Below are 115,343 nucleotides of genomic sequence, written 5' to 3' on the forward strand. Positions count from 1 at the left end.
TTGTAAAAAACAAAAAAAGTTGTGTTGTACACCGTAATTCCGGTATACAGCACAACTTTTTTATTATGTTTTTGCAACGAAGGACGAAGTCAGATCAAGTGATGTAACGGTTTTATTTTTACCTGTTCGTTTGGCGGCATACAGACAGGCATCGACTTCCTCGAACAATTTGTCTTTGCTCAGATTGGGACTGTAGCTTTTGAGGCCGATACTCACCGTAATGGAAGCTCCTTCAAGTTCCAGATGGCCCATCAGGGCAATCTTCTGACGAATCTGTTCCACCAGGGCGTAGGCTTGCTCGAAAGACTGCTCAAACATCAATAAGGCGAACTCTTCGCCACCGTAGCGTGCTGCAATATCACTTGAGGTAATCGTCTCCTGAATGATCAGTGACACTTTCTCCAGAATGATGTCTCCAACCCGATGACCATATGTGTCATTAATGGATTTGAAATCATCAATATCGATCAGAGCCAGATGCAGACTCATGCCACTGTTGGCGTACTCGAATGCTTTTTCATAATAATCCTTGAATGAGCTTTGGTTGTAGAGGTTGGTTAAACCGTCTGTTTTGGACTGTTTGGTCATAATGGCGTTTCGCACAATAAGGTCCTGCTTGGCAAGCATGCTTGCCTGAAGATCGTCCAGCACTTCGACTCCGCTGGTTACGATAACCTGTGCTACATATGTACCAAGAATTAGAAAAGCCGGAATGGATACCATGTCAAATGAAGAGAGGTAGGATCGGTAGGCTGAGTCGAACAGAACCAAAAGATAACCCATCATCTGCATCAGGAAGACAATCCAGACTCTCTTTTTGCTGAAGAACAGAACCGAAGCGAAGATGGGTAACAGACAGATCGCTAATATAATCCGAATGTCATAATTGACATGAATAATCGTCCAGGCGATAACCGTGCTGGCTACAGACATGGCGTAGAAGGAATATGAACTGAAGCGTCGATCAACCCAACTCGCGATCAAAATGCAAGAACTGCTGATGGCCGTAGGCCAGAACAGGACATTCATCAAGAAATCTATAGGTGTGCGATCATACTCCAGAAACAGGAAACAGCCAATCTGAATGGCGAGATGTGCCATAATGACAATCCAGTAGGCATGGAGCATTTTTTTGATCCATTTGGAATGCTTGAACTCGTATTCTGTTGGAATGTGGCTATTGTGCGTATGGAAACTCTTCATATATCACCGCTGACTGCATCATAATGGTACGACAGAATTACTCTCGTATATGATGATTATAAATCACAATGAACAAAACGCAAATCATTAAATTCAAAGCATGAGAAGTAAGCTTACATTATATTACAGAGAGAACAGAAACTTTCCGAAAAGGGACATACAAATTTCGGAGGGAGCGTCATAGACTAATAATAGGCTCCGTTTCATAGGATTATAATTCTTGCTGAAGGGGAGGTGACTTCCATTCCTCTTGTCGTTCGTTCAACCGTCAACGCTACGGGGGCAATTACGTTTACGGGCAATACGCTGGGCCTGAGCCGTTCCGAAACGGTAGGGGTGCCTGGTACACAGGACAGCATCGGGGCGTTCACGACGACTAACGCAGACGTGCGTTTCGGAACGTATCCGCTGGGAACAACAAGTCTGTATCAGAGCAACAGTTCAGCAGCCATTCTTATACTGCCTGCTGGAAGTACCGTTCTGTATGCAGAATTGATCTGGGGCGGCAGTTACATCAATGGTACAGTCAACCTGAGTGCTGCCATCAACAATCCGGTTACGTTTATTACACCCGCAGGGACTTCCAGTGTGACTCCTGATCCACTTACCTACAATCAATTCGATCTGGGGGGCGGTGCTGCTGGCTATGTACGTTCCGCCAATGTGACTACACTTGTTCAAAGCGGGGGAGCCGGTACATATATCACTGGATCAGTGGTAGGGACTATTGTTATTCCAAGTGATTCCACGGCCAATCATGCGGGATGGACACTTGGGGTTATCTATCAGAATCCCAATCTCCCTTTTCGCAACATGTCTTTGCGTGCAGGCGGCGTACTGGTGCAATCTACTTCACCACCAGTAGTAACAACATTGACAGGATTCGCAACCCCCCTCTCCGGTGCACTTGGAGGAAGAACGCTGTTCAGTGCCCAGGAGGGTGACGCGAATCGGACAGGAGATCAGGCGTTATTTGGACCCACCTCAGCGACATCAGTGGCCTTATCGGGACCGAACAATCTGGCAGCGAACTTTTTTGCCTCCCAAATCAATGGAGATACGGGAGCACTTAACACAACAGGCACCTTTGGCACACGAAATCAGACCAATGGAGCTCCAGGCTCGAACATTGTTGGCGGTCGTCAAGGTTGGGATATTACCAATGTGGATGTGTCTGCAAGACTGATTAACAATCAATCCTCGGCAGTACTGACGCTAACCACTTCAGGTGACGCGTACATTGTGAACGCGAATGCGATACAAGTTGATATCAACGCACCCAGGATTACAGTGGCCAAGGCTTCTGTGGCGACTGGAGCGGTCGCGGGAGACAGCGTCCTGTACACGGCAACGATTAGTAATGGAGGTACAGCCAGTGCTGCCAGTGTGGTATTGTCCGATACTTTGCCACCGGGTCTGACTTTCATTCCAGGCAGTGTCACGGTGGGCGGGGTGTCCCGTCCAACACTGGATGTGACCGCAGGCATACCACTGGGTTCATTAAATTTAAGTACTAGTATTGTCGTGACCTATCGGGCCCTGATCGTGAATGATACCAGCATCCTTCAACTCGTCAATTCGGCAAATGCAGCATTTACCTTTCAAAGCGTTGCAGGTGGTGCAGTCATTACAGGAGTCATTCCGTCGAATAGTTCTACACTTCCTGTGTATTCACCTAACCTGTCCATTGTGAAATCGGCAAATACAACAAACGCTACGGTTGGAGATCAGGTAACGTATACACTTCAAGTCGTTAATGGAGGAAACGTCGCAGCCAACGTTACGATATCCGATAATATTCCAAGTGGAAGCACCTATGTTGCCGGAAGTTTTCGCGTGAACGGAACGGTTATTGCAGGAGCCAATCCGGTTACAGGGGTTAATTTGGGCAGTCTTGCAGCAGGAAGCACAACGACCATAACCTTTCAAGTCCTGGTCACGAACCTGCCTACACCGCCTACGTTGGTGGATCAGGCTACAGCTCCGTATTCATTCATTTCCGCTGACGGACGGACCATAACGGGTACGGTGGTGTCCAACACACTGACGATTCCGGTAACCTTGCCGAATGTAACTGTTGTCAAAAATGCAACGGTAACAGACGTTGCAGTTGGAGAAACCTTTACCTATTCGGTGGTCACGACGAATGGTGGCATACAAACCATTAGTAATGTCGTCCTAACGGATAGTCTTCCGGCGGGTCTTAATTTTGTGCCCGGAAGTGTGGTTGTCAGGGGTGCCAGTGTACCAGCAGCTAATCCAGCCAGTGGTATAGCCCTAGGTACATTGACGGCAGGAAGCTCCGCAACCGTGACATTTCAGGTTAATGCGCAGTCCTTGCCTAGTACCGGTTCGTTCGTCAATCGGGCGGTCGTATCTTATAGTTCAGGCACGTTTACAGGGATCTCCAACTCAAACTCCATCACAACGCCTGTATACCAGCCTGTGATTACAATTAATAAGTCGGCGAATCAGACCAATGCCACATTGGGAGATCAGCTTGCGTATACACTGCTCGTGACGAATAGCGGGAATATTGCAGCACAGGTGAACGTGACCGATACGATCCCGGCAGGTCTCACGTTTATTCCCGATTCGGTAACGGTGAATGGTACAGCACGTCCAGGTGTCAGTCCTTTAACCGGGATCACGCTGGGGAGTCTCCTGCCTGGTGGGAGTGCCACGGTGGTATTTCGCACGTCACTGACGACGCTGCCATCCCCGCCAACTTTGGAGAATCAGGGAACTGGAAATTACACGTACCAGCTTCCGAGTGGACGTAATCTGTCAGGAAGTAGCCTGTCCAATATCGTTCGCATACCCGCTTCAGCTCCCAACATATCCATTGCCAAAACAGTCAATACAGCAGACGCCACTGTAGGGGATGTGCTTACCTATACGGTTGTAACCACCAATTCTGGCAGTGGGGCAGTTCAGAACCTGGTTCTCTCAGATACGCCTTCTGCTGGTTCAGAGTTTGTATCCGGGAGTGTCACCATTAATGGTGCCGCGGCAAGAAATGCAAGCCCGGTTTCGGGTATTGCTCTGGGGACGTTGAACAGCTCCAGCAGTGTAACCGTGACCTACCAGACAAGAGTGACCTCCATTCCTGCTACAGGTTCGGTCAGCAACCGGGCAAGTACAGCTTTTACGTCAGGCAGTTTTAATGGCGTTTCCTCATCGGTGACAGTGAATACGCCGATTTTTCAACCTGTCATTCAAGTGGTGAAATCGGCCAGTACAACGAGTCTGACCGTGGGAGATACCTTTAATTACGCCATCCAGATTACGAATACGGGCAATATTGCAGCGACGGTTACGTTAACAGATCCGGTTCCTGCCGGAGCCATATTCAATACCAACAGTGTCATCATTAATGGCTCGCCTGTACCTGGTGTCAGCCCAAACTCTGGAATCAGTCTGGGAGCACTCGCCGCGGGCGCAACCGCGACAGTCACTTTCCTTGCAACGGTCAACAGCCTGCCAGATGCAAGACAGCTGATTAATCAGGCTATTGCATCCTATAGCTACGCTCTTCCGAGTGGAAGGAATATTTCAGCTTTTGTTTCATCAAATACAATCACCATTCCCGTATCCCTGCCGAATGTAAGCATTGTAAACAGTGATAACCTAGATTACGCCGTATCTGGAGATATCGTTCGATATACTTCAGTCATTCGTAACAACGGAACAGTAGCAGTGAACAACGTGGTATACGCGAACCCGCTTCCTTCGAACACCCCATTTATACCCGGAAGTGTCATTGTGAACGGGACGTCATTCCCGCTCTCCAATCCGACCGCCGGCATTCCAATCGGTACATTGGCCCCAGGGGCTGAGGTAACCGTAACTTTTGAGGTGAGGATAACTATGCCGATCCCTTCGCAGATTAACAATCAGTCGACGGTCAGCTTCACATCCGGTTCATTTTCGGGGTCATCATCGTCCAATACCACACAGACTCCGGTCATACAGCCACAGATTTCACTTGTCAAAACGGCGAATACAGCTAATGCAACCGTAGGTGATACGGTGGTATATACCGTGACAGTGAGTAATGCCGGTAACCTGGAGGCCAATGTAACGGTGACCGACACCATTCCGGCTGCAACGACTATTGTGCCGAACAGCGTGGTGGTATCCGGTGTGCCACAGCCGGGAGCAACACCAGCAGCAGGTATTCCGGTCGGTATTGTAGCAGCGGGAGCGACAGCTGTCGTCACGTTTGCGGTGGTTGTGAACTCACTTCCATCGCCGCAGCAGCTCAGCAATTTTGCAACATCATCCTTTACATTTACACCTCCTGATGGAAGGACGTTAACAGGAACAGCCACTTCAAATACACTGACATTTCCCGTCTCTTCACCCAACGTTGCTGTTGTCAAAAGCACTTCATCAACTGCTGCTGCCGTGGGCGATACAGTCAGTTATTCCATTCTGATTACGAACAGCGGTATTGCGCCGGTAAGCAATATTCAATTTTCAGATCCGATTCCTGCCGGAGCCACTTTCAACACAGGCAGTGTTACCGTGAATGGGGTGGCCCAACCCGGTTCCAATCCGGCAGGGGGGATATCACTTGCTACACTGGGACCTGGAGCCTCCGCGACCGTGACATTCAGTGTCAGGGTCAATGAGATTCCACCAGGGGGGCAGTTGAGCAATCGCTCCACAGTCAGTTTTACCTCTGGAGCGTTCTCAAGCACGACGTTTTCCAATACAGTGGTCACTCCGGTGTACCAACCAATTCTTACGGCTCAAAAGATAGCAAGCACACAAAATGCCACCGTCGGGGACACCGTTAGCTATACGATAAACGTGAGTAATCAGGGGAACTACGGAGCCCAAATCAATCTGACGGATAACCTGCCAGCGGGTACCATTCTTGTTCCGAACAGTGTCATTGTGAACGGTCAACCGTTACCAGCTGCAAGTCCGGCAACGGGCATTCCCGCAGGCAATGTGGCTGCCGGGGCTACAACCACGATTACGTTTTCCGTAGTTATTGATACGTTACCAACCCCGCAGCAGCTCGTGAATCAGGCTTCCGTTGCGTTATCCTTTACATTGCCAGACGGGCGGAATATTACAGGCACAGTGTTATCCAATGTGCTTACCATTTCGGTTTCGGCACCCGATGTGGATGTGGTCAAATCCACGACATCCACTGCTGTTTCCGTCGGGGACATCGTAACCTACAGCATCGCCGTAACCAATAACGGAATTGCGAGTGTTAGCAATGTGATTTTCACAGATGCGGTGCCGGCAAGTACAATTCTTACCGCAGGCAGTGTGTATGTTGATGGTGTTCTTCGCCCAGGTGCGAACCCTTCAACAGGAATAACGCTTGGTTCCATTGCACCGGGCGTGACCGTCACGGTTGTGTTTAGTGTTCAGATCACATCTCTTCCGGCAAGTGCAGTATTGAACAACCAGTCAACCGTGAGTTTCACATCCGGTGCATTTTCTGCTACCACATTTTCCAACACCATTACAACACCGGTATACCAACCCATTCTGGCAGCAGTCAAAACAGGAGATCAGGCCATTGCAACTGTGGGGGATACGGTGGTATACAGTATTGCCATTACCAATACCGGGAACTATGGAGCATCTGTCACGTTAACGGATACCATCCCGGCTGGAACGGAGCTTGTACCGAATAGTGTTATTATTAATGGCGCTTCAGCACCTGGTGCTGATCCGGCTTCGGGTATCCCATTGGGTGTTGTATCCACAACAACTACGGTTCTGTTCTCCGTTGTGATCGTGACGCTGCCTCTGAGCCAGTCCATAACCAATCAGGCTTCAGCCACCTTTTCCTACACATTACCTGATGGAAGAACACTGGGAGGCAACATTACGTCGAACGCACTCAACATTCAGGTATCTGCTCCAAATGTCAGCGTAGTGAAGACCACTCCTGTCATTGATGCTGTGGTTGGCGATACGATCGTATATGAGATGGTTGTGAGCAATAACGGAATTGACCCTGTCAACAACATTGTGATCACCGATCCGATTAGCCCAGCCACTACATTTGTTACAGGCAGTGTTCTGGTGGACGGCGTCCCGCGTGCCTTAGCTAATCCGGCGCTCGGTATTGCTCTTGGTACGCTGGCACCGGGAGCATCTGTAGCTGTATCGTATGTGGTTCGGGTCAATTCACTTCCAACGCCACCTCAAGTGAGCAGTCAGTCTTCCGTAAGCTTCACGTCTGGCGTTTTCTCTGGAGCGGCCTATTCCAATACAGTTATCACACCGATCTATCAGCCGATACTGGCATTAACGAAAACAGCCAGTACCTCCAATGCAACGATCGGTGATACCATCATTTATTCCTTTACCATTAACAACAGTGGAAATCTCGGAGTCAACTTGACCTTAACGGACAATATACCGGATGGCGCCGTACTGCTTCCCAACAGTGTTCTGATCGATGGTGTTCCACAACCCGGAGCCAACCCGGAATCAGGGATTGTGGTTGGTACGATACCGCCTGGAGGATCGGTGAACGTAACGGTTACGCTTGAAGTTACGGTGGATTCGTTGCCACAGAACCAGCAGCTGATCAATCAGGCCACTGCCAACTATACCTATAGTCCGCCAGATGGCCGTCTGTTGACTGGGATCGTATCTTCCAACGTGCTGGTGATCCCTGTATCTGCACCTAATGTTGTTGTTGTCAAAAGCACAAGTGCCATTGATGCTGTGGTTGGCGATGTAATCACCTATACGGTTGTCGTAACCAATAGTGGTATTGAAGTGGTGAATAATGTTGTCATGGTTGACCCTGTGCCAGCAGGCACGGTATTTGTAACCGGAAGTGTAACCGTGGATGGCGTGGCAAGACCTACCGGTAATCCGAATACAGGAATAACGCTCGGTTCCATTGCTGCTGGTGCTTCGGTGACCGTTACATTCCGAGTAGAGGTCGTTGTGTTATGAGTCCCAATTCCGGTCCGTTGTCCCACTGGCTTCAGAATCAGTCGTTGGTTCGATTCAGCTCGGGTACGACTGAACTGGAACAGGTGGCGTATTCCAATACAGTCATTACTCCATGGGTCGGGCCCAGGCTGGAAGTGAAAAAGCAATGCAATGTAGCTGTGGCTACATTGGGGCAGTCCCTGACCTACCTGATCGAGATTGTGAACACAGGCAATTGTACAGCTATCGTTCATGTAGTGGACTCTCTATCCCCAGAAACATCACTTCTTCCAAATAGTGTACTGCGTGACGGGATTCCCCTACCGGGGGCATCACCGGAGCGTGGGTTGCCTCCTGCAGAGATCGTTCCTGGGGCAACTCTGAGATATCACTTTCAGGTCGTAGTCATGCGGATACCCGCAGGCTTCAAGCTGCTCAATCAAGCTCAGGTTAACTATGAGTTTGGGACATCTGAGGGCAGGACCGTCAGAGGTGTGGAGAAATCCAACACGGTGGAGGTGAGTATGGTTTCGTCCCGGCTTGAGGTCAGCCTTCAAGCCGAGCGGGGCCAGACTTTCTCAGGAGACATTGTTATGTACACCGTCATCGTGAGCAATCCGGGTTTTATTATAGCTACGAGTGCTCAGGTAACGATTGCATTGCCTCAAGGTGTTGTTTTTATTCCTGCCAGTGTGATTGTGAATGAAATGTTCGCGCCTCAAGTCACGCCCGATACCGGAATAGAGCTTGGGGAGATTGAGCCTGGAAGTTCCGTTCGGATACAATACCGTGTTCAGGTCGTGGGGAGAAGCGATACGAACGGAATATCAAGCGTAGCTGTACTAACGTATATCTCGGCAGGTCAGCAGGAAACGGTCTACTCCAATGAAGTTACCTTGGAAGTGATACAGCCCCAGATCTCTGTGGTCAAAAGTGTACTCCCGGTAACGGCCACATGGGGGGATGCCGTCCGATATAATATTACCGTCTCCAATGCAAGCAGCTATGCGGTGGATGGCACCCTGATGGATGTATTGCCATCAGGTATGACATTTGTCGAAGGCAGTCTGGGCTGGAATGGGGTTAAACGTCCCGGAACCAATCTGGCCAAAGGGCTTAATCTGGGGACGTTGACTGCCAGATCTGTTCTGAATATTCAGTTCGAGGGCAAACTTGCAGAACGTGGTGAACTGATCCCTGATCAATACAGATATGTGAATCATGCCAGCCTGATGTATACATTTCGCTTGCCGGATTCACGGTCAGTGCAGCGGATGATTACATCCAATGAAGCTGTCGTCGAGTTGAAAACGCCGATAATCCAGGCCTATGTTCAAGTGGAACCGACATTGGTTGAGCAGGGAGGCACGGTCACGTTTCAGGTACGGGTGGTGAATACGGGCAATCTGCCGGCACGCGTACAATTGGGGGGCATTTTACCTGAGGGTGCCAAATGGCTTGGGCAAGCTGCGGGCCAGATCCAATGGAGCATTCCGGAATATTCCACGCCAAGAGTTCTGCATGTGGGGGAAATTGAGCCGGGAACGGAAAGGAACATCTCTTATGTAGCGCAGTTATCTTCAGAACAGACAGGAACGCTGCAAGGGGCCCTGACCGTCATGTACACGTATGAATGGAATGGACAAAAACGTGCAGGAGAATCCCGATCGAATGAGTACAGCATCATTGTGGAGTATGGTGAAGAATAGGGGGGAACACGGTTAACGGTAACTTGCCTGAGGAATTTGCTCAATCTTGGGTGCCATGACATTACACAGACGTAAATGAATGGTATACTAATTGAATATGAACTCGGCAATCAACCCGTGGAATCGGGACGTCGGAGTAGAGGAGGCAGCCACATTGGCAAAAGCAAAAGTAGCAAAAAGACCTACACGGGATGAGTTTGAACTTGAAGAGTTGGGAAATCAGCTGGTTGAAGCCTTTCGTGAACGTTCGGAAGTACTGTTGACGGTATGGGGCAAGGAAGATCAGGTGCAAGGAGTCATTGTCAAAATGGACTCCCGTACACGACTCGTGCATGTAGAGTATACAGAGGAAGAGTTCACGGCGAAGGTACCTTTTCTGGATATCATGCGAGTGCAATCTCCACGGTACTGAACGAAAAAAACAGCTTTTGAATAATTAGGGCATCCGCCCTGTCAAAGTCGTTCTTCCTGCATAAGATAACCCATACCTGTTGCAGAGGAGGTACGGTCAATGAGCGAAGTATTAGGTGGAGAAGCAAGAGGCTACGGATACGGAGGTTTCACTTCTGTAGGTGCCATTCTGGTTCTGTTCATCCTGTTGGTTATCATCTCCAAAGCGTTCTTGGTATAATTGCATATCTCTAAAGAATGAAAGGAGCTCTGCCATCGCGGCAGAGCTTTTTTTGTACGTTCAGTCATTGGCGAAATTTGTAGAAAATCGGTGTAAGTCCTGTAGTCGTTATGTTAGAATATAACCATCCCTAGAGAAAGAAAGAGGTGTTTTGATAATGAGCAAAGAGTTAACAGAATCTTTAAATGAACAGATGAACTTTGAGTTTTATTCCGCTCATGTATATCTGGCTATGGCAGCCTATTGTTCCAGCAAAAGTCTGGATGGATTTGCGAACTTCTTCATCGTGCAAGCGGAGGAAGAGCGATTCCATGGCATGAAAATATACAAATTCCTGAATGATCGTGGACAACGTGCCACACTGGCGGCTTTGCCAGAACCGAAGAATGAATATGCTTCGATGCTGGATGTATTTGAGCATGGTTATGCTCATGAGCAGCAAAACACGAAAAAATTCTACAATCTGGCTGACATCGCCCTGAATGAACGTGAACATGCAACGATGTATTTCCTGAAATGGTTCATTGATGAGCAGGTTGAAGAGGAAGCATTGTTTGACAACATTATTCAGAAGCTGCGCCGCATCGAAAAAGACAGCAATGCCTTCTACATGCTGGATGCAGAGTTTGGCAAACGTTCGTTCACTGCCCCAGCTGAATAACTGTACGTTGGGAGTCGAGAAGATTCCAGCGACAAAAAATCATCTACATACAGCATGAGGTAATGATCCTGAAGCAATGGGGGCAATCCCCCTGCAAGGGATGATGGTTTGATGCCATATGCTGATTCAAGACGAAGAAGGCCTGCACTTGTGCAGGCTTTTTTTGCATGCAAAGACATTTCGTTATTTTATTGATATGCTTGAATCGTAGCAAAAGTCTATCAAAATCCTGAATATGGGTAATAGAGGATATGTCACAATTGAGCTATCCTGGCGGGATCTTTTTTTGCGCAAATCTATCAAATTCGTTTTAAATTTTAGGTTTATCTGACAAAAGTGTAACTCTACCGTAGCCTTTGAAGCGAGAACAAGAGCTGCTATCTTTGATAGTATTAGGATTAATCGCCAAGGGATGAAGGTAGAACAACATGGACACCCGGGGAAATATAACACATAAGGGAGACTTTTAATTATGCTACATATTCGCAAATCTATCATGGTCACACTTGCAATTCTATTAATCATTCCACTATTATTGCCGCAGTCGGTATCTGCCAAATCAACTACATCGAAGGATAGCGCAAACAAAGCGAGTTCCAAAATCATATACCTGACTTTTGACGATGGGCCAACGGCTCACACAGGTCAGTTACTCGATATTCTCGATCAATATAATGCGAAGGCAACGTTCTTCATGTTGGGTCCTCAGATGGAGCAATTTCAGAAGGCTACCAAACGCATCGTAGCTGACGGGCATGGATTGGGTCTGCATGGTGTGACTCACGTTCCAAGCAAATTCTATAAATCTGCCTATAGCGGATTGAAAGAGATGCAACAGGCCAATGTAAGTCTGAACAAGGTTGCCGGAGTTAAAACAAGTCTCGTTCGGACGCCATATGGTAGTAAACCATATCTCAAGCCGGCATTTCGTAATGTGCTGCTGGGTCAGGGTGGGTTCCATTTATGGGATTGGAATGTGGATTCGGAAGACTGGAAATACAAGAAGGATCACCAGAAAGTCTATAACAGTGTAATGAAGCAGATCCACAATGTGCAAAAGAGCGGAACAACGCCTGTTGTGCTTATGCACGACCAGGAAGCGACGTTGAAGGTCCTGCCACAAGTGTTGAAAACATTGAAGGCAGAAGGGTATCGTTTTGAAGTATTAAGCAAGAAAGTACAGCCGGTTAACTTCTGGAATGACAAGCGTTAATCTTTTGAACTACGAATCAGACATTAGATCGATCCTGACTACACGTTGGACACAACTCACAACGAAGGAGGTACACATCATGAAGAAACAACCATTGTGGATCACCATTCCGGTAACGACAGCCGTTTTACTTGCGCTGGCAGGGTGTGGCGGACCGGATTCGAATGCTGCATCATCAGAGAATAGTTCTTCACCAACGACAACAGTGGGTGAACAGACCCAGAGCGGAAGCGGTGGTGCTGATTTCTCTAATGAAAATGAAGCGGGAACCCAAGAAAACACGAATACAACAGATAGTGAAGAAACATCCGGATCGAAGGCGAATGACAACCAAGCTGCCGCTGGTCAGGTGGGTGTGAATGAGGTAATCCAGCAAGTTCGTAACCAGTTGACGATGAAGGATGCATCTTTACCCACATCTTTTACGTTAGAGAAGGGCGAACATTTGGGTGCGGCAATACCATCCAACACTGCTGATGCGTTTAAAGTAAACTTCTACGCTACGACTCAGTCTGTTGCTATCAATGATGCTTCGTTAACTGCATCTGGCAGCAAGGTACCTGTACTGGCTTCTTATGAAATGAAGACCTATAAGGACCCGAATCAGTCAGAAATTTTCCCTGAGACGGACCTGAAAGACATTCCAACAGACATGGCTGTGGATCTGGGACATGGCATCCAAGGCTTGAGTGAAGGTGCGGCAGGCAGTCAATATCTGACATGGCAAGAAGGAAGATGGACGCTGCAAATTCGCTCGGTTTCCGAAGATAAGATGAATAATCCGGGTATTGCAAAGAAAATGGTGGAGTATCTGGAGTCACATACATTGCCTGTACCGAAAGATAAAGGGTATATCAACGTGGAATATCCAAGTGGAGGAAAGTCTGTTCATGTAACGATCTCATGGCAGGACGGTCATAAAATTTATCAGCTCAAGACCAATCAAGTGCCACTGGAAGCTCTTGGCATGGCTGTATCTGTAAAATCATAAGCAATTCACAGATATTCTGCAATGTACAAGAAGTGAATGTCAGATTGTTATAATAAACATAAAAAAAGCTTGGCCAAGGAAGTGTTTTCCTGGACCAAGCTTTTATTACGAGCATGTTACTACGACTGACTTGTGCAGCCGGGTACATGCCTATTTATGTTTTAATGGGTTAAAGCGGTACTTTCATTTGAACCACCCTTTTTCCTTGGAACGAGTAATAGCCTCAATGCGGTTACTGGCATTTAACTTGTTGAGAATGATGGAGATGTAGTTACGTACCGTGCCCGTTGTAATAAACAGATGTCCGGCAATCTCCTTTGTGTTCTTCCCGTCTGCCATGAGGCCGAGTACGGCGTTCTCGCGTTCAGTCAGAGGATTCTCTTCTACATAAGCCTCATCGACCAGGTCGGGAGCGAAGATACGTCTGCCATTCATGACTTGGCGGATCGCCTCGGCAAGTTCTTCAATTGGACTGTCTTTGAGCAGATAACCACGGACACCACCCTTAAGGGCACGTTCGAAATATCCGGTCCGGGCAAAAGTGGTCAGGATAATGACCTTGCAGCTCAATCCTTTAAGTTCTTCTGCGGCTTCGAGGCCGCTTTTCACGGGCATTTCTATATCCATCAGACAGATGTCGGGTGCAAGCTCTTGCACCAGAGCAAGGGCTTCCTGGCCGTTGCTGGCACGTCCGACGACTTCCATATCTTCCTCCAGATTAAGCAGGGAAGACAAGGCACCGAGCATCATGCGCTGATCTTCTGCGATTACAATCCTGATCATGATTCTGCCTCCTTTATCGGTTTGCGGACGAGTTTGGGCACATGAATAATGATTGCTGTACCCTGGGTGTCTGTACCAGAGCGAATATCCAGACAACCATTCACGAATTCAAGTCGTTCCTTCATGCCCAAAATTCCTGTTCCGCGCCGATCCGTTTTGCGAGTTCGTTCTATTCCGACACCGTTATCCTGCACGGTTAGTACATTATTGGCGGGTGTTTCCTCAATGACGACGGTACAAGTTGTTGCCTGACTGTGTTTGACCACATTGGTGACAGCTTCTTTCAAGCACATGCCAAGCACATTTTCATTCAATTGCGACGTGTCTTGCAGCTTCGGGTTACCTTCGAGTACAAATTCAATCGATGCGGCCTTCAGAATCTGCTCTGCCCGGAACAGTTCATCGACCAATTGCGTACCACGCATGGTTGTTACCATTTCGCGGACTTCCTTCAGAGCTGTACTTGCCGTTTGTCTGAGGTCGTTCAATTCAATCTCGGCCTGATCGGGATTATTGCGGAGCAGCCGCTTCGCCAGATCGGTTTTCAGACCGATCAGAGAGAGCTTCTGTCCAAGGGTATCGTGCAGGTCACGAGCGATACGTTGACGTTCTTCCATTTTCACGAGATCATCCAGTCGTTTGTTGGCATTCTCCAATTGGCCTTCCAATTGTTCAGTCTTATTTTTGTTATACGTACTGATTGGAAGCAGGATGGAGGCCATTAAGCTGATAAATACAAACGGGAACTGACTCACGAGCAATGAACTCTGATTGATAAAACCATAATTAATGGTTAGAAAGCTGGCTCCTAAATTCACCGAGTAGAGGGTGAAAAAACCGGCTTTATTTTTAATATTCCCAATAAAAAAAGCAAGAAACAATGAGAAATAGGCATAATCATAGGCGATGGTCATCGTAATGGATATGGCAATGAGCAATCCAATCCACATGTACACCTGCCAGCCCTTGGTAATGAAGGCGAGCAGATAACAGACGAAGAAGACGAGGATGATAATAATGCCGGTCACCATCGTCCATAATTTGGAATATTGTGAAATGTAATAGAAGGGCAGGATGAAAAAGACCAGCCATACATAAGGATTTAACCCTGTATTTTTATAAAAAATCTGCATCCACTTTTGAATGTAATTCTCCTCCTTGCACTTGTACTCAACTTTAGCATGACTGTAGCATGACTATGGCTTGAATACAAGAAAACGAATCCGACAGAGTTAAGGCTTCTCTGTCAGACCCGCTGGATTGGTTACTCGGATAGGCGGTTGAACATACGGCTTGCGGGATAAGCTTTTGAGCTGTTTGAAACTAATAAATTGTTTGGAATCTTCATCCCATAAGCGGAAGCGCAGGGCAACCAGACTGGAACGTAGTGTAATGGTCGTTGCTTTTTGCAAAGGCGGTGTTGCATTATGTGCCTCTTCCAGGAAATAGTTCGGTACACGCGGGCTCAAGTGATGCACATGGTGGAACCCGATGTTACCACTGATCCATTGCAATAATTTTGGCAATTTGTAATAAGAACTGCCTTCAACCGCTGCTTTTACATAACTCCATTCATCTTCATGTTCAAAGTACGTTTCTTCGAACTGATGCTGAACGTAGAACAACCAAATGCCGAAGAAACCGGAGAAGAAGAATACAGGTGCTTGCACCATAACAAAAGCCTGCCAGCCAATTAACCAGCACATGAATGCATAGAGTCCAACAATCAAGGCTGTAGTCAAGTGAGTATTAATACGCTCTTTACGTCTTGCGCCTTTGCGGTTAAAGCGATAAGCAAGAATGAACACATAGATTGGTCCGATGCAGAACAATACAAATGGATTACGATAAATCCGGTAGAAAAGACGACCCCAAGGGGAAGCTTCTTTGTATTCGTCAACCGTCATGACCCAGATATCGCCTACACCACGTTTGTCGAGATTACTGCTGGTTGCGTGATGGATGGAATGCTCGGCTTTCCATTGTTGATAGGGTGTCAGTGTTAATACGCCTGTAATGGTACCGAGAATATCATTGGCACGTTTGCTTTTAAAGAATGAACCGTGACAGCAGTCATGGAAGATAATGAATGTCCGTAGTACAAATCCGGATGCCACCAGGGCAATTGGGAAGGTTAGCCAGTAGGAAACTGATAAGCTAAAGTAAGCTGCAGCCCATAGCAAGAAGAGTGGGAGCAATGTATTGATTAACTGACGGATACTTAATCTGAGATCATTTTTTTCGTAAGGGGTGACTTCTTTTTTTAGCGCCATTTCTTTGGTTCTACTCATTGACGTATGTCCTCCTTCAATCGTTATAACTGTAGTCAGCTACAACTTCACGTTTCCCGGTAAGACTTTCCTCTAGGAAGCGTTTTTATCATTGTAAAACAAACCGACCATGACAGTAAGTCATAAACGTCAGCCCTTTATAATGATGAACATCAATGATGGACCATGACATTTGTCATGGGTGTATGGTGATGAATGGCTTTGCAGAAGAGAAAAGAGAAGGGTTTTGTAAATTCCTTTGCACAAATTACGTAACAATTTGTATTATGTATACAAATTTTGTTGTGGGCATGGTAAAATCTATCTTTGAGTGATTATGACAACTTATGAGACGGGTCGATTAGGTTGATTTCTGATGGATTGGATGGAATGCATAATGAAGAAACGAATTACGGATATTCTATTTATTATGGCAGGTGCATTTCTGTTTGCACTGGCGGTGAACCTGTTCGTCATCCCGAACGATTTGGCTGAAGGCGGCGTCACGGGTATCACGATTATTTTGTATTACCTGTTTGAATGGTCCCCTGGACTGATGAACTTGATCCTGAACGGTATTCTGTTAATTGTGGGATATCGATTTCTTGATAAAACGACTACGGTGTATACGATTATTGCGGTCGTATTCAACTCGTTGTTCCTGCATCTGACGGAGAGCTGGACGATTGCATCGGATGAACTCTGGATCAATACCATCTTTGCTGGAGTATTTGCCGGTCTTGGTATTGGCTTGATTGTTAGAGTGGGAGGCACAACGGCGGGTACCGTGATCTTGGCCCGACTTGCCAACAAATATCTGGATTGGAATATCAGTTACGGACTTCTGTTTTTCGATCTGATTGTGGCCTTTTCCTCATACTTCATCATTGGCCCACAAGGATTAATGTGTACGATTGTCTTGCTGTTTGTCGGAACCAAAACGATGGAGTTCATTATTGAAGGACTCAATCCGAAAAAAGCAGTTATGATTATTTCTTCCAAACAGGATGAAATTGCGAAGCAAGTCATTGAGAAGATGGATCGCGGAGTAACCGTCCTGTCCGGTCATGGCTATTACACGAAAAATAAGAAAGAAATTCTATACATTGTGATTAGCAAACAGGAAGTTTCCATGCTGAAGAAAATTGTACGAGCAGAAGACGAGATTGCTTTTATCACCATTCATGATGTGCGTGATGTCTTCGGTGAGGGATTCATTGAACTCTCCAAAACTTGATGAAATGAATATGTATATATGGAAGAAAAAAGTTGCGGTGGAATATGACCGCAACTTTTTTGGTAGGTTAATATTATCCGGTATTAATCTAGTTCAAACAGAATATTAATAGTGTTTTCTTCTCTTTATTCCACAATATTCAACCGTTACATGACAGTGTTTTTTACACTTTGTAGGGACATATTTCGATTCCGTCCTAGCAAAAGAGTGCAAAGATAAACACTATACAGATACCAGGAGCGATGATATATTGAATTTAATTAATTTGTTAATAAACTTAACTAACTAAGCGTTTAGCATAATTTCCAAAAGCGTTTTACAATCAGCAAGGTATATATCGAAACGGTTTTATTCGTCTATATTTTGTACCGGAGAGCGCCTTTAATCGAATTATGAAAAATGCTAACTATAAAAGGAGGGGATAAGATGGCTGGCACACCGCAATATATCCGCAATCTGAATGAAAATCTGATTATGGATGCTCTGATAACTCAGGGAACCATGTCGAGAGCGGATATCAGCCGTCAGACCGGACTGAGTAAACCCACGGTGTCGTCGGCGGTCGAACATCTGATTGATCGTAATCTGGTGAGGGAAACAGGGAGAGCTGACAACGCTCAGGGTCGCAAAGCAACGCTCATCCGTTTCAATGAAACGGCTTATTATGTCTGTGGCATAGATCTCGGAGCAACACGTATTCGGATCGCATTATCCGATCTGAATGGAGAGATCATCGCCTATCAAACGTATCCCATGGTAGTTCAAGCAGCCAATGACCAAGCACAAGCGACGATACTGGAGCTTCTTCGAAGTCATATGAACGCATTGCTTGAGGAAAATCATCTGAACTGGAATCAGATTCAGTGCATCGGGTTTGGCATACCGGGTGTAGTACTGCCCGAAACGGGGCGTATCAGTCGTATTGTGGACCCGTTAGTGGGTCTGGAACAAGCCTTCTCGCTGGAGTCGTTGTCTGGAGCATTCCCCTGTGAAGTAATCTTGGAGAATGATGTGAATCTTGCGGCGCTAGGGGAGTACAGGAGCGGTGCAGCAGCAGGTTATCCTTTGTTTGTTTTTTTCTCCATCGGGACAGGTACGGGCGCTGGCATCATGGTGCATGGTCAACTGCTTCGAGGTCTTGGTGGGTTAACCGGAGAGATTGCCGAGATGCTGATGGAGGATGGCCGTCGTCTGGAGGAAGTGCTATCAGCCGATGGTCTGATGCAGTTGGCGAAACGTCATCTTTATCTGCATGATGAACTATTGGTGGCTGCTGATTCGGGAGCGGATGTAAATGTAGATGCAGATGCTCTTCGCAGACATTTGACTCCCGAGAAGTTATTTGAAGCTGCACGCAGTGGAGAAGTAGAAGCGTTAGAGATTCTTAAGCAGTATAGCCAGATGATTGCTTCAGCTCTGCGTCAGATTAGCGTGGTGCTTGCTCCTGATCTGATTGTGCTTGGCGGAGGCGTAGGGGGGAACGGTGATGTGTTGTTACCGTTATTGAGACAGATCATATCTGAGCATTTCCCGGTGCAGCCACAGCTAATCTGCTCCAAGCTTGGTGAGCAGGCTGTTGTTACGGGTGCGGTACAGGTGGCTCTACAACAAACGATGCTGAATCTTCAACAGGAAGCCATGGAATAGATATTAGATTTACACATGTGAGGAGGGAAACGGGATGACAGAATCCGTGAAAAACGTAAGTTATGACCGCCAGTCCAATCAGGATGGTACGGTTGGAGGGGAGCGATCCGGCTGGATTGCAGGTATTGACATTGGAGGCACCAAAACATTAATCCTCTTGTCATCACAACAGGCTGGAAGTGAAGTTCATGAACGTCGCTTGCCTACTCTTGCCAGTGATCAGCCGGATGAGTTCTTCCGTTGGTTATTCGCTGAATTGGAAACGTTCTGCCGTGAAGTTGGTTGCAGCTTGGGTCAACTTTCGGGTGCAGGCTTGGGATTCCCTGGTGTGATTCTGCAGGAGGAGGGAATACTGCGAAGTGCTCCGGCTTTTCAGTGGCCTGAGGAAGATATTCGCCCTGTTATTGCGAAGTATTACAGCGGCAATATCATGCTGGATAATGATGTGAACATGGCTGCGATGGGAGAATATGATCAAGGGGCAGCACAGGGACATCAACACTGTGTAATGGTCACGGTTGGAACAGGCATTGGATCTGCTCTTATCCTGAATGGACAGCTGTATAGCGGTCAGAATGGAGCAGCAGGCGAGATTGGGCATTTCATTGCAGGAGACGAAGGGCTCTATACCGGTTACGTTGCGGATGCGGATTCCTTTGGCGTATTCGAGCAAGCGACTTCAGGTACGGGAATTACCGAACAGGCGAGGCGTTATTTTGCAGATGGAAAAGGAAGTGCCGGTTCCCTGATCATGAGTCTGGCAGGGGAGAAAGTGGAACAGATCGAAGCCAGACATGTATTCAAAGCAGCCGAATCCGGTGATGTTGCTGCACTGGAGATCCTGGAGCTGCCCATGCGTTATATGGCAAGAGGTCTGGCGAATATTATAGCTTTACTTAATCCTTCCATTATTGTGATCGGCGGTGGCGTGGCAGCATCCAACCCATCCTATTATCTAAATGAAGTACGTACACGTCTTGAGCGTTACATTGTTCTGCCTGCACGTTTAGCTGTAGCTGAACTTGGGAACAAAGCAGGCGCGATCGGGGCATTGGCTGCAATCAGGTCGAGTCTAACACGGACATATCAATAGAGAATAGGCGAAGCGACTAAAGAATTAAAGGATGGAGATCCGGATGAGAAGCAGACATATGAAGGCTTACACAGAGAAAACAAAAGCCGATTCCAATGATGCAAGACGTGTTTTACTCAAATTGCAGGGCCTGTACCTGTTTATGGGACTTGCGGGAGGAATGTTTAACCCGTACATTAATCCCATTTTGGTTGCACAAGGTTTTTCCAGTAAAGAAACCGGATTTATCATGGCATTTGGAACACTCGTATCTATTATTCTTCAACCTATATGGGGAATTTTGGTAGATAAGTTTAAAAAGACACGGTTCGTACTGGTGATAAGCCTGCTTGTTCCTGCATCGTTAGCGTACTTCTACAATATTCAAGTGTACATTATATTAATATTGATTTATACTTTATGCACTATATTCCAAGTGACTCAAATACCTGTGGCTGACTCCTATGCGGTTACCGCGGCGAGGGCAGCCAATACCTCATATGGCATGATCCGACTCTTCGGCAGCATAGGAACGGGAGTTGGTGGATTCGCAGCAGGGATGTATCTCTCCCAGTTTTCCATTCACATGTTATGGCTGCCATTTCTGATGTTTAACGTTCTGAGCGCCATACTGGCAAGTACACTTCCCCGGCAGACGAGCATCTCCTCGTCCTCGGTAACCTTCTCCGTAGGTTTGGCAAGATTGCTCCGAAACCGGACATTCCTTCTATTTCTAACAGGTTGTTTCCTGGTTAACCAAACGCTTACTGCATTTAACTCCTTTTTCGTTATTTCATTTCAGATGGCTGGCGGTTCTGTGACCATGACAGGTACGGCGCTGTTGCTCGCGTCGATTACCAATGTTCCATCCATGTTGGCGGCGGCATTTATCCTCCGAAAATGGGGATATGAACGGACGATGCTGCTTGCAGCCGGGGCGTATATGTTACGTTGGGGAATCCAATGGCTATGGCCGACACCTGAGGTGATGATTGGCGTTCAGGTGCTGCATGGATTATCCTTCGGATTCTTTTATATCGCAGCAGTGGAATATGTGGCTTCTGTTACGGGACGGGAGATGCAGGCCACAGGACAAAGTTTATTTAACATGGTATTTGCCGGCCTGGGCGGAATTGTTGGTAATATGCTTAACGGATATTTACTCGATTCGGGCGGTCCATCATTGATGTATCTGTCTTGCACGATCAGTGCGGCACTAGGATCAGTGATTCTGTATATTGTTAGCAGGCAGGCCAAAGAACAGAGAAGATCATACTCATTAGAATAGAGATGGAAGGAGTTGGAGCCTATGAAAGTAAATCTAAAGCGGAATTGGCACACCAAGTTGTTGTATTCCTATTTTCCTATTTTTCTGCTTACGATTTCCATTCTGATCTTTCTCTCCTTCCTGATTGTCAACGAACTCTCGCGTAATGAAACGCAAAAGGCCGACATGATCTCCACCCGCTATATCGTAGATACACTCGAGCGCTCACTAGGCGACATTGAACTTCGGTTGCTAGAAGACATTGGTGCGAACAAAACATACAGTCGCTTCCTGGAGGCTGGACAGGGACAATTATCGAGTCAGTTCATCTATGATGCGGCAAGCGGGCTGGGACGGATGCTGGATCAGCAGGATATGATTCAATCCATTTATCTCTATCGCATATCGGATTCTCAGATCCTGACGCCCAGAGGCATGATGCGCTTGGAAGATTTCCAAGATCGTGCCTATATTGAGCAAGCCTTGAAAGATCGGGAGAACCTCGGTTGGAACCTGCCGCGTGAATACAAGGAACGTTCCTTTGACGTACCTTCACAGGTGATTAGCATGAATAAGTGGCTTCCGCTACCTTGGGGCGGGGAAGGGTTGCTCGTCATTACGATCCGCATGTATGCAGTAGAACGGCAGATTGATAACATGACGAATGAAAAGTTGTCTGTTCTTCAGGTTCGGGACAAGAGTGACAATCTGATCTATACCGCGCATCAAATGGACCCTTCAGCCGGCGAAATCCTTAATCGTGTGTCTGCGGACAAGCTTGGTCTGGTCTTCGAGAGTGGCATTCAATCCGGACAGCTGTATTCATGGGTATCGCTTGTCTCCTATGTGTGGATCGGCATTGGTTTATTAACGATAGTTGCTGCAGTGGCGGGCCTGATCTACATTACTCGCAGAAATACTCGACCCATCCAGCTCATCATGAATCGAATTCAGGCGCTACAGCCACGTGCCGAGGAAGATGAAGCAGCTCCGTCCGTCAAGGATGAACTGGCTCTCATCGACCGTGCGCTGGAACATCTGATTGCTCAAACGGTTGACTATGAGAAACAGCATCATGAAAACCTGCTGATTCATCGCAGACAGTTGCTTGTTGATCTGATGGAAGGAGAGCGAATGGATTCGTTCCGTCAGCGACTTCGCCATCTGCAGCCACTAGAGGAACGATTCATGGAACCAAAGAGTGTTGCTGTCCTCATTGCGGAGATGAATGGTGATGATCTCTCAACAAATCAGAATATTTTGAAGATTGCGCTCATGAATGTGGTGGAAGAACTTGTGCAGAACGAGACCCAATTTGGTGGCTGGGCTGAATGGTTTGGGAACCGCAGGCTTATTGTGGTGATCGCATCGGATGAGAAGGAAGGACTGGATCGTGAATTGCTCATGGATCTGGCTAAACAGATGCATATGTGGATTGCGGAACACTTCCGACTCCGGTTTACCTTTGGCATTGGACGAACCGTATCGGGCTGGGAGGAGATCACGAGATCCTATGCGAGTGCAGATGCGGGTTTACAGCATAGGCTTACCCTTGGTAAAGATGCGATTGTTCTCAGTGAACAGCTGCCGGATCGTATTGAGCTACAATCGTACAAATACTTGCAGATGCTCGCTGACTTTGTCCGTGAATTCAGGCTTACGGGTGATGGCTGGCGGATACAGCTGGATCAGATGTTTGTTGCGTTCAGCGAAGATCAGATTACAGATAATGATATTCGTATGTTGCTGCAGGCATTAATCCAGATGTTGTCCCGTGAATTCGGGGAGCTGTCTGAGCGGTTGCAAAGCCAATTTGACGAGGAAATCCTGACTCGCCTTCGCAGTGATATTCAGCAGGTGGAGACACTAGAGGGAATTCAAGAGATTTTGCAGGAATGGCTTAAAGAGGTCTATCGCAATTATGTGTCTGTGAATGAAACGAAAAGTCATCGAGCGATGATCAACGAGCTACGGATCTATATTGAAGAGCATTTTGATGATCCGGATCTGTCGCTGAAACATCTGAGTGATCGGTTCCAAATCTCGGGTAAATATGCGAGTTATTTGTTCAAGGAAGAGTTTGAGATGAAGTTTGTTGATTTTCTGGTGAAACTGAGGGTCGAAAAGGCCTGCCGTCTGTTGTCTGCATCCGATATGGCTGTTCAGGATATTGCTCTTCAAGTGGGATACGCCAATGCGATCTCCTTCGGAAGAGTGTTCAAAAGGATTATGGGCGTGACACCAGGGGACTACCGCAAGCAGAGTGGAAAACAAGGGGAACAATAACGATTGATATTGGACGTGTCAGAACATGCAAGCATCGCATGAAAAGCAATATCCTTAGAGATATTTCATGAAATCTCTTGTATGAGGGGATAAGGTTCGTGCCTTATCGTCCTTTTACAGGAGATTTTTTCATGTTTAATACAACATGTTAGGCCCATTAAGCTGGTGCGTTAAGGAATTTTACGAATGACCTATACTAGTATTATGACAATCCATTAATTCATAGGGAAGGAGTTGAAGATGATGTATACATATGGACAGCAAGTGTGGGGATCGGTAGATATCAATAGGCGGGTTACCATCACAGCAAGCAACAACACATTCACATTTAATGTAGATGACTCGTCATATACGATAACTATACCTGATGGTACCTACATGACCACTCGCCAAAGGCATGAATCGGAACTTGTGCAGGCCATTTCGAAGGCGGGGGCAGCCCAGAACATTCCTGTGAAGTTTATTTTGGGCGGAATGCATTATGATGAGAAGTATAATGTGTTGATTTTGGAACATACGGACACGAGCAACGAACATGTCATCGATCAATTTGCGGGAAATGCCCTCGATACATTGTTTGGTCAAGTGAAGTTTAATCTTCCGCCGAGGGATTAGTGCATGAAATGCTTTTAAATCTGCTACACATGGAGATCACTACAGATGTGGTCTCTTTTTGTTATGGTTTGATGGGATACCCAGCGGAAAAAGGATTATTGCGAATTCGGTTATGCAAGACTGTACACAAGAAATCAAGGCGAACTGAACACTATGTGTTATTATAGTTAACATATAAAGTGTGAAAATTGTATATTGTCAGGAAATATGTTTATATATCGCGGTATTTAACTTAAAAAACGTGAATTTTACATTTTGAAAATAGTTTATTGTCTAAATATCAGATCGTATGTAATGATTAGTGACATTCACAGGTGCAACAAAATGGAATGAACAAAGTGGAGTGGCAATCATGTGAATTCATTCAGAGCATGTGCGAAAGGGGAAAGGTCAAATGAGATTATTTCAAAGACGTAAGGCAGGCAAGGCAAGTTCAATCCTCGCAGTGGTAACAGCATTCACTCTATTATTATCTGCATGTTCGTCAGGAAGCGAATCAACATCTTCATCAGGAGAGTCGGGTTCGGGGGAAAAAACGACTTTGAAAGTGGAAATCTTCGACCGGGGAAACACACCGGCGGGCTACACCATTTCGGACAGTTATCTGACTCGCTTCATTCAAGAGAAGTTTGGTGATCCAAACAACATTGATGTTCAGTTTGTTCCGGTACCACGCTCGGAGGAAGTACAGAAGCTTAACGTTCTGATGGCGAGTGGCTCTGAAGTACCTGATATCGTCTTTACCTACGATTCGGGAACATTCAACCGTTATGCACAACAAGGTGGTTTGACGGAACTTACGGATCTGATCAATCAAACGGGTCCTAACCTGAAAAAGTTGCTGGGAGATGAAACGCTGGCCTACGGTCAATACGATGGACAACAGTTTGCGGTTCCAGGTAAACGTCTTGTACTTGGCAAGTATGCATCCTATGTTCGTCAGGACTGGCTGGATGCACTCGGTTTGCCTTCACCTGAAACAGCTGAGGAGCTGCATACAACACTGAAGGCCTTTAAGGAAAAAGATCCGGGTAAGGTCGGCACAGGACTTATCCCGATGGGGATGTCCATTGCCTCGGCTCAATATGAACCCCTGATCTGGTCATTCATTGAACCACTGACGGAAGAACAAAAATATACGTTAACACAACAACTGGGTTCCAATGACTATCCAACATTATTGCCTGGTTTCAAGGACGCTCTGAAGTATATGAACACACTTTATAATGAAGGCTTAATGAGCAAGGACTTTGGACTCGATAAAGACAAGAAAAAGCTGTGGGAAGATGTATCTAACGGCAAAGTTGGATTCTACACCGAGGATGCAGGGGAGATTTACATCTCTGGTACGTACAAAAACCTACAAACCAATCAACCTGGTGCAGTGATGACACCGATTGATGCATTCAAAAACTCCGAAGGCAAATTCGCCAAACCGGCATATGCACCCAATGCGATGTATGTCATGATTCCGAAATCGAGTAAAAATGCGGAAGCAGCGATGAAGTATCTGGATTGGATGGCTTCGGGCAACAACCTGTTCGACCTGCAATTCGGCGTTGAAAACGAGAACTATGAGCTTGTGGATGGAGTTCCATTGATCAAAGATGATGCTTCTCCTGAAATCGCAGGTCGTATCTATAATTCCGGTGACATTGCCATTATCGTCAATGGTAAATACGTTGGAGATGACAAGAAAAATGAAGAGGCTTATGTCGTACAGGTAGAGTCGAAGTATCGGGATGATATGCGCAAGTCGGTAGCGATTTCCAACACAGACACCATTCAGCCGGTACGTTTCTCCAAACCTATTGATGCAGAAGCGCGCTACGGTAACGGCCTGAAAGACAAATTCATGGAGTTCTTCGTGAAAACAACCATTTCCAAACCCGCTGATTTTGAAGCCACATATGACAGCATGATGAAGGATTACATGGCGAGCGGTGGTCAAGCGATCCTGGATGAGCGTACAGAAGCTTACAATGCAATGAAATAAGTAGAGTAGAGATCACATCGAATGCGTATGGCAACAACGAACAGGGATTTCATCAAGGCGATGACAATATCGTCTTGATGAACAAATCCTGCATGACATGGGGGGAAGGTTTATGAAAACAAGCATCTATTTCCGCAGAAACTGGCAACTATATGCGTTGCTCCTACTGCCCATGATCTACTTCATTATTTTCAAGTATGGGCCAATGTATGGCGTGCAGATTGCGTTTAAGGATTTTAACTTCTTTCAAGGTATCTCCGGTAGTGAGTGGATTGGCTTGGATGCATTCAGAGAAGTGTTTCAAAATCAGGGATTCTACACTGCATTACGTAACACGTTAGTGCTTAATATGCTGGATTTGCTGGTTTCCTTCCCGGCACCACTGATATTGGCCATCTTATTGTTCGAGCTGAAGAAGGCTTGGTTCAAAAAGTTGGCACAGACCTTACTGTACATTCCTCACTTTATTTCGTGGGTTATTATTGGAGGGATCGTGCTTCAGGTATTCGGTACACAATCCGGTTTCATTAACAATATCTTAATGAGCATGGGATTTGATCCATTGCCTTTCCTTTCAGACAAAAACTATTGGCTCTTCACGTATCTTGCGGTAGGCGTGTGGCAGAGTGCAGGCTGGGGAACGATTCTGTATCTGGCATCCCTGACAGGGATTAACCGGGAACTGTATGAAGCGGCAGAAGTGGATGGAGCAAGTCGGCTACGCAGAATCTGGCACATCTCCTTGCCCGGCATCAAAACGACGATTGTTACCTTATTGATCATCAATGTCGGCAACATGATCTCTATCGGCTTCGACCGACCATTTATTATCGGAAACGTGGCTGTACGTGAATACTCGGATGTGCTTAGCACATTTGTCTATCGTGTCGGTTTACAATCTGGTCAGGTTACGCTCGCAACAGCTGTAGGTTTGTTCCAGGCATTAGTTGGACTTGTCTTCATACTCGGAGCGAACTATACGTCCAAGAAATTAACCGATGAGAGCATTATGTAGTGGATTGATTCACATATGATCTGTAAGGAGTGAGTGAGATGTCTGAAAACACGGCGAATCGAATATTCAACACGGTAAACGTCATTCTTATTATCATTACGATGGTGCTGTGTCTTGCACCATTCATTCATATTATTGCCATCTCGCTCAGTTCGAACCGGGCGATCGGTTCAGGAGAAGTTTCCTTTTTCCCCAAAGAGTTGTCCTTTGAGGCGTATACCAAAGTATTCGCAGATGGATCGATGATTCGTTCCCTCATCTATACGATTTGGCTTACCGTCCTGAGTACGGTACTAAGCATGGCGATGACCATTGCAGCGGCATACCCACTGGCGAAGAGTAATCTGAAAGGGCGCAAGTGGTTCATGCTTGTCATTGTGGTGACGATGTTCTTCAGTGGCGGCATTATTCCCGAATATATTCTGATCAAAAATCTGCATCTACTCGACAGCACATGGGGACTTATTCTGCCTGGATTGATTAGTCCGTTCTATATGATCATTCTCATTACCTTCTTCCGAGGTATTCCCGAAAGTCTCGAAGAAGCGGCGGGCATTGATGGAAGCAGCCACTTCGGAACACTTATGCGTATTATCTTGCCGCTATCCCTTCCGGTTATGGCGACACTGAGTTTGTTCTACGCGGTAGGACGGTGGAATGGTTTCCAGGATGCACTGATGTATATTACCAAGCCTGAGCTATACCCTTTGCAATTGAAATTGTATCAGATGATTCAGCAAAACCAGATTACAGAACTGATGCAGAACGAAGGCATTGGTGCCGTTCAAGTCCTGCCTGAGAGTCTGAAAGCAGCCAGCGTTATTTTCTCAACGTTACCGATCCTGCTTGTGTATCCGTGGTTGCAGCGATACTTTATCAGTGGCGTAATGGTAGGTGCTGTAAAAGGTTAACAGTCTCGGGAGGTCCATGACATGACACAACGAATGGTAGAGAAGATGTCGACAGAGCAGCAGTATCTTGTAAATCAGTCCATGACGATGATGGATAGCTTCTATGATAAGGAACTGGATCTGCTTCGGAGTTTCGAAGAAGAGGATTCATCGCAGCACAGCACACGAGCCAGTGCGCATTATGCGCTCGGGTTGTTGATTCGAAATGAGCCTGGTGATGTGGAACGCGCGATACGGGTGTTCCACAAGGTGCTCGATTTTCAATATGACGCTCCAGATGAGATCTATCACGGAACCTTCGCGACCCGACCCAATGATGTGCATCCACCAGCGGGTCACTATGCTTGGAAATCTTTTGCGCCAGGCACGGCCTATTTCCTGGAACGCACCTTTGAGAAGGTGTCTGCGCAGTTTATCCATAAACTACAGGAAGATGGATCTCTGCTCACAGAGGCCGCAGATCCCAAACAACTGAAGCAATTGTTTCATTCGGCAGTGAATCAAGTTCTGCCACCGGTCTGGATCAGTTATGATCCTAACTGGCGCGAGTTTATCGCTTGTGTCTGTGTGGTCGTAACTGCCGAATTCGCCGAACTTATGCCGGAGACCCTCATGAAACGGATGGACCATGCGATGGAATTGGCTGTCCAAGGGTCAATTGAACGCAGGTTATCCGATGTAATCCCCATGAATACGAATATTGAGTTGATGCACATTTTCATCACCCACTACTATGGTCACCGCTTGAACCGGACAGAATGGATTCAGCATTCGGATGAACAGGCAGAAGGGTTGATGAAGGAGTTTGAACAATACGACGGTACATTCGCCGAGTTTAATACGACAACCTATTATGGAGTGGATCTGTCCGTGCTTGGCATGTATCGAAAGTATGGACTCACCGAACGTTTGGTTGATATTGGACACCGGATCGAACACGGGCTGTGGAATAACATTGCGCTATACTACAATGCCAATCTGGAGAATCTCTCCGGCCCGTTCTCTCGGGCGTACGACATGGAGATGCGAGAGCATAGTTCAATCGGTGTATTTATCTATCTTTTGCTTGGTGAAGGGTATGAGTATCTAACAGGAATCAACTGTGAGTCAGGCCATGATCCACTGATTGCGCTCCTTGGGGTGGATGTGCCTGCGAAGGCTGTGCCGTATTTCAAGGCTCATCAAGAAGATCGTCTTGTAAAGAAACAGTTCATGGAACTTTGTGAGCGCAATGATCCAACGTCGAATCGGAATCTGTGTACAGCCAAAGCCTGGATTGGTGAGGATCGGATGATTGGGGCCATGTCCGGAAGTGTGAATACCAACGGCCAGATGCATCCCGCCACGATCCACTGGCAGACAGAGACGGGGGAGCGTTATTATCTTCGCTTGATCCGCCGTGAGGTAGGCGAGGGGTGGAACAGTCATCTGCGCGGAGTAACGTTCGATGCAGATCTCACGCCAGATTCATTAACCATTAATGTGGAGCTGGATACGGCGGAAGAGATCGACGTTTATTTTGAAATCAGAGGGCCAGCCCTTCGGCAACAGGACATTACACCAGCGTTATGGCAGTTCCCAGGACTTACGTGTACCGTGAAGGCTGAGGCGCCTGAACCATCCGTGTTAATGTACGTGAATCATGCGGAGATCATCTATCGTTATGTGCCTGGAAAGACGGCAAACAAGATGAGATTTGAATTGACTCTCCGTGAAGACAACGGTATGAGGAATAAATAGGTATATAAGATGAACTGAACATTTACACGAGAACGAAGAGTGCAGAACGGATCTGAAGAAGCGGAGCGTTCGCCTGAAAGCTTTCTGCAAGAAAGTTGCATCGGAAACATAAGCTATCACCGGATTTTTCCCTTTGGAGAAGGAGATCAAAAAAATCTGGGGATAACAGCGATCGGAAGATGGTACTGCAATTGGAGTGATCTAGTGTAAAGTTTATTGGTTCAACTTATATAGATAGAGATAAATGGAATATGAATGGGAGATAGAATGAGAGACAGGAGGACCAATCATGTATACAGACAAACAGGAATATTCGTTCTCAACATGTTGGAACATCAAACGTCATACGACCGGACAAGGCATGATTGAAGAGATCAAGTCTCTTGGATTCAGACAGGTGGAGCTGAACTATAACGTTACGGAAGAGTTGCTGAAGACGATAGAACCGATGATTGAACGGGGAGAGATCGGTGTATCCAGTGTGCATAATACATTTCCGCATGTGCCTGATCCGGATTACGGGACGGATTCCGTCCTGCTCGGGTTCGATGATGAACCGCGCCGCAAACGGGCGATTGAACTGCTACTTCGCTCAGCAGAGTACGCACATCGTTATGGGGCCAAGGCTGTTGTTGTACATCCCGGTGAGGTCCCGTTCGAATACAATATAGATGAAGCGTTGAAAAAGATATACCACGATCAAGGACCGGATTCAACGGCATATCAATCTTTATGGCAAGAGATGCTGGAGAAGCGGAAAGATGGCAGCGCACATTACCTGAACCGGATTCAGGAGAGTCTGGAAGAGGTATGTGACTTGTCGGAGCAGCGAGGATACGGCGTGAATTTCGGTATTGAGACCCGTTCACGCTGTTATCAGATGCCGACTTTGCACGAAGCGGGAACCATCATTGGACAGATGAAGGGCGCGCCGCTTGGTCTTTGGTACGATATTGGTCACGGCATGATGATGGATCGAATGGGCCTATATGATAATGTACGTGAGGCTAACGCGTTGATTGATCACGTGGTTGGTGTGCATATTCATGAAACCGTAGGGCTGGCAGATCATTGGTGTCCATACATCCATAGTAAAGACATGACCTTCTTTGACTCCTTTTTGGATATCATTGATCGTTCGCCGGTGAAAGTATATGAGTTAAAAGCCGCGTGTACACCGGAAGAGATTGATGAAAGTCACGGATTGATTACGTCCCGCATTGCTGAACGTCATGCGGCGCGTCAGCGCGGATAGGGAGCATATGCATCAAGCATGAATGCACCTTATAGGAAAACCTCATAGGAAAGTAAACCAACAAATAGAGCGGTTCAGAACAAATCTCAGGTTGCATTCGAGGGTGTTCTGCCGCTCTTTTGTTGTTCTTTTAAACGGGTACATGTTTTTACCGTTTCTCAGGGAGTGTTACGTCACCGAGAATCCCTGCCTGATAGCCTTTGACTACAGCACCGATTCGGGATTTCACACCAAATTTCTGTGTAATAGAGGTGATATGATACTCCACTGTACGTTGACTGATCGCCAGATCCTGTGCAATCTCCTTATTAGTCATCTCCAGTGCAATACGGTTAAGCACTTCGCGTTCAGTTGTAGTGAGTGATTCCTCCAGATTAGGGGATAACATGGTCTCTGGAATAAGAACATGACCCAACATACTTTGGTGAATGGCGTTGATAATCTGTCCATACGTTGCTTGTTTCGACAAGTAGGCATGGACGCCTAGATCATAAGCTTTTAACTGGAATTCGTGATAGTTGTATCCGGATAGCAGTATTATTTTGACGGATAACCCGTACTGTTCTTTCAATTTTCTCACAACCTCAAAACCATCAAGCTGGGGCATACGGATATCCATCACGACAACATCTGGCCGCAGCGCCTCTACTTCGGATAAGAACAGCAACGGATCGCTGAATGTCTTCAGTACTTGTATGCCCGGTTCGCGGGTTAAGCGGTTATTGAGACCTTCCATGACCAAGGGGTGATCATCAAGCAGTAAAACTGTAATGGGTTCGCTCATTGTTCAGTAGCTCCTTTGGTTAAAGGCAAACGAATGTTGATTGAGGTTCCTTTGCCAAGGCTGGAATGTATGGTGAATTCTCCACCGAGATGCTGAATATTGCTTTGTATGGATATCAAACCGAAGTGCCCTGTTGCAGTGTCAAATGTGGTGTGAACATTGAAACCTAAGCCGTCATCCTTGACTTGAATAATGAGATTGTTATCCTGTGTATGTACCTGAATGGAGCAAAACGACGCCTGTGCGTGCTTCATCACATTCATGATGAGTTCACGGATCGTCCGAAAGACGGTGGACTTCAGAGGTTCTTGCTTCAACTCTTCAGAGAGGGCGTTGTAGCTCAGTTCCAAGATGATGCCACTTTGCATTTGAAGTGTACGGATGAGCCATTGCAACGCTTCCTCCAGATCGCTTCGATCCATAATATGAGGGTAGAGATCATCACACAATTGGCGTATATCTCTCTGGGAAGCATAGAGGCACTCCAGCCAAACAGCCGTTTGATCCTTATGCGTCTCTCCGGTATCATGCAATTCCTCCAGATCACGAGACAGGAAAATCAGGTTTTGAAGCAGTTGGTCATGCAGGAAATAAGAGGTTTTCATACGCTCTGCCTGTTGGGCTTCCATCATAATATCATTGAACTGCCGATGACGGCGTATCTGGTGCTCATGAAGAGCTGTCTGCTCTACACGGTATTCATATCGCTTCTGCAGATCAGATAAGAGTTTGCCATTGACGAGCATTCGAATCGCTTCAAGCCTGCCTTTATCAATGATATCCTGTTCTTCTGCTGAAAAAAGGGTGCGATTTTCTTTGTGACCAATGCCTAGAAATCCGATCATCTCCGTCGTTGGTTCACCTGAAAGCTCCAAAACCTGTGCCAAATCATATTTCTGTTGTAAAACTTCAATATCCAACGCCTCGTTATCGATATTCTGAATGGAAGCAAAAACCCCTGTGCCTTCCTGAGAATATCTGTGCTTATCATCAATCCATATGACAATTACGCCTTCAATATCTAGCATCTTGTGGAACATCTCGGCAAACACCTGAATCATGTCCCGCATGTTTTGCTGCTCAGCCATTCGCACAGTCAACCGCAGTTGCTGGTGTTCCAACCAGTCTTTGTTAAGTTTGTTTTTCTTACGTGAGCAGGTGAGCATGTACTGATACACCCAAGTGATCAGCAAAAACGAGACAAACAATAAGCTGATATGAATTAATGAATGCAGGTGAGAAACAGCCAGAAACAGTAAAAATACGGTTGAAACATATAGTCCATGAATCATCAATCTTGGCATAACCAGTTTGAGGTCAAGCATACTCCGTTGTACAAGTACATAAGTGAACATCCATGATAAAGGCAGAAATCCAATTAATGTGTACTCTACAGGCAATAATGGTTCACCTTGAAGCAGGGTTGGAATAGCAAAACAGATGATGAAGGGAATCAGGCTGACAATAATTCCTGTTAACATGAGCAATAGCTGGTTCTGCTCCTTGCGATTGTAGCTTTTACGATTAACCCATGTCATCCAGATTAAGATCAGAAGGGTTGCACAAAGAATAAAGTTAAGCAGATTGGTTGGACCGGACGGTGCAACAGGAGTACTGACGGTAGTAATGCCTTGATTGAACTGAACATCGGTCATCATCCACTGCTTGATGTACAGAAAGGCAAGGCCAGTAGAGTAGGCAACCGCAATACATCTGCTGATGATTAATAACCATCGGAAACGATGCAGACGGGTACGGAATACAAAAGACACATAAAAAGCAGTTAGACAGTAAGGTAACCATGCCGCACAAAAGGCCAAAATATAATTGGATAAAGGCAACTGGGATGTGTATATCGTCAGTATACATATGGCCATGGACAGGTTAAGGAGGTAGAACAGACGCATCACTCGTGAACCGGGTTGGCTAAACAAGGCATAGGTTCCGGTCAACAATAGCAATAATTCTACTATGGATGAGAAGCCGATGTTGAACCATTCACGTGGTCCAGGCTTCATTGTATGTTGGGATGCCTGACCATGAGAATTCTCAACGCCGATGGTGTAGGCTTCAGTCACTAAGAATACACCTTTTTGATTGAGTAACTGGACTACTCCTTTGGGTTCCAGCGAGATAACGGTGTCACCTGATCTAATCCCGGATGTATATCCTAAACCTTGTGGATCTACATCATGTACTGCCCAAGAAATGGAGGCATTTGGTGTCAACGAAAGTCCGATATAAGGATTCATAAATGAAGAGATATGGATATACGTGGCTGTCAGTATAAAGCACAACATCGTTACAAACCACATGAAACTAAATTTATATGTAATGAACCTATCTAATGAAATGTTTAATCCCATGGAAAAAATCATCCGTTCTTATAGAATGCATCATTGGTAAAAAGAAGTGGAAAAACAAGCCATGCAATCAGTGGCATGGCTTGCCGTACATCACTATATGTTAATGTAGCAGAGTACCTAACATTTTGTACATCAAAACTGATGATTCCTGCCTGAGCATAGGTTGCTTCGATCTATAATCCACAGCACCGCTGCTGGATACAGATACTTCTGGACCGTAGAGACCTAGAGCAACCACAAACTGTACACCTTCTTCAGCCCAACGATCCTGTGAACCGGCAAGATTAGCAGTTAGAGCAGATGCACCAAGTAGTTGTTGTGCCGTTCTCGAAATAATCACCGCGGCCTCTTGCCTTGTTATGGCTTGGTCAGGATGGAACAATCCACGGGTATTACCTTTCACAATACCCAGCTCAAGGGCGGTTTGAATGTATGTGGCATAGGGACTTGATTGGGTATCTTTAAATTTTGGTGATTGAGTCGAAATGGACATTCCGCTTACGCCCACGACCTGTGCTACAAACTCCCCGCGACTTACAGGCTTCTCTGGTTCAAAAAGGGATTGATCTTGTGGATACAGGCCAATCTGTGTTAAGCGATAGATGTACGGAGCGTAGGGATGGTCTTCTGGTACATCCTCATAAAGCCTCGCTTCAGGCAATTTTTCGGACCAGCTATCTGACTTATTGTAATAGAAGTACGTGATTTCCCCTGACTGATTTTTTTTGAAACCAGCAAGCTTGCCATCCTCATCCATGAACAGCATATCCTTAACGGGTGTTAAAGTGTGAGTGCCATAAGCATCTATAACCTGAAGACCTGTCTCTGTTGCTGAAATATCATACAACCATGCGGGTAAGCGGATATCCCGATATAGTCCCTCGTAGGTGCGGAGTGAAGACTTGGGTACGCTATAATCACTATAATGCGTCTCGTTGTTTGGATAAAAATGATCCATAAATGCTTGAAAAAGCGCTTCTCGCACATCTGGTCCATCACTGTTGGAGACGATAAATAGTCCAGTCTTCTCGTTGGGCAACAGCCACAGATTGGAGTGGAATCCGTCCAGATCGCCTGCTTTACTCACGACTTTCCGTCCATGATTATACTGCGAATAGGTGGATTCGAATCCGTAACCTGTGCCAGGTATATCCGGGTGTATGGAGACATCCAACGTTTGCATCGCTTGGACGGATGACGGTTCTAGTATACGTGCACCCTGGTACGAACCTTGATTGAGCTGCGCAAGCATAAAGTGAGCCATGTCCCGTCCAGTCGTAATTAATCCGCCCTCAGGAGAGCTGTCCGGTACATTGGGATATTGCGTAAGTTCCTGTCCTTCAGCGCCATAAGGAGTTGCGAGTTTACTCAGCGTGTCTTTGCTTAGTGTAAAATGGCTATCCGACATATCAAGAGGGTTGAATATATGCTGCTGTACATGAGTCTCAAAAGGAAGTTTGGACTGTTTCTGAACAATGTAGCCCTGGAGTGCGTAGCCATAGTTGTCGTAACGGAAAACTTCTCCTGGCGTGCGGACAATGGACGGTTTGTGGTCTTGGATGAATTGCTCAAGCGGATAAGAACTATTCAGATCCCTGGGTATAGCTGCTACATCCGTAAAATCAAACCCGCTGGTGTGGGTCATCAGATGTTCCAATGTTAACGCTGTTCCGGTATGGTTGATCAGATCCAAACCATCTGTGTATGTGCTGACATCGTCATTAAGCTTTAATTTTCCTTGCTCTACTAATTGCATAATGGCAGTTGCTGTCAGCGTTTTGGAGATCGAAGCTACACGGAACAGGGTGGAGTCGGCATCGACGGGGATTTGTTTTGCCACATTGGCATAACCATATCCTTTATTCAACACAATCTGTTGGTCTTGAACAACCGTGACAACGGCACCTTTCAGAGCAGACTTCACTTCAGGTTGTGCGAAGAACTGATTCATGAATGATTCAGCTTCCTTCGGGTTTACTTGGGCAATGGCTAGGCTACTTTCTGCCGATACACTGGTCATTGTGGTAAAGCTCAGGGATGCAATGAGCATGATGTTGGCTACGGTACGTTTCCACTTGTAATTCGATTTGTAGCTCTGTTGTTGATATTGTTGTTGAGTTGGAGATGTTGCTACGTGAGATTTCATGAAATTCTCCTTTGAGTTGAGATATGTTGGCTCTCTTACATTTAAGTACATCTATAATCTATCAGTTCGACTACATTGGCGATTCCGTAGTACGCACTTATTACGGCAGGACTTCCGCAAACCTTTTTGCGTGATCCCGCAATCGTAGAGGGTGAAGAGTGAGTTTCGAAGGATCTTGAATATATGAAAAGAGGTATTTGTCATGATGGACCCAACGGGGGTCTCGACAAATACCTCTTTTTGTTTCGTCTTTTATTATCCATGCGAAGCAACATAGTACTAAGGAATTGGGAAGAAATTTTTTGAAGCTACTGGTACATCCGTCGTTCAAGTTCGGCATAGGCAATCGCAGGATTATCACTGGAGTTGTCAATATAAGCGACGGATGAAGCAGGGAGCGGCCAAGCTACTTCTTTACGGACGAGAGAAGCTGTGAAGGCATCCCAGTTTGCAAGTTTCCATTCATCCAGTGGAGATTGTCTCGCTGTAATCCGCTTGTGATACAACGCTTCATTCTCCAAATAAATATAGGCGACCCGCACATCCGTATCATCGAGAGAACGTCCAATTCGTGCAAGTTCCTGAGCAATCCAATCCGGGGTACCTATTTCTTTGGTAAATGGGCCCACAACGATTGTATCGATACCCAACTTAACGTTATCGAGAGCTGCGTCCATTGTAATGCGATATCCGAGATCACGGCACAACTTCTTGTATTCAGGTGAATCCCGATCAGATGGATCAAGTCCCTGAAGGGTCATAATTGCCTCAGCTGCTGGACGAAGCAGGATATCCATATCAAAGAAAGCAGCTTTATGTTTACGGGAAAGGGCTTTGGCAAGGGTGGTCTTGCCACTCCCGGCCCCGCCGAGAAAGAAAATTAGTTTGCTCATGAATGTAATGCCTCCTTTAACTAGATTCAAAAAACAGGATATGTAAATGAAAAATACACGAATATATAGATTCATCATTAGAGTTCGTGAATGAAAGGACTTGTTTATTTTAACATAAATAAAGAAGCTTGTTGGCTAGACAGAAAAGGAAGGATAAGGTAATATCATACCTAGTTGTTCTATGCATAGGTTTCCGATGTATATGAAAAGAAGAGATTTGAAAGTGTTATTTTTCAAAATCTAAAAATTCTTGCTAAATGAATTGAAAAGGAAGGAGTGAGTGCGTTGCAGGTTAACAAACAAATGATTAAAGGCAGTACCGAAACATTGATTCTGACCCTGCTTCAGGAACGACCGTTGTACGGATATGAATTAATCAAGGAACTACATCGTCAATCCGAGGGTGTGTTTAATCTGAAAGAGGGCACGTTATATCCTATTTTGCATGCTATGGAGATTGAAGGATGGGTAGAGTCGTACTGGATGGAGGTTGAAGGCCGTAAACGTAAATATTATTCGATTCGTGACAAGGGCATGGAGGCTTTACAAAGTAAAAGAGCAGAGTGGAATATGTTCCGTCGAGCTGTGGATCGGGTGCTTGGGGAAGGAGGCCTGACATGACGAATCGACATGAACGAATTCAGCATTATCTTGATCACATGTGTGTTCAGGTTAAAGCTCGCGAAGTACATAACGACCTGCGTGATGAGTTGGGAAACCACATGGAAGAAATGATGTTGGACAAAGAACAAGAAGGTTATACAGAGGAAGAAGCAATTGCATATGCCATTGAACAGATGGGTGATCCTTCAGTAGTGGGCAAAAGCATGCACCGCTTGCATCGTCATCGAATGCATTGGGGGCTGCTAGTTGGAATTGCCAGTTTGCTAATCATTAGCCTGCTGCTGACATGGATTTATACGACAAATATCTCAGTTGAAGGGCTGCAGTTTTTGTATAAAAGTCATCTGCTCTACACTATTTTTGGTTTAATACTGATGGTGTTTTTGATGTATTTTGATTATCAAAAATGGAAAAAATCTGCCTGGTGGATCTATATTTTGTTAAGTGGTATGTTATGGATTAATCCGCTGGTATCACCGATTAATTATGGTGTACAACGGTTCTGGAGCATATTTGGGTTAACAATTGATCTTACGACGATATCCATGTGGGTATTGCCCCTTGCCATAGGTGCGATTATGATGGATAAGCTGCGTACTAAGTGCGATGTACAATCTGTCTTAACTTATATTCTTCTTGTGGCTTTGCCGTCTTTTAGCCTGTTACAAGCTTCAGATTGGGTACGATTGCTTCCATTCGGAACGGCAACTATTATCTTGTTTGCCTGGATTACACGAAAATGGCTTTATACGTTTGTAGGGGCTGCAATTGTGGGACTTGTCACTATGATGCAATTGTTTTTGAGTGGTGAGTACAGGCGGTTTGAGAGACTCACTGCCGTGTTTAATCTCCAAAATGACCCGCTAGGGCATGGTAGCTATAACCAATCAATTATGAGCATTCTTAATTCCGCCGGATGGTGGGGAAACGGTTCTAAGACGTCTTTTGACTACTTTAAAGGATTTTATATGGACTATCCCGGTGTAATGCTTATTGATGTATTTGGTTGGCTAGCAGGTATAGTGCTGTTGCTTGGAATCGTATGGTTTCTTACTAGTATGCTGAAAATGCTACCTCGTGTACTCGATGAATTTGGTCGCATGATCGTGTTCAGTATTACAATGATGTTCGCATTGCAAATGCTTTACTCGCTGGCGATGACTACCGGAAAGGTTCCAATTGTTAGCGTTACTTTCCCTTTTATTGGATTTGGCTCGCACCTGATCTTAGAATACGCCATGATGGGTTTACTGCTTGGAGTATATCGACGTAAAGACACCATTTCATTAAGAAGCAAACCTAGAGAGCCGATCACGACAATGTCAAAATAAAAAAGATACGTGATCGGATGATATAAGTCATATAATACGATGTTTAATCAGACTGATGTGCTCTTGCGTCAGAAGGAAACCAGATATGACGCAGGTTTACCCAGCCCTGGCTGTTGAAAGATAGACCACGTACTGAAGGCAGATAAGCGGTTTCTACCGGTTTTTTGGATAAATGGAACAGTAAATTCTTGTCAACCAAAAATTGCTCAATTCGATCTAATTCACAAGTTCGATCCGCAGCGATGGGAGAGGCGACGATGGTTTGCAAAATCTTATGAATCGTTATACAAGCAGAATCTTCCAAATGCTCAGACAACGTGGAGTAAAGATCGTATCTGCGCAGTTCTTCATCCCTGTCCCGAATCAGCGAGAAGAGAATCAGATCGGACTCCAGCCGCAGATTTCCTTTGAACTGCTCCATCGTAGCAGTACGGACGGTACAAGAGAAACCGCACTGCTCCAGTATGGACGCCAGATGTTGAGCATCCCTGCGATATTGTGGAATGGTTGCTATGTGTAAGGAGATGGGACTAGCCGAAGTGAGTCGTTTAGTAATATCTCTAAATCCCTCTGGGTCAACCATCTTGGTACTCACCACACTAAAATCAGGCACAACGACCTCAGAGTCATCTGCATGTCGTTCATCTCTATACATTCCAGCAAGGCATGACTGAAGGTGTGCTCTTACTTCCGGATCGTTTAACGGTCCGGCTTTTTGCGTATTACATGTGAGTAATTTATGAACCATCACACCTGCACTAATCTGAGTCCAGTCTGCACCCGCAGACGAAGACGGATTATGAACAAGATGGAAAAACGGAGTTTCGATATCTTGGCTATCATCCATTTTGGCCGAAGCACTCCACGGAATTTGCAGGATATCTACCCGGTCCATATGAGCTCTACCCTGAAAATAAGATGAAAAGGCTTCGAGTCTGCACACGTGATCATCCCAGGCAGTGACCTTGAAGGGCCCTGTCCCAACAGGTTTTTGCATCCCGTGCACATCACCCGAGAGCTTCATCTTCTGTTCGTTTTTTCCTGGTAAGGGTACAATCGCCGCACGACTTGTTGTCAGAAAGGACAAAAACAATTCGTGAGGGTCTTTCAACTGGAAACATACGGTTAAGGGATCGACCGCTTCAATAGATAGAATTTGTTTACTTACATCACGGTACAGTGTCCGGCGATCTGTAGATTGCAGCCGTTCAAACGTATGCACAATATCATGGGCCGTCAACAACTGACCATCGTGAAATGTAATCCCTTTTCGCAAATAAAAGATCCAGGTCTTTCGGTCTGCACTGACATCCCAGGTATGAGCGAGACATGGGAGAATCTCTCCCTGTTCACCCCGCTGAACTAACCCGTCAAAGACATGGCTGGTCACAAAGGATTCAGCCAACAGATTAATGTACAGCGGATCAAGCGCATGAAGCTGTTGGCGCAAGGGCAACCGAAGTGTATCAATCTGCTCATTATTGGTGCCGGCTTCTGTATGATGTCCCGAATATCCAAGCAACCACTGGTTTAGATGATCCTGCATGATTGTTGAACTGGAGAATGCACTCACCTGCTCGGCAGCCTCCTGCAACTCCCGGCGATTCATGGCCTGCATCATATATTCTGCGGCGATTTGATCAGCCGGAACAAGCAAGGTCAGTGAAGAACGCCGACCCCGACCACGCTGGGAAACCCAACGAATCCAATCATGGGCAACCATCTTTTTGACAATCGTTAACGTATTGCGGTGCGTACAATTCAGCAACTCAGCGAGATTGGCGAGTGTAAGTTCATGTTCTGTATGGTGACCGTAATGACGATGCAACAGCAGGTATTGCTGATGTAATTTCAAAGTGTTGATTCCCTCCTGGAGGTGAACTCTGACGTACTCCTCTAAAATAAGAAGTTTTATCGATTATAATTTCTATTTATATTCCTATTTTATCATCTAGAATATAGCATAGAAAGGTTAATGGAGGTTTTTCCCATGATTGATAAAATAATGGCTTCACCGCACCGCGCTCTAATCACGCTACTATCTGCATGGATGCTGGCAATCATTCACCAGTATTTATTCTATGGTAATGAGATTGGCGTATCGTATCCTATCTTTGTAATTCTCTTTTATGTGTTCGTGTATCTGTTTGCGCAGGACCGCATGAGATCTTTCAAGTTCATTGATGCTTTTGTGGCGGCTGTAGTGCTGTTGTTGTCGCTAACGTTCCTGTTATACGACAATGAACTGTTGCGTGTTCTTAATTTCCTGGTTGTACCTGGCGTAATTATCTTACATATGACGTATCTGATGGGCAGAAAACAGAAGCAGTGGTGGGAGATCGGTTTGATTGGTACAGCTATTGACCATTTGCTGCCGCAAGCCATACGGCATTGGGGGACCGTTGCGGCCATTGCCGTGAGAGCAGGCGGGCGTGGTATGGGCAAATCACAGAAAACCGTTGTTTTCAAAGTGCTCATTGGTCTTGTGGCGTCCTTGCCTATCCTCATTGTAGTCGTTGCATTACTGTCCTCGGCTGACGGGGTCTTCGATCAATATTTAGCCGGTTTTCCAGAGTGGTTGAATCAGCTGGCTTTTACTCCAGGGATACCGAGAATCATCTGGATTGTCATCGCAGGTGTATTGCTGTTCGGTTATGTATGGGGATTTGTACAGCCGATGCAGTATGAGGCAGAGAAGAGAGCGAACGCACATTGGAAAAATGGAGCAGCACCCACGGTTGATAAGCGTGATCACACCTATGTATTCTCTCCTGTGGGCCCGGCCACTGAGCCCGAACGCACTCCGGTTCATCGGGAACCATTCAGATTGGACCCCATCATTGTGGGTACGATGCTGATTGTCATCAACGTTGTGTACGTTTTGTTCGTACTTGTACAGTTTTCGTATCTGTTTGGTGCGGGAGAGGGGCAACTTCCGGTAGATCTGTCTTATGCAGAGTATGCAAGAAGTGGATTCGCGGAGTTGATTCTCGTCACAGGTATTAACTTCTGTATTCTTATTGTTGCGTTGCAGTATACCCGTCCGAGTGGCAGAGCGGGTTCCATCGTGCATCAGGTGCTGCTTCTGATTCTGGTCAGTTGTTCGGCAATCATGCTGTATTCCGCGTTTATGCGCCTTAATCTCTATGAGCAGGCTTATGGATATACGTACATTCGCTTCCTGGTGCACGCATTCATGATCTTCTTGGCACTTCTGTTGCTGATTGCCGGCCTTCGTATACGCTACACATCCATACCGCTGATCCGCTGGTATATTGTGCTGGCGCTCACAGCTTATGTTGCAGTCAATTATGTGGGCATGGATAATCGGATTGCCGAGCTGAATATTGAACGTTATCATCAGACTGGCAATATTGATGCAACCTACCTGGCAAGTCTGTCGGCAGATGCGGTTCCGTTACTTCGAGCGTTTGCTCTGGAAGAGTATCCGGATCTCAAGAGGGAAATGCTGGAACGTCAAGCCTACTTGGAGATGGATACATCAGATCGTTCCTGGCCCTCTTATAACGTTGCAAGACACAGAGCTGAGCTAGAAATGTCCAAATTGAGAACGGAATAGTTGAATAATAGCTGTTTTCATGGACGGATTTATGCAAAAACAATATGTAAGTGTTATAATATAAAAACTAACCTATAAAGGGGGTGAATCCCTTGTTTGAACTGCAGGAGTTATTACCATATTTATTCTCGATTGGACTCATCTTCACCGTCAGTTATGCCTATATTGCCCATCTTCACTGTGGCATGACAGAGTACTGGATGGAAGGTGGCGTCGGTGGTGGACTTGAACCTGTACTTCCCGCCTTGTGTTTGGACAGACAACACAGACAGGAAGACTGGAGCCGCATGATTAGACGAAGAGAAGCGCCCGATGAAGATGAACCAGATTGTCATTCCTCGTTGAAAGATTGGTCAACAAATCAACGAGGAGGATATATATGGAACATAAGACCAACAAGGGATTCACTTTTACATCGGGCAAGGGACGGATCTATGGCCTGATTGCCATTTTGTTTGCAGTCATGCTGCTTGCCGGATGCAGCAACAACGTGTCGGAGATTACTTCATCGACACCGGGATTTTTTAACCACTATATTGTATTTCCGCTGTCGTATCTGATTCAACACATTGCTACTATATTTAACGGAAGCTACGGGGTCGCAATTATCGTGATCACGCTGGTCATCCGTTTAGCACTGCTGCCGTTGATGATGCGTCAAGCCAAGTCCCAGCAGGGAACACGAGTCATCATGAACGCCATGAAACCCGAGATGGATGCGCTCAAGAAAAAATATGAAGGCAAAAATGATCCTGCTGATCGGCAAAAGCTGTCTCAGGAAACGATGGAGCTATACAAGAAGCATAAGTTCAATCCGCTGAATATTGGTTGCTTGCCAATGCTCATTCAGTTGCCTATCCTGTCAGGAATTTACACAGCCATCCGACTTACACCGGAGTTGTCCTCCCATTCGTTCCTTTGGTTCAAACTGGGAGCGCCGGACTACGTGCTCGCTGTGGTGGTTGCGGTCATTTATCTGATTCAAGCGAAGGTATCACAAGCCAATATGGCGCCTGAGCAGCGAAAACAGTTCGCCATTATGGGATATCTCTCCCCATTGATGATGGCATTCTTTTCTCTAACAGCCCCGGCAGCCATGCCGCTTTACTGGACAGTTGGGGGTTCATTCCTGGTACTACAGACATTATTGTTCCGCAAAATGTACCCGGTGGAACACCCACAGGAGCCTGTGGTTGTGGAAGTTAGTCAGAAAAAGAATAAAAAATCTAGTTCATCCAAATCTTCTCGGAAACCTGCAAAGTCTTAATCAAGTCGGTCGCAGGAGACTACTGAAACATGGGGACTACTGGAACTTGTTGAACACTAAAAAAACATAATGAAGAAGCCAGATCCATATGGATCTGGCTTCTTTTTGTGCTATCAGGTGTTCCTTTTTTTCAGTCTTTTACGAAAGCTGATGAGCAGTATAACGTCCGCTGCCTGTTCCCCAATATCACTTAATGATGATATACTTACCTGATAAAATATGATATTGATTATCAATATCAATTAATGAGTGATGTATACATTGGAAAAAGCGAAATGAGGAGTGCGGATAGATGCAAGAGGAAGAAGCAAGACAGGGATTTGCACCGGAGATGATTGAGATGATGGCGAGCATTTGGACACGTTCGATCATTACATTAATAGATGTGCGCTTTCAGAATATAGCGTCACAATACCCGTTGGAGCAATATAAAATGCCTAGTAGCATGTTTATATATACATATGGGGGAGAAGCGCAAATCCAACTGAATGAAACCACATTTGGGATAGAACGCTTCGCTTTAGTTCACGGCGGGAAGGGGAGCCTGCTCAGTATTACGCCTAAAGAGGAGATGGTAAAGACCTTTATGGTGTTTTATAGAGCAGAATCACCTCTCTTTTTCAAGAAACATCTGCAGCAATTACTGGAGCAAGTAAATCCATTTGTTCAACAGTTTGGTTATACACCAAGTAATCCCATCTTGGTACGCGATTGGTTCCAACGGATGATGAATGGCTGGAAAAATGGCAAGGCGATGGACCAGCTACAGGCGAAAAGTCTTCTATACCAATTGATTCATGAGGTGTACAGGGATTTTGAAGGTGGTGAGATTCGGTATCTCCAGCCAGATCCAGCCGGTTCTGCCAAGATATATCTCGATAAACATTACAGGGAGCCGATTATGTTTCAGCAAATTGCCGATATGTTTGGGATCAGTGGTGGACAATTAACGCGGTTGTTCAAAAAAAGGGAAGGGATGAACTTACAGGAGTATCTCATTCAGAGAAGGATTGAAGCTGCCTGTCATGACTTAAAACATACAGAAGCGACGGTTAAAGAAATCGCAACTGGAGCTGGTTTTGCAGATGAGAAAAACCTGTTCCGAATGTTTAAGAAGCATTATAAGATGACACCAAGTGATTATCGGAAAATAAACGCACTATCCATGCAGGTTGATGGTATTGATAATGATTCTCATCTCCCTTACGATGAGAGGGAACTAGCGAGTCTAGTCAAGTCTTATAGAGATGGGGAATCAACGATGTTTGGAACATTAAGAAGTAAAGAAATGATTTTGGCGGCGGCGATAAGCATGATGCTCTTATTGACAGCGTGTACGTCAGGGACGCCAGCGAATAATGGGGGAACGGCGAATACAACACCTGCTCAGACACAGCAGACGGCACAACAGGAGGGGACAGAGACAAAAGCTACAGAAGCAGTTTCGCAGACCAGAACGATATCCACAGTTAAGGGTGATGTTGAGGTACCTAACAACCCTCAGCGAGTTGTAGTCGATTATTTGGTTGGTGATGTGGTAGCCCTAGGTGTAACTCCACTAGGTGTGGCTAGAGCTGCACGGGGAGAGACAGAGCCTGTATATGCTAACCAGATTACAGACTCCGTAAAAGTAGCTATGGAGCCGGAAGATATCATGACGCTTGAGCCTGATCTGATCATTTTGGCATGGAGCGATGAGTCGTATGATGATTTATCCAAAATTGCCCCGACCATTTATGTTCCCTATGGTGATATGACTACAGAAGAGCGGATACAATTTATTAGCGATGTTTTGAACAAACAGGAAGAGGCTAAGGATGTTTTGAATGCTTATACCGGAAAAATTGAAGAAGCAAAGCTAGCTTTTCAGAATGCGGGCCTATCCGATGTAACGATTACAGTTGGAGAATTCAGTGATAAAAGTAACTACATAGCTGGAGCCAAGCATGCGGTTGGCGAGCTTGTTTACAATGAATTTCAATTGAAGGCACCTTTAAAAGTCCAAACGGATATTATCGATGCAGATAAATATTGGGGCGATGTCTCCATGGAAGTATTACCCGCTTACTCTGGGGATTATATGATCTTCTTAGGAGATGGAACCGTTGCTTCTGATAATGCAGTGTGGAATGCCATACCTGCTGTGCAACATAATCGGATCGTAAAGGTGGATTCTTCGCTATCTTGGTCTACGGACGTAATGACTTCCAGTGCATTGATTGATTATATTGTTAGTCAATTGCTGGCATTAGCTAAATAAGAGTTAGAACGAAATTTTAATTGAACACTCCAAATTTTCAAACATGACCAGTCGAATTTATGGACGTTAATATCCATATTCGTTTGGATTGTCAATAGGTGATGAAAGGGAAACGAGATGAAAAGCAAGCCTGAACAAAAACGCCGTGGGGCGATGAACTTCACCATGTACATGGTAGTAGGGCTTGGATTAACGGTTCTCATGTCGGCGGCATCAATCATGTTTGGTGCTGCTGATATGAGGTTAGCAACGGTATGGGAGGCTATTTTCCGATTTGATCCAATGCTCACTGAACATCAAATTATTCAAACCATGCGTCTTCCGCGTACCGTAGCTGATCTGATCGTTGGGTGCAGCCTTGCGGTATGTGGCGCTATCATGCAGGGGACAACGCGCAACCCGTTGGCCGACTCCGGGCTCATGGGGATTAGCTCTGGCGCAGCATTTGCAATTGCACTATGCCTGGCCTTTCTGCCGGGTTATTCGTATTGGCAGATGATGTTGTTCGCTTGTCTGGGAGCAGCGATCGCCACCGGTATGACTTACTTTACCGCGTCACTGGGCAATCGCGGAATGACGCCTCAGCGGCTTGTGCTGGCAGGTCTGTCCATTTCAATGTTGTTTGGCGCACTCAGTCAGTATTTGGCGATCAATTATAACCTGGGCCGAGCATTGACATTCTGGACAGCGGGTAGTACAGCGGGGGTTAAATGGGGGGAATTGCTGATTATCTCACCGCTCTTTGTTGGTGGTATACTGCTGGCGCTGGCGCTATCCCCTTCCATCACACTGCTCAGTTTGGGAGATGATGTGGCAAGTGGACTCGGTATTCGCAGCGGACTGGTCAAGATTTTATCGACAATTATTGTACTTGTGCTGACTGGATTGGCTGTTGTTGTGGTTGGCCCGGTTGGTTTTGTGGGTCTGATTACCCCGCATATTGTGCGATATATGGTAGGTGTCGACTATCGATACATTATTCCGGCAGCTGCGTTATATGGTGCGTTGCTGACCGTATCGGCCGATTTGGCTGGACGTTTGATCAATAAACCGTTCGAAACGCCGATTGCCATTATATTTTCTATCATTGGTGTGCCGTATTTTCTCTTCTTGGCTCGAAGACAAAGGAGGGAATACGAATGATCAAGCGGCGTTATACGGTGAAACGAGGTATTGTCATCAATGTAATGCTTATGGTGCTCATTCTTGTGTTTGCTGTTATTAGCATGAATTCGGGCAAGATGAATCTTTCACCGCTAGAAGTGCTGAACGTTCTCGTGGGAAACGGTACCGATAAGCAAAATCTGATTGTGTTTGATTTTCGTTTGCCACGAATTGTACTTTCGATCTTGGTAGGGCTGGGAATGGGAGCGGCGGGGGTCGTGATGCAGAGTTTGCTGCGCAATGACATGGCTAGTCCGGGAACACTGGGAATTAGTTCGGGATCGGGTTTGTTCGTCCTGTTCTTCGTTGTATTCATTGCATCCACAGGAAAGAGTTCCTTCATTGCCCTGCCTCTATTGGCTTTTGTTGGCGGACTATTGGCGGCTGGGTTGATCTTCTTATTATCGTATCGCCGCGGACGAGACATCTCGCCAATCGGTTTGATCTTGACGGGGGTTGCGCTAGGAAGCGGGTATGGGGCTCTGACGACTTTCTTGACACTCAAGCTGGATGATTCGCAGATGAACTTCATGCTGTATTGGCTGGCAGGGAGTTTATGGGGCGATGATTGGGGCTATATTTCCATACTGACACCATGGGTCTTGATCTTACTCGGCTATATTTTTTACAAGGCTCGCATACTGAATGCCCTCCATCTGGGCAATCAGACAGCACAGGGGCTTGGTGTTTCCGTGAAACGACAGTTTTTGGGGTTGTCAATCGCTGCTGTTGCTTTATCCTCTGGCAGTGTAGCCGTGGGGGGAAGCTTCTTTTTTGTTGGCTTGATCGCTCCGCATATGGCCAGAAAACTGGTCGGTCCCGATCACAAATTGCTCATTCCGGCTGCCAGCTTGGCCGGGGGACTAGTCGTGGTGTTGGCTGATACGATCACGCGCACGGTTAGCCTGGTAGGAGATGTGCCGACAGGAATCGTCATTACAGTCATTAGTGTTCCTTACTTTCTTTATTTACTAGCGAAAGCCAAATAGGAGGAAGATGACTGAATGATATGGTATGAATATTTTGTGGAAAACGGCTCGGTAGGACTGTGTGTTGCGTTTTAAAGCAGAATGCACGATATGAAGTTTAAAGATCGAAACTACACTGTATTACCGCTATGCTTATCAATAAATAACATATAAAAAAGGATGGGGGTGTCTTAAAAGCCCTTAATAAGCGTATCGGCAAAAAGAAATAACACTCATACGTTCAAAAAAAGATCAAGCAGAGGTTTATTCTGCTTGGTCCTTTTTGCATTTTTCCGTCTTGCGCCGAACGGAAAGGGTGTACCTTCCTCTCTGCGCAATCGTTCCCGCATCTCGTTTTTTGTCTCATATAGGTTAGACTGATCGCGATCTCCCGATTGCCTTTGGCTTTGGTGCTTGATGCTTTCAGATTGCTCAGCTTGGCCTGGTACTTGACGACAGCCTTTTCCAGACGAAGGTGTACTGATTCGCATTCGCTTCAAGCTTGGTTCCGTCTAGAAAGTAGTGTTCCAAGAATACGTGTTGCTCCTGAACAAGCAACCTCAGCACGTGGGTAAACACGGTTTCCAGCACTTCGTCGTTGAGGGCAGATATTCCTGTGCCGAAAGAGGGCACAAACATCTATGATAGCGAAGTCATGCATTTAAATAAGCATGCCATCTGGATCATTTGAAAGATATCTTAACAAATTGAATGATTTTGCAATGGACGAAGTTTGTGAAATCCTGCAATGATATAGAAAATAACGACACATCAATCAAACGAAGTGAATGTCACACAAGTCTACGACATGAAGGAGGAGTGTACATGGCATCTCGGCAAAAGCGCGGTTTGAAAAACCAGGCCAAGTGTGTTGTAATGTTGGTTTTAATTATTAGTTTGGTTGCAATGGCTTATCCTTATCCGGTATCAGGTGAGGCGTCTGTAAATGAGAATACGGCAGCAGAAAATCTGCCAACGATTTATGAGGAAATTGATGCAAACGGTTTCAAACATCCCGGAATCGGACTCACGAAGGACATTCTTGAGAATATGCGCACACAGGTGCTGGCAAAGCAAGAGCCTTGGTACAGTTATTTTAATCGAATGACAGAATCTCCAACCGCATCCAGAAACGTTACGTCCAGCAATCAGAGCAGTGCGGATCCGACAAAGCCTGGCAGCTTAGATTTTAACAGTCAATCCTTCAACTCCAAATTTATTGCGGATAGCTTAAAGGCCTACACACAAGCCATCATGTATTATGTAACCGGGGAGGAGGTGTACAGGGCTAACGCGATGGGCATCATTCGAATCTGGTCCCAGATGGACCCTGCCAAATACACCTATTTCATTGATTCGCACATTCACACTGGAATTCCATTGAATCGCATGGTGACAGCAGCAGAGATTCTAAGATATACGAGCAGCACAGCGCAAGACCTGGAGTGGACAGACCAGGACACAACCGATTTTAGCAGTAATCTCATTTATCCGGTCATTGATACTTTCCAGCATAATAACGGGTATTTTATGAACCAACATCTGTATCCGCTCCTTGGAGCGATGTCAGGATATATATTTACAGGAGACCGTGATCGTTACAATGAGGGTGTAGAGTGGTTTACCGTGAATGAAACCGCTGTGGATCAAGGGCAAAATGGTTCGATCAAGCAGTTGTTTCGATGGGTGGACACTAATATTGTGACAGGCGAAGCCGTGGTTCCACCAAGAGTGCAGCATGTAGAGATGGGCAGGGATCAGGCCCATGGCGCTGGGGATCTCACCAATGTGGAGATCTTGGCCCGCCTGTTGGAAGCACAGGAAACCAAAGTAGATCCAGTGGCAGGAACGGTGTCCACTGCGGACAATGCAGTTAATGCCTACGAATATCTGGATCAAAGGATATTGAAAGCGGCCGATTATTTTGCACAGTTCATGCTGGGCCATGATACGCCATGGACACCGGTGGCGGCTCATACGGATGCCGATGGCAATCCAACCATTATCTATAAAGAGCTGGCTGAAGGATACAGAGGACGTATTGGCGGCAACGTATATGGTCTCTACTATTATTACAAATATGCGGCAGGTCTAAATATGGAAGAGGAAGCTCCATACTATGCCGATATGTTTAAGAAGCGACTGCCTTTCTATTGGGAATCTCCGGATGGCGGCGCCGATTATTGGATGTTTATCCCTGAAGAAGCAGCAACTGAGGGAGCAACAACACTTCCAAAAGTATCGACGAATGCGGATTGGAATGAAATCGAACACCGAGCTACAAGTCTGGATTCACATTCCGAGATAAAACAAGAGGGTGAAACATCCTTTGTAGAGATTACAGCCACGGAAGAGGGGAGTCGAATCTCCATCGTCAGCACCAGCACTCCCGTCAAAATCATAGGGCTACGAATACGGACGAAAGGTACAGCCAAGCTTGTAATCAATGGGTGGGAGGATGCTCCTTTAATTTTGCCAGATACCCAGGGGCAGTGGAAATATGTATCCTATACCATGCACAACCTGCGAGGTCTAAGTGATTTGACGTATTTCAAAATTCAGGGAGCGGACACTGTGGTGGATATGGATCACATCCATCTAAAAGCTAGTGAACAGCTGACGCCACCTGTCTTTAACGAGAGCGGAAACTCTCTTGATTTGTATACGTATGTTGGGTCAAATGCAGCATTGCAGTACGATTTTACTGCCACGGATGCAGGCGCAGGCGCCAACGTTACCTACCAGATCGATCATAAGCCTGAGGGGGCTGTGTTTGACGAAAGTACGGGTGCTTTTTTGTGGAAGCCGGAGCAGGTCGGCACCTATTCCATAGTGGTAGGAGCGACGGATGGGACCACCATCACAGCCAAACAAGTCAAGATAATCGTGAGCGCTGACCGGTTGTCTGCCGTTGCCGCAGTGATTGCTGCCTATAACCCGGAAACCCGCTATGTATCGGGGAGTTTAACACACTACAACAGCATTTATGCTGATCTCATGGACGTAATAGCAACGGTTTCAGATGACGAGTTTTTGCAAAAGCTGGTGGAGTTGAGGAGTGCGGTAGTAGGTCTACAAGAATTAACACCGCAGCTTCAGGATGGAAGTATGGACTATTCCCATATGCTGACTGGAGCAACCTTCTTCAATGAAACGCTGAATTTATTGGATAATTACGCCGGAAGTTTTGCATTTTACGGTAACGCCGTCAATTTGACACACACCATGGATTTTGGACCGGATTATCAAGTCACTGCGGATGCTTTCTCCCTCCAGGTAAGGGCAAGCTTCCCCGAGCGGATCGGCGGTACTGCGATTTTTGGTTCTAATGATAATGAAACATGGACACGGCTAACGCCAGGGTTGACCGTCGTATCTGAAGATATGCAGACACTTGAAGTCAGCGAAGGTCACAGGAATACTGCCTTCCGGTTCTTCAAGATTCAGATGATTGAGCCATCCAGTACGATGCTGGAGTTGTCCGAATTCAGAATATTTGGAGAACGCCATGAAACGAATAACAAGATTCAATCGCTCACAATAAGCTCCCCCCAGAATGTACAGAACCGCGTTGATGCAGGCAATACGGTTGTGTTGACCTTTGAATCCAGTGAGCCGATTCATGATGTGCAGGCAGTGATTCAAGGTCAGGAGGCAACGGTGCATTCCACAGATCAGCTGAACTGGACGGCATCTGCGGTCATCGACAATCTTGCGCCTACAGGTCCTATTCGGTTTGCCATCGATTATAAGACGGCTAATGGACTGTCCGCAGGTCCTGCCATCTTCACGACGGATCGATCTTCGCTGTATTTGGTGAACCAATCCAAGCTCCTCGATGTATCCAGGCTGGCCACCGTAACTGCCTCAGATAAGCAATATGGTACAGGCGGACTCAGTAAGGAGCAGGTAGGTTATCTATTGTTCGATGGAAATACGGGGACTTTCGGAGATCTGGCAACTGGTGCCGGAGCCTACTATACGTTGGACTTTGGACCAGATGTATCCGTAACGCTGAGCGATATCATGCTAATGCCCAGAGCCTCCTATCCCGCAAGAATGAACGGAGTGGTCCTGCAAGGATCGAATGACAATAACAGCTGGACGAACTTGATTGCAGCCGTCACAGGAACAGCAGAAGGCAAGTGGACTTACATTGGCGGGGACAAAATAATCGATCATGATGCTTACCGATACCTGAGAATTTACAACAGCGCTGCATGGAACGGGAATGTGGCAGAAGTGGAATTGTACGGACAATATGATATTCGGAGCATCGATTCCAAGGTAGTCAGCCCCGATGGATATACGAAAGGAAGCTATTACCAATACATGCAAGAGGTTGAGCGGATTCGAGCACTCTTCAACAATCCTGTATCTGATCGGCCTGCTTTGCTGGAGGAGTTCTACCAGGCTCAAGAGCAGCTGGTTTCTCTTGCTTCCCTGCCTGCACAGAAGATTGCCGTGACGCCTTCCATGGTGGCGGCCTCCACGCCAGTCTATCAGAACAAGGGGACCAAAGAGCAGAATGGTTGGCGTGCCGTGGACAGTAATGTGCACACGTTTACGGATACGATGGAAGCTGTAGCATGGATTGATATTGATTTGGGAGAAAATCAGGCGGAGTCATTGTCAAGCTTCAAGTTTTATCCGAGAAATGGTAAGGCTTCAGAAATTACGCGTGTTAACGGAGCTATTCTACAGGGATCTAACGATGGCACGCATTACACCGATTTGTATACCATCAGCGGGATCAGCAGCGTCCAATGGCATACGGTTTCGATAACCAACGATACAGCTTTCCGTTATCTGAGGTACTATTCACCAGGCGGTTATGCCAACGTGGCGGAACTGGAATTGTACAGCAAGCCCACGGACCCGACGCTGCTAGTCATGTTGCTGGAACAAGCGGACACCTTACAGGAAGAAATCTATGATGAGGCTGGTTTTACCGCCATGTTGGCGGCCAAATCACTGGCCACGGAAATAGCGGAAGATCCTGACAGCACCCAAACACAGATTGATTCCGCAGCCAACGGGCTGCTTCAGGCCATACAGGCACTGGTTATCCAGACGGAAACGAACGAAGAAGGATGAAAGGAGGTGTTGTAGCAGGATGAAAAAAACGTTGATTGTTACCATGTTGTTCAGTCTGTGTATAGGGATGTTCGGGTTTGGTTTTGCCGCAAAAGCAGAAGCAGCAGCTGAATTCACGCACCCTGGTCTGCTGCATACACAAGCTGATTTTAACCGCATGCAACAGATGGTAAGCGCAGGTGCACAGCCTTATCTGGATGGATGGAATCAGTTGCTGAACAGCTCGCTTTCACAGTCTGGTTGGACTCCGCGTGCGACTGCTACGATTGTCCGAGGGGGGACAGGCGACAATGTTGCCTTGTTGTATAACGATATTGCCCGTGCATATCAGAATGCTTTACGATGGAAAATCAGTGGTAATACGGCTAACGGTGATACCGCCCGTGACATTCTGAATGCATGGTCATCGACGCTAACCACACTCACCGGTAATGCTGACCGTTATTTGGCTTCCGGGTTGTCCGGATACGAGATGGCTAACGCAGCCGAGATCATGCGGGATTATCCTGGATTCAATGTGACACAGATGCAAAATATGCTGTTGAATGTATTTTATAAGCCGCTTAATGAACGCTTTCTTATTGGCAATGAATTCGGCGGAGACCACAACGACGCCTATATCCAGAATTACTGGGCGAACTGGGATCTGAGCAACATGGCGGCTACGGTTGCGATTGGTATTTTCTGTGACCGCCGTGACATTTATGAGGTAGGAATTGAATATTTGAAGCACGGTAGCGGAAACGGCTCCATCTATAACGCAATTCCTTTCCTGCATCCGAACGGGCTTGCACAGTGGCAGGAATCCGGACGTGACCAGGCACACACGATATTAGGGATTGGATTGATGGCTGCGATCAATGAAATGGCATGGAATCAAGGGGATGATCTGTATGGATGGGCGAACAATCGCTTCCTGCGCGCTGCCGAATACGTTGCGAAGTATAACAATGGAGATGACAATGTCCCTTTTGCGACCTATGAATGGGGCTCTGGAACGAACGGCGCTGTTCAGACCCAGACAGTGATTTCGAGTGCGAGCCGTAATGAGTACCGTCCGGTTTGGGAGATGATCTATAACCACTATGCACAACGCAAGGGTCTATCCGTACCCAACATTGCTGCTCGTGCCAATCTGATGAGACCTGAGGCAGGCCCGAACACCGCATATGCTTCAACGTTTGACCAGCTTGGTTTTGGAACACTTCTATATACCCGTCCGGCAGGGACCGGTGGTTCAGCCACACTTCCCAATGGGAATATAGCTAATGGTACGTACCGATTCGTTGTGCGTCTGGATGGCAAAGCGATGGAAGCAGCGGGTACTTCAAGTGGTGCACAAGTTCGTAAATCCACCTACACGGGGGGAGCCCATCAAAAGTGGAACGTGACTCATCTTGGCGGTGGCCAATACAGTATCAAGAATGTACAGAGCGGACTCTCACTGGATGTAGCAAGCGGTGCATTGAGTCATGGAGCCAACCTTCAATTGTGGAGCAATAATGGCGGTGATCATCAGAGATTTGCCTTCATTCCTACAGGGCAAGGTTATTATCGAATCACTCCTGTGCATTCAAATAAACCCGCTGACGTGGTGAATGCATCTTCCGCAGAAGGAGCTCTGATTCAGCAATGGAGATATTTGTTAAGCAGTAACCAGCAGTGGAAACTTGAACCATCCTAATAAATCATTTTAACGAATCAGCTTGCCTTAAAAGAAAGCATGTGTTGAATGTAAATGTCCCGAAGCCCCTGAACAAGGAGGCTTTGGGGCATTTTTTTGCATTGTTTTGTACCAGATAAGTGCAGGTCCGCGACTGGGTTGAAAGAAATTAGAATGAAGTGAAAGATTTTATACTGGATTTTAGAGAATGATTTTGATAGCTTAAGCAATATGAATAACTATTGTTGTTCTTATTTATGATAGCGCATACATTATCGTGGGGACGGGATAGTTCACGATGAGCGAAGCTAAAGGGGATGGATGAAAATGCCTGAATACAGAAAAACCATCTTTATCAAATTTATATTGTCATATACCGTGCTGTCTGTGGTTCTGATCGGCATTATGGGTGGGTATTGGTATACCCAGGCTAATGAAATGATGGAGGATGAGATTGCCAAGGACAATAAAAACCGCCTGATTTCCGCCAAGGATTATATCGAGCAGACGATCTTAAAGAAATATGAAGACAACCTGCAAAATAAAGCACTCTCCATTCGGTTTATTCAGAATAACTTCAACTTGAATCTATTGTTAACGAAGAGCTGGGAGGGGAATTTGAGTCGAATTGCATCCTTTCGGCAGGAATTGGAATTCTACAGGATTGAAAATGAAGGGCTAACGAATGTTACCGTTTATTTTCCGGCCAATCATTATGTCGTGGATGCCAGTAACTTTCATATGAAGAGTGATACATCCGAAGATGCAGCTTTCATTCTGAAGCTGAACGAAGTGAAACCTAAAGAATGGCTGTTTCGGACATTGGCGGATGGAAGCAAGGTGATGACCTATGTGATTAAATTGCCATACGAGACACCTGGCGTGCCAACCATGGGTTATTTCTTTATGGATGTAGGAGTGGAATATCTGCAGACAGCGGCCTCTCGAATCTTGAGTTCCCCGGCAGACCAGCTGTATATTTTCGACTCTTCGGGTAAAGAGCTTCTTCACACGGGGGAGTATAATGAGGCGCTCGGTGGTTTATTGCAGAATACCATTCACAATCGCCAAAGTGGAGAACAGATTATAGAAGGAGCGGAAGGCAAAGCCGTTCTGTCTTATCTGGAGTCCGCGAACTCGCAGCAGGATTGGACATATGCGATGTATCGTCCGATGAACTCATTTGTCCTGTCCTCTGAACAGTTGAAAAACAGCCTTGTAATTAGTTGCGGCGTAGTTGTTCTATTTGGTTTGCTGCTATCGTTCTTTTTCTCCAAACAACTTTACATTCCGGTAAAAAGACTGATGATGCAGATCAAAGGTTTACATACATCAAGTGCTGTCACGTCCTTGGGCAATGAGTACGCTTTTATCGGTAACACTTTTCATCTAATGGAGGAAAAGATCGTAAACCTCGAAACCCAAGCGAGAAAAAATGATTTGAAAAACCTCTTGCTTGGCGTAAGCCTGGAGATCGAAGCGGAACAGTTCATTCAACCGGGATATCACTATTGCACCGTCTATCTCCGGATTCCAGAGGAGGGGGGCAGTACAGGTCTGAAGATTCATTATGAAAAGATGAATCGGTCTTTACACAGTATTTTCGTTCCACTGAATGAGAATGAGGCGGCTATCATTTATTATATTTCTCCTGATGAACAGAACGCAGAAAATCGTATAATGGCCGATGTGCAGGCGGCTCAACATTCTGCTGAGCATGATTCCCGGTTTGGTGCGGCAATTGGGAGTAGGGTAGACCACCCAGAAGCGCTCGCTGATTCTTATCAAATGGCCAAGCAGGCAAGCAGATATCATTTTTTATATGGAAAAGATTCAATTGTTGCGTATTCCAGAGTTCTGGAGATGAGTACAGCGCCTTATCTGTTTCCATACGATCATTTCAAAAATGCACTACAGGCAGGAGATCAGGAAGCGGTCGCTGATTTTATTAATCATTTTCTGGAGGTTCTACAGAATGGTCATATGCAGATCGAGACTGCGGAGCTCGCTGTGCTGCAATTAATTATGCAATTGTATCAATCGGTGCTTGAGTTGAAGTTACAGCACTTCCTGCCGCATTCCAATATTTTTGACGAATTGAAAAAGGATACGCTGATCGAGACGGTCGAAGGAATTCGCAGGCTGTGCATGCAGATTACCGAACATTTGAAGTATGCCGGTAACCATGCACATACGGATGTGATTCGTACGTTGAAGGTGTATATCGCAGATCATCTGCATGAAGAGTTATCCCTGCAAATCCTCTCAAAAGAGGTTTCACTCGCCCCTGCTTATATTTCTACACTTTTCAGCGAAGGGACGAAAGAATCTTTTACGGAATATGTAACCCGGCTGCGGCTGGAAAAAGCTGCGGATCTGTTGCGTGATCAACCACGTCTCGCTGTGTCAGTTATTGCAACGCAAGTCGGTTACCGGAATCCTCAGTATTTTCACAGCAAATTCAAATCACGCTACGGCGTAACGCCTGTGCAATATCGGAATTCACAGCTGGCCGCGCTGGATTCTCTATCTCTGGATAAGGAATAGCAGAAGCAAGTATGAAGCTAGAAGGTAAGGTGCATATGACTGTTGTTTGGAGCATCTAACGAATGTTACCCAAGCAGCGGTCATTTTTTATGAATTCGTAAGATTTTATAAGAAACCGTGAAAGAATTTATATAGAATCGAATGAACTTGCAATAGAAAAAGCGCTTACATAATTCTAAGATTGAAGTGTGGCTTGAGGAATTTTGGATGGTTGGAAAGGAGCAGTTATCATGAACCCGGTGCACAATCCGGAAGTGGACGGCAAAAAGAATATATTCAATGAACAGCCGTCAAAATGGGCAGCAACCTGGAGGGAATACAAGAAGTGCAGATATCTGTTTCTGCTGCTTGCTCCGGTAATGATTTGGTACGCGGTGTTTGCATACGGCCCAATGTACGGTATTCAACTGGCCTTCAAAGATTTCAGGATCATGGATGGAATCTGGGGCAGTCCGTGGGTGGGCTTCAAGCATTTCGAGTTTTTGTTCTTTCAATCTCCTGACTTCTTAATGATTCTTAAGAATACGATCATCATCAGTTTTTTGCATATTCTGTTTGGATTCCCGGCGCCAATTATACTCGCGCTACTGATCAATGAGATCCGGTCAGGTGCCTTCAAAAGGGTAGCACAGTCGCTGACCTACCTGCCGCATTTTTTCTCCTGGGTCATTCTCTCGGGGATATTGATCACGCTGTTGTCTCCATCGTCTGGTGTGGTCAATTATTTGCTCCAGCTTGTGGGATTGGAGTCGGTTTATTTTCTGGGAGATCCGAATCATTTCCGGTCGACACTGGTCATTTCGGCGATCTGGAAAGAAGTGGGCTGGGGCACGATTATCTATTTGGCCGCACTTGCGGGTGTACAGCCCGAGATGTATGAGGCTGCCGTGATGGACGGAGCGAGTCGCTGGAGGCAGACCCTCAGTATTACGCTTCCGACAATTATGCCGGTCATCGTACTGATGTTTATTCTGCGCATTGGCAATGTACTGGATGCCGGCTTTGATCAGATTTTGAACCTGTACTCACCTGCGACTTATAGTGTGGCGGATATTCTGGACACCTATGTTTATAGGGTAGGCTTGCAGAATTTTCAGTTCAGCCTGACGACAGCGGTCGGTCTGTTCAAAAATGTGATTGCTTTTGCGCTGGTACTGGCAACGAACTATATGGCAAAAAGGTTTGGACAGCAGGGGCTCTTTTAAACAGAATAAGCAGATTGGAGGACAAGGCAGTGAAGCATAGCAGGGGCAGTAACCTTTTTCAGGCTTGTTTGATTACGTTCATGATTATTTTGTGTATTGTCATGCTGTATCCGTTTGTCCATATGCTTTCGATCTCGTTCAGTACGCCGGCAGAAGCATTGAGATTGGGTATCCATCTGTATCCTCAGCAGGTATCATTTTTTGCCTGGGAGAAGGTACTGGGTAATCAGGATATCTGGATGGGGTTTGGCAACACCGTTTTTCGTACCGTGGTGGGGACCGTTTGCTCGATCCTGTTCATGTCGTTTGGAGCATATCCGCTATCCCGTAAATACTTGCCGCATCGCAATGTGTATACGATGTTAATTGTGTTCACGATGTTCTTTAGCGGGGGCATGATTCCTTCCTATTTTCTGATCAAATCGCTTGGTCTGCTGGATTCGCGGCTGGTGTACATTATTCCGGGACTGATCAGTACGTTCTCCATGCTGATTCTGCGTAATTTTTTTCAGAACATACCTGATGAGCTGGAGGATTCAGCCAAAATCGACGGGGCAAACGATCTGCGTATTCTGTTTCAGCTGGTTCTCCCGTTATCGATGCCTGTTATCGCCACATTGTCGCTATGGTCTGCGGTAGGACACTGGAATGCCTGGTTTGACGCGGTGTTATATATTCAGGACCCTTCCAAGCAAGTGCTTCAGACGTTCCTGAGACGAGTGGTCATCACGGGAGAGAATCTATCCATGTTCGCGGCAGACGTTAAGGGCTCAGAATTGGGTTACCAGGAACCGATCAAAGCCGCTACACTGATGTTCACGGCACTGCCCATTATTATTGTGTATCCATTTCTGCAAAAGTACTTCGTAAAAGGAACGATGGTAGGCTCGCTCAAAGGGTAACACGGGTTCATTCAGGCTGCCTCAGGGTGTCTTGATTCACATATGCGAATCGTTAGATCAAAAAGGAGGAATTCAGAGATGAGACAAAAGAAATTCATTACCGGTATGCTGGGATTAGTGGTATCGGCTTCATTACTCGTAAGCGGTTGCAACGGTGGTGCGACTACTGAAAACAGTACAGGTGAAACTTCAGATGGGAGTAATGAAAAGCCAATTGAGATTTCAATCGCAAACAACTGGAATATCCCCAAAGCCGATAACAATTACGTGCAGAAGTTTCTGGAAGAGAAATTTAATGTGAAGTTCAAGAATATTTCCTTCGAGACGGCAACCTGGAAAGAACAATTCAACGTCATGTTGGCTTCCGGCCAGATCCCGGACATTATTTCCGTAGACGGCACCGTAGGCGATGTGGTGCAATGGGCGGATCAAGGCATCCTTGCGAGTGTATCCCAGGAAGAGATCAAGCAATATATGCCTAAATACACGGCGGACGTGGAGAGCGTTGATCCAAATGCCTGGGACCCGGGTACATACAACGGCAAGAACTGGGGTGTTCCCAAGGTATGGGGGGAAGGTGCAACGGGTTTTATACCCGCATATAACGGACAATGGCTGAAAGCTATTGGTTACAATGAACCGCCAAAGGATCTTGCCGAGCTTGAGGATGTGCTGACCAAATTCATGAATAATGACCCGGACGGCAACGGTAAAAAGGATACGTACGGCTTGACCGGACGAGGCAAGGATGCCCAGGCACAACTGTTCAATACGGTGTTCGCAGCTTACGGAGTAGCGCCGTACCAGTTCAAACTGGACGCGAATGGCAAAGTAACGTATGGCGCAATTACAGAGGAAGCGCGCAATGCGCTGAAGCTGTTAAATGAATGGTATAAGGCGGGCATTATTGATCCTGAATTCATCACGGATGGCAACAGTGAGATTCAAACCAAATTTGTCAGTCTGCGTACCGGAATCATTGAAACCGGAATGTGGCACCACCTGTATGATGATGGATACTTTGGCCTGATCTCCAAGGATAAAGGCATTGAACTTGTTCCTGGTGTTCCATTCTCTGGGCCGGACGGCAAAAAGTATGCGATGGCCAACGGAGCTTTGCAGCCTCCTTTGTTGTTTGGAGCACAGCTTGAGAAGGATGACGCCAAACGTATTAAAATTTTGCAAATTCTGGAGTATGTCACGACGGATACGGAAGGCTACTTGACGACAGTGTTTGGGGAAAAAGGAAACTCCTATAACCTCGAAGATGAATTGGCGGTCGTTACGGAAGCGGCAGCAGGTACGGAGTTAATGAGTGAATTGGGTGCAGGCTTCTATAATCCATTCGGTGCCAAAGTCAGCTCCATGATGAAGCATCACTACTCACCTGAAAAGCTGGCTTTCAAAGAAAAGTTGACGAATGTGGAAGGTGTAACCGTCCTGAGTGATCTGATGCAGTCGACGGTGATGAAGACCAAAGCCCAATATGAGGCCATTTTGAACACACTACAGGCTCAATATTATATTAAAGCAATTTCTGGTGAAGCGAATACCGATAAAGATTTTGATGATTTCCGGTCACAGTGGCTGAACTCCGGGGGGCAGTCGGAACTGGATGAGGCCCAACAGATTTACGAGGAACGCAGTAAATAAAAATGACTTTCAGGGATGATGGCAAGATCGTTAGTAGATGATCCTGGGAACGGTGCTCATCTGCTAACCGTCTCATCTCTAGGTATGGAGGAGAACGGATATGCAGACTGTAAATACGCATCTGGTGGTTTATCCAGCCCCGATTGGTGCTGTAGTCAACACGGACTTCACCGTGAATGTCCGCAAGCCAGGTGGGGAGTGGCAACCTTTGTTCAGCTACAATGTGAAGGTCGATATGCATGATGTCCGCAATGCATCGATGGTCACGTTCGATTGTAATGGGCCGGTGGAACTGGAGATTGTGAAAAATGAAGGGGGTGTTCAGGCTGCGATCATCCGCCCAATCTCAACAGGATTAAGCTATGAGTTGGAAGCAAACCGTATGTTGCTTCATCTGGAAGGTCCGCGGCAACTATCCTTGGAAGTGGACGGAGATCGATTCCACAATCTGCACATCTTTGCTAATCCGCTGGAGCAGGATGTCCCACTGGTTTCGGATGATGGTGTCCTGCCGCTTGAACCGGGAATGCATAACACGGTAGATATTCTGGGGAATTTGGCAGATGTGAGTTCAGTAGTGAAACCCAAAGTGTTATATTTTCAACCAGGTATCCATCATTTCGATACATCCCGTTTAGAAGTACCTTCGAATACAATGATCTATATCGCCGGTGGCACAGTCATCTATGGAGGGTTTATTTGTAGCCATGTGGAGGATGTGGTCATTCGTGGCAGAGGCATTCTGTACCTTTCCGATTTTGAGAAAACGACCTTTTATCGTGGGGTAGAAATCAGTTATGCCCGAAATATATCGATTGAAGGTATCACAGTCATTGATCCACCCCATTATACGGTCCTGATTGGTCAATCGGAGTCTATAGATATTTGCAATATAAAAACTTTTAGTACACGTGGCTGGTCGGATGGCATTGACATGATGGCCTGTTCAGATGTGAACATCGACAGTGTATTTCTGCGTACTTCTGATGACTGTATTGCGATCTATGCTTCAAGGGATGAATTTCGAGGCGATACCCGGAGGGTTCGTGTTACCCGTTCGATCTTGTGGGCAGATGTAGCGCACCCAGCCAACATAGGCACACATGGCAACTATGAAGGAGATGGAGATGTGATTGAAGATATTGTATTCAGCGATATTGATATCCTCGAGCATCACGAACCACAGCCGGATTACTGGGGATGTCTTGCGATCAATGCCGGAGACAACAACACGGTACAGAACGTAGTGTATGAGAATATCCGCATCGAACCTTTCGAATTGGGTGAACTGTTCAATGTGAGAGTGCTGCAAAATGCAAAATACAATCCTGCTCCGGGGAAACAGATCCGGGATATTCTTTTCAAAAATATTACGTATAACGGAAGTTGTCTGAACCCATCCCATATCGAAGGCTACGATGAAGCGCGGAAGGTAGAGAACGTGAGATTTGAGAATGTAACTGTTAATGGGGAACATTTCTCTATGGAGAGAGATGTTATTCTCGGACCTCATACCAATGAAGTGGCAGTGAAACCAACGTAAGTGTGATTTTGAACTGTACAATGGACCGTTAACACGCTTATCCGCTCACGGGGAAAATAAGCAAGCGACCCCAAAGGACAAGATTATCGTCCCTTAAGAAGTCGCCTGAATGGTGGCTTTTTTGCTTTGGTAACCCAAGTGAATTGGAACTGTAGATGAATTGCTTACCTGTCAGCCTTTATATGGCCGGCTCATCCGACAGCTGGAAACGGGAAACGAAATACCAGATGAGCTCGCGACGTGAAGATACCTTGGTTTTGGCAAAAATGGATTTCAAATGATCCTGAACCGTGTATACAGAAATATGCATCGTGGCAGCAATCTCTTTGGAAGAATAGCTACGCAGCACATAACCCAGCAGTTCCCGTTCTCGACTGGATAATCCATGGCTTTCGGCGAGCAAGGGCAGCAAATCCTGCGGCATTGCCTGCTCCAAACGAATAGCAATCTGATCCGGTCCCGCGAGCTGTTGCATAAGACTGGCATGAAGGATGAGATAACGCCCATCCGGAAGTTGGATACAGACTTTGGAGGGCGAGTCGGGAGCGAGTGGCGTATCTTCAGCCCGTTCAGCCCGATTCTTGCGCTGCAAGTGGGAACTCACTGCACGTACCGGACGGGGCAGAATGTCTGGCCCTACATGTTCCAGCGTACGCAATTGGGACAGCCAATATTGAGCCGGGGCGTTCAGCGATAAGAGCTGGAACGTGTCCGAGGTGATCAAAATTCCAGGTTCCTCGGGACTTTCACTCGTGATCTCATCCATCAGTGTCAGACTCGTGGAACGCAGCATGGATGCAATAGAAGTAGTCCAGCTTTCAATCAGCAACCGTTCCTCCTCTGTAAAAAAAGCATTCTCGGTCTTACGATACAGGGTCAGGTATCCCCAACAAGCGTCTCCATTGACCAATACAGCGCGCAGTTCATCACCGAACCCCGCTGGCTGAAGAATGTTGAGATAACGTGAGCTTTGTTCAGGTTGTGCGTTCATGGACGTATGAAGTGTTGCTGTATGTTCACCGCTGCGAATTAATTCAGCGTATTTATGTATATCTTCTTCCATGTATTCATTGATGAATAACCGATCATGAATGGCTTCAATGCCATCTTCTGTCACAGCTCCTGTGGAGAGAAGAGTCAGCGGATCAACGGTGGTGAAACAGTATGCGTCATAAGACACCGCCGAATGGATCTGCTTCAGAACAGCTTCCCGATAGGTACGCGAGGTCCAGGTTCCTTTTTCAAGAGAAGTGATAAGTCTGTGGTTCCGATCAATACGTGATGTCAACAAGATATCTCCTCTCGCTATGCTTATATCCCAATGTTCTGGGATTGTAGGTTCGGCGTATCCTTCTATAATGAAATTAGACGAACAGCGAGTCAAGTCTAACTTCAATTCAAGAGGAGTGTAGTATCCATGAGTCACAATCCATCACCCATGAGCTGGGAAACGGCAGATGTACACCGCTACGAACAATCGATAGCCCTGAAGATTCCGGGTTATTCTCATATGCATGATCTAATGGAACGACTGCTTGCAGCGTCTCTTACAGATAACAACGATATTCATATACTTGTAGCCGGAGCGGGAGGGGGAAAAGAAATTGCTTTGCTTGGATCACGCCATGCGGAGTGGACATTGACCGGAGTAGATCCCTCACAGCCCATGCTGCAACTTGCCGAGAGTCGAGTCGCTGAAGCTGGCATCGGTTCCAGAGTGAAGCTGCAACCTGTCACGGTTGAAGAATTGCCGGAGGATATTTTATATGATGGGGCGACGAGCATGCTTATGTTGCATTTCCTTCAGGGGATGGAGGCCAAGAGAACGTTTCTGACCAGCCTCGCAGCGAGACTTAAACCGGGTGCACCACTGATCATTGCGGCTGTAAATGCGGATCTTCGTTCCCCCGCATATCCGTTGATGATGCAAGCTTGGAAGGATCACATGTTGAGTACAGGTGTTCTTCCTGAAGAGTGGGAGCGCTTTGCTGCTTCCTTGGGCCGTGAATCCGATCCCATATCCTCAGAAGAGATGACTCAGCTACTGACCGAATGCGGTTTCTCACATATTACACGTTACTTCGGGGCGTTCTGGGTGGAGGGATATTATGCAAGTCGAAACTAACGTGAAGTCTGTGAAAGATCAGATCTGGGTGGTTGGTGGTTATGGTCAAGTAGGTCAGATGATATGTACTCAGCTGGGGAAATTATTCCCGGGTAAAGTGTGGGCAGCGGGTACACGCATGAACCGTGCGGAAGAATTCAGCCGATCAACAGGTGGTGCTGTACTGCCGCTTCAACTGGATGTAACACGACCTGTGGAGCCGTCCATGTTACGGTCTGTGAAGCTCGTGATCATGTGTGTGGATCAGAGCGATACCCGGTTCGTTGAATCCTGTGCACAAGCCGGTACCGATTATATTGATATTTCTGCAAAATATGATTTTCTCGCCCAAGTTGAACAATTACACACCAAAATGCAACGTTCCAAATCGACCGCGATCCTCAGCGTTGGATTATCACCGGGAGTGACTAATCTGCTTGTACGCGAAGCGACCATGCATATGGATCAGGTGGAGGAAGCAGATATTACCGTAATGCTGGGACTTGGCGAGAAACACGGGAAGGCTGCCGTGGAATGGACCGTTGATCAGATGAATGCCACCTACCAGGTGATGCAAAAGGGCAAACCTGCTGAGGTACAAAGTTTCGGAGATGGCAAAAGGATTGATTTTGGAGCGGAACTGGGGAACCGGAAGGCCTATCGATTTAACTTTTCGGATCAGCATGTGGTTGCTCGGACGTTACGGATCCCAACCGTATCTACCAGACTCTGTCTGGACTCACGCTGGATCACAAGATCCATGGCAATCTCCAAACGTGCAGGGTTATTTTCGTTGCTGCGGACACCATCTATTCGCAATGGAACAGTTAAGGCATTTGGCCTTATTCCTGGGGGAGAGCCGATGTATGCGGTCAAGGTTGATGCCGTCGGATGGGAAAATGGTGAGCAAGTACGCGTCGAACAACAGCTCGTTGGCCATAAAGAAGCAGATGCGACGGCGGCGGTGGCAGCAGCCGTGGCAGAACGCGTGTATAGAACAGCGTTGCCACATGGTGTTTTTCATATTGAACAGGTTCTTTCTTTGCAAGACATTCAGGATGCACTTCATACGCCACTAAAGGTGACAACCAAGATCACCTAGCTTCATGTCTTTTGCGGGTACCCTCCGATCTGCTATGATGGAACAATAATCATGGTATGAATGGAGGGAGATCATGAACTGCGTTGCTGTATTACCTTATTATAAAGTACAGAGAGAAGTGACGGGTCTCGCCCAAGAGATTGAGATGAATGCCCGTTCCATGATTCTGTATTCAGATAAAATCGTGACTAAATACCGCGAGTTCAACATCACGGAAGTGTTTGACATGTCATTTCGACGAATGGGCGATGAAGGTGGATTTTTCTATCTGCACACAAGTACAGGCGTGTATCCATATATGGTTGAAATCGACCCTAAACCCTTTATACAAAGTTTCAGAAAGATGACGATCCAAAATTTAAAATGACTTGACCTTGCCGTTACGTGAAGGCTTAACCTCGGATATGGAAGGAACGATAACCAATCCAGAGGAGCCGTGAATGTAATGAGTATATTGATTCAGCAAGCGACCATCCTAACGATGAAAGATGCCGATGCCCCCTTCATGGGGGATATTCGTGTTGATGGAGATCGCATCACGCAGATTGCGGACCACATTCTGCCTCAACCGCAAGATGAGATTATCGATGGCCGTAATAAGGTTGCCATGCCGGGACTGATAAATGGCCACCAACATACACCGATGAGCCTGCTCCGGGGATTCTCGGACGATCTGAAGCTGATGGACTGGCTCGAACGCAAAATGCTGCCTGCTGAAGCACGTATGAACCCGGAAGACATCTATTGGGGTGCCAAGTTATCCATTGCCGAGATGATTCGCTCCGGTACCACTGCCTTTGCGGATATGTATATTCATATGGATGAGATTGCAGAAGCGGTTAAGCAAACGGGTATGCGGGCATCGCTTACACGCGGGATGGTATTTCTGGAGGATGATGGTGGACGCAGGTTGCAGGAGGCAATCGATCTTGTAGAGCGCTGGTCTGGAGCGGCCGAGGGACGGATTACAACCATGTATGGACCGCACTCACCCTACACCTGTCCCGTGGAGCCGCTCCGTGAAGTCATTGCCATGGCTGTTGCGGAGGATATTCCGCTGCACATTCATCTGGCTGAAACGAAGGAAGAAGTCATGAAAGTTCGTGAGCGCTATGGCATGACGCCGACAGAGTATTTGGAAGAGGCGGGGATGTTCGAACAGGCACACGTGCTGCTTGCACATGGTGTACACCTGAATCGAAGGGATATCGGCAGATTGAAGGGTATGCGCGGCGGTGTAGCGCACAATCCGGTCAGTAATCTGAAGCTGGGTTGTGGAATTGCTCCGATTACTGAGATGTTGGCTCAAGGAATTAACGTGGGAATGGGAACGGATGGAGCGGGAAGTGCCACAACCGTGGATATGTTTGAGGAGATCAAAGCCGCGACCTGGCTGCAAAAGCTGGACTATGGTGATCCCACACGCTTGCCAGCCAAGGACGTTCTACACATGGCTACACGCGGAAGTGCTAATCTGCTTGGCCTTCAGCATGAAGTGGGGATGCTTGAGGTGGGGTGCAAAGCTGATCTGATCCTGATTGATCTGGCCAAACCACATCTTCAACCGGTACATGAGGTAGAGTCGCTACTGGCATATAGTGTAAACGGTGCGGATGTGGACACCACGATCGTGAATGGTCAAATCCTCATGAGAGGCAGAAAGCTGCTCACGATCAATGAGGAAGAACTTTACCGTGAGGTGAAGGTTAGAGCCAAACGAATCGTTGAGGGAATTTAATTTTAGATCAATTTGATCCAAACTGGAAAATGATTTGTATTCAAAACGCTATGGAGGCTTAATCCATGGCGTTTTTTGTCGAATTACAATTGGGAATAGTTCCATGGACCTGTTCAGAATCGGTTCAGAATGACTCGTTATACTGAGCATGTAGTTGTTCAAATTTGAAATGTACACGAGGAGGAACATGAATTGAAGGGGAAACAAAACAAAAAACGGCTTAAGCCGATATTGAAAAAAAGCATGTTGACTGCACTCGGATTGGGCATTGCATTGCCTATAGGTGGAACGCTTCCGCAGGTCAATGCGGGTGCGGCTGGCTCAGATATCATTATTTCACGACCTGTACTTAGTGAGGATATTCGATGGTTGAGTCGTTCATCGGAAGATTCAAATCAGCATTCTCTCGTGTCGTATACACCAATCGAGGCACTGGATAAGACAGTTATCATTGATTTAAATACCCAGTTCCCACTGAACACATACGATTCGGTCGGCGCTAGTTCAGATGATGATAGTGTGGCTCGCGTATACGTAAACAATGAAAATAAATTGGTGGTTATTCCCTATACAAGGGGTAAGATCAATATCGAATTGAAAGCGAATTATACTTTATCTGGAGAATCTGTTACGGATAATTTCGAACTTTATATTAGTAAACAAGGTGATGTGAATAATGATGGCAAAGTGAATTCTTCGGATGCAGCAGCGCTATTGAAGCATCTTCGTAACGAATTGAACCGTCGCTCTTATTCTGCTGTTGAGATGAATCGGATGGATACTAATCGAGACGGTGAAGTTTTTTGGTCTGATCCTCAGGCTTTGCTGGAAGGCTATTCTGTTGCAAAGCTTGGTGCCAAGGATAACCGTTATGTATTGACATTTAAGCAGTTGGACGATGCACCGTATGCATTGAATGCTCAGCTAATCGGTGAGATGAAGACCGGAGTCAAGATAACCAGTACATTCGAATACTTTGACGCAGATAGAGATTACCATAATACAACGCTTTATCAATGGTACCGGGGTTTGGATGCAACGGGAGAAAGCAAGACAGAAATCCCGGAAGCAATAAGCTCTGAGTACACCATTACTGCTAACGACGTGGGGAAATACCTTTTCCTCGAAATCACACCTCAATCTACTTCCGATGAGCAATTCCGAGGAAGAACAGTGATGATTGGTGGTAAACAAGCTGTTGAAGGACCTCCATCACCCCCTTGACTTTAAGTAGGGGATAACAATTACGTTCATCAGTGCCATCTATCAAATAATACAGACTATGGAGGTTATTACATGCTTCAACCGAAAAAGAAACGTCCAAGAATCAGAAAAACAATGTCAGGTTTGATCGCACTGACGTTACTCTCGTCGCTCGTATTGCCGAGTGTAGCAGGGGCGGAGCCGATGGAACCATCACAGGTACAGTTTACGGATGTCAGCGTACAGGCTGGGCAGAGCGTGCATGTTCCTGTGACGTTAAAACAACCGCATTATGCGGCAGTTACCGCTTATAATATGCAGATTGATTATGATTCGTCTGCACTGGAGATCGTACGTATCACGCCTAAATATGACGGCGGCAATTTTCCATCCATAGTGGAAAATAATGAATCAAATTTTCATTATAAGATTGATAACGAAGCTGGCTGGGTACGGATCATCTGGGCTGATTTGACTGCAGGTGACCATCCAGTACCTGTGGAACAGCAGCTGTTTGATATTGAGGTCAAAGCCAAAAATAATGCGGCTCCAGGAACGAAAAAACTCACGGTAAATCGTGAAGATGCAGAACACTGGAATTTCACGAATGTAGAGCACGAGAACTACACTGAATTATCCGGTGGAACAATCACAATTACAGCAGCAAACTCAGGTGGTGGCAATTCGGGTTCTCCAGGTTCCTCTTCGGGAGGAAGTGTATCACCTACTACACCCGTGGTTACCCCAGTTCCATCTACTCCAGCGGTAACCAAAGGCGTAGACATCTATGTAAACGGACAGAAACAGGAACAATCTGCGACGGCCACCACATCAACGGTAAACAATCAGGTTACCACCACGGTTCATGTGGATAATGACAAAGTCATCAATCAGATTGGAAGTGGATTGCGAACGCTTCTGCTACCGATTACAGGTACTGGCAAGGGCGCGGTCGTTGGTGAATTAAATGGCAAGCTGGTCAAAACGATGGAAGGAAGTAATGCCGAAGTTGTCATTCAGACTGATAGCGGTACGTACACACTTCCAGCTAACCAGATTCAGGTGGATCAGATTCTGAACCAATTCGGAAACACGATTCCATTGGAAGACATCACCATTCAAATCGCTATTGTGCCTAGTGCGACATCCAAGCAAACAGCAATTCAGGCCGCAGCGGACAAGCTGGAGAACACTACAGTGGTTGCAACTCCGGTTGATTTTGAAGTGAAAGCGATTTGGAATGGGCAGCAAGTTAATGTGGATCGTTTTAACTCCTATGTAGAGCGCTCTATTACTTTGCCAGAGGGTGTCGATGGTTCAAAGATCACGACAGGAGTTGTGCTTCAGCCAGATGGCAGCCTTCTGCATGTGCCGACCAAGGTGATGAAAGGTAACGGGCAAGATTCTGCTATTATTAATAGCTTGACGAACAGCACTTACGCCCTGATCTATCATCCGGCAACATTCAGCGATGTAACGAATCACTGGAGTCGTGATGACGTACAGGATCTGGCATCCCGTCTGATCGTTGAAGGTACTGGTGAGAACGTATTTGCGCCGGACCGGAGTATTACGCGGGCAGAATTTACGGCTGTTTTGTTAAGAGGTTTGGGTCTGCACTCCCCGATTAGCGCAGAAGCAGCATCATTCAAGGATGTGAAGACAGGCAGCTGGTATGAGGATGAGGTTCAGACGGCTGTGTCCTATGGCCTGATCTCAGGTTATGCTGACGATACCTTCCGTCCGAACAGCGAAATTTCTCGTGCGGAAGCGCTGACTATTGTGTCACGTGCGATGAAACTGGTCGGTCTGGCACAGGCCGACGCGTCAGAGACAACAAGTCTGCTGAGCACATACAGCGATAGCGCTAAAGTACAGGCTTGGGCAGCTGAGCCGGTTGCATCGGCGATTAAACAAGAGCTGGTACAAGGCGATGATGGCAAGCTGATGACAGATGCAGACATTAGTCGTGCACAGTCGGCGGCGATTGTGAAAAGGTTACTTGCAAAAGCCGGACTAATCTAATCAAATTTTGGACACTTACACTAACTTGAAATGATTTATTTCAAGTAAGCTGTAGGTGTTTTTTTGCATATCGTTCTTTGAACAACCTCTTATAGGTGCAATGGTCCAGTTCATTATCAGTTCACAATAATTTGTTACGATATGAACATCAAATAGATAGATATTGTGCATGATCAGGAGAGGAAGAGATCCATATGAAAATACTAGAAGTTAAAAATGTGAAGAAATCATACACCTTATATGGAAAAGAAAGAGTTCCTGTACTCCATGGTTTGAACCTTAGCTTTGAGACGGGGGAGTTCGTCTCCATCCTCGGCGAATCTGGCTGTGGTAAATCCACGCTGATGAATATCATTGGTGGCATGGACTCCGATTATGAAGGGGACGTCGTTGTTCGTGGCAAGAATTTAAGTGCCATGACCGAGAAAGAAATGGATGATTATCGGAAGAATAATATCGGCTTTGTCTTTCAAAATTTCAATCTGATCCCGCATCTGTCTGTCCTCGAGAATGTGACGATTGCAATGCAAATGACAGATACAAATGAGAAGGATCGGAATCAACGTGCCGTTGATATATTGACAGAGGTCGGGCTGAAAGATCATCTGAACAAACGTCCCAACCAGTTATCCGGCGGTCAGAAGCAACGGGTTTCCATCGCACGGGCTTTATCCAACAATCCAGACATTATTCTCGCAGATGAACCGACGGGTGCCCTGGATAGAGAAAACGGAGATCAAATCCTCGCTTTGCTCGACAGTATAGCCAAAAAGGGAATGCTGGTAATTGCCGTAACTCACTCCCAGAAAGTCGCTGACTCCGGTACACGTATTGTGAAGGTTGAAGAGGGGCGCATTAGTGATGATATTCACCTGAAAGATCCTTCTACGGCTGTTTACGAGAGTGGTCAGGATTCTTCCCGCAGCCTAAGCCTGCTTGCTTCATTCAAGATGGCACTTAAAAATATGAAACTAAACGGCAAACGTAATGTATTGGTAGCATTGGGTGGATCTATAGGTATATTAAGTGTACTCCTCATGCTCTCCTTGGGGAATGGTATAACGACGTATATGAATGACGAAATCAATTCAAGTATGGACCCTTTGCTCGTGGATATAACGAAGCCGAGTGAAGAAGCCAAAGACATGCAAGGCCCCGAGGCATTGATGGCACCAGGTGAACAATTTACCGAAGCTGATGTAGAGACAATTCGCAATTTTCCTAATGTGGATCATGTAGAGACGATCACAACCATTACAGGAAAATCGACTATGGTGAATGAAGAACAAAGTGTGGGACTTACGCAGTTAACGACGTTAACGGATGCTTTTGATCCAGCACTAATGACAACGGGTGTTCTGCCGGTAGAAAATCAGATGTTGTTACCTCTCGATACGGCGAAACAATTAAGTGGAAATGACCAAGCTGAATCCATGATCGGCAAGTCCGTGTTTCTATATATCAATGAGATGGATAGCAATAATAAACCAATAACTTTGGAGAAAGAAGTAACGATCTCAGGAATCTATGAAGCAGCAGATCCACGATCTCCAATGCAACAATCCCCGGGATACATCTCATCAGAGACGTTGGAGCCAATGTATACGGACAAAGGAATAACGATTGGACCGATTCAGGTTAACGCCTATGCAACCGATATGAAATATGTAAATGATATCAATGAAGCTGCTGTTGACGCTGGCTTCGCAGGCTCCCAGATGGCCAAGGTCATGGAGAATATCACGACATATGTAAGTATGGCTTCCATTGTACTCGCGGGTATTGCAGGCATTTCGTTGATCGTATCCGGTATCATGATATTGGTAGTACTCTATATTAGTGTCGTGGAACGGACGAAGGAGATTGGAATACTTCGGGCAATTGGAGCGAGAAAGAAGGATATCAAGCGAATATTCTTCTCCGAATCTGCCTTATTAGGTGTATTTAGTGGTATTATTGCGGTAATCTTTGCAGTGGTCATTAGTTATGTGTTAAATATTCTATTGGACAATGCATTTGGAGCAAAACTTATTAATCTCTCAGGATATTATATCTTGTTCGGTATCGTGGTAAGTACAGCGATTAGTATCGTGGCCGGTTTGATGCCATCATCAAAAGCAGCGAAATTGGACCCGATGGAATCCTTGCGATACGAATAAAACCAATTGCGGAAAGGATAATGGTTACATGAACACGATTTTGGTGGTAGACGACGATTCCCATATCCGCAAATTAATCCGAATCTATCTTGAAAAGAATCAATTTTCCGTGCTGGAAGCACCAGACGGTCAAGAGGCATTAGATATCCTGTCTCATACGAAAGTTGATCTGGCAATTGTGGATGTGATGATGCCACGAATAGACGGTATTGAACTTACCGAAGATATCCGATCTTATCTGGATATCCCGATTCTCATGGTAACTGCCAAGGGAGAATCGAAGGACAAGGTTAGAGGATTTAATGCAGGTTCAGACGATTATCTGGTTAAACCTTTTGATCCGGTAGAGTTAATCCTGCGTGTAAAATCGTTATTGAAACGATACAACAAAAGTTCATCGAACATCATTCAGATCAGTGGTATAACGATTGATTTGGGCAATCTGATGGTCGTTGCCGATGGTCAAACCATCGAATTGAAAAAGAAGGAATGTGAATTGTTATTTTCTCTGGCGAGTTCGCCAGGGAAAATATTCACACGAACACAGCTTATAGATGATATATGGGGCATCGATTATGAAGGCGATGAGCGTACGGTCGACGTGCATATCAAGCGGTTAAGGGAGCGGCTTGAACCTGTACCTGAGCTAGTGATCTCAACAATAAGAGGACTTGGATATCGCCTGGAGCGGGCATGAACATGTTGAGGAAAAGCTTGCGACTTCGAATCGTAGCAACTTTTATTGGAATTGTTCTAGTGAGTCTGATTCTCTCCTTTATGCTCAATAGTGGGACACAGGAAAAGACGCCAGATCGTTTTATGGTTACCTTTGCTGAAGACATCGCCACAATGATTAACCTGATTGATGATCCGGAAAAAGTGGAATCCAGCTTGGGTATCTTTGCCCGGTACGGCTTGAATATTACTCCCGTGAATCAACAAAGTGAAGTGTTGTCTTCCTTGCCAGAGGATAAAGTTCAATCGTTATTTGAGGCGGGTACAACCGATGCAATGTTTATGTCCAGTAAAGAAGGAATCGCGACCATCGGTGTTCCCGGAACGAGCGAGGGGATAGGCACATTTTTGATCCAAAGCGATTTCTCCTCTCTTTTTCATACACTGCGAAACACGCTCTTAACCTCACTGTTAACGGTACTGGTCATTGGTAGCTTATTAATTTTGTTGATGTCCGGGTACATTGTGAAACCGATTAAGAGATTAACGGTTGCAGCGAAGGAGATGTCATCGGGAGACCTGTCGGTCCGCCTGAAACATAATAATAAGGATGAGTTTGGGGAACTGATGGAGAGCTTTAATCATATGGCCAGTGAGTTGCAAAAAATTGATTCGGTTCGTGATGACTTTGTCAGCAACGTCTCTCATGAAATGCAATCTCCGCTCACATCGATCAGAGGGTTTACCAGAGCACTGCAAGATGGTGTTATCCCATTGGAAGAGCAGAAAGAGCATTTGGATATCATCTATGAGGAAACGCTGCGCTTATCGAGGCTCAGTGATAATCTGCTTCGGCTAGCCTCGCTAGATTCCGAGCATCATCCGGTTCATTTCACCACATTCCAGTTGGATGAACAATTAAGAAGGACGATCTTACTGGCGGAGCCGCAGTGGGCGCAGAAGGACATCCAGATCGAATTAGACCTACTGCCCTGCGAGATCACAGTGGACAAAGATTTGTTTGATCAGGTCTGGCAAAATTTAATAAACAATGCGATCAAATACACCAGTTCACAGGGTACCATACATGTGGAGATTGAGACGTCATCTTCATTCGTGAAGGTACTGATTAGAGATTCAGGACAAGGTATACCTGAGGAAGCTCTACCGTATATTTTTGATCGATTCTACATGGTGGACAAAGCGCGGAGCAGCTCGCTTCGAGGTAATGGCTTGGGGTTGTCCATTGTCATTAAAATTTTGAAACTGCATCAATGTACAATTGATGTAGAGAGCGAAGTAGGAAAAGGTACGCAATTTATTGTCACGATTCCCAGGTCGGTTATTACATCTTAGGCAGGTCAGAACAGAGAGAGCAATATGGAAACAATCGGTCCCTGCGCGTTCAGGATTCAGATTGCTACCATATTGCTTTTTGACATTTGTATTTGCGACAAGTTTTCACATATAGTTTTGTTTAGCAGTGGATCATTTGATAAAATAGAAGAGACGTTATGTGAATCTATGAACTTATTTAATTTAATCATACAGAGAATGGAGTTATCCAATGAAATATCGCAATATGGAAGATTGTATTAACGATCTGGAGCAGCACGGTCATTTGATTCGGGTCAAAGAAGAGGTTGATCCACATCTCGAGATGGCAGCGATCCACATGAAAGTGCACGAGGCTAAAGGCCCGGCGTTGTTATTCGAAAATGTAAAAGGCTCGAAGTTCCAGGCCGTATCGAATCTGTTCGGCACGGTGGAACGAAGCAAGTTCATGTTCCGCGGTACGCTGGAAGGCGTACAACGGGTAATGGCAGTTCGTGACGATCCCATGAAGGCGCTTAAGACGCCATTTCAGCATGTCCGCACAGGTCTTGCTGCATGGCAGGCGCTGCCGAAACAGAAGTCTATAAGTCTACCCGTTTCCGCGCAGGAGATTCAAATCTCGGATCTGCCGCTCATCAAGCACTGGCCCATGGATGGTGGAGCATTCGTGACGCTGCCGCAAGTATATTCCGAAGATCCGGATAAGCCAGGAATCATGAATTCCAATCTGGGGATGTATCGGGTTCAGCTGAGTGGCAACGATTTTGAAATGAACAAGGAAATTGGATTGCACTATCAGATTCATCGCGGCATTGGTATACATCAAGCCAAGGCTGTCAAAAAGGGAGAACCGCTGAAAGTCAGTATTTTCATCGGGGGTCCACCAGCACATACACTCTCAGCGGTGATGCCTCTGCCTGAAGGACTCAGTGAGATGACTTTTGCAGGCCTGCTCGCTGGACGTCGTTTCCGGTACAGTTATAAGGATGGATATTGCATTAGCAATGATGCCGATTTTGTCATCACAGGTGATATTTACCCAGGTGAGACGAAGCCAGAAGGCCCGTTCGGAGATCATTTGGGTTACTACAGTCTGACGCATGAATTCCCGCTAATGCGTGTGCATAAAGTCTATGCCAAACCTAATGCCATCTGGCCGTTTACGGTTGTTGGTCGTCCACCGCAAGAGGATACGGCTTTTGGCGATTTGATTCATGAGATTACCGGAGACGCGATCAAACAGGAGATTCCTGGCGTCAAAGAAGTGCATGCGGTCGATGCGGCAGGGGTCCATCCATTGCTGTTTGCCATTGGTAGTGAACGATACACGCCTTATCAGGCGGTGAAGCAGCCAACAGAGCTGCTCACGATTGCCAATCGTATCCTGGGAACAGGGCAGCTCAGTTTGGCCAAGTATCTGTTCATTACTGCAGAGGATCAGCAGCCTTTGGACACCCATAAAGAAGTTGAATTCCTGACCTATATCTTGGAACGCATGGATATGCAGCGGGATATTCATTTCCATACCCATACGACCATTGATACATTGGATTACTCGGGTACAGGGCTGAACAGCGGCAGCAAAGTTGTTTTTGCAGCCTATGGCGACAAGATTCGGGATCTGTGCACGGAAGTGCCGGAGTCTTTGAAAAACATTCGAGGTTATGAAAATGCGCAACTCATTATGCCGGGCATCGTTTCGATCCAGACATCGGCCTTCACGAGTTATGCGGATACAGCACAAGAGATGCAAGCATTCACGTCTCTATTGAAGGAACAAGGCGGTCTGGACTCGTGTCCGATGATCATTCTTTGTGATGACAGTTCGTTCCTGAGTGCTAACCTCAGCAACTTCTTATGGGCAACCTTTACTCGAAGCAACCCTTCACATGACATGTATGGGGTTAATAGCGGATATGACCACAAGCATTGGGGCTGTGATCAGATTATTATTGATGCGCGTACCAAACCTCATCAGGCACCACCGCTGATTGCCGATGCTTCGGTCGAGAAGAGCATTGAACGTTTCTTTGTTAAAGGGGCGAGTCTGGGTTCGATCAAAATCTAATTTGTGATGTTTTAAGAAGTTCAAACATAAGAGTTTGAACTTCTTTTGCTTATGCTGATACAGCGATTTTTCACAGAAAAGTGAATAAATGTTCAAAACCGGGACTAATTCAGATACAGGAGTGAGGATAAAGTCTTATATGTTCGTATTTACCTTTGCGATTAAGGTCGTTTGAACTATGTATGAAATGAAGAATTATAACGATATAAAGAAGTATAGGTATTTTTGTGGACCCAATCCATTGGGTGCTGTTACTATAATGAATTGTTCAGGGGGAATACCGATTTGAGAATCCATATTATGAACCTGCAAGACGGAGACCGTCTGACTGCGGATACATTCAGCGATGCAGGATTACACGTTCTCGGGAAGGGAACTGTGATCAAAAGTGAGGATATCTCCTTGCTTATGCAGCACCGTGTAGATTATGTAGATATTGAATCACGTGAAGAGGAAATTACTGAGGCCGAATTTTTTGCTGCAGCGGCAAAGCATGCTTCCGGGTCAAGCGTAAGCACGAAGGAAGAGCCGCCTGAAGAAGAGATGAAGTCCCAATTTATTCAGACTGTACATAATTATCAAAATGCTTTTCTCGAAGCTCTGACTGTTGGCAAGTTCAACGCCACCATGGTGGATGATGCACTGCAACCGATGGTTGAGGGACTGGATGAGCAGAAAGATGTCGTTCATCTCCTGATGATGCTGGAACGCGATGACGTCAATAACTATACACATTCAATCCAGGTAGGTTTGTTGTCCTTCTACCTTGCGAACTGGCTCGGATATTCTCAGAAGGAAAGTTACCAGATTAGTCGTGGTGGCTATCTGCATGACATCGGAAAGTGTAAAGTATCCCATCGGATTCGGAACAAAACTGAACCGTTGACAGCGGACGAGCAGCTTGAAATGCAACGTCACACCATATATGGTCATGAAATTATCAAAAATTCCATGACGGATGAAGCGACAGCACTGGTTGCTCTACAGCATCACGAGCGGGAAGATGGCTCCGGTTATCCGATGCAGCTCGAGAAAAGTGAAATTCATCCATATACCCAGATTGTATCTGTAGCCGACATCTATATTGGTATGAGATCCGGAAGCCACGGAGGCAGTAATCCGAACCTGATCAACAACCTTAGAGATATCTATGGAATGGGATTTGGTAAACTGAATGAAAAGCCGGTTCAGGCTTTGATGCAACATTTGCTTCCTAATTTCATCGGCAAACAAGTTTTGCTGAGTAACGGAGAAAAAGGTGTTATTGTCATGAACAATACGTCTGATATTTTCAAACCGCTCATTAAAGTGGAGTCTGAAGAATATCGTGATCTCTCCAAAGAGCGTACGCTTGCTATTGATGAATTGCTTATTTAATATCGATAGTCATTGCTATTTTCATCATTACATGAAAGACGGGTCTCCTGTACTAAGACAGGGGACCCTTTTTTTGTTATATCATCCTTGATATGTTGTTCGACAAGAAAAGCAAGCGTATACTTTGCAAAGACCTTATTTTTCCTTTGTAGGAGCGATCGCCATGATTGAAGTGACAACCGAGATTACGATACATGCCTCGATTGAACAGTGCTTTGACTATGCCCGGGATATTGATGTACATACACAGACCGTCTGGAAACATACGAGAGAGCGTGCAGTTGCAGGTGTAACAACAGGAAGAATTGGAGCAGGGGATACAGTTACATTTCAGGCTACTCATTTTGGTGTCAGACAGAAGCTGAAGTCCCGTATCGGGCAGTTTGAACGACCTTTCCTTTTTGTAGATCAGATGGAGAAAGGGGCTTTCAAGAGCATGCGACATGAACATCATTTCAGCGTAATTGGAGATCAGGTAACTTGCATGAGAGATACACTTCGATTCGAAGCTCCGCTGGGATTACTGGGATGGGTAACCGAACGACTTGTGCTCAAGAGATACATGCAGGCATTTCTGGAGAGTCGCAATCGTAAGCTCAAAGCGATGCTTGAACTGCATCCAGAATTGAATGAATAAAGGAGAGAAGACGTTTGATGGATAATGAATATTATGTAGGCTGGGGCACACTTGCCTTGATTAATGCCGGACTGGCTCAGGGAAAAAACAGAAGTGGTCGGAACTGGTTTCTGATTTCCCTGTTAGTTGGTCCGTTAGCAACCCTTTTTATTGTTGTGTGGAATAAACTGGACTAGGGCATATCTGAAGTCTCGCCTTAATTCAACGATCAGCATTCCGATTGATATAACGATCGATCATCCAGAACAGAAGGGCTGCTGCACTAACGCCTGCACCTAACCAGCAAACCGCTGTCCAGCCCGCCCATGCATATACTTGGGTAGAAACGATGGAGCCGGTCGCACTGCCGATGGAATAAAAGATCATATAAGCGGCCGTCAGGCGGCTCTGCGCTTCAGGACGAACTTCGTAGATCAGGCTCTGGTTGGTAACATGTACAGCCTGCACGGCGAGATCAAGCAAGATAACGCCCAGGATCAGGAACCACAGGGAGTGATGGACATAACCGATGGGCAGCCAGGACAAGAGTAGAATGACAAGTGAGATGCCGGTAGTTTTTTGCCCAAGTCCCCGATCGGCGAGCTTACCTGCACGAGCAGCAGCCAACGCTCCCGCCGCTCCTGCGAGACCGAATGCGCCTATGACTGTATGAGACAGGGACAGTGGAGGGCTACTTAGTGGCAGAACCATGGAAGTCCACAAGATGCTGAAGGCTGTAAAAATCAGCATGGCCAGTATACCGCGTACTCGTAATACAGGCAATTCACGGTACAGTAGCAAGACAGATCTGAGCAATCGGAAGTAGCTTTGTTTTACTTGAGGGGACTGCTGCCTTGGGAGCACAAGATATAAGGCGACAATTCCGAGTAATGTAAGGCTGGCGGAGAAGAGATATACCGATCTCCACCCGAGCCAATCGTTCAGCGTACCTGCAACCGTTCGTGCAAGCAAAATGCCAATGACGATTCCACTGGTTACCTGTCCGACAATGCGACCACGTTCAGAGGGGGCTGCCAAGTGTGCAGCGAAGGCAACAAGCGTTTGTGTAATGACCGCGAGTAGACCGACGACAGCCATGCCCGTGAATAAGAGGGAGCTGGACTGTGAGGTTCCTACCAGAACCAGTGCAAGCACAGATAAGAGCATCTGAATGATAATCAGCTTGCGACGGTTTAAGAGGTCACCAAGTGGAACGAGAAGGAACAATCCCAGTGCATAACATATTTGAGTCACTGTGATGACAATACCTATGGACGAAGGAGAGAGGTTATATTCTTGAGCAATGGAGTCCAGCAAAGGCTGAGCATAATAGATATTGGCGACCGCAAGTCCGCTGCACACGGCAAAGAGAAGAGCGACTAACCGTGAAATGGCGGGACGATCCTTATGGGATAATTGTGCATCTGGAGAAGAAGTTTGCATGAATGGATGTCACCTTTCTATTGTGTACCGATTGGTATGATATGTTTCCGCATAACCATACTTTAATTGTGGGAATCCTGTCAACAGTGATTTAGGTGAGGGTTGAACTAAAGAATATTTACACAGAGACTGCGATGACATAATAACAATCCGATAGCTGTTATATAAAGATTATTTGATTCATTTATAGCCAAAAAATTCCTTTCCGGTTATTTGGTTTTGACTTTGTAATAAGAGTGAGATTACAATATAATAAATACTGATCGATACATAAAGAGGTGGATTTTATGGTTAGACAACGGGAATTTGATACGGATAAAGCACTTGATGCAGCGATGCATACGTTCTGGGACAAGGGATTCGAAGCGGCATCTTTGAGTGATTTGACGACTGCGATGGGCATTCAACGCCCCAGTCTGTACGCAGCTTTTGGGGATAAAAAGGAATTATTTGAAACAGCGCTTCGCAGGTATACCACTCAGCATGCGGCTCAAGTCAGAGCCAGACTTCAGCAGGGCACCTCCGTGCGAAAAGCCTTTCGTGGACTGTTTGAACATATTGGAGCAGAGGGAAGTGTGACCGAGCCCAGTCACGGCTGTTTTTGCATTAATACAATGGTTGAACTGGCCCCGCATGATCCCAAATTTGCTGTCCTTACAAGGGAGCATCAGATGTACCTGGGTGTTCTTTTCAAGGAAACGATAGAAAGAGGGCAACAGAGCGGGGAGTTGTCTGCGGATATGGATGCGATTGCGGTCGCACAGTCTCTGGTCGTATCAATGATTGGACTGACTGTATTGATGAAATCAGGACCAGACCGCTCTTTTGTAGAGCAAAGCATCCATGTTACATTGTCTTTACTGAATTAGTGGGGGATGATGTTTGTTTAAATTGATGCGGAATTGCTACAATATAGTTATGAATTGAGCAGGTATAGGAGGAGATCAGGAATGAATACGAAGTTGCGGTGTGCCGTTTTGGATGATTATCAGAACGTTGCGTTGACGTCGGCGGACTGGAGTGCGTTGATGGATCGGGTGGAGATTCAGACATTCAACAACTATATGGGTTCGGAAGAAAAAGTCATCCAGGAATTGCAGGATTTCGATATGGTGGTCCTGATGCGGGAACGCACACCGTTTCCGGAGAATGTCATTTCGCAGCTCCCGCGGTTAAAACTTCTGATTACAAGTGGTATGCGCAATGCATCCATAGACCTCAAGGCTGCGGAGCAGAACGGGATCATTGTGTGTGGAACCGAGGGCAGCTCCAACCCGCCGACCGAACTTACGTGGGCGCTCATTCTGGGACTGTCCAGACAATTAGTTACGGAAAATAATGCACTTCGCTCCAATCGAAACTGGCAGAGCACGGTCGGGTTGGATCTGTATGGGAGAACACTTGGATTGCTCGGTTTGGGCAAAATAGGTACTCGTATGGCTGAGATCGCACAAGCATTCGGTATGGATGTGATGGCCTGGAGCGAAAATCTGACACGAGAGAAAGCCGAAAAACATGGTGTCATCTGGGCCGAAACCAAGGAGCAACTGCTTGCACAGAGCGACATCGTATCCATTCATCTCGTATTAAGTGATCGAACGCGCAACTTGATCGGACAAGCTGAATTTCAACACATGAAACCTCATGCGCTATTAATTAATACGTCACGAGCGGGCATTGTCGATCAGGAAGCTATGGTGGAGGCATTGCAGAGTGGTTGGATTGCAGGTGCAGGTCTGGATGTATATGAGCAGGAACCACTGCCTGTTAACCATATCATGCGAACATTGCCCAACGTCTTGGCCACACCACATCTGGGTTATGTAACTCGTGGCAATTATGAGATCTATTATCATCATACCGTAGAAAATATAGAGATGTTCCTGAAGGGAACACCGATCAGGCAACTGCTTCCTTAGAAGGAATGTATGCTGAATAACCATTTACCCTATAGTTGTATAGACTCAAAGACAAAAAAGGTGCTGCCAGGAAATAACCATCCCTGAGCAACACCTTTTTTAGTGTAACTGTGTAGAAAAAGAAATGAAGAGATAGCCTCAGCCGGAGCTGTAAGGTATTCTGCTCTATTTCAGTCGCCAAGTTTAACGGTGCGGTCCTTGCGAAGAAGAACGGATCATGGCAACGCTCGATTCGCGAACGATTAGGCGCGGTTCAAATTGAATGTGCTCGTAGTCGGTCGTGTTCATCTCCCGAATTCGTTTTAACAGCAGCTCGGTAGCAAGTCTGGCGACTTCTTCTCCCATAATGGATACAGAACTAATCTGTGGAGACGAGACGGTAGTCCATTGATTGTTATCCACGCCCACTACTGCCACATCTTCGGGCACACGCACCCCCAACTCCTTGAAGCGATTAACCAATCCGATGGCAACCATATCATTAATGGCATAGACCGCATCTGGCATATGCGTAAGTCCGTAGAAATAATCGGCAGCATTGGCCCCTGTATTCAATGAAAAGTCCTCACCAAAATAGACGAGAGAAATATCCACATGGCCAACGGCATGTTCATAAGCACGGAAGCGTTCTTCAATAATGTCCTTGGGTGCTCCTGCATATGCAATTCGGGTTCGACCGATCTTGAACAGATGTTCCATCACCAATTTGCCTTCAGGTTGAGACAAGGAGACGATATCCGCCTTCATGCCCGGTTCCAGTTTCTTTCCGTAATTAATCATGGAGATAGGGAGGGGGGCTTTATCAATCAGTCCGGGCAAAGTTTTGGGATACGCGAGGGGCATGAAGATCAGCCCGTCCACATGCAGTTTTTTCACATTACGAATGGTTTCCAGTTCCGTTCGCGCATTGCCCGCCGTATTAATCTGCACGACATGGTATCCATGCTGCTTCGCGGTTTGCTCCACGGACCAGGAAATTTCCGGAATGATGGCGTTACGTATGTCGGGTACAACGAGCGCGATCTGGTGCGTTTGCCGGATTTTCAGACTCTGTGCAGAGGTGTTGGGTACAAATCCAAGTTCTTCAATAGCCTGCATCACCTTATCTCGTGTTTTACTGCTGATGCCTTCTGAATTGTTGATGGCCCGGGATACGGTAGCGATGCCCACGCCAGCACGTTCTGCCACGTCCTTGATCGTAAGTTTCTGTTCTTTACTCAATGTATGGTTACCTCTCTTTATCGGAAACGATTCCGAATTATCGGGATATGTATGCATTTCACGATGTTTATATAACTTGATTATAACATTTGAGCGATGAAGTATCCCATGAAAGGACCAGATTTATGTGGAGGCTTTGATTAAATTTCAATCGGTCTGTCATGATATCAGTCATAACAGCTGTCGTATATATGTTAATAACATGGATCACATCGCTTGTGATACAGCAAAGACAACTAAAATTAAAGTATGAGCATTCAAAATTGAACTTGATATGATCACGAGATAGACATATTCGTGGAGAAATTTGTTTGACAGCGTATCTAAAATGTGACATATTTAATTTACGGAAACGTTTCCGATTATATCATAACTTATGATCTGGGAGATGAATTGAATGAAAGCATTACGTTGGCATGGAGTCAAAGATTTACGTCTTGAAAATATTAATGAACCTCATCCTGAAGAAGGTAAGGTCAAAATAAAAGTGGAATGGTGCGGCATCTGCGGCAGTGATTTGCATGAGTACACAGCAGGGCCGATCTTTATTCCGGCTCAAGCACCGCATCCGCTAACAGGGGAACAAGCGCCTGTAGTTATGGGCCATGAATTCTCAGGACAGGTCGTTGAAGTAGGCGAAGGCGTTACCCGTTTCAAAGCGGGCGATCGTGTTGTGGTAGAACCAATCTATGCATGTGGACACTGCGAAGCTTGTAAACAGGGCAGATACAATCTGTGCGATCAGATGGGTTTCCTTGGTCTCGCTGGAGGCGGAGGAGGTTTCTCCGAGTATGTAACTGCTGCAGAATCCATGGTCCATGCTATACCAGATTCAATCTCGTATGAGCAAGGTGCATTGGTTGAGCCTTCGGCTGTAGCACTTCACGCAGTACGTCAAAGCAAGCTGAAAGTGGGCGATACCGCAGCTGTGTTTGGGGCAGGTCCGATTGGACTTTTGGTCATTGAAGCACTCAAGGCTTCGGGAGCGTCGGATATTTATGTTGTGGAGCTATCGGATGAACGGAAAGCAAAAGCCGAAGAGCTGGGTGCCATTGTGATAGACCCAACGCAGTTTAAAGTGGTGGAAGAGATCCATCAACGTACACAAGGCGGCGTTAACGTAGCCTATGAAGTAACGGGTGTTCCACGTGTACTGCAACAAGCCATCGATTCGACACGTATTGGTGGAGAGTTGATGATCGTCAGCATTTTTGAACAGGAAGCACCGATTCTTCCGAACTCTATTGTCATGAAAGAGCGTACGGTCAATGGTATTATCGGTTATCGCGATGTATTCCCGGCAGTCATCAGTCTGATGGATAAAGGTTTCTTCCCGGCAGAGAAGCTGGTGACCAAACGAATTACGTTGGATGAAGTGGTGGAGCATGGATTTGAAGCGCTGCTGAAAGAGAAAAACCAGGTTAAGATTCTGGTGAAAGCAGAATAATAGAGCAGCAAACGAAAAAAGAAGTATGAAGCCGGGTTGAAATTACTAAAAATCCAGTAGACAGCGGCAATAGGATGATTACAAATAGACAACGTATCTTTCGATGCGATTGTCTATTTTTTTTGTATAGATCGGGCGGAATTTGTTGCATGTACGGGTGGTTTTACATAGTATAAAAAGATACAATTTGTATCATCTTGGTGTGAAGGGATTTATCATGAAAATATGAAGGAGGAAGCGGACATGCAGAGACATGCGAAATGGACAGCCGTCATTTTGACTATCGTTGCAGGAGTGAGCTGGATGCTTATGGGTAACTCCAAGCCAAGAAACAACACGTCAACGAGTCAACCACCTGCGACTGAACGTGGGCTTGCCAAGGTGTCGAACGCACCGATCATTTCAGCGGATGTAACTTCGAAGATTGAACTGCTGGGGAGACCTTTTAGCAAAACACCCTATGCCAATAACGTCTGGGACATGCAACTGTACAACGGCAAAATATATTTGGGTCACGGAAATAGCAGCAATCTGGGCGTAGCGCCGAATTCAGGTCCTATTCCAGTCATTTATTATGATACAGCGAATGCAAAATTCAAGACCCAGTCGGTAACCAACAGCAACCCGGGCATTCTACCATCGACCAAGATGTATGTGGATGAGGAACAGATTGATATCTACAGAGTATTGAACGACAAGTTATATATTCCTGGCAATGATTCCGATAGTGAGCAGTGGGAACTTGGCAACTTCTATCGTCTGGATGGGGATGTATGGACCAAATATCGCAATCTGCCGCTTGGTGTACACGTATACGATCTGGCATCCTATCAAGGCAAGATGTTTGCCGCGCTGGGTACGGACTCCAAACCAACTATATTAATCTCTCATGATGAAGGTGAAACTTGGCAGAAATATGCGACCATCAATACGTTTGGCTTCCGGGCGTATACGATGTTCCATCTTAATGGCAAATTATTTGCCTCTGGCATGATGTATCCTGCCAATAAAATATGGAATGATAAAACCAATATCCTGGAGATTAATGAACAGCTTCAGAAACGGGACGTTGTCATCTATGGCAACAAAATGCTGCCTGGGCTAACCTATCAAACGGGCACGATTCCTTATAATAAAATAGGCAAAAATGTTAACTTTAATAATAAGTTGCTCTATATAGCCGGAGGCGTGTTCAATGATGGACAGCTGCTGCCCAAATCGTTGAATGTCATGACCGACATTAATCAGGCAAGACGAGTTAATCTGCCAGATGCCAAGGCGCTTCCTACCGATGTGCTGTTGCGGGATGGCAAGGTATATGTGCTTACGTACACCCGGCAAAGTGCTAATCTCTATATTAACAGGGTCTATCAATCGACTGATCTCACAACGTGGAATGAGATTTTACGCTTTAACCAGGACACGTACGCCAAGTCATTCGAAGAGAATGACGGAGATTTCTACTTCGGTCTCGGTACCGATCCGGATGTATTATCGACTTCGTCAGGCAAATTACTTCGTGTAAATCGCGGTGATATCCCCGTGAATGCTAATTAAATTGGAAGGAAGATTATGGATTATATACTATGCTACATCCACATTATTGGTGACCGGGAAAATACCTGAAGATGTAGTAGAATACGGGTGGACTGCTGCGGCAGTTTGTTCTGATGGAGGCTGCCACAAGGTAGCTTTCTTTTTTTGTCCATAAGATTAGTATGAATGCCTAACTTCGAAAATTTGAAAATAAAATTAAGAAACTATAAAATGGATAGAGAAATAACCTTAAACCAGTCAACTGGATTAACCTGTTACGATATACAAAAGCATGACGCATTTCACAGGAGTGCGGAGTTCCATACTTCCAATTGCAAAGGAGCAATATACTATGAACGTACCTTCAGCATTATTCAAACCCTTCACCTCGGACAAGCTAACCTTGTCTAACCGAATTGTGATGGCACCCATGACACGTGGATTTTCACCAGAGGGCGTACCTGGACCAGAAGTTGTTGAATACTACCGTCGTAGAGCAGCAGGCGGAGTGGGGCTTATCATTACAGAAGGCACAGGTATTAATCATCCGTCTTCCGTCAGTGGGGCGAGTATTCCATTGTTCCATGGTGAAGATTCACTGCAAGGATGGGCTAACGTAGTGAAAGCAGTACATGAAGCAGGTGGCAAAATCATGCCACAATTGTGGCATGTGGGTACAGCGCGTCGTTCTGGCGACTTGCCTAATGCTGAAGCTGAACCGGTAAGTCCGTCAGGTGTTAGCATGGCAGGAGAACCATCACGTGAACCCTTGACGGAAGAGGAGATTCAAGGTCTTGTTCAAGCATTTGCCCAAGCCGCAGCGGATGCACAGCGAATTGGGTTTGACGGCATTGAGCTGCACGGAGCTCATGGCTATCTAATTGACCAATTCTTCTGGGAGCAGACGAACCGACGGACCGACAAGTATGGCGGTGATTTGGTACAGCGAACCCAATTTGCAGTTGAAGTGATTGAAGCTTGTCGTGCGGCAGTTGGTCCTGATTTCCCAATTGTGCTTCGATTCTCCCAATGGAAGATGGGGAATTATGATGCACGCCTGGTGGAAACGCCGGAACAATTGGAGCAATTCCTGGCACCACTCAGTGCTGCAGGCGTGGATATATTCCATTGCTCTACACGCCGGTTCTGGTTGCCAGAATTTGAAGGTTCCGAGCTAAATCTTGCGGGTTGGACACAAAAAATAACAGGCAAACCAGCTATTTCAGTTGGATCGGTAGGGCTGGAAGCTGAATTTGTCGACAGAGCAACGGAGAACCAGGGAACAGGGGATGCCCATCTGGATTTATTAAATGATAAGCTGGAGAATAATGAATTTGATCTGATCGCCCTGGGCCGCGTTCTGCTGAGTGATCCAGAATGGCCTGCCAAAGTTCGTGAAGGTCGCCCATCTGAAATCATTCCTTTTACAACGGAAGTGTTGCAAACACTCCATTAATAGAAGCCTAAGAACGTTTGGTGAAAGGTGAACTAACGCTGAACGGCAACGATTTACAACGAAAAGTAAAACAAAAACGAACAAATAGGCCGCCTTTGGGCGGCTTTTTGAGCTACCTATAATAATAATTTCAACATATGAAAAATTCACAATAGAAAAGCACTTTTCTACACCGTTGCTCCTATTGATTGTCCGCATCCACCGCACACGCACCTAGTCACAACACCATTGGGTTCCACATTTCAGGTTCTATAGCAACCATTTTTTTCGCTGCATATATGTCAGCACAACGATTCAATCCTCAGAAGCGCTCATTTTGAAAATCATTCACCTTGTGATAAGGTTAGGCCTGAACCTTTGAATTACCGTGACAACATTACATAAGGAGGATGAATATCCTTGTATAACTATAGGTACAACTCGAACAATCAATGGAAAAAAACATTGCAGATGATGTGTCTCATGCTGGGGATCGTTCTGCTTTTATCGGCATGCGGCCAAGCTCAGAAACCTTCTTCCGCAACGGACTCGAACATCGATTCGAACACAGACTCCAACACAGGGCAAACTTCCTCATCACCGGAGCAGAATACCGTTCCATCGCAGGAACAAGCGCAAGAGGAAGCTGACCCGGTGCAGGAGCAGCTCAGTTCACTGACGTTAGAAGAGAAGATTGGACAGATGATACTGGCTGGTGTTCAGGGAACAACGCTGGATGCTCAAGCCAAACAGATGATTATGGATCAGAAGGTAGGGGGCATTATTTTCTATGCCAACAATGTAACGACGCTTGAGGGAACAGCCAAGTTTGTGCAATCCATCAAGGACACGAATCAGTCCAATCCGGTACCGATCTTCATGAGTGTGGATCAGGAGGGCGGCAAAGTCAGCCGTATGCCAGAGACGGTGGAATCCATTCCTTCCAACAAAAAGGTAGGCCAGACGAACGATAGCGCGCTCGCTGAAACGATGGGGGAATTGCTGGCGAGACAGGTTCAACTTGCAGGTTTTAATGTGGACTTCGCTCCTGTACTGGATGTGAACAGTAATCCGAAGAACCCGGTGATCGGAGATCGTTCATTCGGCAGCTCGGCTGAACTCGTGTCACGTATGGGGATTGCGGAGATGAAAGGCTTTCGTAATGAAGGCATTATTCCGGTAGTGAAGCATTTTCCGGGTCATGGGGATACGTCCGTAGACTCCCATCTTGATCTGCCTGTCGTGAACAAAACGGAAAAACAACTGGCTGAGCTGGAATGGATTCCGTTCCAGGCCGCGGTGAAGGAGCAAGTTGAAGCGGTCATGGTTGCACATATTTTGTTCCCGAAGCTTGATCCGGATCATCCGGCTTCTTTATCGGATGTCATTATTGGTGAACATTTGCGCGGCAAATTTAAGTATGACGGTGTCGTCATCACAGATGACCTGAGTATGGGAGCAATAGCGAAGAATTTCAAGTTGGACGAAGCTGCTCTAGCAACGGTTAAAGCAGGAAGTGACATTCTTTTGGTAGCTCATAGTTATGAAAGTGCCAAGACGATTTTTGACACGTTAATGAGTGCAGTGAAGTCAGGCGAAATCTCCGAATCTCGAATTGATGAAAGTGTATATCGAATCCTGGCACTGAAGCAACAATACAAGTTATCGGATGACCAGAAAGCTTCAGGAGATCTGAAACAATTGAATGCAGATATTGTGGATTGGCGTAAGCAAGTCGATGCTCGATAATCAATCCTGTGATATGATTTTGGCAGAGGTGAGACCCAACCATGTATACCATTATGATTATAGAGGACGACCCCAAGATTGCGGGATTATTGAAATCACATATTGAGCGCTATGGGGACAAGGCCGTTTTGGCCGAGGATTTTGAGACGATAGTACAACAGTTTGAGCAGGTGCAGCCGCATGTGGTGCTTCTGGATATCAATTTACCGAGCTACGATGGTTTCTATTGGTGCCGCCAGATTCGTACGCTGTCTACATGCCCGATTCTGTTTATCTCCGCTCGGAGCGGAAAAATGGATCAGGTTATGGCACTGGAGAACGGGGCGGATGATTATATTACGAAGCCGTTTGAACATGAGATTGTTATAGCCAAAATTCGGAGTCAGCTGCGCCGGGTGTATGGGGACTATGCTGTACGTGACGAAGAACGCAAGGTGGAACTGGACGGTTTGGTTGTGTATCTGGAAAGACAGGAGATTCAACTCGCTGATCTTAAAGTGCAGTTGACGAAGAAGGAAACGATTTTACTGGAGACATTACTGCGTCGCAGTCCCAAGCTTGTGAGCAGGGAGACGATTCTGGAGAAGCTGTGGGATGACTCTTTTGTGGATGACAACACACTTAGTGTTAACGTTACCCGGGTGCGTAAACGATTAGCCGAGCTTGGCATAACGGACGCACTGGAGACGGTCAGAGGTTCAGGTTACCGACTGAACAATAACTGGAAGTCCTCTTCACCGTCATGAGATTGTTTATACGAGAACATCTCGCTTTAACTTGCTGGGTTGTTGCTATCTTGTTCACCGTTATTGCAGTGTTCTGGTATGACGGTTACAACGATTGGGTCACGGCTGCTTATGCCGTAGCGTTGGGATTATTTTTATACGGTGCATATTTGGTCTATCGTTATTATTCACATCGCTCTTTTTATGCCCGGATGACACGATCGATGGATTCGCTGAAGGAATTTGTACCATTGAACGAAACAAGTCCTTTATCACTGGCGCTGGAGAAGCTTCTGGATTCACAATACGGGCAGTATCATGCTCATCTGCATCGGCTGGAACAACGGCAGCAAGAATATCTGACGTTTATGAACCAGTGGGTACATCAGATGAAGACACCGTTATCCGTCATTGAGTTGACCGTGGAAGGTCAGGAAGATGACGACCCTAGGCTCATAAGCATTCGAGAGGAAGCAGACCAGATGAGACGGGGATTGGAGACTGTGCTGTATGTGGCGCGTTTGGATACCTTTGAACAGGATTTCAGTGTCGAACCCGTGGTACTGAAGAACGCTGGTGAAGAGGCGATCCATGAGCTGAAACGATTCTTCATCCGTAATCACGTTTATCCAGAGATGCATATCGATTCTTCGCTGGTTGTGCAGTCCGATGCCAAGTGGATTCGGTTTGTCTTGGTACAGTTACTGTCGAACGCAATCAAGTACTCTGCGGGCAGCGGGCAAAAGATCTATCTGCGTGCGTATGAAGCGGAACGCTCCATCATGCTGGAAGTCAAGGATCAAGGCATCGGGATTCCAAAGTCTGATCTGAACCGGGTATTCCAACCTTTCTTCACCGGGGAGAACGGGCGGCATTTCAAAGAGTCCACAGGCATGGGGCTGTATATTGCAAAAGAAGTGCTGACGAGAATGAACCATCGGATCGAACTTGAATCCGTGTATGGCGAAGGAACGACCGTCCGAATTACATTCAAATCCTGAAGTGGCAGGTTGAATATAAGATTGTGGCGTGAGGTGTGTATTTTTGTTGAAGAAGTGTGAGTAGAGTATGAATTACAGTGTAGGTGTAAGTTTAGACGTCTATTGCCTGGTTGAGGCGAAGACGTCTTTTTGATTTTCATGATGCAACCTTACAACATTGTCATGTTGATGAAAGGTTAAACCATAGGAGAATGGCCGAAACTTCGATAGACTGTAGTCATAAGAGTACAGGAAAGGCCACGCACAAAACACATGCTCACAGCATGAAAGTAACTTAATTTTGAATTCATACATCACTAAGGAGTTGTAACCATGGAGATTTGTTCTGTGAAACAGATCAGTAAAATCTACAAAGGCATCGTATCTTATGAAGCGTTATCCGGTATTGACCTCAGTATTCAGGAAGGTGAGTTTGTTGGCATCATGGGACCATCCGGTAGTGGCAAAACAACCCTGCTGAACATGATCTCTACCATTGATCATCCAACATCAGGTGAACTGCGGATTGCAGGGAAGAATCCGTTTGAATTGAATCAGGACGAACTCGCGCTGTTCCGGCGCAAAGAGCTTGGATTCGTTTTTCAATCGTTCAATCTGTTAAATACACTGACAGTCAAGGAAAACATCGTACTGCCACTGACTCTTGACGGCGTTTCGCTAGCAGAGATGAACGCACGTGTTGAAGAGCTGGCAAGCAAGCTGGGCATCGAGAGTATTCTGAACAAACGGACATATGAGATCTCGGGTGGACAGGCACAGCGTACGGCTATTGCCCGAGCGCTTATCCATTCCCCGAAGCTGATTCTGGCCGATGAGCCCACAGGTAATCTGGATTCGAAGGCGGCCAGAGATGTGATGGAGATTCTTGAAACACGCAATCAGGAGGATCAAGCTACAATGCTGTTGGTCACCCATGATGCAGTTGCAGCGAGTTATTGCAGTCGGGTCGTCTTTATCAAGGATGGCAAATTGTACAATGAAATTCATTACGGCGATAATCGCGCAGCCTTTTATCAGAAGATTATTAATGTATTATCCCTAATGGGAGGGTCAGGACATGAATTTTCGCCAGTTCGCCATTAATAACGTTGTTCGCAACAAACGAATTTATCTGGCTCATTTTCTGAGCAGTACATTTTCCGTCATGATCTTTTTCACCTACGCATTGCTCCTGTTCCATCCCGATCTGAAAGAAGGGTTAAAGGGATCAAGTGGTACGGTAACGTTGCTTGCCAACCAGGGGTTTATGATTGCAGAGGTCATTATATTCATCTTTTCATTCCTGTTCCTGCTCTACTCTGTTGGTTCATTTCTGAAGACACGCAAGAAGGAGTTTGGGATATTCCTGATCATTGGCATGACACGTAAACAAATGAACCGGCTGTTGTTTATGGAGAACATGTGTATCGGATTAGCTTCAATTATTACCGGTATTGGACTCGGGCTTATTTTCGGCAAATTGATTCTGCTCATCTGCGGCTCCATGCTGGCTGTCGAGAACAGCCTTCGATTCTATTTTCCGCTGAAAGGCATTGCCCTGACGGCTGGCGCATTTCTACTGCTGTTCGTTATCATTGCGATGTCGTCATCCTTGCTCATACGGAAAGGCTCGCTTATTGACCTTGTGAAATCAGAGGAAAAACCAAAACCGGAACCCAAAGCATCGCGTCTGCTCGCATTGCTATCCGTATTGTTCATTGGCGGAGGCTATGCAGGGGTATTCACTTTTGTATGGGTAAGCTTCTCGTTTCCGCTATTAATGGCAAGTGTCGTGGTCGTTATTGCAGGTACGTATTTACTGTTCACGCAGCTCAGTGTATATATCATTCGGGCACTCAAAAGAAACCCAAGATTGTTTTTCCGTAAAACCAATCTGCTCTTCTTATCGGAACTTACGTATCGAATGAAAGATAACGCGATTATGTTTTTCATGGTAAGCATCATCTCGGCATCTTCATTTACGGGAATTGGTACCATGCTCGCGATTGCTGACCCTGGGTTGTCGTCCATGTCGAATCCGTACGCATTCAGTTATATGAATTCATGGGATACTCCCCAGTCAGAGCGACATATTCAAAAGATTGAAGAAACGTTGATTGATAATCAAGTTCCCTACGTGAAGGGCAGTTATGCTCCTATAGGTGAAAATAATAATGGAAAGATTATCAAACTGAGTGATTATAACCGTCTTGCGAAGGCACTGGGGTATGAAGAACGTACGTTGAAACAGATCGATGAGTCATTTATGACACCAAGCAATTTGGCGATTCGCAAGGCGTACCGTGAACAGGTTGAACAAGGAGTCTCGGGAGGAAAGGTCAATCTCGAGGTTGATAATCAGCACGTACCTGTCCAGCTATCGACACCTGGTACTGATATTGTGATTCCTTTTCAATATGAAATTTATCTCTACGTCGTAACCGACGAACTGTTTAATAAGATGAGACCTGCGTATAACGAGGAAGTTGGCATGCCTGAAGGTTTCTATTCGAGTCGAACGATACAATTTATCGTGAAAGATTGGATGGGTACACGCAGCTTCGCTCCTGAATTGATCAAATCCATTCAAGATGATTATTCCGACAAAGGTTATTATGAGGTCAGCGCACTTGTGGTGGATTGGCTTAATTCCAAGCAGACCAATGGCATCATTCTAATTTTGAGCGGCCTGATCGGCATTGTTTTCTTCACCTTTGCAGCAAGTTTCACGTATTTCAGACTCTACGCAGATCTAGAACGGGATGAAGCGCAGTATCGCATGATTGGCAAAATGGGACTCAGTCGTCCCGAACTCCGTAAGATCGTAACAAGGCAGCTATTGCTTATGTTCTTCTTACCACTCTTGGTGGCGGTCATCCACAGTTCGGTTGCCTTTGTAGCGTTACAGCAGCTGGTTGATTTCTCGGTCTTCGGATACAGCCTGCGCATCTTCTTGGTGTTTGCTTCCATGCAGATTTTGTATTTTGCACTTGTCCGCTGGCGGTATCTGCGTCACATGTATTCCAAATTAGTCTAAAATAGCATGGCCCAACAGACACCGAACGCATGACTCGGTGTCTGTTGACTTTTCTATCCCAGGCACAGTACTATTTCATTAGATACAGAATGTATCATTACATAGTTTTATTCAGTAGTTGAAGAGATGGATTACAGAAAATAGCAGGCTGACGCCTGAGCGGGAGGACATATATGAGCATCACGATGTCTCGTGGACGAGCTTACATTCAACGTTTAAATGATGAGCGGAATGTATGGCTGGAGGGAGAACGTATCCAGGTAACTGGGCATCAGGCCTTTCAGGGAACACTTCAAACGATCGAGAGTTTGTTCAATCTGGTGGATGATCCGGAGACAAGGGAGACTGTGGCCTACTGGGATGAACAGACGGGAAGTTACGTGCACCGATCCTTTCTTGTGCCTCGTTCACTTTCTGACGTGAACAGCAGGGCAGATGCTTTTCGTCTTTGGGCCGATCGGACGTACGGAGTGATGAGCCGATTGTCTGATTATGCCCGATCCCGCTTGACGGGTTGGTATGCAACACGACATGAGATGACAGCACATGACCCGGCTTTTGCGGGTAAAATATCCGATTACTTTGAACAAGCCAAACGTAAAGATGCTTTCCTGACGATTGTCCAGCGCGACCCGCAGATTAATCGTTCCTTGCCTGTCGGGGAAGATGAGGATGCCATGCTGCGGATTGTCAGAAGCAATACGGATGGCGTAGTCATTCGCGGGGCCAAAATGGTGGCAACAGCAGCGCCTTATGCGGATGATATCATCGCTTATCCCGTTCAACGAATTCCAGGCCACCTGCCAGAGCTGGCCCATATGGTCATTGTAGCCGCCGACAGTCCGGGTTTGCACATGATGTGTCGTGAATCTTTTGCCACAAAAGATTCGGATCACTCACATCCACTCAGTGCGCAGTATGATGAGATGGATGCCGTGTTATTTTTTGACGATGTATTCGTGCCTTGGGAACGTACATTACTGCACAATAACCCTGAAGCCGTATGGCAGATTCGCTGCAATGCAGCTTCCTCCAGTTTGGCTTATCATCAGAGCGTCATTCGCTTACACTCGAAACTGGAGTTCGTTACAGCTGTGACCTCAGCCATTGCCAAGGAGATCGGGGTGGACGCTTTCCTAAATGTGCAGGAACAACTTGGTGAGCTGATCAGTCAAATGCAAACCATCGAGGGACTGATTATTGCTGCTGAAGCACAGTCCAAGCCGGATACATTCGGCAACTGGCTGCCCGAATTCAAATACATTGAAACCGCCCGTAATCTGGGCAATCGGTATTATCCCCGCGCTGTGGAGATATTGAAGACGATTGCTGCGGGTGGTCTGATTCAGATTCCTTCAGGTACGTTTGAGATGAATGAAATGATGGGCTCCATGATGGGCAAATACCTTGGCGGAGTAACGATGCAAGCCCCAGAGAAGATTCGTCTCTTCCAACTGGCGTGGGAGCTGACAGGAAGTCCACTCGGAGCAAGGCATGACCTGTATGAACGCTTCTATGCGGGTGATCCCGTGCGCAACCGGGCGAGCCAATATGTGCAGTATGACAAGCAACGTTTATCGGCGAAAGTTGAACCTTGGCTTCGTTCCGGTAAGGAATGATCTGATAGTCTAATACGAATGGTCCAATGAAGGATGAAAAGCCTGAATCAAGAATGAGAACGATCCTATTTTCATAAAGCCTTGGCTTGTGCCAGGGCTCTATTTCTATTTATTTAGATTATCTTTAGAAATGATTTAGGTTGAATTAAGAGACGTAGTATATAGTAATAATGTAGAGATAGGCATAGAGTATAGGAAATGAGAGGAATAACATGAGATACACCGTATTAATTGCAGATGACGAACCAGAGATTGTGGAACTGCTTCAGCTCTATCTGGAGAAGGACTATACCATTAAGACTGCGGTGAATGGAGCCGAGGCGTTACAATGTATACGTTCAACACAGATCGATCTGGTCATACTGGACATCATGATGCCTGTAATGGATGGGTTGCAGTTGATCAAACAGATCCGGGCCACACATCACATGCCTGTTCTGTTCCTATCCGCCAAAAGTCAGGATCACGATAAAATCCTTGGACTGGGACTTGGGGCAGATGATTATATAGCGAAGCCATTCAACCCGCTTGAGATTGTCGCCAGAGTAGAGGCGTTGCTCAGAAGAGTCAATCATTTTGATGCAGCGGAGGTTCCCGCTGCCAAAGAACAGAATCTTGTATTAGGTGATCTGACACTGGATCGATCCCAATGTATCCTTTTTCGTTCAGGAAGTCCTGTAACATTGACCTCTACAGAGTATAAAATCATGGAGTTGTTGCTCGATCAGCCTGGCCGGGTGTTCACCCGTAAAAAAATATACGAAGCGGTCTGGGGCGACTATTATGCGCACGAGGACAGCACCATCATGGTACATATCAGCAACATTCGGGAGAAGATCGAGCTTGACTCCAGACAACCGGAATATCTCAAAACGATAAGGGGACTGGGATACAAAATTGAAGCGCCCATGGAAAGCTAGAGAAAAGAGACTGTTGCAGACATCCCTGACACTGGACTTCTTGCTGTTCAATTTCTTTTTGCTGTTACTGGTATTGATCGTGTACCTTATGGTGTCACTGGACGTCGTGGATTTTCGTATATCGGATCAAGTGGTTGATCCGGATCTGAATGTCGAAGCCCATGTGTACGTTGCAGAGCTGGAGAACGAATTTTACTCCGGTGGAGGTTCGGTGTCGAAAGATAAAGACACAGAGATTCAACGTCTCAAGGACAGCGGTGGCTGGATTGAGATTCTGGATGCGAATCGCAATGTCATTCGTCATGTGGGAGACAAGCAAGATGCGTTCACCTGGTACAGTGAAGCCGATCTGTATGCTGGATTGGAGAACCGAAGCGATCAGCCGTACTATTACTCCATTACTCCGTTTTCGACAGAAGGATCAGCAGCGTATGTGTTGCTGAAGATCCCGCGTGATCTGGTCAGCGTAAGGATTAATGATAATCAGTTGATTACCAATCTGAAGCACCCGTTGTCTTTTTACATTATGATTGGCATCGGTTTAGTGTTGTCATTGATCTTCGTATATAGCTATTGGGTCGCACGGAGAATCAAAAAGCCACTCAGTATTCTCTCCTCGGGTCTTACGCAGATGATTCAGGGAAATTATAGTACACGGATGTCGATCTCGGCCGAGAGAGAGTTTGTCCAGATTGGTGAGACCTTTAACTACATGGCGGACGTCATTGAGAACACCTCTGCGGAGAAACGTTACGCCGAGGAGAGCAAACAGCGACTGATTGTAGACTTATCACATGATCTGAAGACACCGATAACATCTATACAGGGATACGCGCAGGCATTGGTGGAAGGACGTGGGGAGGACAAGGACAGGCAGCAACGATATCTGGGATATATCTATAACAAGTCCGTTCAAGTTGCACGCATGATACAGAATATGCTGGAGCTGCTCAAGGTGGATTCGCCCGATTTCCGCATGCATATTCAGAGAAGAGAAATTGGAGAATTCGTGCGCGAGATCATGGCAGATACTTATGGGGAGATTGAACAAAAACAGTTTGTCCTTCATGTACTTGTTCCTGATCAGGAGATCTACGCGAGGTATGATCCGGAGCTGTTATCCAGAGTCATTCAGAATCTGATTACCAATGCTCTGTCTTATAATCCGCCCGGAACAGAAATGCGCGTGGAACTCATTCCGCTTCATACCCATGTGGTGATTGAAGTGGCAGATACTGGAGTCGGCATACCCCAAGAACTGTGGTCAACCATTTTTGACCCGTTTGTTCGTGGGGATGAGGCGCGCACAGCGACTGGAGGCACCGGGCTGGGATTGTCCATCGCACAGCGTAATACGGAGAAAATGGGTGGAAGGTTAATCCTTTCCCGGCGAGGGCGAGAGACCACCGTGTTTACCATTCAGATTCCAAATTAAATAAGAGAAGAAATGTCCATGTGGAGGGGAATATATTGTTCAAAGGAAATACGTTTGTCAGGTTCAGTATTGCACTGGCGCTGATATTGGTTAATATCTATTTATTATCACGTGTGAGCTTCATCTTTCAGCCGCTCGTTACCATGATCACGGTAATCACCGTGCCGATGATGTTATCGGTGTTCTTTTATTATCTGCTAAGGCCGCTCGTGAATTATATGGAGAAAAAGAAAATAAATCGCACGCTAAGTATTTTGCTAATCTATCTGGTTATTGCTATTCTGGGTGTGTTCTTCATCATTGGATTATGGCCATCGTTACGTGAGCAGCTGATCAACCTGGTCGATAACGCACCAAGTCTAATTAATTCATTAAGTGAACAGCTGAGAGAGCTGGAGCAAAATGGTGCCATACAAGCCTTGTTCCCTGAGGGTTCAACACCTTTCTCTCAGATCACGGAGTATATCAACAAAGGATTTAACTTTGTGACCAACTATGTAAGTGGATTTTTCTCACTCGTGTCCAGTTTTGCGATCATCTTGTTTACACTACCGATCCTTTTGTTCTATATGCTGTTACAAGGTGAGAAATTTGGTCGTAAACTGGCACATATCGCTCCAAAACGTTTCCAAAATGACAGCCGTGAAGTCGTGCTTGAGATCGATCAGGCGCTGAGTGGTTTTATTGTGGGAAGAGTCTTGGTGAATCTGGCGTTGGGTGTACTGATGTATATCGGTTTCCTGATCATTGGACTGCCGTACGCATTACTGCTCACGGTAATCGCGGTCATCATGAACTTTGTTCCGTTTATCGGAGCGATTGTGTCGTCCGTGCCTATTGTGATCATGGGTCTCGTGGTATCGCCATCGGTTGCCATCTGGTCTCTGATTATTATTCTCGTCGCTCAGCAGATTCAGGACAACCTGGTTGCACCCTACGTATTTGGTAAAAAGCTCGATATTCACCCGCTAACGACGATTATTCTGGTCTTGGGTGCAGGGGACCTCGGTGGAATTATTGCCATCCTGATTATTATTCCGGTGTATATGATTGTTAAAATTCTTTTGGTTCGAATCTATAACATGTTCTTCAAGGACAAATGGCAGAATGCATAGAATCTAAATTATTTGAAGGAGTGGATCACATGTCTGAAATTATCGAAAAACCATATAACGAGCCTGAATATATCGCACCTCAATCTGTTCAAATGGGTACCATTCACATCTCGAACGATGTGCTGTCCAAGATCGTGGGGATGGCTGCTCAATCAACGGCGGGCGTATCCTCCATGTCCGTTGGACTGACTGAAGGCATTGCCAAGAGCATCAGTGGCAAAAGTCTGCAAAAAGGGATTGATGTGCACGTCAAAGACGATCAGGCCACCATCCAGCTGCGCATCAACATTCAATATGGTAACAAGATGCACGAGGTCTGCCGTGAACTTCAACATAATGTTCAACAGGCTGTAGAGCAATTAGCCGGCGTTATGGTGAATGAAATTAAAGTGCAGGTCGTCGGCGTATCCATGCCGGAGACGGTATAAACGAATGTAAGGAATAACGATTATAGGATAAACGGTTGGCAAAAACAGCACCTTCCCGATTAGCAACTTAACTGGGAGGGTGCTGTTTTATGTTTGCGGTAGTAGGTGGGAGCTTCGCCCATCACTTTTTTGAACATTTTGGAGAAAAGCAATTGATCCGTATAGCCCACAGAACGGGCAATATCACCAATGGTCAGACCGGGATCAAGCGTCAGTTCAGCTGCCCTGCGCATCCGGTAATGAACCAGATACGACTGAATACTGCTTCCCATCTGGTCCTTGAAGAGAGAGCACAGGTAGCTGCGCTGCAAACCGACATGGGCCGCGATGGATTGCACAGTAATGGCATTGGCATAGTTCATTTCAATGAAGTCCATTACCTGCGTCACGTACGTTTCCTTCGAATAATCCTGAATGGGTTGAAGGTGCTCTGAATTGGCCTGATCAATTAAAATGGAGAAGAATTGATACAGCAAACCAGTCATGCTAATCTCCCAGCCTTTATGGGTATTGCGGGAATTGACCATTCGGTGCAGACAGGATCGCATCTCGTCATCCTCATTGCCCAGCTCAAAGATCGGGTGATGCTCCGATAGACAGGCCTGCTGTAAAAAGGAGGAACTATTGCTGCCTTGAAAAGCAACCCAGCTGTATTCCCATGGGTCATCCTGATCTGCTTCGTAATGAACAACAGAGTGCGGAACGATGAGAAATCCTTGGCCTTTGTGCAGGGTATACGTTTTGCCACCGACTTCGAAGGTGCCTTTGCCATTCAAAATATAATGAATTTTGTAATAGTCTCTCATGGCAGGGCCAAAGTGGTGACCTGGTGTACAGGCTTCCGTGCCGTAATGAAGGAGCTGTAGCTCCTGAAAATGATTGTTCTTGAACATATACGTGATCAAGGGTATTCACTCCTGTACGATTTCGTCTCAACTTGCATTTTAACATATTAATCAGTGTAAAAGATGAATGATTAAAGATTAGTTTATATAGATAACAATCATTTTTCCATATGTTTAAAGTGAAATGCCATATCGTTTTTCCAGGAAAATGTCTAAGATGAAAAGGAATTCAACAAACCTACAGGAAAGTGAGAATAACGATGCCCTATACTGCGAGTGAACAACGATATGATGAGATGAAATATGTACGTTCCGGTAAATCTGGAATCAGACTGCCGCAAATTGCGCTGGGTTTATGGCAGAACTTTGGTGGCAACCGTACATTGGATATTCAGGAAGAGATGATTTTGCGTGCCTTTGACCTCGGAATTAACCATTTCGATCTGGCGAATAACTATGGTCCACCTCCAGGATCAGCGGAAGAGAACTTTGGCGTGATTTACAAAAAACATCTGCGTCCTTACCGGGATGAACTGCTCATCTCCTCGAAGGCAGGCTACCATATGTGGAGTGGACCTTACGGCGAATGGGGCTCCCGCAAAAACCTGATTGCCAGTCTCGATCAAAGTCTTGGTCGGATGGGGCTGGATTATGTAGACATTTTCTATCATCACCGTCCAGATCCGGACACACCATTGGAAGAAACGATGACGGCGCTGGATCATATCGTGCGGCAAGGTAAAGCACTGTATGTGGGCTTGTCCAATTATAATGCAGAACAGACGCAAGAAGCGGTAACCATTCTCCGTCGTCTGGGTACGCCATGTCTGGTTCATCAGCCAAACTACTCGATGCTGAATCGCTGGATTGAAGATGGTTTGCAGGACGTACTGGATGAACAGGGTGTCGGTTCCATAGCGTTCTGTCCACTCGGTCGCGGTCAGTTGACCAATAAATATGTCGACAAGATCAAGGAAGAACGAGCCAATCCAACAGGCAATTTGAAAAAAGAAGCTTACACGGACGAGCGGATTGCCAAGTTCGATGCGCTTCAGGCAGTTGCCGAGCGAAGAGGACAGACGATCTCTCAACTGGCTCTGAACTGGATCTTGCGAGGTAACCGTGTAACTTCTGCATTGATTGGTGCCAGTCGTGTGTCCCAGATCGAAGAAAACGTAGCTGCACTTAACGCACCGGACCTGACGACGGAAGAGCTCAATGAAATTGAGAGTATTTTGGACGGCATGGGTAATTATCCTTGGTAACCGAAAAATTATAGTTAGGTTAAAACTTTCGTGAAATAAAAGATTGAAAAATGAAATGGTGCCTCCCTGATGTTTCAGGTTGGTGCCATTTTTTATATGTCATTTTCTTTATAGGAATAGATCTATTATAATAGTTCATTAATTGACCTATGTTTATTTTTTTCGGAATGAGCCTAGTTCATAGCACCTGGTCCTAGGATTTAGGGTATAATATATAGAAGCTTTACATTTGAACTACGAAGGAGAGGCTCCATTTGAACTTTGAACAGTGGATTTCGCCTGAAAGCTATAACCTGACATCCGAGATGGAAAATCATCCATCAGACCGGATTGCACTTAGATGGCTCAGCGATCAACGAGAATTGGAAGAGATCACGTACGGTGATTTATTCAAGCAGGCGAATCGTCTTGCTGGAGGTTTGCGTGAACTTGGACTAGAGAAGGGTGACCGGGTGTTGGTCATGGTACCACGCCGTATCATTGCCTATGTCATTTACATTGCTTGTCTGAAATTGGGGATAGCCGTTATTCCTTCTTCCGAGATGTTACGGGCAAAAGATCTGGAATATCGTCTGCGTCACTCTGAGGCGCGGGCTGTTATTGTATGGTCCGAGACGACCTCGGAAGTGGAAAAGATGGACGCGGATCTGCCGTCACTGGCACATCGCATCGTGGCATCACCGAATGGAGAAGTTAGCGTACCTGCTGAAGGCTGGGTCAATGTGCATGAATTAATGCAGAATCAACCTGACGAGATGGCTGCGGTGGAGACTCATCGGGATGATACGGCTATCCTTGCTTATACTTCGGGCACAACAGGTAATCCCAAAGGAGTTGTACATAGCCACGGTTGGGGATATGCCCACCTGCGGATCGCTTCTTCGTTATGGTTGGATATTCAACCTTCGGATACGGTATGGGCAACAGCGGCACCCGGATGGCAAAAATGGATCTGGAGCCCGTTCCTGTCGGTACTGGGAAGAGGAGCGACCGGACTGGTCTACAATGGATCATTCCAGCCCAAGCGTTACCTGGAACTGATGCAGGAACATCAGATTAATGTCCTTTGCTGTACACCAACCGAATATCGGCTGATGGCCAAAGCGGATGATCTTGGACATTATGACCTGTCCCATCTGCGCAGTGCCGTGTCAGCGGGTGAACCGCTCAATCAGGAAGTCATTGAAATCTTTCAGCGTCACTTCGATCTGACCATTCGAGACGGATATGGACAGACCGAGAGCACATTGTTAATCGGCAGTCTCAAAGACGCGCCGGTACGCATTGGCTCCATGGGTCAGTCGATCACACCTGGGTTGATTGAAATCATTGACGAAGACGGACAACCTGTTCCTGCGGGTGAAGTCGGAGATATCGCGGTACACAAAGAGATGCCAGCTTTGTTCCGGTCCTATTATCAGGATGAGGGACGGAAGGAAGCGAGTCAGCGTGGCGATTATTTTGTAACAGGAGACCGTGCACGTAAAGACGAAGAAGGCTACTTCTGGTTTGAAGGACGCAGTGACGACATCATCATCAGTTCCGGTTACACGATTGGACCATTCGAGGTGGAAGAAGCACTCATGAAACACGCCAGCGTGAAGGAATGCGCGGTGGTTGCGAGTCCGGACGAGATCCGTGGCAATATTGTCAAAGCATTTGTCGTGCTGAGAGACGATTCACTGGCTTCACCGGAATTAATGCGTGAATTGCAACACCACGTCAAGGAAATCACAGCACCTTATAAATATCCACGTAAGATCGAATTCGTTACGGATCTGCCGAAAACAAACTCCGGTAAAATCCGCCGGATCGAACTGCGCGAACAAGAAAAACGGAATGGTTAGATCATTTTTATAGATGGAATTTTGCAAATTGATCACGCGTAGTGAAAGAGAAGGAATCGATTTTGCAGAAGCGATAGCGTTCGTACAATATATGAAACAGGAGTGAACACAACCATGAGTCAATTTGAACAAACCTTTGAAAAATCATTGGAACAATACGCAGAACTGGTTGTCAAAGTCGGCGTAAATATTCAAAAAGGACAGGATCTGCTCGTAACCGCTCCTATCGAAACACTTGAATTCACACGTCTGATTGTGCAAAAAGCCTATGCGGCTGGTGCGAACTATGTACAAGTGGACTTCGATGACGACAATATTACCCGCAGTCGTTTTGAGCATGGCTCCAATGACAGCTTCGACTACTATCCAGCGTGGAAAGCGGATATGATGGAGAAGTTTGCAGAAGCAGGCGGCGCTACCCTGACGATCAAAGTTCCAGATCCTGAACTGTATAACGGTATTGATTCGGATAGCGTTTCCCGGGCAACCAAAGCGGCTGCTCAGGCACGTAAAGGGTACGCAAAATATACACGTAACCATGAAATTAGTTGGTGTCTGATCAAAGCACCGACCAAGGCTTGGGCGAACAAAGTATTTGCCGACATCCCGGAAGAAGACCGAATCAACGTGATGTGGGAAACCATCTTCAAAATGAACCGTGTTGATGGCGGAGACGCCGTACAAAATTGGAGAGAACATCTGGATACCCTGAATAACATGAGTGATCTCCTGAACAAAAAGAACTATAAGAGCCTGCATTACCGTGCGCCAGGTACAGACCTGAAAATTGAACTGGTCCATAACCATATCTGGGGCGGTGGAGGCAGCGAAAATAAACAAGGCGTATACACGGTCGCTAATATGCCGACTGAAGAAGTATTCACCATGCCGAAGCGCAGCGGAGTGAACGGGTATGTCAGCAGCACCATGCCTCTGAACCTGAACGGGCAACTGGTAGATCAGATGAGAATCACATTTAAGGATGGACAGGTTGTAGCCTTTACGGCAGCCTCTGGCGAAGAGCATCTGAAGAACCTGTTTGCCACCGATGAAGGAGCGCGTTATCTGGGTGAAGTGGCACTCGTACCGCATGACTCCCCAATCTCTAACCTGAACCGCATTTTCTACAATACGGGTATTGACGAAAATGCATCCTGCCATTTGGCTGTGGGAAGTGCATATCCTTTCAATATGAAAGATGGCACAACCATGTCCAACGAAGAGTTGCTCAAGCATGAGTGCAATGTGAGTTTGACTCACGTTGATTTCATGATCGGTTCCGCAGAGCTGGATATCGATGGTGAGTTACAAGACGGTACAATTGAGCCGGTATTCCGTAAAGGCAACTGGGCATTTTAATTTCTAATCTAGTTATATAAGTTGAACTAAAGGTTATTTACACTGACACTACGATGACAGAATAACCTTCCAATCGCTGTTATCCCCAGATTTTTTTGATTTCCTTTTCTCAAGGGAAAAACCCGGGGATAGTGTATGCTTCCGATGCAGCTTTCTTTCAGAAAGCTTTTAGGCGAACGCTTCGCTTTTTCAGGTTTTTTCTGTCCTCTCCGTTATCGTGTAAATAATTAGTTCAACTTAAATAGTAAAAGTAATAGTATTGAACGAGAAAGTGACTTCAACTTGAAGTCACTTTTTTCGATTTTTCATAACATGGATTACACAGGTTTCACAGGCATACATATTTCACACCAATGTTGATTGAGCAGTTCCCAACGATATCGTTCTATAACCGGCTTGTTGTCCATCTGATAACCACTTGTTTGTAAATGAGGGATGATCACATTCCATGCTTGCTGAATATCTTCTGCCATGTGCTTCACTTTACAGATGAGATAATCTCCCCCTGATAATTCTCCAAACTCAATATAGTCATCTTCCGCACGTTCAGATTCAGTGATGACAATACAGGCATCATATCTGCATTTCTGGAGCGGTGTGGTAGTCGGGTCATCTTGGGGGATACCCAATAATGTTGCTGATTCGTTAAGCAATTGTTTTTTGTCTGCCCATTGTTTCAGCGTATTCATCGCTTGAGTATTGGCTGGACCGTAAGGACCGACTTGTCGAACAAAGGCGATACGATATGACGGGAGGTTTTCGATATACATTTCCATGAAAATCATCCTCTCTGTACGATTTCTCTTACATGATGGATGCTAACATGGTATAAAAAAAATTGCATAGCTTATTATTGATTCCCTACGATGAAACTCATAGAATAGGGATAATATGTTGGAAGACTGTTCCAAGAGAAGAAAACGAGAGGGGCAGGATCACGGGTATGGATATCACCTATGCTTTCACAGATGAACGTTTCAGGCAAGTTGTTTTGGATCGTTTTTGTAATCAACGCGGGTTCATTCAGGAGAGTGACGTTTGTGAGGTTGAGATATTACAACTTTCCAATCACAATATTAGCAATCTTGAGGGAATCGAGTATTTCAGGGGTCTTCAAGAGCTGGATTGTGCCTATAATCAATTGACCGGTCTGGATCTTACTCAGAATCACAAGCTGAGGATTTTACGTTGCAGAGAAAATCAGCTTCTTACACTGGACCTCAGTCCCAATAAAGAATTGCAGGTGCTGGATTGCAGCTTTAATCGACTTCGTAAATTGGATCTTTCTCATAATTCCAAGCTTGTTACGTTGGAGTGTCACTGGAATATGTTGTCGGAGCTGGTTACAGAGCCCCTTGAGCAGTTGGAGGAACTCAGTTGCAGTTATAACTCTCTTTTCTCACTTGAACTTGAACACAATAAGCAACTGCAGCGACTCGATTGCGCCAACAATTACATGTTGGAACTTGATGTAACCGGTTGTCCAAACTTAATTGAACTTCGCTGTCACCACAACCATATCAAACAGTTAGATCTTCGTTCGAATTTGGTTTTGGAGAGTGTCCGGTGTTTTAACAATCATATTAGCGAGCTGGACATTCGCCATAACGTGCAACTACGAGAGCTGTACTGTTCAGAGAACAAATTAACAGAGTTGGATTATAGCCATAATCCCAAGCTGGAGAGACTGCAATATGCAGACAATCTGATTTTTGAATCCAATCATGAAGTTCAGGGGATGGGTGTATTTCAGTACCATGGATCGATGTCTAACTATCAGATGCGCTTGCTGGTTAAGGGCAATGAGCTTGTAGTCACTGCGCAGGTTTCAACCAAGATAGAGATGGAAGCTTTATCCCCATACATGGAGGCGACGTGGAAACGGTGGGACATACTTGGTGAGCAGGCGCTTAAAACCATTGCCGAGGCCCATCCGGACGAGGATATCAATGAATTGGTTATGGCTGATGCAGAATTTCAGGGAGATCAATATTTCCGATTGGGTTATGATGCGGGGGTTACACCTGCTGGCCGACTGTACATATACGCGGAGTTTGACGATGAATTTCAGATGTTGGACACCTTGATCTATGAAACATATTAAAGCCACGAGATCGTGGCTTTTTTGCTTTGTTATATTGTATGTTATTCAGCGTGCATTTTGTTGAAGCTAACATATTCGTTAATCGGTTTACGGTAACCGCGAGGACGCTGTTTGGCTTCCGACTTTTTGCCGATCGTAATCATCATGGCAGGTACATAATGGTCGGGAATATCCAAACTCCGTTGCAGTTCTTCCGAGTCAAAACCAATCATTGGACAGGTGTCCCAACCGCGATCCTGAGCGATCAGCATCAATTGCATGGCAGACAGGCTGGCATTGCGAATCGCATCCTCACGTTGGAAGAATCTGCCGCGAGATTCGTAAAATTCAGTAACACTTTGGGATTCCTGCTCGTATTGAAACGGAGTGAGTGCGCCCAGGTTCAGCAAGCCTTCGTTAATGGTGCGGATATGATGATGTGCGTTGACATCGCCCAAAACCACGATGACCGCAGAAGCTGTTTTTACTTTATATTGCTGGGAAGCTTCATAAACTTTCTCAATCTGTTCTTCATCTTTAAGCACAAGATAGTGGGTGTGTTGCAGGTTAAAGGCAGATGGTGCGAATTTGTTCAGGGCAAACATCTCTTGTAGTTCCGAATCCGAAATTTCAATTCCTTCTTCAAAAATAACGGCCGATCTACGGTTTTTGACCAGATTCTCTAACTCACTCATGATGGTTTCCCTCGCTTATGTATGATTTATAAACTGACTATAACACACTTAGTTACTTTATGTAAGTATTATTTTAGAATAAGACAAGGTTTGCCTGCCATACGCTAAAATAAAACACTAGAGGTGATTCATGAGAACATTCATCACAAGGTATAAGGGAGGACATAACCCGCATGAATTTCGGGTATATGTGATCCAATCTTCAACCTTAAAACGTTTTGTAGTTATGGAAATTATTCTGGGCTCAATCGTTTACAACGTCGCACTTTACTTGTGCCATAATGCACTACTTGCTGGAGTGGGTTCTTGGGCCGGAACGGAAAGCATGAAGAGATTGCCACTGGTCTTTAAGAGAATTGTAGGTACATGATGAGGTGTACAAAGAAGGATTGGAGCAGAAGAGGGCCAGTTTCGGCCCATCTTTTGCTTCAGCTGAGCTTTGGGTCCCGAACCTACCTTATTTGGCACGTTCCAAATACTGCTCCAGCGTAAGTTTCTGATTGGTAATCTCACCAGCAATATATACGCCTACATACCGAACATGCCATGGCTCATAAGAATAGCCAGTCAATTTCTCCTGATCTTTGCCATAACGGATGATGAATCCGTATTTGTGGGCATTGGCTTTCAGCCATTTGCCTTCTTTGGTGTTGCCGAAGCTTTGTTGTAGATCATAACCGGCCGAAGCGCTGGAGATATCCATGGCCAGACCAGTCTGGTGTTCGCTTTGTCCTGGACGAGCACTTGTTTTGTTGGCAACAGCTTCACCTTTGATGCTGGCATTACGGTCAAAAATCGATTTTTGGGTCGCATAAGAGCGATAGCCAGACACCGCTTTGATATCAATACCGTCTTTTTTTGCAGCAGCAAATAATTTTTCGATCGCGGTTGCAGCCACTTTACGCATTTGTTTCTTCGGACTGGAGCCTGAGAAGCTAAAAGGAATATTAGGTACGACCAAATCTTGAGGTGCATAAGTCGAAGGTAGATTTCTCTTTTTATTGACAAGCACAACCGTACTGGACACATTGGTCACCGTTGCCACATTTTTAATCGTTTTGATCGTACGACCAGGTGCATTATCATGCAGAAATTGAGTGAAGCTGGAGCTTGCCGCAGATGCGACGGGATTCAGACTTGGAGTAATAGGAAGTGTAGTAAAAGCAGAACCTGCTACAACAGAGCCTACGAGAATTGTAGATATGATGGATTTACGAGTAAAAGATTTCATGATGTGTGTTCCTCCTCGGATTATATGAATCTATATACCGAGTATACTAGAGGATTATATCCATAGGTTCTCCAATTGTTTCCGAGTTGTAAACAAAGTTTGCTATATACGTTGAACCAAAGATATTTACACTGGACACTACGATGACAGAACAACCTTCCGATCGCTGTTATCCCCAGATTTTTTTGATTCAATTTTATAATGGTGAAAATCTTAGGATAGCGTATGCTTCCGATGCAGCTTTCTTACAGAAAGCTTTTAGGCGAACGCTTCGCTTCTTCTAGTTGTTTCTGTCCTCTCCGTTTCGTGTAAATGTTAAGTTCAATTTATATAAAATCTTCTTTTTGCAACTCTCGTAGAGGCAGTATACATAAAAAAGCCGTTGCATTAGATGCAACGGCTTTTGATGTGAAGAGAGATAATGCTAGATTACTTCAAGTATGCTGGAGACTGTATTACAACATGCAGGCGTCAGATGCAGCGGAGCTTCCTACAGTTACGGCGCGGGTGTCACGTACACGAACGTTACCGCTAAGGACACCGGAATCACTGCTTAATTTGAATGAAGGATAATTTTCTTCCGTATCCAGCTTCATGTGTTGTTCAAGGTTCAGCTGCTGCTTCGGATCAACGTAGAACGGAACCAGGTTGGTTTCAATCTGCGCGTCGAGAGCTGCAAGTTCATCAACAATGATAATCGCGATAACTCCGTTACACCCGCAACCTTCCAGGTCATAGATCACTTTGAAATATCCGGGTTGCTCATTCAGGCTTTCGGTCAAACGTTTTGCAGCCAGATCAGTAATTTGAATATACATATAGGTACACTCCTTTATATCTTGTCATGGTTGTAAGTGGTAAAAGAATTCATTCAGCTTCTATTCACATTATACCACTTTGTCAAAAATCAAAGCATTTATTTTCTTGACTGATCAGTCTGGAAAAGGTATTCTATATTTATTGAATAGGGAGGTGAGGTCTGAAATTGGGAAGAGCCAAGGAGTTTGACACGGAGACCGTTCTAAGAAAAGCAACGTCTGTATTTGGAGCGTACGGTTATGAAGGTACATCTTTGAGCTTACTGTTGAGTGAACTTGGTATTGCGCGGCAAAGCTTGTATGACACCTACGGAACTAAACATGATTTATTTGTCTCTGCTCTTAAATTCTATATTCAGCAGAAGACAGAGGCGGGGATCAGACTATTAAACGAATGCACAAGTGTGAGGCAAGGCGTGACAGAGTTGTTCAACGAAGCAGTTAATGTGTTGACAGACAACGAACGTCGTAATGAATGTTTCATCATTAATAGCGCGGTTGAACAGGCACCACAAAATCACGAAATCGCGGCCTTTATTCAAACCACTAACCAACAAATGGAAGATGTTTTTCATACTGCGCTGTTACGAGGCCAGAAGAGTGGCGAACTGAGGCACGCAGAGGAAGAATTGCCCGGGCTTGCCCGTTTTCTGAATTATTCCCGACTCTCATTGACCTTTACGGCGAAAAGTGGTGCAAGCGCAGAAGCGTTGCGAGATTTTGTACAGATGACCCTAAGGGCTATGGATTAACGTTTTACATGATTGGAGCAAGAATTCTTAATGGGTTTTTGAAAATGAACGCTTAGGGCGTTTATTTTTTGACTATTATAGACCGATTGGTCTGGAAAAATAACGCGAAATAAACTGAAGGAGGAAATAAGCATGATCAATGATAAACCGTTGACCCTTATTACAGGAGCTAATGGAAAGACAGGAAGACGTATTGCGGAGATGCTTCAAGAGCAACAATATCCAGTACGTTTGGCAGGAAGAACTAAACCATCTCATTCTGGTTCTGCCGATAATTATGTCTATTTTGATTGGTATGATTTCGAGACCTATGCTCCGGCGCTGAAAAATGTGAATCAGGTATACCTTGTGGTGCCAGTCATGGATATGACCCCGGAAGACGTTGTGATTCCGTTTATCAAGGAAGCGTTATGGGGAGGTGTTAAGCGATTCGTTTTACTAGGCAGTGCTTCGATCGATGAGAATGGTCCTATATTTGGCAAAGTACATCAGTATTTAAAAGCCCATGCTCCTGAGTGGGCCGTATTACAGCCTTCCTATTTTATGGAGAACTTTACGGAGGGGCCGCATCGGGAGACGACGAAACAACTCGGGAAAATTTACAGTGCTGCGGGTGAAGGGAAAATTGGATTTGTTAGTGCAGATGATATCGCAGCGGTTGCTTTCCGTGCTTTGAAAGATGTTGTTCCTCATAATACGGAGCATATCATTACAGGGCCGGAGTCGATGTCCTATGGACAGGTTGCAGACGTCTTGAGCCATGTACTGGGTCAGTCCATCCAGCATGAATCTTTGTCCGACGATGAATTGAGGAACAGCATGATTCGCGCAGGAATGTCAGAAGAATACGCTGCTGCCCTCGCAGGACTGGATGTGCCTATCCGGGAGGAGGGGAGAGAAGATCAAACGACAGATACGGTGACAAAAATAACGGGGAATAACCCGATTTCATTCGAGCAATTTATTCAAAATCATATAGAGGTATGGAAATAATGGAAGAAATATTTTCATATCATGAGAAGACGGTGCCTAGTGCCCGTCTTTTTGCATATTTACCAGCATGTTAACATCGTTGATTCAAATAGGGATCTCTCCCTAACCAGCGACACCACGGAACAGCAGTGATTATACGAACACACTTTTGGGGAAATAGATGAGAATGAATGATAGGGCGTGCACTTCAGCGAGTTTTGAGACACGCCCTAGATAAAGGGGCGAAGAGTGCGGATGATTCAGTTTGAAAATGTATCTAAACAATATCCTGATGGAACTACGGCTTTGCGTCAGGTTAACCTCAACATTAACAAAGGAGAACTGTTCGTCATGATTGGTCCAAGTGGATGTGGCAAAACCACCATGCTCAAAATGATCAATCGCCTGATTGAACGAACAGATGGAACAGTACGCATCAATGAACGCCCAATCGATGAATACAATATTCACGAATTGCGATGGAATATCGGATATGTGCTGCAACAGATTGCATTGTTCCCGCATATGACGATTGCCGAGAATATTGCGGTTGTTCCTGAACTGCGAAAATGGAAGTCAGATCAAATCAAGAAGCGCGTACATACGTTGCTGGACATGGTTGGATTGCACGGAGACACGTACAGTGAGCGTAAACCTGCCGAGTTATCTGGAGGACAACAGCAGAGAATTGGTGTGTTGCGAGCACTCGCTGCCGATCCCGAGATTGTATTGATGGATGAACCGTTCAGTGCACTCGATCCGATGAGCCGCGAGAAATTGCAGGACGATATTCTGGATATCCAGCGTCAGATGAAGAAAACAATTGTGTTTGTCACCCATGATATTCAGGAAGCGATGAAACTGGGGGATCGCATCTGCATTATGAAGGATGGACAGGTTCTACAGGTAGGCACTCCGGAAGAACTGATCCAGCATCCAGCCAATGATTTCGTACGCGAGTTTGTGGGGAGTCCAATTTCCGATATGAGCGAACAGTCTGCATTTGATCTCGAATCCATCATGTCGCCGCTCTCACCTGGTCATGTGCCAAAATCAGCTAAAACTGCCGTTCCCGTATCCATTACGTTGACGGAGTTAGTTGATATCATGTCTTTCCATGACCATCTGCTGGTTGAACGTAACCGCCAGATTATTGGTGAGATCAGTCGGGCTGATCTGATGAAATATTGGTCCGGTCAGTTACAGGAGCGAGGTGATGGACATGAGTAGATTCACGGAGGTGTTCAGCGAGCGTAAAGGTCAGTTATTGTCTTCGCTGCTTGAACATATTCAGATCTCATTTATCGCGTTGTTCTTTGCTGTCCTAATTGCTATTCCGCTTGGTATCTACTTGACACGAAAGCCAAGAGTTGCTGAACCGATTATCGGGGTTACGGCTGTATTGCAAACCATTCCTTCTCTGGCGCTTCTCGGATTGCTTATCCCGTTATTCGGCATAGGCACACTGCCTGCAATTATTGCACTGGTGGTGTATGCGCTGCTCCCGGTACTTCGCAACACGTACACAGGCATATCCGAAGTCGATCCTTCCATGGTTGAAGCGGCGAATGCGATGGGCATGAATAGTCGACAACGACTGATCAAAGTGGAGCTGCCGCTGGCGATGCCTGTCATTATGGCCGGAATTCGGACCGCGATGGTCCTGATTGTAGGAACGGCGACACTTGCTGCCTTGATCGGCGCAGGAGGCTTGGGTGCATTAATTTTGCTAGGCATTGATCGGAATGATACGGCACTGATCATCCTAGGAGCTATTCCAGCTGCATTGTTGGCCATTTTGTTTGATGTGCTATTGCGTCAGTTCCAGCGCTTGTCATTCAAGAAAACTTTGGTTACCTTGGGTTCGCTTGCTCTGATCGCGATACTTGTGATCACCATTCCCTTTTTTGCGAGGGGAGGGCAGAAGGATCTCGTGATTTCCGGGAAACTGGGGGCGGAACCCGAAATTCTGATTAACATGTACAAATTGCTGATTGAAAAAGATACAGACCTGACCGTTCAACTAAAACCCGGATTAGGCAAAACGCCATTCCTTTTCAATGCACTCAAGTCGGGTGATATTGATATCTATCCTGAATTCACAGGTACAGCCATCTCCGAATTCATGAAAGAAACGGCAGTGAGCACCGATCGGACAGAGGTCTACGAACAAGCTAGAGACGGAATGCTGAGTCAGTTCAACATGGTGCTTCTGAACCCTATGGATTACAACAACACGTACACTTTGGCTGTACCCCAGAGTATCGCAGATCAATACAATCTCAAAACGATTTCCGATCTCAAACCGGTGGAGCAACAGATGAAGGCGGGATTCACACTTGAATTCTCGGATCGGGAAGACGGATACCTTGGCATCCAGAAGAAGTATGGGATTAAATTCCCGAACGTGGCGACAATGGAACCCAAGCTTCGCTATGGTGCTGTTCAGCGTGGCGATATCAATCTCGTAGATGCCTACTCCACAGATAGTGAGTTAAGACAGTATGAACTCGTTGTGCTGGAGGATGATCAGGAATTGTTCCCGCCTTATCAAGGCGCACCGATGCTTCGTCAAGAAACGGCAGATCAATATCCACAACTGGTTGAGGTGCTGAATCAGCTTGCTGGCAAAATTACCGATGA

Annotated in this window: 85 protein-coding genes (1 of these 85 cut by a window edge); 68 read left to right on the top strand and 17 right to left on the bottom strand. The window is 45.9% G+C overall.

The genetic code is table 11. The features are described from left to right. Positions 1-63: 63 nt before the first annotated feature. Complete coding sequence (locus tag NYE45_RS12385) at positions 64-1,203, bottom strand: GGDEF domain-containing protein (RefSeq protein WP_340016842.1); 1,140 nt, start codon at positions 1,201-1,203, stop codon at positions 64-66. Positions 1,204-1,437: 234 nt separating this feature from the next. Here NYE45_RS12385 and NYE45_RS12390 point away from each other — a divergent pair, with 234 nt between their 5' ends. From NYE45_RS12390 to NYE45_RS12420, 7 genes are all read left to right on the top strand, one after another. Then, the gene (locus NYE45_RS12390; RefSeq protein WP_340016843.1) at positions 1,438-8,151 is read left to right on the top strand and encodes a hypothetical protein; all 6,714 of its coding nucleotides are present in this window, start codon (positions 1,438-1,440) and stop codon (positions 8,149-8,151) included. Further along, positions 8,148-9,839: a DUF11 domain-containing protein gene (locus tag NYE45_RS12395; RefSeq protein ID WP_340016844.1), complete on the top strand. Its 1,692-nt coding sequence runs from the start codon at positions 8,148-8,150 to the stop codon at positions 9,837-9,839. The genes NYE45_RS12390 and NYE45_RS12395 overlap by 4 nt, the downstream gene beginning before the upstream one ends. Positions 9,840-9,993: 154 nt before the next feature. Continuing rightward, positions 9,994-10,251 carry a YolD-like family protein gene (locus NYE45_RS12400; RefSeq protein ID WP_036608707.1) on the top strand — a complete coding sequence of 86 codons (258 nt, stop codon included), beginning with the start codon at positions 9,994-9,996 and terminating at the stop codon, positions 10,249-10,251. Between the two features lie 99 nt (positions 10,252-10,350). Further along, positions 10,351-10,470, top strand: a complete 120-nt coding sequence (locus NYE45_RS12405) for a hypothetical protein (RefSeq protein ID WP_024631887.1) — start codon at positions 10,351-10,353, stop codon at positions 10,468-10,470. A 157-nt stretch (positions 10,471-10,627) separates the two neighbouring features. Next, the gene (locus tag NYE45_RS12410; RefSeq protein WP_062834066.1) at positions 10,628-11,131 is read left to right on the top strand and encodes a ferritin; all 504 of its coding nucleotides are present in this window, start codon (positions 10,628-10,630) and stop codon (positions 11,129-11,131) included. A 472-nt stretch (positions 11,132-11,603) separates the two neighbouring features. Beyond that, entirely contained in the window at positions 11,604-12,344 is a 741-nt protein-coding gene (locus NYE45_RS12415) for a polysaccharide deacetylase family protein (RefSeq protein ID WP_340016845.1), read from the top strand. Positions 12,345-12,423: 79 nt separating this feature from the next. Continuing rightward, positions 12,424-13,335: a hypothetical protein gene (locus NYE45_RS12420; RefSeq protein ID WP_340016846.1), complete on the top strand. Its 912-nt coding sequence runs from the start codon at positions 12,424-12,426 to the stop codon at positions 13,333-13,335. A 183-nt stretch (positions 13,336-13,518) separates the two neighbouring features. On the opposite strand, the gene NYE45_RS12425 is transcribed toward NYE45_RS12420, so the two are convergent. From NYE45_RS12425 to NYE45_RS12435, 3 genes are all read right to left on the bottom strand, one after another. Next, positions 13,519-14,118, bottom strand: coding sequence for a response regulator transcription factor (locus NYE45_RS12425; protein WP_340016847.1), 600 nt, complete (start codon positions 14,116-14,118; stop codon positions 13,519-13,521). Next, complete coding sequence (locus tag NYE45_RS12430; protein WP_340017360.1) at positions 14,115-15,263, bottom strand: sensor histidine kinase; 1,149 nt, start codon at positions 15,261-15,263, stop codon at positions 14,115-14,117. Before NYE45_RS12430 ends, NYE45_RS12425 begins: the two co-directional genes overlap by 4 nt. Positions 15,264-15,350: 87 nt before the next feature. Then, positions 15,351-16,409 carry a fatty acid desaturase gene (locus tag NYE45_RS12435; protein ID WP_340016848.1) on the bottom strand — a complete coding sequence of 353 codons (1,059 nt, stop codon included), beginning with the start codon at positions 16,407-16,409 and terminating at the stop codon, positions 15,351-15,353. Between the two features lie 376 nt (positions 16,410-16,785). Between NYE45_RS12435 and NYE45_RS12440 the strand changes: the two genes are divergently transcribed. The 11 genes from NYE45_RS12440 (at position 16,786) to NYE45_RS12490 (ending at position 31,429) form a co-directional block, all read left to right on the top strand. Further along, positions 16,786-17,625 carry a YitT family protein gene (locus NYE45_RS12440; RefSeq protein WP_062834072.1) on the top strand — a complete coding sequence of 280 codons (840 nt, stop codon included), beginning with the start codon at positions 16,786-16,788 and terminating at the stop codon, positions 17,623-17,625. Positions 17,626-18,051: 426 nt separating this feature from the next. Then, positions 18,052-19,272 carry an ROK family transcriptional regulator gene (locus NYE45_RS12445; RefSeq protein WP_340016849.1) on the top strand — a complete coding sequence of 407 codons (1,221 nt, stop codon included), beginning with the start codon at positions 18,052-18,054 and terminating at the stop codon, positions 19,270-19,272. A 34-nt stretch (positions 19,273-19,306) separates the two neighbouring features. After that, positions 19,307-20,365, top strand: a complete 1,059-nt coding sequence (locus tag NYE45_RS12450) for an ROK family protein (RefSeq protein ID WP_340016850.1) — start codon at positions 19,307-19,309, stop codon at positions 20,363-20,365. Positions 20,366-20,408: 43 nt separating this feature from the next. Further along, on the top strand, positions 20,409-21,632 hold the full coding sequence (locus tag NYE45_RS12455; RefSeq protein WP_340016851.1) for an MFS transporter: 1,224 nt from the start codon (positions 20,409-20,411) through the stop codon (positions 21,630-21,632). A 21-nt stretch (positions 21,633-21,653) separates the two neighbouring features. Next, positions 21,654-23,897: a helix-turn-helix domain-containing protein gene (locus NYE45_RS12460; RefSeq protein ID WP_340016852.1), complete on the top strand. Its 2,244-nt coding sequence runs from the start codon at positions 21,654-21,656 to the stop codon at positions 23,895-23,897. 243 nt (positions 23,898-24,140) lie between these two features. Then, positions 24,141-24,512: a hypothetical protein gene (locus NYE45_RS12465; protein WP_340016853.1), complete on the top strand. Its 372-nt coding sequence runs from the start codon at positions 24,141-24,143 to the stop codon at positions 24,510-24,512. A 394-nt stretch (positions 24,513-24,906) separates the two neighbouring features. Further along, complete coding sequence (locus tag NYE45_RS12470; RefSeq protein WP_062834077.1) at positions 24,907-26,508, top strand: extracellular solute-binding protein; 1,602 nt, start codon at positions 24,907-24,909, stop codon at positions 26,506-26,508. A 112-nt stretch (positions 26,509-26,620) separates the two neighbouring features. After that, a complete protein-coding gene (locus NYE45_RS12475) occupies positions 26,621-27,523 on the top strand; it encodes an ABC transporter permease subunit (protein ID WP_062834078.1) in 903 nt (300 codons plus the stop codon). 38 nt (positions 27,524-27,561) lie between these two features. After that, positions 27,562-28,434, top strand: a complete 873-nt coding sequence (locus NYE45_RS12480) for a carbohydrate ABC transporter permease (RefSeq protein WP_062834079.1) — start codon at positions 27,562-27,564, stop codon at positions 28,432-28,434. 21 nt (positions 28,435-28,455) lie between these two features. Next, positions 28,456-30,174 (top strand): hypothetical protein, encoded by a 1,719-nt coding sequence (locus NYE45_RS12485; protein ID WP_340016854.1) that lies wholly within the window; start codon positions 28,456-28,458, stop codon positions 30,172-30,174. A gap of 289 nt (positions 30,175-30,463) precedes the next feature. Then, entirely contained in the window at positions 30,464-31,429 is a 966-nt protein-coding gene (locus NYE45_RS12490; RefSeq protein WP_340016855.1) for a TIM barrel protein, read from the top strand. 148 nt (positions 31,430-31,577) lie between these two features. Here NYE45_RS12490 and NYE45_RS12495 read toward each other — a convergent pair whose 3' ends face one another. The 4 genes from NYE45_RS12495 to NYE45_RS12510 all read right to left on the bottom strand — a co-directional run bounded on the left by NYE45_RS12495 (position 31,578) and on the right by NYE45_RS12510 (position 37,618). Continuing rightward, positions 31,578-32,213 carry a response regulator transcription factor gene (locus tag NYE45_RS12495; RefSeq protein ID WP_340016856.1) on the bottom strand — a complete coding sequence of 212 codons (636 nt, stop codon included), beginning with the start codon at positions 32,211-32,213 and terminating at the stop codon, positions 31,578-31,580. Continuing rightward, positions 32,210-34,513 (bottom strand): ATP-binding protein, encoded by a 2,304-nt coding sequence (locus tag NYE45_RS12500; protein WP_340016857.1) that lies wholly within the window; start codon positions 34,511-34,513, stop codon positions 32,210-32,212. The genes NYE45_RS12495 and NYE45_RS12500 overlap by 4 nt, the downstream gene beginning before the upstream one ends. A 166-nt stretch (positions 34,514-34,679) precedes the next feature. Next, positions 34,680-36,725 carry a serine hydrolase gene (locus NYE45_RS12505; protein WP_340016858.1) on the bottom strand — a complete coding sequence of 682 codons (2,046 nt, stop codon included), beginning with the start codon at positions 36,723-36,725 and terminating at the stop codon, positions 34,680-34,682. Between the two features lie 308 nt (positions 36,726-37,033). Continuing rightward, on the bottom strand, positions 37,034-37,618 hold the full coding sequence (locus tag NYE45_RS12510; RefSeq protein ID WP_340016859.1) for an AAA family ATPase: 585 nt from the start codon (positions 37,616-37,618) through the stop codon (positions 37,034-37,036). 285 nt (positions 37,619-37,903) lie between these two features. Between NYE45_RS12510 and NYE45_RS12515 the strand changes: the two genes are divergently transcribed. Together NYE45_RS12515 and NYE45_RS12520 are read left to right on the top strand one after the other, a co-directional pair. Continuing rightward, a complete protein-coding gene (locus NYE45_RS12515) occupies positions 37,904-38,239 on the top strand; it encodes a helix-turn-helix transcriptional regulator (RefSeq protein ID WP_340016860.1) in 336 nt (111 codons plus the stop codon). Beyond that, a complete protein-coding gene (locus NYE45_RS12520) occupies positions 38,236-39,573 on the top strand; it encodes an FtsW/RodA/SpoVE family cell cycle protein (protein ID WP_340016861.1) in 1,338 nt (445 codons plus the stop codon). The genes NYE45_RS12515 and NYE45_RS12520 overlap by 4 nt, the downstream gene beginning before the upstream one ends. 43 nt (positions 39,574-39,616) lie before the next feature. Here the strand turns inward: NYE45_RS12520 and NYE45_RS12525 are convergent, their stop codons facing one another. Next, positions 39,617-41,428 carry an ABC transporter substrate-binding protein gene (locus NYE45_RS12525; protein WP_340016862.1) on the bottom strand — a complete coding sequence of 604 codons (1,812 nt, stop codon included), beginning with the start codon at positions 41,426-41,428 and terminating at the stop codon, positions 39,617-39,619. 135 nt (positions 41,429-41,563) lie between these two features. Here NYE45_RS12525 and NYE45_RS12530 point away from each other — a divergent pair, with 135 nt between their 5' ends. From NYE45_RS12530 to NYE45_RS12585, 12 genes are all read left to right on the top strand, one after another. Further along, a complete protein-coding gene (locus tag NYE45_RS12530) occupies positions 41,564-43,153 on the top strand; it encodes a DUF4173 domain-containing protein (protein ID WP_340016863.1) in 1,590 nt (529 codons plus the stop codon). 379 nt (positions 43,154-43,532) lie between these two features. After that, entirely contained in the window at positions 43,533-44,420 is an 888-nt protein-coding gene (yidC, locus tag NYE45_RS12535; protein ID WP_340016864.1) for a membrane protein insertase YidC, read from the top strand. 292 nt (positions 44,421-44,712) lie between these two features. Next, the gene (locus tag NYE45_RS12540; RefSeq protein WP_340016865.1) at positions 44,713-46,680 is read left to right on the top strand and encodes an AraC family transcriptional regulator; all 1,968 of its coding nucleotides are present in this window, start codon (positions 44,713-44,715) and stop codon (positions 46,678-46,680) included. Positions 46,681-46,797: 117 nt separating this feature from the next. Then, complete coding sequence (locus NYE45_RS12545) at positions 46,798-47,823, top strand: iron ABC transporter permease (protein ID WP_340016866.1); 1,026 nt, start codon at positions 46,798-46,800, stop codon at positions 47,821-47,823. Then, the gene (locus tag NYE45_RS12550) at positions 47,820-48,833 is read left to right on the top strand and encodes an iron ABC transporter permease (protein WP_340016867.1); all 1,014 of its coding nucleotides are present in this window, start codon (positions 47,820-47,822) and stop codon (positions 48,831-48,833) included. The genes NYE45_RS12545 and NYE45_RS12550 overlap by 4 nt, the downstream gene beginning before the upstream one ends. Positions 48,834-49,637: 804 nt before the next feature. Then, on the top strand, positions 49,638-53,909 hold the full coding sequence (locus tag NYE45_RS12555; protein ID WP_340016868.1) for a discoidin domain-containing protein: 4,272 nt from the start codon (positions 49,638-49,640) through the stop codon (positions 53,907-53,909). A 19-nt stretch (positions 53,910-53,928) separates the two neighbouring features. Further along, positions 53,929-55,593 carry an RICIN domain-containing protein gene (locus NYE45_RS12560; RefSeq protein WP_340016869.1) on the top strand — a complete coding sequence of 555 codons (1,665 nt, stop codon included), beginning with the start codon at positions 53,929-53,931 and terminating at the stop codon, positions 55,591-55,593. A gap of 306 nt (positions 55,594-55,899) precedes the next feature. Next, positions 55,900-58,119: an AraC family transcriptional regulator gene (locus tag NYE45_RS12565; RefSeq protein ID WP_340016870.1), complete on the top strand. Its 2,220-nt coding sequence runs from the start codon at positions 55,900-55,902 to the stop codon at positions 58,117-58,119. Positions 58,120-58,349: 230 nt separating this feature from the next. Then, entirely contained in the window at positions 58,350-59,324 is a 975-nt protein-coding gene (locus NYE45_RS12570) for an ABC transporter permease subunit (RefSeq protein WP_076330882.1), read from the top strand. 29 nt (positions 59,325-59,353) lie between these two features. Beyond that, positions 59,354-60,226, top strand: coding sequence for a carbohydrate ABC transporter permease (locus NYE45_RS12575; protein WP_260870900.1), 873 nt, complete (start codon positions 59,354-59,356; stop codon positions 60,224-60,226). Positions 60,227-60,304: 78 nt separating this feature from the next. Next, complete coding sequence (locus NYE45_RS12580) at positions 60,305-61,879, top strand: extracellular solute-binding protein (protein ID WP_340016871.1); 1,575 nt, start codon at positions 60,305-60,307, stop codon at positions 61,877-61,879. Positions 61,880-61,979: 100 nt separating this feature from the next. Then, positions 61,980-63,422, top strand: coding sequence for a glycosyl hydrolase family 28 protein (locus NYE45_RS12585; RefSeq protein WP_340016872.1), 1,443 nt, complete (start codon positions 61,980-61,982; stop codon positions 63,420-63,422). Between the two features lie 178 nt (positions 63,423-63,600). Here NYE45_RS12585 and NYE45_RS12590 read toward each other — a convergent pair whose 3' ends face one another. Further along, positions 63,601-64,710, bottom strand: coding sequence for a LuxR C-terminal-related transcriptional regulator (locus NYE45_RS12590; RefSeq protein WP_340016873.1), 1,110 nt, complete (start codon positions 64,708-64,710; stop codon positions 63,601-63,603). Between the two features lie 129 nt (positions 64,711-64,839). On the opposite strand from NYE45_RS12590, the gene NYE45_RS12595 reads away from it, so the two are divergent. The 13 genes from NYE45_RS12595 (at position 64,840) to NYE45_RS12655 (ending at position 80,021) form a co-directional block, all read left to right on the top strand. Next, entirely contained in the window at positions 64,840-65,547 is a 708-nt protein-coding gene (locus NYE45_RS12595; RefSeq protein WP_340016874.1) for a class I SAM-dependent methyltransferase, read from the top strand. Next, a complete protein-coding gene (locus NYE45_RS12600) occupies positions 65,531-66,628 on the top strand; it encodes a saccharopine dehydrogenase NADP-binding domain-containing protein (protein ID WP_340016875.1) in 1,098 nt (365 codons plus the stop codon). The genes NYE45_RS12595 and NYE45_RS12600 overlap by 17 nt, the downstream gene beginning before the upstream one ends. A gap of 73 nt (positions 66,629-66,701) precedes the next feature. Beyond that, entirely contained in the window at positions 66,702-66,995 is a 294-nt protein-coding gene (locus NYE45_RS12605; RefSeq protein WP_062834093.1) for a hypothetical protein, read from the top strand. Positions 66,996-67,073: 78 nt separating this feature from the next. Beyond that, positions 67,074-68,366 carry an amidohydrolase gene (locus tag NYE45_RS12610; RefSeq protein ID WP_340016876.1) on the top strand — a complete coding sequence of 431 codons (1,293 nt, stop codon included), beginning with the start codon at positions 67,074-67,076 and terminating at the stop codon, positions 68,364-68,366. 192 nt (positions 68,367-68,558) lie between these two features. Further along, the gene (locus NYE45_RS12615; RefSeq protein ID WP_340016877.1) at positions 68,559-69,590 is read left to right on the top strand and encodes a dockerin type I domain-containing protein; all 1,032 of its coding nucleotides are present in this window, start codon (positions 68,559-68,561) and stop codon (positions 69,588-69,590) included. Positions 69,591-69,662: 72 nt separating this feature from the next. Beyond that, entirely contained in the window at positions 69,663-71,594 is a 1,932-nt protein-coding gene (locus tag NYE45_RS12620; RefSeq protein ID WP_340016878.1) for an S-layer homology domain-containing protein, read from the top strand. 194 nt (positions 71,595-71,788) lie between these two features. Next, the gene (locus NYE45_RS12625; protein ID WP_340016879.1) at positions 71,789-73,753 is read left to right on the top strand and encodes an ATP-binding cassette domain-containing protein; all 1,965 of its coding nucleotides are present in this window, start codon (positions 71,789-71,791) and stop codon (positions 73,751-73,753) included. 28 nt (positions 73,754-73,781) lie between these two features. Continuing rightward, positions 73,782-74,450, top strand: a complete 669-nt coding sequence (locus NYE45_RS12630) for a response regulator transcription factor (protein WP_340016880.1) — start codon at positions 73,782-73,784, stop codon at positions 74,448-74,450. Between the two features lie 2 nt (positions 74,451-74,452). Continuing rightward, positions 74,453-75,784 (top strand): HAMP domain-containing sensor histidine kinase, encoded by a 1,332-nt coding sequence (locus NYE45_RS12635; RefSeq protein ID WP_340016881.1) that lies wholly within the window; start codon positions 74,453-74,455, stop codon positions 75,782-75,784. Positions 75,785-75,995: 211 nt separating this feature from the next. Next, positions 75,996-77,831, top strand: coding sequence for a UbiD family decarboxylase (locus NYE45_RS12640; protein WP_340016882.1), 1,836 nt, complete (start codon positions 75,996-75,998; stop codon positions 77,829-77,831). Between the two features lie 285 nt (positions 77,832-78,116). Further along, positions 78,117-79,208, top strand: a complete 1,092-nt coding sequence (locus NYE45_RS12645) for an HD domain-containing phosphohydrolase (RefSeq protein WP_062834101.1) — start codon at positions 78,117-78,119, stop codon at positions 79,206-79,208. Between the two features lie 163 nt (positions 79,209-79,371). Further along, on the top strand, positions 79,372-79,845 hold the full coding sequence (locus NYE45_RS12650) for an SRPBCC family protein (protein WP_340016883.1): 474 nt from the start codon (positions 79,372-79,374) through the stop codon (positions 79,843-79,845). Between the two features lie 14 nt (positions 79,846-79,859). After that, a complete protein-coding gene (locus NYE45_RS12655) occupies positions 79,860-80,021 on the top strand; it encodes a hypothetical protein (protein ID WP_167350827.1) in 162 nt (53 codons plus the stop codon). 25 nt (positions 80,022-80,046) lie between these two features. Here the strand turns inward: NYE45_RS12655 and NYE45_RS12660 are convergent, their stop codons facing one another. Next, positions 80,047-81,267: an MFS transporter gene (locus NYE45_RS12660; RefSeq protein ID WP_340016884.1), complete on the bottom strand. Its 1,221-nt coding sequence runs from the start codon at positions 81,265-81,267 to the stop codon at positions 80,047-80,049. 287 nt (positions 81,268-81,554) lie between these two features. Here NYE45_RS12660 and NYE45_RS12665 point away from each other — a divergent pair, with 287 nt between their 5' ends. Both NYE45_RS12665 and NYE45_RS12670 read left to right on the top strand, forming a co-directional pair. Next, on the top strand, positions 81,555-82,136 hold the full coding sequence (locus tag NYE45_RS12665) for a TetR/AcrR family transcriptional regulator (RefSeq protein ID WP_340016885.1): 582 nt from the start codon (positions 81,555-81,557) through the stop codon (positions 82,134-82,136). 81 nt (positions 82,137-82,217) lie between these two features. Further along, complete coding sequence (locus NYE45_RS12670; RefSeq protein WP_340016887.1) at positions 82,218-83,186, top strand: D-2-hydroxyacid dehydrogenase family protein; 969 nt, start codon at positions 82,218-82,220, stop codon at positions 83,184-83,186. A gap of 183 nt (positions 83,187-83,369) precedes the next feature. Here the strand turns inward: NYE45_RS12670 and NYE45_RS12675 are convergent, their stop codons facing one another. Further along, positions 83,370-84,407, bottom strand: a complete 1,038-nt coding sequence (locus tag NYE45_RS12675; RefSeq protein WP_340016888.1) for a LacI family DNA-binding transcriptional regulator — start codon at positions 84,405-84,407, stop codon at positions 83,370-83,372. Positions 84,408-84,804: 397 nt separating this feature from the next. Between NYE45_RS12675 and NYE45_RS12680 the strand changes: the two genes are divergently transcribed. The 13 genes from NYE45_RS12680 to NYE45_RS12740 all read left to right on the top strand — a co-directional run bounded on the left by NYE45_RS12680 (position 84,805) and on the right by NYE45_RS12740 (position 100,833). Further along, on the top strand, positions 84,805-85,854 hold the full coding sequence (locus NYE45_RS12680) for a 2,3-butanediol dehydrogenase (RefSeq protein WP_340016889.1): 1,050 nt from the start codon (positions 84,805-84,807) through the stop codon (positions 85,852-85,854). Between the two features lie 243 nt (positions 85,855-86,097). Next, positions 86,098-87,411, top strand: a complete 1,314-nt coding sequence (locus NYE45_RS12685) for a hypothetical protein (protein ID WP_340016890.1) — start codon at positions 86,098-86,100, stop codon at positions 87,409-87,411. 331 nt (positions 87,412-87,742) lie between these two features. Next, a complete protein-coding gene (locus NYE45_RS12690) occupies positions 87,743-88,846 on the top strand; it encodes an NADH:flavin oxidoreductase (RefSeq protein WP_340016891.1) in 1,104 nt (367 codons plus the stop codon). Positions 88,847-89,245: 399 nt separating this feature from the next. Further along, on the top strand, positions 89,246-90,574 hold the full coding sequence (gene nagZ, locus NYE45_RS12695; protein ID WP_340016892.1) for a beta-N-acetylhexosaminidase: 1,329 nt from the start codon (positions 89,246-89,248) through the stop codon (positions 90,572-90,574). Between the two features lie 41 nt (positions 90,575-90,615). Further along, entirely contained in the window at positions 90,616-91,320 is a 705-nt protein-coding gene (locus NYE45_RS12700; RefSeq protein ID WP_340016893.1) for a response regulator transcription factor, read from the top strand. Next, entirely contained in the window at positions 91,317-92,300 is a 984-nt protein-coding gene (locus NYE45_RS12705) for a sensor histidine kinase (protein WP_340016895.1), read from the top strand. Before NYE45_RS12700 ends, NYE45_RS12705 begins: the two co-directional genes overlap by 4 nt. Before the next feature lie 312 nt (positions 92,301-92,612). After that, positions 92,613-93,383, top strand: a complete 771-nt coding sequence (locus tag NYE45_RS12710; protein WP_340016896.1) for an ABC transporter ATP-binding protein — start codon at positions 92,613-92,615, stop codon at positions 93,381-93,383. Continuing rightward, positions 93,358-95,316, top strand: a complete 1,959-nt coding sequence (locus tag NYE45_RS12715) for an ABC transporter permease (protein WP_340016897.1) — start codon at positions 93,358-93,360, stop codon at positions 95,314-95,316. The genes NYE45_RS12710 and NYE45_RS12715 overlap by 26 nt, the downstream gene beginning before the upstream one ends. Positions 95,317-95,489: 173 nt before the next feature. Beyond that, a complete protein-coding gene (locus tag NYE45_RS12720; RefSeq protein ID WP_340016898.1) occupies positions 95,490-96,935 on the top strand; it encodes a 4-hydroxyphenylacetate 3-hydroxylase N-terminal domain-containing protein in 1,446 nt (481 codons plus the stop codon). Positions 96,936-97,147: 212 nt separating this feature from the next. Next, a complete protein-coding gene (locus NYE45_RS12725) occupies positions 97,148-97,855 on the top strand; it encodes a response regulator transcription factor (RefSeq protein WP_340016899.1) in 708 nt (235 codons plus the stop codon). Then, the gene (locus tag NYE45_RS12730; RefSeq protein ID WP_340016900.1) at positions 97,833-99,290 is read left to right on the top strand and encodes a HAMP domain-containing sensor histidine kinase; all 1,458 of its coding nucleotides are present in this window, start codon (positions 97,833-97,835) and stop codon (positions 99,288-99,290) included. Before NYE45_RS12725 ends, NYE45_RS12730 begins: the two co-directional genes overlap by 23 nt. A gap of 35 nt (positions 99,291-99,325) precedes the next feature. Next, positions 99,326-100,405: an AI-2E family transporter gene (locus NYE45_RS12735; RefSeq protein ID WP_340016901.1), complete on the top strand. Its 1,080-nt coding sequence runs from the start codon at positions 99,326-99,328 to the stop codon at positions 100,403-100,405. Positions 100,406-100,434: 29 nt separating this feature from the next. Next, positions 100,435-100,833 (top strand): Asp23/Gls24 family envelope stress response protein, encoded by a 399-nt coding sequence (locus tag NYE45_RS12740; protein ID WP_340016902.1) that lies wholly within the window; start codon positions 100,435-100,437, stop codon positions 100,831-100,833. Between the two features lie 59 nt (positions 100,834-100,892). Here NYE45_RS12740 and NYE45_RS12745 read toward each other — a convergent pair whose 3' ends face one another. Next, positions 100,893-101,738: an AraC family transcriptional regulator gene (locus tag NYE45_RS12745; RefSeq protein ID WP_340016903.1), complete on the bottom strand. Its 846-nt coding sequence runs from the start codon at positions 101,736-101,738 to the stop codon at positions 100,893-100,895. 200 nt (positions 101,739-101,938) lie between these two features. On the opposite strand from NYE45_RS12745, the gene NYE45_RS12750 reads away from it, so the two are divergent. The 3 genes from NYE45_RS12750 to NYE45_RS12760 all read left to right on the top strand — a co-directional run bounded on the left by NYE45_RS12750 (position 101,939) and on the right by NYE45_RS12760 (position 106,149). Continuing rightward, positions 101,939-102,943, top strand: a complete 1,005-nt coding sequence (locus NYE45_RS12750) for an aldo/keto reductase (protein WP_340017361.1) — start codon at positions 101,939-101,941, stop codon at positions 102,941-102,943. A gap of 305 nt (positions 102,944-103,248) precedes the next feature. Next, positions 103,249-104,790 (top strand): acyl--CoA ligase, encoded by a 1,542-nt coding sequence (locus tag NYE45_RS12755; RefSeq protein WP_340017362.1) that lies wholly within the window; start codon positions 103,249-103,251, stop codon positions 104,788-104,790. Positions 104,791-104,904: 114 nt separating this feature from the next. Beyond that, positions 104,905-106,149, top strand: coding sequence for an aminopeptidase (locus NYE45_RS12760; protein WP_340016904.1), 1,245 nt, complete (start codon positions 104,905-104,907; stop codon positions 106,147-106,149). Between the two features lie 317 nt (positions 106,150-106,466). Here the strand turns inward: NYE45_RS12760 and NYE45_RS12765 are convergent, their stop codons facing one another. After that, positions 106,467-106,925 carry a GyrI-like domain-containing protein gene (locus tag NYE45_RS12765; protein WP_340016905.1) on the bottom strand — a complete coding sequence of 153 codons (459 nt, stop codon included), beginning with the start codon at positions 106,923-106,925 and terminating at the stop codon, positions 106,467-106,469. Between the two features lie 167 nt (positions 106,926-107,092). On the opposite strand from NYE45_RS12765, the gene NYE45_RS12770 reads away from it, so the two are divergent. Next, positions 107,093-108,253, top strand: coding sequence for a leucine-rich repeat domain-containing protein (locus NYE45_RS12770; RefSeq protein ID WP_340016906.1), 1,161 nt, complete (start codon positions 107,093-107,095; stop codon positions 108,251-108,253). A 41-nt stretch (positions 108,254-108,294) separates the two neighbouring features. Here the strand turns inward: NYE45_RS12770 and NYE45_RS12775 are convergent, their stop codons facing one another. From NYE45_RS12775 to NYE45_RS12785, 3 genes are all read right to left on the bottom strand, one after another. Further along, positions 108,295-108,927: a nitroreductase family protein gene (locus tag NYE45_RS12775; protein WP_076330914.1), complete on the bottom strand. Its 633-nt coding sequence runs from the start codon at positions 108,925-108,927 to the stop codon at positions 108,295-108,297. A gap of 457 nt (positions 108,928-109,384) precedes the next feature. After that, positions 109,385-110,158 (bottom strand): M15 family metallopeptidase, encoded by a 774-nt coding sequence (locus NYE45_RS12780; protein WP_264933745.1) that lies wholly within the window; start codon positions 110,156-110,158, stop codon positions 109,385-109,387. A 455-nt stretch (positions 110,159-110,613) separates the two neighbouring features. Further along, positions 110,614-110,976: an iron-sulfur cluster biosynthesis family protein gene (locus NYE45_RS12785; protein WP_340016907.1), complete on the bottom strand. Its 363-nt coding sequence runs from the start codon at positions 110,974-110,976 to the stop codon at positions 110,614-110,616. 167 nt (positions 110,977-111,143) lie between these two features. On the opposite strand from NYE45_RS12785, the gene NYE45_RS12790 reads away from it, so the two are divergent. From NYE45_RS12790 to opuFB, 4 genes are all read left to right on the top strand, one after another. Further along, the gene (locus tag NYE45_RS12790; RefSeq protein ID WP_124114392.1) at positions 111,144-111,728 is read left to right on the top strand and encodes a TetR/AcrR family transcriptional regulator; all 585 of its coding nucleotides are present in this window, start codon (positions 111,144-111,146) and stop codon (positions 111,726-111,728) included. Positions 111,729-111,860: 132 nt separating this feature from the next. Further along, positions 111,861-112,721, top strand: coding sequence for an ergot alkaloid biosynthesis protein (locus tag NYE45_RS12795; RefSeq protein WP_340016908.1), 861 nt, complete (start codon positions 111,861-111,863; stop codon positions 112,719-112,721). A 234-nt stretch (positions 112,722-112,955) separates the two neighbouring features. Next, entirely contained in the window at positions 112,956-113,930 is a 975-nt protein-coding gene (locus NYE45_RS12800) for an ABC transporter ATP-binding protein (protein WP_340016910.1), read from the top strand. Further along, positions 113,923-115,343, top strand: the 5' portion of a protein-coding gene (gene opuFB, locus NYE45_RS12805) for an osmoprotectant update ABC transporter permease/substrate-binding subunit OpuFB (RefSeq protein ID WP_340016911.1). The gene runs 94 nt beyond the window's last position; only the first 1,421 of its 1,515 coding nucleotides appear in the window; it begins with the start codon at positions 113,923-113,925; the stop codon falls past the right edge of the window. Before NYE45_RS12800 ends, opuFB begins: the two co-directional genes overlap by 8 nt.

It is taken from the genome of Paenibacillus sp. FSL K6-1318, assembly GCF_037976905.1.
In the GTDB taxonomy this organism is placed as follows: domain Bacteria; phylum Bacillota; class Bacilli; order Paenibacillales; family Paenibacillaceae; genus Paenibacillus; species Paenibacillus amylolyticus_A.

Coding starts and splice junctions, on each gene's coding strand:
- NYE45_RS12385 (WP_340016842.1), bottom strand. CDS start 1,203: ATGAAGAGTTTCCATACGCACAATAGCCACATTCCAACAGAATACGAG.
- NYE45_RS12395 (WP_340016844.1), top strand. CDS start 8,148: ATGAGTCCCAATTCCGGTCCGTTGTCCCACTGGCTTCAGAATCAGTCG.
- NYE45_RS12405 (WP_024631887.1), top strand. CDS start 10,351: ATGAGCGAAGTATTAGGTGGAGAAGCAAGAGGCTACGGATACGGAGGT.
- NYE45_RS12410 (WP_062834066.1), top strand. CDS start 10,628: ATGAGCAAAGAGTTAACAGAATCTTTAAATGAACAGATGAACTTTGAG.
- NYE45_RS12415 (WP_340016845.1), top strand. CDS start 11,604: ATGCTACATATTCGCAAATCTATCATGGTCACACTTGCAATTCTATTA.
- NYE45_RS12420 (WP_340016846.1), top strand. CDS start 12,424: ATGAAGAAACAACCATTGTGGATCACCATTCCGGTAACGACAGCCGTT.
- NYE45_RS12425 (WP_340016847.1), bottom strand. CDS start 14,118: ATGATCAGGATTGTAATCGCAGAAGATCAGCGCATGATGCTCGGTGCC.
- NYE45_RS12435 (WP_340016848.1), bottom strand. CDS start 16,409: ATGAGTAGAACCAAAGAAATGGCGCTAAAAAAAGAAGTCACCCCTTAC.
- NYE45_RS12440 (WP_062834072.1), top strand. CDS start 16,786: ATGAAGAAACGAATTACGGATATTCTATTTATTATGGCAGGTGCATTT.
- NYE45_RS12445 (WP_340016849.1), top strand. CDS start 18,052: ATGGCTGGCACACCGCAATATATCCGCAATCTGAATGAAAATCTGATT.
- NYE45_RS12450 (WP_340016850.1), top strand. CDS start 19,307: ATGACAGAATCCGTGAAAAACGTAAGTTATGACCGCCAGTCCAATCAG.
- NYE45_RS12455 (WP_340016851.1), top strand. CDS start 20,409: ATGAGAAGCAGACATATGAAGGCTTACACAGAGAAAACAAAAGCCGAT.
- NYE45_RS12460 (WP_340016852.1), top strand. CDS start 21,654: ATGAAAGTAAATCTAAAGCGGAATTGGCACACCAAGTTGTTGTATTCC.
- NYE45_RS12465 (WP_340016853.1), top strand. CDS start 24,141: ATGTATACATATGGACAGCAAGTGTGGGGATCGGTAGATATCAATAGG.
- NYE45_RS12470 (WP_062834077.1), top strand. CDS start 24,907: ATGAGATTATTTCAAAGACGTAAGGCAGGCAAGGCAAGTTCAATCCTC.
- NYE45_RS12475 (WP_062834078.1), top strand. CDS start 26,621: ATGAAAACAAGCATCTATTTCCGCAGAAACTGGCAACTATATGCGTTG.
- NYE45_RS12480 (WP_062834079.1), top strand. CDS start 27,562: ATGTCTGAAAACACGGCGAATCGAATATTCAACACGGTAAACGTCATT.
- NYE45_RS12485 (WP_340016854.1), top strand. CDS start 28,456: ATGACACAACGAATGGTAGAGAAGATGTCGACAGAGCAGCAGTATCTT.
- NYE45_RS12490 (WP_340016855.1), top strand. CDS start 30,464: ATGTATACAGACAAACAGGAATATTCGTTCTCAACATGTTGGAACATC.
- NYE45_RS12495 (WP_340016856.1), bottom strand. CDS start 32,213: ATGAGCGAACCCATTACAGTTTTACTGCTTGATGATCACCCCTTGGTC.
- NYE45_RS12500 (WP_340016857.1), bottom strand. CDS start 34,513: ATGTTGTGCTTTATACTGACAGCCACGTATATCCATATCTCTTCATTT.
- NYE45_RS12505 (WP_340016858.1), bottom strand. CDS start 36,725: ATGAAATCTCACGTAGCAACATCTCCAACTCAACAACAATATCAACAA.
- NYE45_RS12510 (WP_340016859.1), bottom strand. CDS start 37,618: ATGAGCAAACTAATTTTCTTTCTCGGCGGGGCCGGGAGTGGCAAGACC.
- NYE45_RS12520 (WP_340016861.1), top strand. CDS start 38,236: ATGACGAATCGACATGAACGAATTCAGCATTATCTTGATCACATGTGT.
- NYE45_RS12530 (WP_340016863.1), top strand. CDS start 41,564: ATGATTGATAAAATAATGGCTTCACCGCACCGCGCTCTAATCACGCTA.
- yidC (WP_340016864.1), top strand. CDS start 43,533: ATGGAACATAAGACCAACAAGGGATTCACTTTTACATCGGGCAAGGGA.
- NYE45_RS12540 (WP_340016865.1), top strand. CDS start 44,713: ATGCAAGAGGAAGAAGCAAGACAGGGATTTGCACCGGAGATGATTGAG.
- NYE45_RS12545 (WP_340016866.1), top strand. CDS start 46,798: ATGAAAAGCAAGCCTGAACAAAAACGCCGTGGGGCGATGAACTTCACC.
- NYE45_RS12550 (WP_340016867.1), top strand. CDS start 47,820: ATGATCAAGCGGCGTTATACGGTGAAACGAGGTATTGTCATCAATGTA.
- NYE45_RS12555 (WP_340016868.1), top strand. CDS start 49,638: ATGGCATCTCGGCAAAAGCGCGGTTTGAAAAACCAGGCCAAGTGTGTT.
- NYE45_RS12560 (WP_340016869.1), top strand. CDS start 53,929: ATGAAAAAAACGTTGATTGTTACCATGTTGTTCAGTCTGTGTATAGGG.
- NYE45_RS12565 (WP_340016870.1), top strand. CDS start 55,900: ATGCCTGAATACAGAAAAACCATCTTTATCAAATTTATATTGTCATAT.
- NYE45_RS12570 (WP_076330882.1), top strand. CDS start 58,350: ATGAACCCGGTGCACAATCCGGAAGTGGACGGCAAAAAGAATATATTC.
- NYE45_RS12580 (WP_340016871.1), top strand. CDS start 60,305: ATGAGACAAAAGAAATTCATTACCGGTATGCTGGGATTAGTGGTATCG.
- NYE45_RS12585 (WP_340016872.1), top strand. CDS start 61,980: ATGCAGACTGTAAATACGCATCTGGTGGTTTATCCAGCCCCGATTGGT.
- NYE45_RS12595 (WP_340016874.1), top strand. CDS start 64,840: ATGAGTCACAATCCATCACCCATGAGCTGGGAAACGGCAGATGTACAC.
- NYE45_RS12600 (WP_340016875.1), top strand. CDS start 65,531: ATGCAAGTCGAAACTAACGTGAAGTCTGTGAAAGATCAGATCTGGGTG.
- NYE45_RS12605 (WP_062834093.1), top strand. CDS start 66,702: ATGAACTGCGTTGCTGTATTACCTTATTATAAAGTACAGAGAGAAGTG.
- NYE45_RS12610 (WP_340016876.1), top strand. CDS start 67,074: ATGAGTATATTGATTCAGCAAGCGACCATCCTAACGATGAAAGATGCC.
- NYE45_RS12620 (WP_340016878.1), top strand. CDS start 69,663: ATGCTTCAACCGAAAAAGAAACGTCCAAGAATCAGAAAAACAATGTCA.
- NYE45_RS12625 (WP_340016879.1), top strand. CDS start 71,789: ATGAAAATACTAGAAGTTAAAAATGTGAAGAAATCATACACCTTATAT.
- NYE45_RS12630 (WP_340016880.1), top strand. CDS start 73,782: ATGAACACGATTTTGGTGGTAGACGACGATTCCCATATCCGCAAATTA.
- NYE45_RS12635 (WP_340016881.1), top strand. CDS start 74,453: ATGTTGAGGAAAAGCTTGCGACTTCGAATCGTAGCAACTTTTATTGGA.
- NYE45_RS12640 (WP_340016882.1), top strand. CDS start 75,996: ATGAAATATCGCAATATGGAAGATTGTATTAACGATCTGGAGCAGCAC.
- NYE45_RS12650 (WP_340016883.1), top strand. CDS start 79,372: ATGATTGAAGTGACAACCGAGATTACGATACATGCCTCGATTGAACAG.
- NYE45_RS12660 (WP_340016884.1), bottom strand. CDS start 81,267: ATGCAAACTTCTTCTCCAGATGCACAATTATCCCATAAGGATCGTCCC.
- NYE45_RS12665 (WP_340016885.1), top strand. CDS start 81,555: ATGGTTAGACAACGGGAATTTGATACGGATAAAGCACTTGATGCAGCG.
- NYE45_RS12670 (WP_340016887.1), top strand. CDS start 82,218: ATGAATACGAAGTTGCGGTGTGCCGTTTTGGATGATTATCAGAACGTT.
- NYE45_RS12680 (WP_340016889.1), top strand. CDS start 84,805: ATGAAAGCATTACGTTGGCATGGAGTCAAAGATTTACGTCTTGAAAAT.
- NYE45_RS12685 (WP_340016890.1), top strand. CDS start 86,098: ATGCAGAGACATGCGAAATGGACAGCCGTCATTTTGACTATCGTTGCA.
- NYE45_RS12690 (WP_340016891.1), top strand. CDS start 87,743: ATGAACGTACCTTCAGCATTATTCAAACCCTTCACCTCGGACAAGCTA.
- NYE45_RS12700 (WP_340016893.1), top strand. CDS start 90,616: ATGTATACCATTATGATTATAGAGGACGACCCCAAGATTGCGGGATTA.
- NYE45_RS12705 (WP_340016895.1), top strand. CDS start 91,317: ATGAGATTGTTTATACGAGAACATCTCGCTTTAACTTGCTGGGTTGTT.
- NYE45_RS12710 (WP_340016896.1), top strand. CDS start 92,613: ATGGAGATTTGTTCTGTGAAACAGATCAGTAAAATCTACAAAGGCATC.
- NYE45_RS12715 (WP_340016897.1), top strand. CDS start 93,358: ATGAATTTTCGCCAGTTCGCCATTAATAACGTTGTTCGCAACAAACGA.
- NYE45_RS12720 (WP_340016898.1), top strand. CDS start 95,490: ATGAGCATCACGATGTCTCGTGGACGAGCTTACATTCAACGTTTAAAT.
- NYE45_RS12725 (WP_340016899.1), top strand. CDS start 97,148: ATGAGATACACCGTATTAATTGCAGATGACGAACCAGAGATTGTGGAA.
- NYE45_RS12740 (WP_340016902.1), top strand. CDS start 100,435: ATGTCTGAAATTATCGAAAAACCATATAACGAGCCTGAATATATCGCA.
- NYE45_RS12750 (WP_340017361.1), top strand. CDS start 101,939: ATGCCCTATACTGCGAGTGAACAACGATATGATGAGATGAAATATGTA.
- NYE45_RS12755 (WP_340017362.1), top strand. CDS start 103,249: ATGGAAAATCATCCATCAGACCGGATTGCACTTAGATGGCTCAGCGAT.
- NYE45_RS12760 (WP_340016904.1), top strand. CDS start 104,905: ATGAGTCAATTTGAACAAACCTTTGAAAAATCATTGGAACAATACGCA.
- NYE45_RS12765 (WP_340016905.1), bottom strand. CDS start 106,925: ATGGAAATGTATATCGAAAACCTCCCGTCATATCGTATCGCCTTTGTT.
- NYE45_RS12770 (WP_340016906.1), top strand. CDS start 107,093: ATGGATATCACCTATGCTTTCACAGATGAACGTTTCAGGCAAGTTGTT.
- NYE45_RS12775 (WP_076330914.1), bottom strand. CDS start 108,927: ATGAGTGAGTTAGAGAATCTGGTCAAAAACCGTAGATCGGCCGTTATT.
- NYE45_RS12780 (WP_264933745.1), bottom strand. CDS start 110,158: ATGAAATCTTTTACTCGTAAATCCATCATATCTACAATTCTCGTAGGC.
- NYE45_RS12785 (WP_340016907.1), bottom strand. CDS start 110,976: ATGTATATTCAAATTACTGATCTGGCTGCAAAACGTTTGACCGAAAGC.
- NYE45_RS12795 (WP_340016908.1), top strand. CDS start 111,861: ATGATCAATGATAAACCGTTGACCCTTATTACAGGAGCTAATGGAAAG.
- NYE45_RS12800 (WP_340016910.1), top strand. CDS start 112,956: ATGATTCAGTTTGAAAATGTATCTAAACAATATCCTGATGGAACTACG.